Annotated in this window: 110 protein-coding genes; 85 read left to right on the plus strand and 25 right to left on the minus strand. The window is 34.8% G+C overall.

Annotated features, from left to right (window positions below; translation table 11 throughout):
• Positions 1-131: 131 nt before the first annotated feature.
• The gene (locus M2139_RS05000) at positions 132-968 is read right to left on the minus strand and encodes a hypothetical protein (protein WP_280737719.1); all 837 of its coding nucleotides are present in this window, start codon (positions 966-968) and stop codon (positions 132-134) included.
• On the minus strand, positions 961-1,491 hold the full coding sequence (locus M2139_RS05005; protein WP_280737720.1) for a sigma-70 family RNA polymerase sigma factor: 531 nt from the start codon (positions 1,489-1,491) through the stop codon (positions 961-963). Before M2139_RS05005 ends, M2139_RS05000 begins: the two co-directional genes overlap by 8 nt.
• A 110-nt stretch (positions 1,492-1,601) precedes the next feature.
• Here M2139_RS05005 and M2139_RS05010 point away from each other — a divergent pair, with 110 nt between their 5' ends.
• From M2139_RS05010 to holA, 4 genes are all read left to right on the plus strand, one after another.
• Positions 1,602-2,237, plus strand: a complete 636-nt coding sequence (locus M2139_RS05010; protein ID WP_280737721.1) for a helix-hairpin-helix domain-containing protein — start codon at positions 1,602-1,604, stop codon at positions 2,235-2,237.
• A gap of 59 nt (positions 2,238-2,296) precedes the next feature.
• The gene (locus M2139_RS05015) at positions 2,297-2,794 is read left to right on the plus strand and encodes a ComE operon protein 2 (protein ID WP_280737820.1); all 498 of its coding nucleotides are present in this window, start codon (positions 2,297-2,299) and stop codon (positions 2,792-2,794) included.
• On the plus strand, positions 2,778-5,057 hold the full coding sequence (locus M2139_RS05020) for a DNA internalization-related competence protein ComEC/Rec2 (protein WP_280737722.1): 2,280 nt from the start codon (positions 2,778-2,780) through the stop codon (positions 5,055-5,057). Before M2139_RS05015 ends, M2139_RS05020 begins: the two co-directional genes overlap by 17 nt.
• Before the next feature lie 78 nt (positions 5,058-5,135).
• Entirely contained in the window at positions 5,136-6,155 is a 1,020-nt protein-coding gene (gene holA / locus M2139_RS05025) for a DNA polymerase III subunit delta (RefSeq protein WP_280737723.1), read from the plus strand.
• A gap of 60 nt (positions 6,156-6,215) precedes the next feature.
• Here the strand turns inward: holA and rpsT are convergent, their stop codons facing one another.
• The 6 genes from rpsT to M2139_RS05055 all read right to left on the minus strand — a co-directional run bounded on the left by rpsT (position 6,216) and on the right by M2139_RS05055 (position 11,723).
• On the minus strand, positions 6,216-6,470 hold the full coding sequence (gene rpsT, locus M2139_RS05030) for a 30S ribosomal protein S20 (RefSeq protein WP_280737724.1): 255 nt from the start codon (positions 6,468-6,470) through the stop codon (positions 6,216-6,218).
• Between the two features lie 165 nt (positions 6,471-6,635).
• Positions 6,636-8,531 (minus strand): heavy metal translocating P-type ATPase, encoded by a 1,896-nt coding sequence (locus tag M2139_RS05035; protein WP_280737725.1) that lies wholly within the window; start codon positions 8,529-8,531, stop codon positions 6,636-6,638.
• Between the two features lie 222 nt (positions 8,532-8,753).
• Positions 8,754-9,590, minus strand: coding sequence for an undecaprenyl-diphosphate phosphatase (locus M2139_RS05040; protein WP_280737726.1), 837 nt, complete (start codon positions 9,588-9,590; stop codon positions 8,754-8,756).
• Positions 9,591-9,831: 241 nt separating this feature from the next.
• Complete coding sequence (locus tag M2139_RS05045) at positions 9,832-10,530, minus strand: histidine phosphatase family protein (protein ID WP_280737727.1); 699 nt, start codon at positions 10,528-10,530, stop codon at positions 9,832-9,834.
• Positions 10,531-10,587: 57 nt separating this feature from the next.
• Positions 10,588-11,205, minus strand: a complete 618-nt coding sequence (locus tag M2139_RS05050) for an MBL fold metallo-hydrolase (RefSeq protein WP_280737728.1) — start codon at positions 11,203-11,205, stop codon at positions 10,588-10,590.
• A 26-nt stretch (positions 11,206-11,231) separates the two neighbouring features.
• Entirely contained in the window at positions 11,232-11,723 is a 492-nt protein-coding gene (locus M2139_RS05055; RefSeq protein WP_280737729.1) for a YajQ family cyclic di-GMP-binding protein, read from the minus strand.
• Positions 11,724-11,993: 270 nt separating this feature from the next.
• On the opposite strand from M2139_RS05055, the gene M2139_RS05060 reads away from it, so the two are divergent.
• The 9 genes from M2139_RS05060 to M2139_RS05100 all read left to right on the plus strand — a co-directional run bounded on the left by M2139_RS05060 (position 11,994) and on the right by M2139_RS05100 (position 21,482).
• Positions 11,994-12,923 carry a YitT family protein gene (locus tag M2139_RS05060; RefSeq protein ID WP_280737730.1) on the plus strand — a complete coding sequence of 310 codons (930 nt, stop codon included), beginning with the start codon at positions 11,994-11,996 and terminating at the stop codon, positions 12,921-12,923.
• Between the two features lie 126 nt (positions 12,924-13,049).
• Entirely contained in the window at positions 13,050-14,351 is a 1,302-nt protein-coding gene (lysA, locus tag M2139_RS05065) for a diaminopimelate decarboxylase (RefSeq protein WP_280737731.1), read from the plus strand.
• Between the two features lie 239 nt (positions 14,352-14,590).
• Positions 14,591-14,932: a metal-sulfur cluster assembly factor gene (locus M2139_RS05070; protein WP_280737732.1), complete on the plus strand. Its 342-nt coding sequence runs from the start codon at positions 14,591-14,593 to the stop codon at positions 14,930-14,932.
• Positions 14,933-15,116: 184 nt separating this feature from the next.
• Positions 15,117-15,641 carry a hypothetical protein gene (locus M2139_RS05075; protein ID WP_280737733.1) on the plus strand — a complete coding sequence of 175 codons (525 nt, stop codon included), beginning with the start codon at positions 15,117-15,119 and terminating at the stop codon, positions 15,639-15,641.
• Between the two features lie 254 nt (positions 15,642-15,895).
• On the plus strand, positions 15,896-17,392 hold the full coding sequence (locus M2139_RS05080) for a hypothetical protein (RefSeq protein WP_280737734.1): 1,497 nt from the start codon (positions 15,896-15,898) through the stop codon (positions 17,390-17,392).
• Positions 17,393-17,433: 41 nt separating this feature from the next.
• A complete protein-coding gene (locus tag M2139_RS05085; RefSeq protein WP_280737735.1) occupies positions 17,434-18,414 on the plus strand; it encodes a hypothetical protein in 981 nt (326 codons plus the stop codon).
• A gap of 103 nt (positions 18,415-18,517) precedes the next feature.
• The gene (locus tag M2139_RS05090; protein WP_280737736.1) at positions 18,518-19,546 is read left to right on the plus strand and encodes a hypothetical protein; all 1,029 of its coding nucleotides are present in this window, start codon (positions 18,518-18,520) and stop codon (positions 19,544-19,546) included.
• Positions 19,547-19,675: 129 nt separating this feature from the next.
• Complete coding sequence (locus tag M2139_RS05095; protein WP_280737737.1) at positions 19,676-20,854, plus strand: hypothetical protein; 1,179 nt, start codon at positions 19,676-19,678, stop codon at positions 20,852-20,854.
• Between the two features lie 109 nt (positions 20,855-20,963).
• Positions 20,964-21,482, plus strand: coding sequence for a GNAT family protein (locus M2139_RS05100; RefSeq protein WP_280737738.1), 519 nt, complete (start codon positions 20,964-20,966; stop codon positions 21,480-21,482).
• A 53-nt stretch (positions 21,483-21,535) separates the two neighbouring features.
• On the opposite strand, the gene M2139_RS05105 is transcribed toward M2139_RS05100, so the two are convergent.
• Entirely contained in the window at positions 21,536-21,967 is a 432-nt protein-coding gene (locus tag M2139_RS05105; RefSeq protein WP_280737739.1) for a GNAT family N-acetyltransferase, read from the minus strand.
• Between the two features lie 109 nt (positions 21,968-22,076).
• Between M2139_RS05105 and M2139_RS05110 the strand changes: the two genes are divergently transcribed.
• The 8 genes from M2139_RS05110 to M2139_RS05145 all read left to right on the plus strand — a co-directional run bounded on the left by M2139_RS05110 (position 22,077) and on the right by M2139_RS05145 (position 29,783).
• Positions 22,077-23,114 carry a hypothetical protein gene (locus tag M2139_RS05110; RefSeq protein ID WP_280737740.1) on the plus strand — a complete coding sequence of 346 codons (1,038 nt, stop codon included), beginning with the start codon at positions 22,077-22,079 and terminating at the stop codon, positions 23,112-23,114.
• A 17-nt stretch (positions 23,115-23,131) separates the two neighbouring features.
• Entirely contained in the window at positions 23,132-23,911 is a 780-nt protein-coding gene (locus M2139_RS05115) for a Cof-type HAD-IIB family hydrolase (RefSeq protein WP_280737741.1), read from the plus strand.
• 16 nt (positions 23,912-23,927) lie between these two features.
• On the plus strand, positions 23,928-24,308 hold the full coding sequence (locus M2139_RS05120) for a VOC family protein (protein WP_280737742.1): 381 nt from the start codon (positions 23,928-23,930) through the stop codon (positions 24,306-24,308).
• Positions 24,309-24,673: 365 nt separating this feature from the next.
• Complete coding sequence (gene alaS / locus M2139_RS05125; RefSeq protein WP_280737743.1) at positions 24,674-27,316, plus strand: alanine--tRNA ligase; 2,643 nt, start codon at positions 24,674-24,676, stop codon at positions 27,314-27,316.
• 136 nt (positions 27,317-27,452) lie between these two features.
• Positions 27,453-27,707, plus strand: coding sequence for a type II toxin-antitoxin system prevent-host-death family antitoxin (locus M2139_RS05130; RefSeq protein WP_280737744.1), 255 nt, complete (start codon positions 27,453-27,455; stop codon positions 27,705-27,707).
• A complete protein-coding gene (locus tag M2139_RS05135) occupies positions 27,700-28,023 on the plus strand; it encodes a type II toxin-antitoxin system RelE/ParE family toxin (protein WP_280737745.1) in 324 nt (107 codons plus the stop codon). Before M2139_RS05130 ends, M2139_RS05135 begins: the two co-directional genes overlap by 8 nt.
• Positions 28,024-28,088: 65 nt before the next feature.
• Complete coding sequence (locus M2139_RS05140) at positions 28,089-28,331, plus strand: hypothetical protein (RefSeq protein WP_280737746.1); 243 nt, start codon at positions 28,089-28,091, stop codon at positions 28,329-28,331.
• Positions 28,332-28,619: 288 nt separating this feature from the next.
• Positions 28,620-29,783: a cation diffusion facilitator family transporter gene (locus M2139_RS05145; RefSeq protein WP_280737747.1), complete on the plus strand. Its 1,164-nt coding sequence runs from the start codon at positions 28,620-28,622 to the stop codon at positions 29,781-29,783.
• On the opposite strand, the gene M2139_RS05150 is transcribed toward M2139_RS05145, so the two are convergent.
• Together M2139_RS05150 and M2139_RS05155 are read right to left on the minus strand one after the other, a co-directional pair.
• Complete coding sequence (locus M2139_RS05150) at positions 29,771-30,187, minus strand: ribonuclease HI family protein (RefSeq protein WP_280737748.1); 417 nt, start codon at positions 30,185-30,187, stop codon at positions 29,771-29,773. The genes M2139_RS05145 and M2139_RS05150 overlap by 13 nt on opposite strands.
• 76 nt (positions 30,188-30,263) lie before the next feature.
• Positions 30,264-30,467, minus strand: a complete 204-nt coding sequence (locus M2139_RS05155) for a cold-shock protein (protein ID WP_280737749.1) — start codon at positions 30,465-30,467, stop codon at positions 30,264-30,266.
• Positions 30,468-30,700: 233 nt separating this feature from the next.
• Here M2139_RS05155 and M2139_RS05160 point away from each other — a divergent pair, with 233 nt between their 5' ends.
• From M2139_RS05160 to M2139_RS05270, 23 genes are all read left to right on the plus strand, one after another.
• Complete coding sequence (locus M2139_RS05160) at positions 30,701-32,371, plus strand: formate--tetrahydrofolate ligase (RefSeq protein ID WP_280737750.1); 1,671 nt, start codon at positions 30,701-30,703, stop codon at positions 32,369-32,371.
• A 131-nt stretch (positions 32,372-32,502) separates the two neighbouring features.
• Positions 32,503-33,321: a Fic family protein gene (locus tag M2139_RS05165; RefSeq protein WP_280739532.1), complete on the plus strand. Its 819-nt coding sequence runs from the start codon at positions 32,503-32,505 to the stop codon at positions 33,319-33,321.
• A 399-nt stretch (positions 33,322-33,720) separates the two neighbouring features.
• Positions 33,721-34,302 carry a restriction endonuclease subunit S gene (locus tag M2139_RS05170; RefSeq protein WP_280737752.1) on the plus strand — a complete coding sequence of 194 codons (582 nt, stop codon included), beginning with the start codon at positions 33,721-33,723 and terminating at the stop codon, positions 34,300-34,302.
• On the plus strand, positions 34,299-37,457 hold the full coding sequence (locus tag M2139_RS05175) for an HsdR family type I site-specific deoxyribonuclease (protein ID WP_280737753.1): 3,159 nt from the start codon (positions 34,299-34,301) through the stop codon (positions 37,455-37,457). The genes M2139_RS05170 and M2139_RS05175 overlap by 4 nt, the downstream gene beginning before the upstream one ends.
• Before the next feature lie 24 nt (positions 37,458-37,481).
• Entirely contained in the window at positions 37,482-38,681 is a 1,200-nt protein-coding gene (locus M2139_RS05180; protein ID WP_280739533.1) for a restriction endonuclease subunit S, read from the plus strand.
• A 28-nt stretch (positions 38,682-38,709) separates the two neighbouring features.
• Positions 38,710-40,317 carry a type I restriction-modification system subunit M gene (locus M2139_RS05185; protein ID WP_280737755.1) on the plus strand — a complete coding sequence of 536 codons (1,608 nt, stop codon included), beginning with the start codon at positions 38,710-38,712 and terminating at the stop codon, positions 40,315-40,317.
• A gap of 36 nt (positions 40,318-40,353) precedes the next feature.
• Complete coding sequence (locus tag M2139_RS05190) at positions 40,354-40,833, plus strand: restriction endonuclease subunit S (RefSeq protein WP_280737821.1); 480 nt, start codon at positions 40,354-40,356, stop codon at positions 40,831-40,833.
• Positions 40,830-41,756, plus strand: a complete 927-nt coding sequence (locus M2139_RS05195) for a site-specific integrase (protein ID WP_280737756.1) — start codon at positions 40,830-40,832, stop codon at positions 41,754-41,756. The genes M2139_RS05190 and M2139_RS05195 overlap by 4 nt, the downstream gene beginning before the upstream one ends.
• Before the next feature lie 97 nt (positions 41,757-41,853).
• Positions 41,854-42,825 (plus strand): hypothetical protein, encoded by a 972-nt coding sequence (locus M2139_RS05200; protein WP_280737757.1) that lies wholly within the window; start codon positions 41,854-41,856, stop codon positions 42,823-42,825.
• A 2-nt stretch (positions 42,826-42,827) separates the two neighbouring features.
• Positions 42,828-43,436 (plus strand): hypothetical protein, encoded by a 609-nt coding sequence (locus M2139_RS05205; RefSeq protein ID WP_280737758.1) that lies wholly within the window; start codon positions 42,828-42,830, stop codon positions 43,434-43,436.
• Between the two features lie 203 nt (positions 43,437-43,639).
• Complete coding sequence (locus M2139_RS05210; protein WP_280737759.1) at positions 43,640-44,320, plus strand: CBS domain-containing protein; 681 nt, start codon at positions 43,640-43,642, stop codon at positions 44,318-44,320.
• A gap of 77 nt (positions 44,321-44,397) precedes the next feature.
• Entirely contained in the window at positions 44,398-44,868 is a 471-nt protein-coding gene (lspA, locus tag M2139_RS05215; RefSeq protein WP_280737760.1) for a signal peptidase II, read from the plus strand.
• On the plus strand, positions 44,855-45,760 hold the full coding sequence (locus tag M2139_RS05220) for an RluA family pseudouridine synthase (RefSeq protein WP_280737761.1): 906 nt from the start codon (positions 44,855-44,857) through the stop codon (positions 45,758-45,760). Before lspA ends, M2139_RS05220 begins: the two co-directional genes overlap by 14 nt.
• A gap of 262 nt (positions 45,761-46,022) precedes the next feature.
• Positions 46,023-46,562, plus strand: coding sequence for a bifunctional pyr operon transcriptional regulator/uracil phosphoribosyltransferase PyrR (gene pyrR, locus M2139_RS05225; protein WP_280737762.1), 540 nt, complete (start codon positions 46,023-46,025; stop codon positions 46,560-46,562).
• 47 nt (positions 46,563-46,609) lie between these two features.
• Complete coding sequence (locus M2139_RS05230; RefSeq protein WP_280737763.1) at positions 46,610-47,536, plus strand: aspartate carbamoyltransferase catalytic subunit; 927 nt, start codon at positions 46,610-46,612, stop codon at positions 47,534-47,536.
• Positions 47,537-47,571: 35 nt separating this feature from the next.
• On the plus strand, positions 47,572-48,858 hold the full coding sequence (locus tag M2139_RS05235) for a dihydroorotase (RefSeq protein ID WP_280737764.1): 1,287 nt from the start codon (positions 47,572-47,574) through the stop codon (positions 48,856-48,858).
• Positions 48,855-49,934 carry a carbamoyl phosphate synthase small subunit gene (locus M2139_RS05240; protein WP_280737765.1) on the plus strand — a complete coding sequence of 360 codons (1,080 nt, stop codon included), beginning with the start codon at positions 48,855-48,857 and terminating at the stop codon, positions 49,932-49,934. The genes M2139_RS05235 and M2139_RS05240 overlap by 4 nt, the downstream gene beginning before the upstream one ends.
• Before the next feature lies 1 nt (position 49,935).
• Positions 49,936-53,118 carry a carbamoyl-phosphate synthase large subunit gene (gene carB, locus M2139_RS05245; protein WP_280737766.1) on the plus strand — a complete coding sequence of 1,061 codons (3,183 nt, stop codon included), beginning with the start codon at positions 49,936-49,938 and terminating at the stop codon, positions 53,116-53,118.
• Between the two features lie 118 nt (positions 53,119-53,236).
• Positions 53,237-54,019, plus strand: coding sequence for a dihydroorotate dehydrogenase electron transfer subunit (locus M2139_RS05250; protein WP_280737822.1), 783 nt, complete (start codon positions 53,237-53,239; stop codon positions 54,017-54,019).
• Complete coding sequence (locus M2139_RS05255) at positions 54,016-54,945, plus strand: dihydroorotate dehydrogenase (protein ID WP_280737823.1); 930 nt, start codon at positions 54,016-54,018, stop codon at positions 54,943-54,945. Before M2139_RS05250 ends, M2139_RS05255 begins: the two co-directional genes overlap by 4 nt.
• A 33-nt stretch (positions 54,946-54,978) precedes the next feature.
• Positions 54,979-55,692 (plus strand): orotidine-5'-phosphate decarboxylase, encoded by a 714-nt coding sequence (pyrF, locus tag M2139_RS05260; RefSeq protein WP_280737767.1) that lies wholly within the window; start codon positions 54,979-54,981, stop codon positions 55,690-55,692.
• Entirely contained in the window at positions 55,693-56,325 is a 633-nt protein-coding gene (pyrE, locus tag M2139_RS05265; protein ID WP_280737768.1) for an orotate phosphoribosyltransferase, read from the plus strand.
• Positions 56,326-56,348: 23 nt separating this feature from the next.
• The gene (locus tag M2139_RS05270) at positions 56,349-56,954 is read left to right on the plus strand and encodes a hypothetical protein (RefSeq protein WP_280737769.1); all 606 of its coding nucleotides are present in this window, start codon (positions 56,349-56,351) and stop codon (positions 56,952-56,954) included.
• A 307-nt stretch (positions 56,955-57,261) separates the two neighbouring features.
• On the opposite strand, the gene M2139_RS05275 is transcribed toward M2139_RS05270, so the two are convergent.
• Positions 57,262-58,215, minus strand: a complete 954-nt coding sequence (locus M2139_RS05275; RefSeq protein ID WP_280737770.1) for a choline kinase family protein — start codon at positions 58,213-58,215, stop codon at positions 57,262-57,264.
• Positions 58,216-58,773: 558 nt separating this feature from the next.
• On the opposite strand from M2139_RS05275, the gene M2139_RS05280 reads away from it, so the two are divergent.
• The 17 genes from M2139_RS05280 to M2139_RS05360 all read left to right on the plus strand — a co-directional run bounded on the left by M2139_RS05280 (position 58,774) and on the right by M2139_RS05360 (position 73,753).
• Positions 58,774-59,073 carry a BMC domain-containing protein gene (locus tag M2139_RS05280; protein WP_280737771.1) on the plus strand — a complete coding sequence of 100 codons (300 nt, stop codon included), beginning with the start codon at positions 58,774-58,776 and terminating at the stop codon, positions 59,071-59,073.
• Between the two features lie 84 nt (positions 59,074-59,157).
• A complete protein-coding gene (locus M2139_RS05285) occupies positions 59,158-59,442 on the plus strand; it encodes a BMC domain-containing protein (RefSeq protein ID WP_280737772.1) in 285 nt (94 codons plus the stop codon).
• 42 nt (positions 59,443-59,484) lie between these two features.
• On the plus strand, positions 59,485-60,945 hold the full coding sequence (locus tag M2139_RS05290) for an aldehyde dehydrogenase family protein (protein WP_280737773.1): 1,461 nt from the start codon (positions 59,485-59,487) through the stop codon (positions 60,943-60,945).
• A gap of 11 nt (positions 60,946-60,956) precedes the next feature.
• Complete coding sequence (locus M2139_RS05295; RefSeq protein ID WP_280737774.1) at positions 60,957-62,096, plus strand: 1-propanol dehydrogenase PduQ; 1,140 nt, start codon at positions 60,957-60,959, stop codon at positions 62,094-62,096.
• A 39-nt stretch (positions 62,097-62,135) separates the two neighbouring features.
• On the plus strand, positions 62,136-64,715 hold the full coding sequence (gene cutC, locus M2139_RS05300; protein WP_280737775.1) for a choline trimethylamine-lyase: 2,580 nt from the start codon (positions 62,136-62,138) through the stop codon (positions 64,713-64,715).
• Positions 64,716-64,746: 31 nt separating this feature from the next.
• Positions 64,747-65,694 carry a choline TMA-lyase-activating enzyme gene (gene cutD, locus M2139_RS05305; protein WP_280737776.1) on the plus strand — a complete coding sequence of 316 codons (948 nt, stop codon included), beginning with the start codon at positions 64,747-64,749 and terminating at the stop codon, positions 65,692-65,694.
• A gap of 38 nt (positions 65,695-65,732) precedes the next feature.
• Positions 65,733-66,380, plus strand: a complete 648-nt coding sequence (locus M2139_RS05310) for a hypothetical protein (protein ID WP_280737777.1) — start codon at positions 65,733-65,735, stop codon at positions 66,378-66,380.
• Positions 66,374-67,213, plus strand: a complete 840-nt coding sequence (gene eutJ, locus M2139_RS05315; protein WP_280737778.1) for an ethanolamine utilization protein EutJ — start codon at positions 66,374-66,376, stop codon at positions 67,211-67,213. The genes M2139_RS05310 and eutJ overlap by 7 nt, the downstream gene beginning before the upstream one ends.
• Before the next feature lie 25 nt (positions 67,214-67,238).
• Positions 67,239-67,553, plus strand: a complete 315-nt coding sequence (locus M2139_RS05320) for a BMC domain-containing protein (protein WP_280737779.1) — start codon at positions 67,239-67,241, stop codon at positions 67,551-67,553.
• Positions 67,554-67,555: 2 nt separating this feature from the next.
• Positions 67,556-67,813, plus strand: coding sequence for a EutN/CcmL family microcompartment protein (locus M2139_RS05325; RefSeq protein ID WP_280737780.1), 258 nt, complete (start codon positions 67,556-67,558; stop codon positions 67,811-67,813).
• A 31-nt stretch (positions 67,814-67,844) separates the two neighbouring features.
• Positions 67,845-68,447 carry a hypothetical protein gene (locus tag M2139_RS05330; RefSeq protein ID WP_280737781.1) on the plus strand — a complete coding sequence of 201 codons (603 nt, stop codon included), beginning with the start codon at positions 67,845-67,847 and terminating at the stop codon, positions 68,445-68,447.
• A gap of 16 nt (positions 68,448-68,463) precedes the next feature.
• A complete protein-coding gene (locus tag M2139_RS14270; protein ID WP_348522597.1) occupies positions 68,464-68,994 on the plus strand; it encodes a BMC domain-containing protein in 531 nt (176 codons plus the stop codon).
• Between the two features lie 33 nt (positions 68,995-69,027).
• Complete coding sequence (locus M2139_RS05340) at positions 69,028-70,494, plus strand: acetaldehyde dehydrogenase (acetylating) (protein WP_280737782.1); 1,467 nt, start codon at positions 69,028-69,030, stop codon at positions 70,492-70,494.
• 2 nt (positions 70,495-70,496) lie between these two features.
• Complete coding sequence (locus M2139_RS05345) at positions 70,497-71,138, plus strand: phosphate propanoyltransferase (RefSeq protein WP_280737783.1); 642 nt, start codon at positions 70,497-70,499, stop codon at positions 71,136-71,138.
• A 66-nt stretch (positions 71,139-71,204) separates the two neighbouring features.
• A complete protein-coding gene (eutM, locus tag M2139_RS05350; RefSeq protein WP_280737784.1) occupies positions 71,205-71,486 on the plus strand; it encodes an ethanolamine utilization microcompartment protein EutM in 282 nt (93 codons plus the stop codon).
• A 299-nt stretch (positions 71,487-71,785) separates the two neighbouring features.
• Complete coding sequence (locus M2139_RS05355) at positions 71,786-72,985, plus strand: histidine kinase (protein ID WP_280737785.1); 1,200 nt, start codon at positions 71,786-71,788, stop codon at positions 72,983-72,985.
• A gap of 15 nt (positions 72,986-73,000) precedes the next feature.
• Positions 73,001-73,753 (plus strand): helix-turn-helix domain-containing protein, encoded by a 753-nt coding sequence (locus M2139_RS05360; protein WP_280737786.1) that lies wholly within the window; start codon positions 73,001-73,003, stop codon positions 73,751-73,753.
• A gap of 74 nt (positions 73,754-73,827) precedes the next feature.
• Here the strand turns inward: M2139_RS05360 and M2139_RS05365 are convergent, their stop codons facing one another.
• From M2139_RS05365 to efbA, 3 genes are all read right to left on the minus strand, one after another.
• Positions 73,828-74,112 (minus strand): hypothetical protein, encoded by a 285-nt coding sequence (locus tag M2139_RS05365; protein WP_280737787.1) that lies wholly within the window; start codon positions 74,110-74,112, stop codon positions 73,828-73,830.
• 3 nt (positions 74,113-74,115) lie between these two features.
• Positions 74,116-75,120, minus strand: coding sequence for a DMT family transporter (locus M2139_RS05370; RefSeq protein ID WP_280737788.1), 1,005 nt, complete (start codon positions 75,118-75,120; stop codon positions 74,116-74,118).
• Positions 75,121-75,448: 328 nt separating this feature from the next.
• The gene (gene efbA, locus M2139_RS05375) at positions 75,449-77,143 is read right to left on the minus strand and encodes a fibronectin-binding protein EfbA (RefSeq protein ID WP_280737789.1); all 1,695 of its coding nucleotides are present in this window, start codon (positions 77,141-77,143) and stop codon (positions 75,449-75,451) included.
• Positions 77,144-77,341: 198 nt separating this feature from the next.
• On the opposite strand from efbA, the gene M2139_RS05380 reads away from it, so the two are divergent.
• Positions 77,342-77,848 (plus strand): sigma-70 family RNA polymerase sigma factor, encoded by a 507-nt coding sequence (locus M2139_RS05380; RefSeq protein WP_280737790.1) that lies wholly within the window; start codon positions 77,342-77,344, stop codon positions 77,846-77,848.
• Positions 77,832-79,118 (plus strand): hypothetical protein, encoded by a 1,287-nt coding sequence (locus M2139_RS05385; protein WP_280737791.1) that lies wholly within the window; start codon positions 77,832-77,834, stop codon positions 79,116-79,118. Before M2139_RS05380 ends, M2139_RS05385 begins: the two co-directional genes overlap by 17 nt.
• A gap of 67 nt (positions 79,119-79,185) precedes the next feature.
• Here M2139_RS05385 and M2139_RS05390 read toward each other — a convergent pair whose 3' ends face one another.
• Positions 79,186-80,919: an ABC transporter ATP-binding protein gene (locus M2139_RS05390; RefSeq protein WP_280737792.1), complete on the minus strand. Its 1,734-nt coding sequence runs from the start codon at positions 80,917-80,919 to the stop codon at positions 79,186-79,188.
• On the minus strand, positions 80,912-82,660 hold the full coding sequence (locus M2139_RS05395; RefSeq protein WP_280737793.1) for an ABC transporter ATP-binding protein: 1,749 nt from the start codon (positions 82,658-82,660) through the stop codon (positions 80,912-80,914). The genes M2139_RS05390 and M2139_RS05395 overlap by 8 nt, the downstream gene beginning before the upstream one ends.
• A 207-nt stretch (positions 82,661-82,867) precedes the next feature.
• On the opposite strand from M2139_RS05395, the gene M2139_RS05400 reads away from it, so the two are divergent.
• Positions 82,868-83,245, plus strand: a complete 378-nt coding sequence (locus M2139_RS05400; protein WP_280737794.1) for a hypothetical protein — start codon at positions 82,868-82,870, stop codon at positions 83,243-83,245.
• Between the two features lie 27 nt (positions 83,246-83,272).
• On the opposite strand, the gene M2139_RS05405 is transcribed toward M2139_RS05400, so the two are convergent.
• The 5 genes from M2139_RS05405 to M2139_RS05425 all read right to left on the minus strand — a co-directional run bounded on the left by M2139_RS05405 (position 83,273) and on the right by M2139_RS05425 (position 89,126).
• The gene (locus tag M2139_RS05405; protein WP_280737795.1) at positions 83,273-84,019 is read right to left on the minus strand and encodes a hypothetical protein; all 747 of its coding nucleotides are present in this window, start codon (positions 84,017-84,019) and stop codon (positions 83,273-83,275) included.
• Between the two features lie 12 nt (positions 84,020-84,031).
• Positions 84,032-84,895: an ABC transporter ATP-binding protein gene (locus M2139_RS05410; protein WP_280737796.1), complete on the minus strand. Its 864-nt coding sequence runs from the start codon at positions 84,893-84,895 to the stop codon at positions 84,032-84,034.
• A 251-nt stretch (positions 84,896-85,146) separates the two neighbouring features.
• Entirely contained in the window at positions 85,147-86,487 is a 1,341-nt protein-coding gene (locus tag M2139_RS05415; protein WP_280737797.1) for an enolase C-terminal domain-like protein, read from the minus strand.
• A gap of 35 nt (positions 86,488-86,522) precedes the next feature.
• A complete protein-coding gene (locus M2139_RS05420) occupies positions 86,523-87,833 on the minus strand; it encodes an SLC13 family permease (protein WP_280737798.1) in 1,311 nt (436 codons plus the stop codon).
• Between the two features lie 162 nt (positions 87,834-87,995).
• The gene (locus M2139_RS05425; RefSeq protein WP_280737799.1) at positions 87,996-89,126 is read right to left on the minus strand and encodes a sugar diacid recognition domain-containing protein; all 1,131 of its coding nucleotides are present in this window, start codon (positions 89,124-89,126) and stop codon (positions 87,996-87,998) included.
• 219 nt (positions 89,127-89,345) lie between these two features.
• Here M2139_RS05425 and M2139_RS05430 point away from each other — a divergent pair, with 219 nt between their 5' ends.
• The 9 genes from M2139_RS05430 to M2139_RS05470 all read left to right on the plus strand — a co-directional run bounded on the left by M2139_RS05430 (position 89,346) and on the right by M2139_RS05470 (position 98,306).
• The gene (locus tag M2139_RS05430; protein WP_280737824.1) at positions 89,346-90,674 is read left to right on the plus strand and encodes an enolase C-terminal domain-like protein; all 1,329 of its coding nucleotides are present in this window, start codon (positions 89,346-89,348) and stop codon (positions 90,672-90,674) included.
• A 58-nt stretch (positions 90,675-90,732) separates the two neighbouring features.
• The gene (locus tag M2139_RS05435; protein ID WP_280737800.1) at positions 90,733-91,632 is read left to right on the plus strand and encodes a dihydrodipicolinate synthase family protein; all 900 of its coding nucleotides are present in this window, start codon (positions 90,733-90,735) and stop codon (positions 91,630-91,632) included.
• 24 nt (positions 91,633-91,656) lie between these two features.
• Positions 91,657-92,793, plus strand: a complete 1,137-nt coding sequence (locus M2139_RS05440; RefSeq protein WP_280737801.1) for a glycerate kinase — start codon at positions 91,657-91,659, stop codon at positions 92,791-92,793.
• Positions 92,794-92,817: 24 nt separating this feature from the next.
• Entirely contained in the window at positions 92,818-93,702 is an 885-nt protein-coding gene (gene garR, locus M2139_RS05445) for a 2-hydroxy-3-oxopropionate reductase (RefSeq protein WP_348522598.1), read from the plus strand.
• Between the two features lie 239 nt (positions 93,703-93,941).
• The gene (locus M2139_RS05450) at positions 93,942-94,901 is read left to right on the plus strand and encodes a serine hydrolase (protein WP_280737802.1); all 960 of its coding nucleotides are present in this window, start codon (positions 93,942-93,944) and stop codon (positions 94,899-94,901) included.
• A gap of 33 nt (positions 94,902-94,934) precedes the next feature.
• Positions 94,935-95,834 carry a DUF975 family protein gene (locus tag M2139_RS05455; protein ID WP_348522599.1) on the plus strand — a complete coding sequence of 300 codons (900 nt, stop codon included), beginning with the start codon at positions 94,935-94,937 and terminating at the stop codon, positions 95,832-95,834.
• Positions 95,835-95,860: 26 nt separating this feature from the next.
• Positions 95,861-96,958, plus strand: coding sequence for a zinc ribbon domain-containing protein (locus M2139_RS05460; RefSeq protein WP_280737803.1), 1,098 nt, complete (start codon positions 95,861-95,863; stop codon positions 96,956-96,958).
• A 96-nt stretch (positions 96,959-97,054) separates the two neighbouring features.
• On the plus strand, positions 97,055-97,903 hold the full coding sequence (locus tag M2139_RS05465) for an aldo/keto reductase (protein WP_280737804.1): 849 nt from the start codon (positions 97,055-97,057) through the stop codon (positions 97,901-97,903).
• 31 nt (positions 97,904-97,934) lie between these two features.
• Positions 97,935-98,306, plus strand: coding sequence for an MmcQ/YjbR family DNA-binding protein (locus M2139_RS05470; RefSeq protein WP_280737805.1), 372 nt, complete (start codon positions 97,935-97,937; stop codon positions 98,304-98,306).
• 63 nt (positions 98,307-98,369) lie between these two features.
• Here M2139_RS05470 and M2139_RS05475 read toward each other — a convergent pair whose 3' ends face one another.
• From M2139_RS05475 to M2139_RS05485, 3 genes are all read right to left on the minus strand, one after another.
• Positions 98,370-99,416 carry a hypothetical protein gene (locus M2139_RS05475; RefSeq protein WP_280737806.1) on the minus strand — a complete coding sequence of 349 codons (1,047 nt, stop codon included), beginning with the start codon at positions 99,414-99,416 and terminating at the stop codon, positions 98,370-98,372.
• Between the two features lie 104 nt (positions 99,417-99,520).
• Complete coding sequence (locus tag M2139_RS05480) at positions 99,521-100,138, minus strand: MBL fold metallo-hydrolase (protein ID WP_280737807.1); 618 nt, start codon at positions 100,136-100,138, stop codon at positions 99,521-99,523.
• Positions 100,116-100,583: a MerR family transcriptional regulator gene (locus M2139_RS05485; RefSeq protein WP_280737808.1), complete on the minus strand. Its 468-nt coding sequence runs from the start codon at positions 100,581-100,583 to the stop codon at positions 100,116-100,118. Before M2139_RS05485 ends, M2139_RS05480 begins: the two co-directional genes overlap by 23 nt.
• Positions 100,584-100,765: 182 nt before the next feature.
• Here M2139_RS05485 and M2139_RS05490 point away from each other — a divergent pair, with 182 nt between their 5' ends.
• The 12 genes from M2139_RS05490 to M2139_RS05545 all read left to right on the plus strand — a co-directional run bounded on the left by M2139_RS05490 (position 100,766) and on the right by M2139_RS05545 (position 110,050).
• Complete coding sequence (locus M2139_RS05490) at positions 100,766-101,833, plus strand: helix-turn-helix transcriptional regulator (protein WP_280737809.1); 1,068 nt, start codon at positions 100,766-100,768, stop codon at positions 101,831-101,833.
• Between the two features lie 110 nt (positions 101,834-101,943).
• Positions 101,944-102,930, plus strand: a complete 987-nt coding sequence (locus M2139_RS05495) for a GNAT family N-acetyltransferase (RefSeq protein WP_280737810.1) — start codon at positions 101,944-101,946, stop codon at positions 102,928-102,930.
• 15 nt (positions 102,931-102,945) lie between these two features.
• Entirely contained in the window at positions 102,946-103,467 is a 522-nt protein-coding gene (locus tag M2139_RS05500) for a GNAT family N-acetyltransferase (protein WP_280737811.1), read from the plus strand.
• Positions 103,468-103,500: 33 nt separating this feature from the next.
• Complete coding sequence (locus M2139_RS05505; RefSeq protein WP_280737812.1) at positions 103,501-104,349, plus strand: metallophosphoesterase family protein; 849 nt, start codon at positions 103,501-103,503, stop codon at positions 104,347-104,349.
• Between the two features lie 85 nt (positions 104,350-104,434).
• On the plus strand, positions 104,435-105,511 hold the full coding sequence (locus tag M2139_RS05510; protein ID WP_280737813.1) for a S66 peptidase family protein: 1,077 nt from the start codon (positions 104,435-104,437) through the stop codon (positions 105,509-105,511).
• Positions 105,512-105,532: 21 nt separating this feature from the next.
• Positions 105,533-106,192 carry a 5'-methylthioadenosine/S-adenosylhomocysteine nucleosidase gene (gene mtnN / locus M2139_RS05515; RefSeq protein ID WP_280737814.1) on the plus strand — a complete coding sequence of 220 codons (660 nt, stop codon included), beginning with the start codon at positions 105,533-105,535 and terminating at the stop codon, positions 106,190-106,192.
• 88 nt (positions 106,193-106,280) lie between these two features.
• Positions 106,281-107,306, plus strand: a complete 1,026-nt coding sequence (locus M2139_RS05520) for a D-alanine--D-alanine ligase (protein ID WP_280737815.1) — start codon at positions 106,281-106,283, stop codon at positions 107,304-107,306.
• A gap of 340 nt (positions 107,307-107,646) precedes the next feature.
• Entirely contained in the window at positions 107,647-107,853 is a 207-nt protein-coding gene (locus M2139_RS05525; RefSeq protein ID WP_280737827.1) for a helix-turn-helix transcriptional regulator, read from the plus strand.
• 41 nt (positions 107,854-107,894) lie between these two features.
• Positions 107,895-108,137 carry a hypothetical protein gene (locus M2139_RS05530; protein ID WP_280737816.1) on the plus strand — a complete coding sequence of 81 codons (243 nt, stop codon included), beginning with the start codon at positions 107,895-107,897 and terminating at the stop codon, positions 108,135-108,137.
• Positions 108,138-108,422: 285 nt separating this feature from the next.
• Positions 108,423-108,959: an AAA family ATPase gene (locus M2139_RS05535; protein ID WP_280737817.1), complete on the plus strand. Its 537-nt coding sequence runs from the start codon at positions 108,423-108,425 to the stop codon at positions 108,957-108,959.
• A 96-nt stretch (positions 108,960-109,055) separates the two neighbouring features.
• Complete coding sequence (locus M2139_RS05540) at positions 109,056-109,685, plus strand: IS30 family transposase (RefSeq protein WP_280737818.1); 630 nt, start codon at positions 109,056-109,058, stop codon at positions 109,683-109,685.
• Positions 109,686-109,705: 20 nt separating this feature from the next.
• Positions 109,706-110,050: an IS30 family transposase gene (locus M2139_RS05545; protein WP_280737819.1), complete on the plus strand. Its 345-nt coding sequence runs from the start codon at positions 109,706-109,708 to the stop codon at positions 110,048-110,050.
• Positions 110,051-110,287: the final 237 nt, after the last annotated feature.

Below are 110,287 nucleotides of genomic sequence, written 5' to 3' on the forward strand. Positions count from 1 at the left end.
CTGGCATTTTAATTACCGCAATAAATATGATGAAACTATCAAAAGTAAGATAATAATAATTAAATCATACCTAAAAAAACAGAAATCCCACAAAACCATAATGGTTTTCATAGAATTTCTTTTTTTTGAAACTACGAACATAATTTACTTATGTCACAGCCCCTTTTTTTAGTAATTATTTCTGCAAGTAAACTTTGTGAACCCAAATAAAGATGTTTACTGGGCCCGATATGAAAGAAAATCCCTAAGATGAGTAGAATTAGCAAGCTGACAACGGCTATCAATGAAATGGTCATAAATGTTTTTTGCCATAAAGTGAAATTACTAAAATAATAATCAAAAGTTGAATTTCTTTGCACTTTATCAGTGATGAGAACATTTTTTAAAGCTTCAATTTCCGATAATTGGCGTTTGAAAATTTCAGCATCATTTTCAGTTAAGCGCTCAGTAAAAATATTATTATTTGATTGAAAATCCAAGCTATAGCTATAAGTATATTTTCTTTTCGGGAAAAATCCTTGACGATTTTCCCATTCGAAATAGCCGACTTTTTGTTCTTTAAAGCAAATGCTTTTAATCCCTGCATAAGGATAAATATAATAGAGGCCATCTTCTAAATATTCAATTAACGTCATAAAGATGATGCGCTGATTGGTAAAAATTAATAAACGATTGCCACGAATATCGTTGAAAAGGCGGACATAAGCTTTCGATTGCGGTTTTTCAGCATAGGCCATGCCCATCAAACCAACATTAGCAACACTGGAATTTTCACCAGCCGCTAAAGGTAGGTAAGCTTGAATAATTTCATCAGCCGCTAAATTTTCAGCAAACTCTTCCATTAATTCTCGTAGAAAAATATATTTTTTAGTTTGCTGAAGTAATTGTTTTTTCTGGAAAGCAATTTTTTCTTCGGGAGAGCGTTCTTTATTGAATAGATGAAAAAGCTTTTTAAAAGTATTACTCATGATTACTCAGCTCCTTTTTTAGTTTTTTTCGGCCACGTGAAAGCCGGTTATAGACAGTTTCGTTAGTTAAGGCTAAATCTTTAGCGATATCTTCAATTTTTTCTTGGTAAAAATAGCGCTTAAGAAAAATTAATTGGTCTTCAAAAGTTAGAATGGCTAATAAATCTAAAAACTGTTCTTTTTCTAAAGGAAAACTTTCTTTTCTGATTTCAGGTAACGTAGCAACAGATTGAAACTTTTGGTTGCGGATAATTTTTCTTTTAAAATCAATCGCAGTGTTTTTAGTAATCATTAAAATCCAAGTGTTAAACTGGGCTAATTCCGGCTTGTAAGTAGCTGACTTTTTCCAAATTGTATAAAAGACTTCATTTTCGACTTCTTGCTGGTAGGAGCGTTCTTCAGAGCGATTGAGTATCTGATGAATCGTTTTTAAAATAGTTAAACCGTACTTATCAATTAAAAGTTCTAGGCCATTATAATCTTTGGCAACTAAGGCAGCGATTATGCTTTCATCTAAAACCATTTTGGCACTCCTTTCGCAATTTGTTCGCTTTACTATATTATACGTTGTAAAATAAATTTTTCTGTCAAAAATATCATTTTTTTGCGTATCTTTTTTTAGGAGGGAGAAAAATGCAGACTTGGCAAGGAATCATGAAAGAAAAATTACTGATTATTTTACTGGCTGCCTTAGGAATTGTTGGGGCTTTTTGTGGCTATCTGTTAATTCATCAGCCAAAACAGGAGCTGATTGAAACAGTAACTGTGGCAACGACGGTAGAAAGCAGCACGTTAAATAGTTCAACAACTGAAACAACCGTGGACTTTATTTATGTGGACATAAAAGGTGCTGTTGTAAATCCGGGAATGTATCGTTTAGCTAGCGAGTGCCGCTTAATTGACGGGATTATGGCAGCTGGCGGTTTTACTTCAGAAGCTGATCAAAATTTATTAAACTTTGCTTTAAAACTAAGTGATCAGCAAGTGATTTATGTAGCAAAAGTCGGTGAGGAAGTAGCTGCAGAAGTTAGCAATAATCAACTAACTCCATCGATAGCAGGAAGTGGGGAAAAAGACGGAAAAATAAATATTAATACAGCATCAGCTGTGGAGTTGCAGACTTTATCAGGGATTGGCGAGAAGAAAGCACAAGACATTATTAACTATCGTGAGGCGAACGGTAGTTTTAAAGATATTTCGGATTTAACAAAAATTTCGGGGATTGGTGAAAAGACGCTTGAAAAAATCAAGGATTCCATTACAATATAGAAAACAAGTCTTTATCAAAAAAGGAGTTAACTTTTACTCTTAATATAGAAAAGAGGATTATTATTTTGGAAAGAATACCTTGGGATCAGTATTTTATGGCACAAGCTTTATTACTTTCTTTGCGGAGTACCTGTACTCGTTTAGAAGTAGGGGCAACCTTGGTGCGGGATAAACGAATCATCGCAGGAGGCTATAATGGCTCTGTCAGCGGCGATGTCCATTGTGTCGATGAAGATTGCTACGTAGTGAACGGGCACTGTCTACGGACTATTCACGCGGAAATGAACGCGTTGCTACAATGCGCCAAATTCGGCATTCCTACAGAAAATGCGGAAATTTATGTCACCCATTTTCCTTGCTTAGCGTGTACGAAAACTGTTTTGCAAGCTGGCGTTAAGAAAATTCACTATTTGTATGATTATCATAACGATCCTTATGCTTTAGATTTGATTCGCCAAGTGGGCGCATCTACTAATCAAGTTCAGTTAGATAAGAAATATTTCGCTAAAATTCGCCTAGAAAACGAGTTGCTTTTTGAAAATGCTGAAGAAAATTGATAATTATTGGGTTTTCCCAGCCCTTTTAAGTGCAATCATCGGGGCTTTAGTCATTGAAAAAAGTTTACTTCTCTATTTATCCTTAACTGTGATACTCGTCAGTTTATGCTGTAAAAGGAACAAATCATTAATCGTGATTTGTTTATTTTGCAGTTTTTTTGTTGCTTTGAGAGCTAATAGCCAAAAAGAAAAGCTACAACTACCTACTGAAATAGGGGCAACCAATGATTATCAACTGGTTCTATTACCTGATAGTCAACGAGTGAATGGCGATAGTTTACGTTTCACCGCTGAAACAATCGCTAATCAAGAAGTTCGTCAAGTCACTTGTCGTATTAAATTAAAATCAGCAGCTGAAAAAGATTTTTGGCAAGCCAACAATCAAGTCTTACTTTTGAAAACAAGGGGAGAGTTAGCTATAGCAGAAGGTCAAAGAAACTTATTAGGTTTTGATTATCGTCTTTATCTAGCCAGTAAAGGTATTGCTGGTATATTAAAAGTTAGTGATTATCAAATTACTAAAGTAATACAGCCCAAGTTTTTTGATTTTCAGCTTTTTTTCAGTCGTCTTCGGCAGCAGCAAGTGCAACGAATTGATAAGATATTTTCCAGAAAAACCGCCCTTTATATGAAAGCCTTACTATTTGGTTATCAAGATCAAGATTTTGAAGAAATTCGTGAAATTTATGATGATAGTGGTTTGCTTCATTTATTTAGTTTATCGGGCTTACATGTTCAGTTTTTTCTAGGAAGTTTATATTATTTATTGCGGCGTTTGCGCTTGACTCCAGCAGAATCCTTAGGCCCTTTAATTGTGGTTAGTATTTTCTTTTATTTGTTAACTGGTGGTAGCATCAGTGTTACGCGAGCTTTGATTTTCTTTTTAGTTAGGCGCTTTTTAGGGTTAAGAAGAGTAGTTGTTTCTTCTTTAGATCGTTTTTCTATTAGTTTAGTATTGCTATTACTAGTGAAACCCTATACTTTTTTTAGTTTAGGTGGCTTATTAAGTGTAACGATTTCTTTATTTATCCTATTACTACAAGAAAAAAAGTCCTTGAACCTAGTGCAGAAAAATTTATTATTGCAAATAGTGATGCTGCCAATTGTTAGCTATAGTTTTTGTAAGGTGCCAATTCTTAGTGGCTTTTTCAGTGTCCTGTTTATTCCCTTGTTTGAAAAAATATTTTTACCATATCTCAGTGGGCTATTTATTTTCAGTTTTTTCAAATTTTTACAACCATTATCGCTTCTACCAGAAATTATCTTTGAAAAAATTCTTCAGAGTATGGAGTGGTGTATCAGTCTTTTTGAAAGCTGGAGTTTAAGCGCCAGTGGTTTTAGCAATAACCTGTTAGTATTTTTAATTTTGATAGCAATTTATTTTTTGCAATCTCAAAATCTGAAAAAAAGGGCGTGGCTAGTGATTATTTTAGCTTTCCCCCTGTATTTAAAAGTAATTAACCCTTTTGGTATGGTAGCTTTTGTAGATGTTGGTCAAGGGGATAGCATTTTCTTACAAGCCCCTTTTCAAAAAGAAACGATTCTAATTGATACTGGTGGACAGTTGACTTTCGCTAAAGAAGATTGGCAAATCGGTAACTGGCGTTCTGCTGCTGAATATAATTTGATTCCTTTTTTACAAGGGCAAGGCGTGGCGCAATTAGATATTTTAGTTTTGACTCACGCTGATGAGGATCATATAGGAGAAGTTTTAACCCTTAATCAAGCGATTCCTGTTAAAAAACTGTATTTAGCTAAAGGAATGGAGAAAAATCCTAAAATGAAAGAAATTTTAACCGTTTTTCAAAAACAAGGTACGCCAATTTATTTAGTCGCAGCTGGGGAAGTGATTGGGGAAAAATTTCAGCTACAAGTGTTATCGCCTTTTACAGAAGTGGTAGGAGAAAATAATGATTCTTTAGTGTTATGGACGACAATTGCTGAACATTCATTTCTTTTTACTGGCGATTTAGAAGCAGAAGGGGAAACGCAGTTGATTAATCATTATCCCCAATTGCAAAGTGAAATTTTAAAAGTGGGTCATCATGGCAGTAAAACTTCTACTAGCAAAGAATTTGTTCAGCAGCTGCAACCAGAAATTGCGATTATTTCTTGTGGGAAAAACAATCGTTTTGGTCATCCGCATCCGAAAGTTTTGAAAAACTTGCAAGAAGTCGCCATTTTCCGCACTGATCAACAGGGGATGATTAGTTTTCGTTGGTCATTTTTTCAACCGATGATTATCAAAGAAATCATTGAATAAGGGTGGTATTTCTATTTTTCTCATGGTAGGATATTTGAGAAACCTTTATTGAAGGAATTTGAAAAAAGGAGGAATTTTTTGAATACCCAAACAGCAATCCAAAGAATTCGTAGTCAAGCCTTAAAGAATATTTATTTAGTTTTGGGAACGGAAACTTACTTACAGCTACAAGTTCGCCAAGCTTTTTTAGAGCGACTACAAATTAGCGATGAAGAAGATTTGAATTTTACTTTATTCGATTTGACGGAAACTTCCATGGCGACTTTGCTAGATGAAGCCGAAAGTTTACCTTTTTTTGGCGATTATCGCTTAATTTTTGCAGAAAATCCTTTTTTTCTAACTGGCAATAAAACAGCAGGAGATGTTGATTTAACTGATTTTCTCAAATATATTGAAAATCCTTTAGAAACCACGATTTTAGTTTTCTTTGCCCCCTATGATAAATTAGATGAGCGAAAAAAAGCGACTAAACTATTAAAAAAGCAGAGTCAATTAATTGAAGTTCATGCTCCAGAAACAAAAGAATTACATCGCTATGTCCAACAACTATTTGATAATCAGCAACTAACAATTAGTCGTGAAAATTTTGACTACTTTATGAATTTAACTGATCATAACTTAACAAAAATTGTTAGTGAGTTTGAAAAAATTGTTCTTTATCTTGGCAGTAATCAGACAGTCAGTCAAGAAGTTTTAAATGAATTAATTCCTAAAACTTTAGAGCATAATATCTTTGATATGACCAATTATGTGTTAGCTGGTAAAACGGAAGCAGCATTGCGTTTATTTGATGATTTAGTGTTGCAAGGGGAAGAAACGATTAAGATTAGTGCGATTTTAATCAGCCTGTTTCGTTTATTGTTACAGACAAAAATTTTAGTAAACATCGGTTATCAGCAAGCTAATATCGCATCAACTTTAGGCGTCCATCCTTATCGTGCCAAGGTTGCGATGCAGCAAGCGCGAGGAATGACAGCCGAAAAAATCGCCCAGATTTATGATCAATTAGTTGAAAATGATTATTTAACGAAATCAGGGCAAGGGGATAAAAACTTAATGTTCCAACTTTTTGTAATGAAATTAGGGAAGTTAGTTTAAAATGCAAAGAAAAAGCACCGCTAGGCCATCTAAGAATGACTTAACGGTGCTTAATTATTTTTATTTTGCAACTTTAGCAGTTAGACGAGATTTGTCGCGATTAGCTTTATTTTTGTGGATTAATCCTTTAGTTTCAGCCATGTCAATCGCTTTAACAGCATCTTTATATAATGCATCTACGTTGTCAGCTCCAGCTTCTACAGCTTGATCAAGTTTTTTAATCGCTGTACGCATAGCGCTCATTTGAGATGAATTTCTAACGTTAGCGTCGTTACTTGTACGAACGCGTTTGATTGCAGATTCAATGTTTGGCATTTTTTCACCTCCGATAAGATAAAGTATATGTACCGAAATACATATTCAACATTAATCATTATACATAAAGCCCACTTTGTTTGCAATAAAAATGTGACAAGTTTTTTTCCTTAACAGCAAAATAATTTCTTAATTGCTATGTCTTAAGGTATAAAGTTCACAAGATTAGCAGCCATTAGTTGAATCTTGATTATTTTTAAGGGGAATCGTTCGTAATAAACGTAAGCCGTTCAAAATAACTAAAATCGTACTGCCTTCATGACCGACAACCCCTAAAGGTAAACTGATTACTTGGAAAAAATTTGCTAAAATCAATAAAATGATGACACTTACTGAAAAGATAATGTTTTGTTTAATAATTTTTTGTAGTTTTAGAGAAAGCATATGACTCATTTGTAGTTTAGTTAAATCATTTTTTATTAACACCACATCAGCGACATCCATCGCAACCGCCGTACCTTCACCCATCGCTACGCCAATTGAAGCTGTTGCCAGAGCAGGGGCGTCATTGACACCATCGCCAACCATAACATTCACTTGATAAGTGGCATGCTCTTCGGTAATCAATTCCGTTTTATCAGCAGGTAAGCAGCCGCCATAAAAATCATTGACGCCAACTTCTTCAGCAACAACTTTAGCTGTTTGTTGATTATCACCAGTAATCATGGTGGTATGAATCCCTTGACTGTTAAAATAGCTAATAACTTGTTTCGCTTCGGGGCGAGCTACATCAAATAAAGCAAAAATCGCTTGTAATTGATTATCTTTTAGTAAATAAATGACTGTTCGACCGTTACTTTGCAAATAGTTAACCTTATCTAATAAATCATCGGCTAATTTTTCTTCTGCTTCATTAAAAGAATATTTGCCAATTTTCCAAAGATGACCATTAATCATTGATTGAAGGCCAAAACCAGTCACTTCTTCAACTTCGATTTGTTGAAATTCTTCCTTAATTGGTACCAAGAAATGAGTTAATAAAGCTTCTGCTAAGGGATGCGTAGTTTTAGATTCCATTGCCAGCATTGCTTGAATGCTTTCTTCTTGATTGCCTAAGAAAATACTATCGGTTACAACCGGACTACCTTGTGTTAACGTACCGGTTTTATCAAAGGCAATGGCTTTTAGTTGCGCTAAGTTCTCTAAATAAATTCCACCTTTAAAAAGTACGCCATTTCTTGCGCCATTTGAAATGGCAGCTAAGGTAGCTGGTGTAGCAGCTGCTACTAAGGCACAAGGGGAGGCAACCACTAATAAAACCATTCCGCGATAAAAACTTTCGCTCCACTCCCAGCCTAATAAAAAGTGGGGGAGTACAATCATAATTGGTACGGTAATTAAAACAATTTTTACATAGACATTTTCAATTTTTTCAATAAAAGAAGCTGTTTTAGTTGGTGTATTTTGAGCTTCTTCAACTAACTGAATAATTTTTGAAAATAGAGTATCTTCACTTTTTTGCGTAACTTCAATGGTGATGGCATGACCTAAATTAGTGGTGCCTGCATAGACTAAATCGCCAAGTTGTTTTTCCACTGGAATTGATTCACCGCTTAAAGCTGCTTCATCAATCGTACTTGAACCTTGAATTAACTGACCATCAATGGCAATCGCAGCCCCTTTAGGAACCAAAACTTTTTGGCCTAGTTGTAAATCTTTAACATTCGTTTCGATAGTTGTGCCGTCATTAGCTAAGACTAAAGCGGTAGCGGGTTGCATTTTCATTAAAGAAGTTATTTCTTTTTGACTTTTATTAGTGGCATATTCTTCCAAAGCACCACTTAAACAAAAAATGAAAGTCAACATCGCGCCTTCCAACCAATTGCCAATTAAGCAAGCACCAATCGCTGCTAAAGCCATCAGTAAGTCAACGTTTAAATGTCTTTCGGTAAAAAGTTCTTGTAATCCCTCATAAGTCTGTTTCCACCCCCCTGCAATAATAGCAATTGTAAAAAAGAGTGGGGCAATTGCTAGATTATTTTTTTCCAAAGTAAAGCCTATAATCATAAAAAGTAAACAGCTTATAGTTGATAAGAGCGCCTGTTTGACTTCTTTATTCATAATATAATCCTCCGTTTTCATTTATCTTCAAAGTCATCATAGCATATTATTTTTGTAAATGATAATAAAAACCTTTAAATGAGAATGAAAGTAATTATCAATAGAAATAGATGCTTTTAAATAAACAGATTTTCAACTTGTGCAATTGAGAATCATTCTATTTTAAAAGTAGACGAAAAAAACACCTTCAAAATGAAGGTGTTTAATCAAGCTATCATTTAATTAAAATAATTGAATCAACCAATAAACAATTAGTAAGCTACCAAGGATGATACGATACCAACCGAACACAGTGAAATCGTGTTTTTTAATGTAGTTCATTAAGAATTTAATTGCTAAAACAGAAACAATAAAGGAAACGATTGTAGCAATTAACAAGATAAACAATGATTGTAAATCAAATTGATTGCCAGTTTTGATAAATTTGAAAATCTTATAAGCACTGGCACCAAACATGGTAGGGATGCCCATAAAGAATGAAAATTCCGTAGCTACAAAGCGAGAAGCACCAATGGCAATCCCACCTAAAATGGTTGCTCCAGAACGAGAAGTTCCGGGGATTAAAGAAAGCACTTGGAAAAAGCCCATAACTAAAGCAGCTTTATAAGTAAATTTATTTAAATCAGTACATTTTGGTTGCAAAGTTTTATTTTTCTTTTCAACAACTATAAAAGCAACCCCATAAATAATCAAAACAATCGCAACTGGTAAAAACTTATGCAGATGTTCATCTAACCAATCATCAAGTAAAATTCCTAAAATCCCAGAAGGAATAATCGCAACAATCACCTTAAACCACAACTGCCAAGTACTATTTTTTTCTTCGCTACTTTTGGTTGAAGAAAAAGGATTCAATTTATTAAAATAGAGATAGATTACCGCTAAAATTGCGCCTAATTGTACAACGACGTTAAACATTGAAATAAATTCGGGGGTTGCATCTAGTTTAATAAATTCATTAGCCAAAATTAAATGTCCGGTACTACTAATTGGTAACCATTCAGTAATCCCTTCAATAATTCCTAAAATAATCGCTTTAATCAGATTAATAAAAAACATTTTTTCATTCCTTTCATAAAAAAATCAAAAGCTCCTACTTAGTATACTCTTTCATAATAAAAAAACCAATCAGAATTGGCTAAAATTAAGGGATTTATCAGAAAAATCAAACTTTAGTCGTAGAAAATACGAAAAGGCGGAGTGAGCTTGATCTGCACCCGTGTGAAATTCATCAAAGCGGAAAAGTCGATAAAAAAAGAACTGCATAACTGCAGTTCTTCAAAATATGCAACCAAGAAAATTAAGCTAATAACTCTTTAGAAATCTTCTTGCCTTTTTCAATATGAGTAGTATCGTTAATGGCTTCAATGGTAAATTCGCCTTTTTCATAACTAATTTTATTTACACTACCGTTTTGCAAAGAAGCACGTAAAGGTTGTTGTGAATCAATTAAGTTTAACAAAAAGGCAATCGTTAAACCATGAGAGACAACTAAAACATTACCGCCACCATTTTTTTCACGACGATGAGCAATATCCTCAAAGCCATTCCAAACTCGCTCTTTCAATACAGTGAAAGGTTGTGCCCAATTAGCCGTGTCCGCTTTATAAATGGCGTTAGCTAAGTCTTCAAAACTTAAATCAGACATTTCTTGTTCTTCTTTAAAATCTAAAACCCGGGGAACCACGCCCCACATTTCCATATCATAACCGCCTTCAAGTGAGCCAAAACACCATTCCCGAATCCGTGGATCTGTTTTATAAGGAACATGGCGACCATTTTCGTTTTCTCCCAAAATAATGCGACAAGTTTCAATCGCACGACCGCTATCGCTAGAGTAAGCTTCTTCAAAAGTAATATCTTTTAACCCTAAACCCGCATAATGAATCCCTTGTTGCCCAACTTTAGTTAGTGGGGTATCACACCAACCTTGAACCCGTTCCACTGTGTTAAACATGGTTTTACCATGACGAACAATATAAAGTGTTGTTTTAGACATTTTAAATAACTCCTCAGTTTTAAATATTTAAGTATTATTTTTTTCAAAAAAATCCTTTTAATTAAAAAAGGGATTGGTTAGGCGCTCGTGTTCAATGGTTGTGGCTTCGCCATGACCGGAATAGGCAGCTAACTCACCTGGTAGGGTAAATAATTCTGTTTGAATACTTGTTAAAAGTTGCTGTAAATCACCAGTAGGTAGGTCCGTTCTGCCAATGCTTCCTCTAAATAAAGCATCGCCGACAATCACAAAATCATCAAAAATGAAACTTAAGCTACCGTGAGAATGACCTGGAGTAGCAACCACTTCAAATTTCATATTGCCAATTTCGTAAGTTTTTAATTCGAACTCAAATTCAGCAGGGGAAACAACAATATCAGGAAACTCAGCGTGCCAACCAGAACCGTTTAGTTTAGGATCTTGTAGCCAACTTTGTTCTTTCGGACTAACATAAACCGGAATCTGGTATTTTTCACGTAAAGTTTCTACCGCGCCAATATGATCGTAGTGAGTATGCGTTAATAAAATAGCGACTGGTTTTTTCGCAATTTTGCTAATTTCAGCAGCGATTTTATCAGCTTCAGCGCCAGGATCAATAATTAGCAAAAATTCTTCATTATTAATTAAGTAACAGTTTTCCTGAATAACTCCTGTTACGATACGAGTAATATTCAAAGTAAAGGCCTCCCATTTTTGAGTAATTAACGATAATTTGTAAATTGTAAATCAATTGGTAATTCAAGATTTCGCAATAAGTTAATGACTTTTTGCAAATCATCACGATTTTTACCAGTAACTCGAATTTGATCGTCTTGAATTTGCGTTTTCACTTTCAATTTTGCATCTTTAATGGCGGTATTGATTTTTTTTGCGTTGTCTTTATCAATGCCGTTAACTAAAGTCGCTGTTTGCCGAACGGTGCCACCTAAAGCGTGTTCACTTTTTGAAAATTGAATATTTTTAGTAGGGACTTCCCGTTTAATTAATTTGCTAAAAAGGACATCTTTAACTTGCTCCATTTTATAATCATCATCAGCGACCGCGACAATTTGTTGGTCATCCAATTTTATTTCTACCGTTGAACCTTTAAAATCAAAGCGATTGGTAATTTCTTTTAAAGCAATTTGAATCGCATTTTTTACTTCTTCTACATTAATTTCACTCACAATATCAAAACTTGCATCTTTTGCCATAAAAATCCTCCTCTTATAACATTCTATCACTAGCTTTTTTAAAGAAAAAAGCTGGTCAATTGTTTATAAATTTTAAAAATTCTTACTTCATTTCCTATGTTAGCAGAAATTGAAAAAAGGAACAATTCTATTTGACTGGATAAGTTAAAAATATTCTCATAAAAATAGGATTTCAATTGCTTTTTTTCTTTAAAGTAGCTATTCTAGCAATATTGAAAAAATTTTGTTTAGATAAAATCATTTTTATTAGATGAAGTGTGGGGGAAACTAATGAGTAGTGTCGTAAAAAATTATCAAAAAAATGAATTTATTAAGCGAGGACTGGCTATTTTAATTACAGCTATCAGTGGCGCCTTAGCTTTGAACTATTTTTTAATTCCAGCAAATGTGCTTTCGGCTGGCATCAATGGGATTGCCCAAATTATTTCCAAAATTTTGAATCAAGAATTTTCCTTGCAAATTGATACTGGGATTTTTATTTTCCTATTAAATATGCCGATTTTTGTTTTAAGCTTTTTGAAATTAGGAAAAGAAGCAACGATTTATAGTTTCATTAATGTGCTAGGGGTATCATTGTTTACAACGCTTTTACCAACAGGGCAAATCACTGACAATATTATGTTAAATGCGATTGTCGGTGGCGTTTTATTAGGTGTCGGCGGTGGTTTTTCCTTAAAGATGGGCTTTACTACTGGTGGGATGGATATCATTTCGTTAGTGCTGTCTAAAACAACCGGTCGAACAGTTGGTAAGTATATGTTTTTCCTAAATAGTTTAATCGTTTTATTTGCAGGCTTAATTTTCGACTGGGAAAGTGCCTTATTTACGATTGTTTCAATTTTTTGTATGAGTCAAGTGGTGGATATGATTCATACGAGTCATCAAAAATTAACAGTAATGATTGTCACTGAAAAAGCTGACCAGATTTGTGAAGCAGTTAGTCAACAAATGTTCCGTGGTATGACCTTACTAAATAGTCAAGGCGGTTTTCGTAAAACACAAAACACCACGATTATGATGGTAATTACCCGCTATGAATTATATCAATTAGAGCAAATTTTACACGAAGTTGATGAAAATGCGTTTGTGAACGTCTTAGCGACGCAAGGAATTATTGGTCAGTTCGCTAACGAAGAGGAGCAACGCTATTATAAATCTACCGGGAATTTCCCAGAAATGAAAAAACATGGCACCCGCTAAGCAGTTTTTTTAAAGACTGAAAAAAGTTTGCTAGTATGCTTAAAAACTTCCGAGAAACCATAGTCAAAAGCGGTTATTCTATGATATGATGCTTAGTAATTATAAGTTTTTGTGGAGGTATGAAAGATGTTATTCGGGACAGCAACAATTAACCAACAGGAACATTTAGAAATTGGTGGCGTAGATACAGTAGCATTAGCTAAAGAATTTGGCACGCCATTATTTATTTATGATATTGCTCATATTCGGACAATGGCGCAAGGCTTTAAAAAGACTTTTGAAAGTCTGGGCGTTAAAAATAAAGTGATTTATGCTAGCAAAGCCTTTAGTTGTTTAGCTATTTATCAATTGTTAGCTGAAGAATCCTTAGCATGTGACGTGGTATCTGGAGGAGAATTATATACGGCGTTAACAGCTGGTTTTGATCCAGAAAATATTGAATACCACGGCAATAACAAAACTTATCAAGAATTACAAGAAGCAGTTGCTGCGAAAGTTGGCACGATTGTGATTGATAATTTTTATGAAATTGAAATTTTAAGCGAGATTTTGCATCAACAAAAGCAAAAACAAAAAGTCTTATTTCGTGTTTCGCCTGGGATTGAAGCCGAAACTCACGAATATATTTTAACGGGTCAAGTAGATTCTAAATTCGGCTTTGATGTGGCTAGTGGACAGGCGGAACAAGCTTTACAAATGCTATTAGCCGATGATGTTTTTGAAGTTGCTGGTGTGCACTGTCATATTGGTTCACAAATTTTTGACACGGCTGGTTTTAAAGTAGCTATTGAAACGGTGATTGATTTATTAGCTAAATGGCAAACCGAATTAAACTTTGAAGCAGCTGTTTTGAATATTGGTGGTGGCTTTGGAATTCGCTATACAAAAGCCGATGATCCGTTACCACCAGCAGAATTTGTTGAAATCTTGGTGAAAGAAATTAAAAATAATTGGCAAAAAATGACCTATCCTTTACCAGAAATTCAAATTGAACCTGGTCGCAGTATCGTTGCGGAAGCCGGAACAACTTTATACGCAGTTGGTGCACAAAAAGAAATTCCCGGAATTCGTAAATATGTTGCTGTTGACGGTGGTATGGGAGATAATATTCGTCCTGCTTTATACAATGCTGAATATGATGCTTTATTAGCTAATCATCAAGGAAGTAATTCAGAGAAAATTAGAATTGTCGGCAAATATTGCGAATCTGGTGATATCGTGATTCGTGATATTGAGTTTCCTGAAGTTGAAGCGGGAGATTTAATCGCTGTAACTAGCACAGGTGCTTATGGTTATTCCATGGCCAGTAATTATAATCGCAATCGCCGTCCTGCCGTAGTTTTCGTTGAAAATGGCAATGTTCAATTAGCTGTTCGTAGAGAAAGCTATCAAGATTTAATTCGCTTAGATGTTCCCGTAGAAAAATAATTAACAACCAAGCGAAGCGATTCTCATTTACAGAATTTCAAATAAGCGTTAAAATGAAAATCAAATGTACAAACATTTTTGTTGCCAGTTCAACTTGAAAAATTATCAGACTAATTTTTCAGAGAAAATTTAATACAATAAAAAGAACTAGGATGTCAGTTCCACTTAGTCAAGTACATTAGTGGAATGATATACGTAGTGAAAATTTAATACAATAAAATGAACTAGGAGTGAGCATTGTGTCAGAAACAACAAAAGAATGGTCATCTGAAGAAATAGAATCTATTAAAGAACGGATTTTAACAGCCTTAGAAACGGTAATTGACCCTGAACTAGGAATTGATATTGTGAACCTTGGCTTAATTTATGAAATTGATTTTGCCAATTCTGGTGATACAGTTATTAAAATGACGTTAACAACAATGGGTTGTCCGTTGGCTGACGTGTTAACTGAATCTATTCACGAAGCGGTAAAAGAAATTCCGGAAGTAACTAATGTGGAAGTCAAATTAGTTTGGTATCCTGCATGGTCGACTGACCGCATGAGCCGTTATGCCAGAATTGCTTTAGGGATTAGATAATTTATATTAATAGTGATAACTTTCTGCATTTTTTTGTGGAAGGTTATTTTTTATCGCCAAAAATAATGTAAGTAATGCTTTAAATATGATTCGTTGTAAACTTATAGTAATTAAATTGTTATTTATTTTTTTTATGGAGTTATGCTACAATTACTACTGTAACTAAAACTGAAAGAGGGATACAATGAAAAAATTGGTTAAGTTGAGTGTTTTATGTACAACAGCAATTATGCTAGCTGCTTGTGGGAGTAAGGATAAAGCTAGCACAGCTGCAACAACAAGCGAAACAACAAATTCTACAGTTCAGACAGAAGAAATGAGCGAAGCTAGTGCATCTGAAGAAAATGCAGAAGCCGTAACAGTTGAAGACCTTGGCGAAGGTAGTTTCTTTGTTTCTACCGAAGCTGGTACTTCAGAAAACGGCGAAATTCCTGTTTTCTACGCTACAGAAGGCTTAACTGATGCGCAAATTGGTTATACGGCTGAAGGGTTTGATGGTGCGTTGCTAGTTTACATTTATCTGGATGGCGCGATTGCCGAAATTACTCAGATTACAGAATTGACAGCAGCTACTTTTGATTTAAATGAAGGTAACGGCGGAATTAATGTTGGGATGCACACCGTACAATTTATGCAGTTTACGGATAATGCACCGACAACAGAACCAGTTGCTGTTAAAACAGCTCATTACGAAGTACAACCGAGTTAATTAACTCATTTAAAAATTAAAAATGGAAAAAACTCTCTTAGTGATTTTTTAAGTTGCTAGGAGAGTTTTTTCTGTTTTTAAAAGCTAAAGACAAGTAAAAGGAGTTGGTATAAAAACCAACTCCTTCATTTTCATCAAAAATATAAATAAATTATATTAATTATAATATAATTTTGCTATGATAGTTAAAGATTACCAACAAATATACTGATTAATCTTTTTGTATATATCATGAAAAAATTAGGGGGAGAATTATGTTGAAGAAAAAAGGGTTAGGACTATTAGCAGTTGGTGCAACCGCAATTTTATTAACTGGTTGTGGGAAATCTGCCAAAGATACGGCTGTAGAATTTTTAACTGAGCAAGGAAGTTATAATACTTTCAATATCAGAAAAGATGAAATTACTTTTGAAGATTTGGAGTTAGAATTAGCGGAGCCCGATGTCCAACTACAAATGGCTGCTTCACAGATTAAAGATGCAAAAATTACGACGACAACCACGATTGATCTTGAAAACAAACTAACAACGTTAGATGGAGAGCTTAAAATTTTAGGCGCAACTATTCCTTTTGAAGGTTTTATGGAAGAAAACACTGTTTATTATTCAATGGATAGCTTAAAAGATATTTTAGATGCAGGAGATAGTTTTATTGATGTACCTTTGGATGAATTATATTATATTGCTGATGCAACAGCCGGCCAATATTTTAAAGTTGATCATGAAACGCTAAAAGAAATGTCTGCTGCCAACAATGACGGCTTGGAAAAATTGTACGAAGACGAAAAATTGTTTGATTTTGATTATTTTGATGGTAGTCCTATTTTGGCGAATGAAATTTTTGCTGAATATACGGCGACTTTACCAGAAGACTCATTTACTAAAGAAAAAGATATTGTCAGTCGTATTTACACTGAGGAAGAATTAGAAAATTTTCTTGAGTTTCTAGGGGAATATGATGAGGGTAAGTTAGAAGAGGACTTAGATATTAATTTCAGAAAAGAATTTAGAAAAATAAAAAAAGAACTTGATAAACTTGATTTCTCTTTTGAATTAGTGATGGATACTAAAGCTAAAACTGCAACTTACTATTTTGACTTCTTTATCGAAGATGATGATGACAGCGTAACGGGGCAACTAAAAGTAGCAAGAACTTTTTCTAATGAAGCGGTCGATTTGAAATTACCTGCTAAAAAGAACATGATTACAACTGAAGATATTACGGAAATTCAAGAGCGTTATTATCAAGAAAGTTTAACAAAAATAACTGATCAAGAGTTAGACGAAGAATTAAAAAAATGGGTTGGCTATTTAGATGCGGAAGATTTTTTAAGAATTTATTTTGATTATTATTTTACTGATAAACAAAATAAAAAAATTGAAGATTACTTCGCTAAAAATCCAATTGCTAAGATGACTTCCGTAAGAGGCTATGACCCTAAAGATACTAGTGATGAATCAATCGCTAAAATGGAAATTAATGTTGATATTTTAATTATGTTTGAAAAAATCTTTTCTGAATATTATAAAGAAATAGAACTTTTTGGTATTGAACATGATGCCGTGACCGGTGCTGAATTACGAGAACTGAGAACCACTTATGTAGAAACAATCGCTGATCAAAGAGAATCCCTAAGAGGTCTTGAAAACGAAGAGATTGTTGACAAAGCTTTGGTGATTGAAAGTTTAACAAGTATACGAGACGAGTGTGATGATTACCTTGAAACGAATAGAAGTTATTACGAAGAATAGTTTTAGCATACAAAAATGGTTTTAGAAAGGAAGAGAAGGCTGTGCAGAAAAAAATGAGTTGGGGAATAATGTTTGCAGTTAGTGCGGTTTTGCTAACTGGCTGTGGAACTTCGGGTAAAGAAGATGCTGTAAAATTTTTGGAAAATCAAAATAATCCAGAAGTTTTTAATGTTATTCATGAAGAAGGTCAAGTTAAAAGCCTTGATTTTGAATTAAATACAGATATTTATTATCGAAGTTATAAGTATGTAGAAAATTTTCTATCAGAGATGGAAGCAGCTTCTTGGTCAACTACTGAAAAGTATGATAGAGAAAACGAAATTGAATACCATGAATTTGACAATAGTTTTAACAATAGTTCATGGATAGCACAATATTTATATTTTGAAGAGAACAGTTATCAAAAATTAATGCCTGAAAATGATATTGATGAATTCTTTGGTATCCTTTTTGGTTCAGAGGGAGGCACGTCGGAGAATCCTGAAGCAAAAACTTATATAAAGACTGCTACACGAGGCAAATATCTTTATACTTCTAAAGAAGAAACGGCTGATAGTGATAGTTCTGAAGAAACAGTTGAAGATAAATCACGATTTTCTTATATTCAAACTTTTGGCGAATTTAATGAAACTTTAGACGAAGAATCTTTTACTAAAAAAGGCGGTTTAATTACGCGAACTTACACGAAAAAAGAAATACTTCAATATTTTGAGATGTTAGAAGATAAAGAAGAGAGTTTTTCTGTTATTTTTCAGTTTGCGCCAGCTTTCATAGACTTAGAAATAGATATTGAAGATCGCGATTTAGATTTTACTGTAGATGTTGTGATAGATCCGAAAAACTATGAATTAACAGCTACAATTAATCTTGCGGTCGATAATAATGTTGTTGAAGGTGAGTCTGTGATTGAATTTGTTTGGACCAGTAGTAAAGAGCAAGTCAGCTTAGAATTACCAGATGAAAAAGATGTGCTTACAAATGAAGAATATGAAGCAATCAAAGAAAAAGCTAATAACTTATAAATAAAATTTCTTAACTTTAGCTTATTATTCTTTATTTTTTCAAAATTACTTAACATTTATATGAAATTAAAGACTTTTTGGGCTATGCTATTTCAAGAAAAAGGTGTTAACTATTAAAGGGGGAAATAAAAAACATGAAAAAGATGATGAAACAAGCAATTATTTTAGGAGTTGGTGGTTTGTCCTTACCGGCTGTGGCAATTCAGCTAAAGAAGATGCATTAACATTTTTACAAGAACAAAATGATCCAGAGATTTTTAATACTATTCAAGATGAAGGTCATTTAGAAAGTCTTGATTTTGAATTAAAAGAAAACAATTACAAATTGGAAGATTTTTTGAATGAAGTGGAAGATGCATCGTGGTCGCTGGTTCAAAAATATGATACAAAAAATGAAATTAACTATTTGAAAATGGTTAATACTTTTTCAGATGCTGAGCAAGTAATTGAAACCTTTGTATATGACGGAGATGGCTACAGTTTAATTGTGCAAAACGAAGAAAATGATCGCTTTAATAAAGTTATGTATGATATAGATTTAACTGGTATGCTGTTTTCAATGGAGGAACTAGAAGGCAAATATCTTTATATGGCAGCAGACGAAATGAATGAGGATATCACTGAAACAAGTGACGATGATGAGGAAAAACCAGCGTACGCTTATCTACGACGCTTTGCAGAATTTAATGAAACATTAGCAGAAGATTCTTTTAAAAAAGAAGATAAGCTAATTACGCGAACTTATTCAAAAGAAGAGTTGCTTGATTTTATTGAATTACTAGAAGATAATGATGAAAGTTTTACTATTTTTCTTCAGTTAGCTTCTATTTTTCAAGATTTAGAACTTGAGATGTATGATAAAGAAGTGGATTTTTCAATGGATGTGGTAATGGATCCTAAACAAAATACAATGTCTGCAACCATTAATCTTGAAGTGGACAATGATGTAGTTGAAGGCTCAGCTGTGATTGAAGCTACTTGGTTTGCTGATAAAGCTGAAGTTAAATTGGAATTACCAAAAGAAGAAGATACGCTTACTATAGCAGACTATCAAGAAGCTTTGAGTGAAGCTATCGAAGCAAGCTATTACAATTCTGAAGGCGGCGAATTAACAATAACTACAGAAGAATAATTGGTAATGTCGGAAATTAATTTTTTAAATCAGAAAAATTCTCTATAAAAAAAGTGATTTTTTTGTTAAACTTATGATGTATGAAATATTAATTTATTCAATACGATGAAACGAATTAGGAGGAAAGTGATGAACAAGAAAAAAAGTATTGGGTTAGTGGCTGTTAGTTCAGCAGCATTGTTATTAACGGGTTGTGGTAAATCAGCGCAAGAGACAGCGGTTAATTTTATCGCTGAACAAGGTGATTACAACATTAATAATGTCAGTACCCAAGAAATAACATTTGAAAAATTAGAGTTAGAGATGGAAGAACCAGATCCACAAACACAAATGATTTTATCACAAGTTAAAGATGCAAAATTATCATTCGTAACAACTACTGATTTAGAAAATGATGTGATGAGTGCAGAAGCAAAATTAAAAGTTTTAGGTACTAGTATTCCGTTTGATATGTATTTTGAAGAAGATGCGATGTATTTTTCAATGGATACTTTTGCTAAGGCAGTTTCATTATTTGAAACTTTTAGTGGCGTAGAAGATGACGAGTTGAATTTTATGGCAGAAGAAACTGCTGGTAAATTCATGACACTTACACAAAAAGAAATGGCTGAACTTTATGAAGAAGGTGATTTTGATGAGATTTTAACTAATGGGAAATTGCTTGATTTTGATGAAATGGATGAAGGTATTTTAGCTAGTTCAGCTTTATTAGCTGATTATACAGCAACTTTACCAAAAGATTCTTTCAAAAAAGATGGCGATAAAATCACTCACACTTATACAAAAGAAGAAATCATTGACTTTGTAGCTTATCTTGAAGAAAATGGCACAGAAACCATTCAAGATACTCTTAAAGATTTAGAATTTGAAGATATGCTTAAAGATTTAGAAGATGAATTAAATGAGTTGGATTTTTCAATGGATTTAGTTGTTGATACGAAAGCAAATTCTGCAACTTATTTCTATAATATCTTGCTTGAAGATGACGAAACAAGTCTTGAAGCTCAAGTTAAATTAGTGTCAACTGGCTCAAAAGAAGATGTTGATGTTAAAGTGCCTGCTAAGAAAAAACGAATCACACTTGATGATCTTGATAAACTTGAAGCAGAATATGATGAAAAATATGGTTATGATGCTTACGACTATGATACTTATGAAATGACTGATAAAGAATTGGAAGAAGAATTAGCTTATTGGAAAGAAGACGATGAGTACTACATGACAGCTGAAGAATTCATTGAATTCTATTATGACGCTGATTTTACTGATGCTCAGAAAAAACGTATTGAAGAATTCTTCCCAGAATAAAATATTTTTTTAAAGCTAAAAAATAAAAAACTGAGATAAACGCAAAATTTTGCGACTATCTCAGTTTTTGCTATAAAGACTTGGAATATTTAGGAAAGGTTGTGTTTTTATGTTATATGTACGTAAAGCAACACTGGCTGATTTAGCTAAAATGGAAGAAATCATTCAATCAGCGACCGCGTTTTTAGCGGAACAGGGTTCGCCCCAATGGCAAAACGGTTACGGACCCAATGTTACTGATTTGCAACTAGATATTCAGCGGGGCGAAAGCTATGTATTAATTTTAGATGGGCAAGTGGTGGGGGTTTCAGCCTTGGTTACGGGTGTTGATCCGATTTATACGGCAATTACTGAGGGCACCTGGGATGAAACATACAAAGAATATTTGTCTATTCATCGCATCGCTTTTGATTTATCAATTCGCGGCCAAGGATTAGCTAAAACATTTTTACAATTACTAATCACTGTTGGGCGCCAATTAGGTTACCACGATATTCGGATTGACACGTATCCCCGCAATGCTTTAATGGAAAAAGCAATTTACGCCAGCGGTTTTACTTATCAAGGTATGGTTAAGTTTAATATTCCAGAGGGAGAAAGAAAAGCTTATCAAGTTGTTATTGATTAATAAATAGTAATGGGGAGAAAAGAGCAAAGGATTAAGTTTAGTCCTATGCTCTTTTATCCTAATTTTTTCTGCATCTTCATACATGCAATGCCATCTTCTAAAAAAACTTCTGAAATCACATGATAGCCAAGTTTTTGATAAAAATTCAACGCACTAGTTTCAGCTGAAAGAATTGCTTCTTGACAGTGATTTTCTTTAGCTAATTCTTCCAAGGCTAATAACAACTGTTTGCCAAAACCTTGTTTGCGATAAGCGGCTAAAACACAAAAGCGATCAGGTTGTAAAGTAGTAGTTGAAATTTGCTGATAGCGTATGGTAGCAACTGGCATATTATCAATAAAACCGACACCGTAAATAGTTTCTGAAGTGTCATAGGCATCAAACTCAGCGTTTGGCGAAATCCCTTGTTCAATCACAAAAACTTGATAGCGGAGATAATAAGCAGCAGCTTGAATTTCTTTTTGCTTACTCCAAATTGTTTTCATGTAAAATCCCTGCTTTCTTTTGGCTTGTGTTATACTTTTATCATAACATAATCTTATAAAATAAGAAGCAACTAGTCATTTCATTTAGTCATTGAGAGGAGTAGTCATTTTGGATTTTATTTCAGCTTTACAGTGGTCTAATTGGAAACAGTTAAATGACCAAGGCAAACAATTTATTTTCAACCAAATAACTATGTATTTTATTTCGCCACTAGCAAAAGTTTCTGATGTTCATTTGGCGAATTTTGAAATTTTAGGGATAAAATGTCGGACTTTTTCTTTAAAAATCGACGGGGAGCCTTTCGTTTTAGTTCCTGGCAATAGCGAAGCGGTTTTAGGCTGGGATACTGATTTTAAAGGGATTCGCACTTCTGATGTTATGGCCGAAACACCGAATCCTAAATTAGCGCCCCTGGAAACAGCAGAATATGATTTTACTGACTATCAAGAAGCAGTTGATTATTTAAATCGCTTTACTACACCTTTAAGAAAAGCTGAAATTCCGCCAATGTTGGTTCAAACTTCAGCAATTCCAGTAGGAGCCAACTATAAAGGCACTTTAAATTTAATTACTGGTGAATTCAGTGGTGATAATGATTTTTATCAGCGCTATAAGGTTCAAATTCAAAAGCGATTATTTCCTGAATTAACACCCGCCGCAGCGCTTACTTGGAATTCCCCCAAGGAATTATTTCAAGAAGCGGGTTATTATTTAAGATTATTGCCTAATGAAGAGCAGTATCTTCTTTATCAGTTGCAAGAGACCACCTATCATCAAATAGTGAAGGCGTTACATAATTATAATTATGATTTGTTAACCGAAGATCAATGGGAATTTGCTTGTGGTGGTGGCACCCGTCAACTGTTTCGTTGGCATCCCGATTTACTTTTTGCGAAAAATGCCAATTTAGCGGATTTCAAGCAGGCTAATATGTTTGGGTTATATTTTGATACAAGTAAAAGTCGTTTTGAATTAACGAACTCACCAGATTGTTTAAAATTGACGGATTATCAAAAGGCACATTTTGTAATTGTTGATCGCTTACCGTTGGCGACTTATTATCGCAATGAAGAGTGGCTTGAAACGGATAAAGTTTTAGAGCCGCAAAAATATACTTATCGCAAAGCAATTTTAATTGAAGCATAAAGAAAGTTGGTAGTTAAATGTATCATGGCATTGTATTTTTTGATTTAGATGGCACTCTGTTAAATCAAGATTCTGTATTAACCAAAGAAAATCAAAAAGCTTTAGCTGATTTAGAAAAGAATAATTATTTACCAGTGATTGTTAGCGGACGAGCGCCGTGGGAAATTGAAACGTTATTAGGAGCTAGCAATCAAGGTAATTTTGTTAGTTTAAACGGGCAAATTGTCAAAGTTGCTAATGAGCTGATTTATGAAGCGATTATTCCTACAGAAACTGTTAAAGAAGTGGTCGCATTTTCAGGAGATTTACAACATTCTTTGGCTTTTTATGGCAAAGCTGATTTTAAACTTACTTTTGTCGATCAAGCTGCCGAAAGATTGTTTGCATTGGATAACGTAGAAATTCTCCAAGTTCAGCCAAATTTTTATCAAGAGCAAGCAATTCATATGTTATATCTTTTTTCGGAAGAGAAAAGTAAAGATTTTGACTATCAACAACAATTTCAACATATGTTAACCATGGTTAGAGATAGCCCTTATTCAATGGCGATGACAGCCCAAGGCAACTCTAAAAAGACCGGTATTCAGCATTTATTGAAGGCAATTGCTGGCGATAGTAAGTTGACCACTTATGCTTTTGGTGATGGTAACAATGATTTGCCGATGTTTGAAATTGCTGATTACAGTATTGCCATGGCAAACGGGACTGAGGAAATCAAAGCAGCCGCGGATTTCATTACGAAAGCTAATGTTGATGGTGGAATTGTTGCTGGATTAAAACATTATGGACTGATATAAAAAAGGAGCGAATACGATGAAAATTGAACACTTAGCCCTATCGGTGAATGATTTAGAAGGAATGAAAAAGTTTTATCAAAAATATTTTAACGCTAGCGTTTCTGAAAAATATCATAATCAAAAAACAGGTTTTTCTTCTTATTTTTTAAGTTTTGATTCAGGAAGTCGTTTAGAGTTAACTAATAAAAAACATTTATCTAACCGAGTTGCTGACAGTTTTGGCTATGCACATTTAGCGATGGCGGTTGGCGATGAAGCAGCCGTTGATCAAATGGCTGAACAATTCGTAGCAGATGGCTTTCCACTATTAAACGGTCCACGTAGAACTGGCGATGGCTATTACGAAGCAGTAATCCAAGACCCTGAAGGCAATTTAATCGAAATTACGACTGAGTAAATAAAAAATGGAAAGGGCTTGTTCAGCTTTTATCAAAAAATCAATTTTATTGAGTGAAAAAAGTTGACTTTCTCGGAAGTTTTATCTATACTTTTGAAAGTACAGAGGATATGATTTGTTTAACGAACCTTTACAGAGAGCTTTGGTAGTTGAGAAAAAGCAAGGATTGAATAAATTGCTCCCTTTGAATATTTGATAGAAATATCAACGTAGTTCGGCGTTAACGAATTGAAGAGGTAATGATTCAAACATCATTGCAATCAAGGTGGTACCGCGTGTGAACGTCCTTGACTGCAATGGTGTTTTTTGCTTTTTTAAGTGAAATTGCTAATTAATTATAAATTGAGAAAGTAGGAAATTGAGAGATGAAAGAATTAACAAGTAGTCAAGTCCGCCAAATGTTTTTGGACTTCTTTAAATCAAAAGGCCATAGTGTCGAACCAAGCGCTTCATTAGTGCCAGTTAACGATCCGACTTTATTGTGGATTAACTCTGGCGTAGCAACTTTGAAAAAATATTTTGATGGCTCAGTTGTGCCAGAGAATCCGCGGATTACTAACGCACAAAAATCTATTCGAACAAACGATATTGAAAACGTAGGGAAAACAGCTCGCCACCATACGATGTTTGAAATGTTAGGTAACTTTTCAATCGGTGATTACTTTAAAGAAGAAGCGATTGAATGGGCGTGGGAATTTTTAACCGCTGAAGAATGGATGGCTTTTGATCCTGAAAAACTATACGTTACGGTTTATCCTGAAGATACGGAAGCAAAACGTATTTGGAAAGAAGTCGTTGGTTTAACTGATGAACATATTGTTGACGTTGCTGATAACTTTTGGGATATTGGTGCGGGACCAAGTGGACCAGATTCAGAAATTTTTTACGATCGTGGGGAATCTTTCAACGATTTAGCAGAAGATGATCCTGAAAATTATCCTGGTGGCGAAAATGAACGCTATTTAGAAATTTGGAATTTAGTTTTCTCTGAATTTAATCATAAACCTGATAATACTTATGAACCACTTCCACATAAAAATATTGATACTGGCATGGGCTTAGAGCGGATGGTTTCAATTATTCAAAATGCACCAACGAATTTTGAAACAGATTTATTTATGCCGATTATTAAAGCGACTGAAAAAATTAGCGGCCAAGCCAGCTATGGTGATTCTGTGGCGATTGATACTTCATTTAAAGTAATTGCCGATCATATTCGGGCGTTAGCTTTCGCGATTGGCGATGGGGCTTTGCCTTCAAATGAAGGCCGCGGCTATGTATTGCGTCGTTTATTACGTCGGGCAGTCATGCATGGTAAAAAATTAGGCATTAATCAAGCTTTCCTATATCAATTAGTAGCGATTGTTGGGGATATTATGGAAAGTTATTATCCTGAAGTCAATGAAAAAAGAGAATTCATTGAAAAAGTTGTGCGGACAGAGGAAGAACGTTTCCACGAAACTATCAATGAAGGTTTAGCGATGTTAAATCAAGTGATTGAACAAGTAAAAGCTGCCAATGAAGATACTTTAAAAGGCGAAATAATCTTTAAATTATACGATACATTTGGTTTCCCAGTGGAATTAACCGAAGAAGTTGCCGAAGAATCTGGCTTGAAAGTCGACCATGCTGGTTTTGAAAAAGAAATGACTGCTCAAAGAGAAAGAGCACGGGCTGCTCGTAGTAACGAAATGTCAATGGGCACTCAATCAGCACTTTGGACTGACATTAAAGTTGAAAGTAAATACATTGGTTACAATCAATTAACTGCTGACAGTGAATTGTTAGTAGCTGTGCAGACAGAAGCAATTGTTGAAGAAGTGCTTAGTGGTCATGCGCAATTAATTTTTGCTGAAACACCTTTTTACGCTGAAATGGGTGGGCAAGTAGCCGATACCGGTACGATTGCTGATTTAGCTGGTAATCTGGTTGCGGAAGTTTTAAATGTGCAAAAAGCACCAAACGGTCAATATATGCACGAAGTAGAATTAGTAGCACCTTTAAAAGTTGGCGAAACTTATCAAATTACCGTTGACCAAGCTCGTCATAATAAAATTTTGAAAAATCATACAGCAACCCACTTGTTGCATAAAGCTTTGAAAGAAGTTTTAGGAGAGCACGCTAACCAAGCAGGCTCATTGGTTTCACCAGAGCATTTGCGTTTTGACTTTACGCATTTTGGTCAAATTACACCAGAAGAATTAGGTCGCATGGAACAAATCGTTAATGAAAAAATCTGGGAAGCAATTCCTGTTAACACGATTGAAACGGATATTGATACAGCTAAATCAATGGGAGCAATGGCACTTTTCGGTGAAAAATATGGTAAAGAAGTGCGAGTAGTGAACATTGGTGGTTGGTCTATCGAGCTTTGTGGGGGAACTCACGTAGCAAATACCGAAGATATCGGCATTTTCAAAATCATTTCTGAATCAGGTATTGGCGCAGGTGTTCGCCGAATTGAAGCTGTTACCGCCAAAGAAGCTTTTGAAGCTTACCATGAAGAAGAAAAAATGCTAAAAGATGTCGCTCAAGTTATTAAATCTCCACAATTAAAAGAAGTAGTGAATAAAACTGAGCAATTACAAGCACAATTAAAAGATTTACAAAAAGAAAATGAAAAACTAGCAGCTAAATTAGCTAACCAACAAGCTGGCGATATTTTCCAAAATATCCAAACAGCTAATGGTCATAGTTATATTGCAGCTGAAGTTAACGTGAAAGATATGAATCAATTACGTCAGTTAGCGGACCAATGGAAACAAAAAGCACTTTCAGACGTTTTAGTTTTAACAACAGCGCAAGAGGGCAAAGTTAGCTTATTAGCAGCAATGTCAGCGAGCGCCAACGAAAAAGGTTTAAAAGCTGGTGATTTAATCAAAGCAATCGCTCCTAAAGTTGGCGGTGGCGGTGGTGGTCGTCCAGATATGGCACAAGCCGGCGGTAAAAATCCAGCAGGCATTCCTGAAGCTTTAGCAGAAGTTGCTGCATGGTTGAATGAGAAATAGAAAATTTAAAAGACTGAGCACATTACTGTGCTTGGTCTTTTTTCTTAATATTAAAAGCATGTTTGCTGTAAATTTACAACGAACGTGATATAATAGAATCAAAGAAAATTTAATAGGATATAAGGAGTTGAGTATTATGGAAATGATTAAACCAAGTTCGATTTTAAGGGACTATAACAAAGTGATTGATGAAGTACAGGACGGCGAACCCATTGTTTTAACTAAAAACGGTGTAGGAAAAGTAGTTATGGTAAACATTGACGAATGGCAAAGGAAGCAAGCAGAAATGTGGTTGTTAACTGAGTTGAATCGTGCTGAACAAGATTTTGGTGAGGGAAAAGATATTGATGAATTTGCCAAAAAATATAAATTAGGTGAGTTCAGTGAATGAGTATAAGGTAAAAATAAGTAATACATTTGATAATGATATGAATAGAATTATGGTTTATCTTAAAGGTGGTAATTATTATCCAGAAACAGTTAAGCAAATTTTTGAAACAATTTATCAAGATTTAAAACGATTGAGAACGAGTCCCAAAATAGGTGGAAAGCTTAGTAGTAAAACTACTATTGATAATGATTACCGATATTTAGTATCTGGACAATATTTAATTTTTTATAAAATATTTGAAAATCAAAAATTAGTGCAAGTTTATCAAGTTTATCATGGAAAAGAAAACTATCTAGTAAAATTAAATTTAGTATAATGATTTTTTCGAGAGTAAATAATGCTTAACTTAGTAGTAGTGATGACAGGAGTGAAATATATTAGATGGTGAGAGAGTTTATAGATATGCAAACGGATGTAGTGAATTTTTTTGAAAGAGCAAATAACTCATTTTTAAAAGAGCAAAGTAAGTTTATATTAAGTGGAGTTTCTGAAAGATCATTATGTAGAGAATTAATGAAATGTTTATTGGTTGAAAAAGAAACTGAGTGGTTTAATAATTATATGGTACTGATTGAGTATTATTCAAAAGGTAAGATGGATAAAGAATATAAAGTATTTTTCTAGTTATATTTAAAAAAAGTAATAATCACTGAATGAAAAACGACTCATAATTGTTTATGACCCTATAATTTACTTGAAAAAGACTGAGCACATTATTGAGCTTGGTCTTTTTTCTATTCCACTAACCAACAAATCAAGCAACCATAATCAATTTATTAAGCAGTCTTTTGCTTAAATTTTAGGCTTTGCTAAATAATAAGAAATTGGTGAATTGGCTAGCTTTTTGCAAAAAATTACGACATAATGGTAAAACATTATCTTTTTGTAAAGTGTTTGAAAGGATTGAAGAAAATGTTTAATTTTTTCCTGAATAAACTGATTAAAGAGGGGAATTCTGCTGCTACAAATCGTAGTAAAGTCGGGATTTTAGCAGCTATTTTGGGATTAATCTCTAATGGGGTCTTATTTGCTAGTAAGCTGTTGATTGGTTTGCTGTCAGGGAGTGTTTCGATTATGGCGGATGCAATCAATAATTTATCTGATGCGGCATCTTCCATTTTAACTTTGGTGGGTTTTAAAGTAGCTAGCAAACCAGCGGATAAAGAGCATCCTTATGGTCATGAGCGCTTTGAATATATTAGCGGCTTAATCGTTTCTTTTTTAGTCACTTATGTAGGGATTCAATTTTTACAGAGTTCCATTAAAAAAATTATGCAACCAACGGCTTTAAATTTAACGCCGATTATTTTTATCGTATTGTTGCTTTCGGTATTAGTGAAATTTTGGCAAAGTCAGATGTATCGGCAATTAGGTAAATCCATTCGTTCTGGTAGCTTAAAAGCGGCAGCGCAAGATAGTTTAAATGATGTGATTACTACCGCTACAGTGTTAGTTTCAGCCGGAGTTGAATTGTTAACGGGCTGGCAGATTGATGGCTATATGGGGTTAGGGATTGCGATTTATATTTTGTACAGTGGTATCATGATGATTCGTGATTTTATCAATGAGTTAATGGGCAGTCGGCCAACACAAGAAGAAGTGGAAGCGATGGAAAATAAACTTTCTGCTTATACAACGATTTTAGGCTATCATGATTTATTGGTTCACAATTATGGACCTAATAAACGTTTTGCTTCCGTGCATATTGAAGTCAATGAAGAGTGGGATTTACATCACGCTCATGAAGTGATTGATAAAATTGAAAAAGAATTCAAAAAAGATTTACAGGTTGATTTAGTTTGTCATTTAGATCCCGTGCCGGTGAATGATGGAGAATTTATGGTGGTTTACCAACAAGTTTTAGCAATTGTTCATCAGTTGAATTTAGAATTGCGTCTGCACGATTTTCGCATAGAAAAAAGTCAAAACCCAATTTTATTGAGCTTTGACTTAGTGGTTCCTGCTAAATTTACTTTAAGTGATCAAGAAATTGAAGCAGCTATTCAGCGACAACTTCAACGAAAAATCGGCGAATATCAAATGCAAATCACTTTTGATCATAATTATTTATTGTGATTATTAGCTTTTAAAGCTTTTTGTAAACCTTGGCGGGCTAAATGGTCCGCTCCTTTATTTTCTTTTTCAGGTAGCCATTGAATCAATAGCAGTGGAAAATCATCAGCTAATCTATTAAATTCTGCTAAATAACCCTGAAAATCACGATTATTGGTGTGATTTTTCTCAATAGTTTGAGCTAAAACTTTACTATCGGTATAAATGAAAATCGTTTCTTCTTGAAAGACATGTTCTTTTAGATAGTTTAAAGCCGTAATCAACATTGCAAATTCTGCTTGATGATTGGTTAAAATAGCTAAAGGAAAGCTTTCTTGAATGTAGCGATTTTCGCCAGTAATCATTAAACCGCCACCGCTAGGGCCTGGATTTCCTTTGGTAGCAGCATCAATATAAACTTTTAACATATTTTTTCATCCTTTAAAATAGTAAGGTATAAAAAAGTGCAATCCAAAAATTTGGATTGCAACTTTACTTTCAACATTAATCAATGATCCGTACGTGAGCAGCTTGTAAGCCACGATTGCCTTCTTTAACCTCAAACTCCACTGGCTGACTATCAACCAAAGTTTTAAAGCCATCCACTTCAATAGCAGTAAAATGAACAAAAATCTCTTCTGTTTCATTGTAGGAAATAAAGCCGTAACCTTTTTTGGCATCAAACCATTTAACCGTTCCAGTTTTCAAAACGCTCACAACCTTTCCAAATTGGATAAGCAACTTCTCTGGCTTATTATACGGTAGACCAACAGCTACGTCAAATATAAAAAAAGGGCCAGCCGACAAAACAAGGAATTTCTGTGAACAGTTGTAAAAAATCGTAGATAATTGATGATTTTATTCAAGAAAACGATTATAATAATAAATAACTTAACGAAAAGAAAATATTAGTTAAAAATAGTTCGGGAATGGGGATTGTTATGCAAACAGATATCGAAATTTCACAAAACGCTAAAATTAAACCAATTAAAGAAATCGGGGAGAAAATTGGTTTATCTGAAGATCATTTAGAATTTTATGGTAAATATAAAGCAAAAATTGATTTTGATACCATTAAGAAAGCTGAAGCAAATCCGCAAGGTAAATTGGTATTGGTAACTTCGATTAATCCTACACCAGCTGGCGAAGGCAAATCAACTATCACGATCGGTTTAGGTGATGCCTTAAATGCAGCTGGCAAAAAAGCAGTGATTGCTTTACGGGAACCTTCATTAGGTCCTGTTATGGGGATTAAAGGTGGCGCCACTGGTGGTGGTTACGCCCAAGTTTTACCAATGGAAGATATTAATTTGCATTTTACTGGCGATATGCACGCCATTACTACTGCCAACAACGCGTTATCTGCGTTATTGGATAATCATATTCAACAAGGCAATGAATTAAATATTGATCCTCGCCGAGTGATTTGGAAACGGGTGGTTGATTTAAACGATCGCGCGTTACGTCATGTGGTGGTTGGCTTAGGTGGCCCGATTCAAGGGGTTCCTAGGGAAGATGGCTTTGATATTACCGTAGCCAGTGAAATTATGGCGGTACTATGTTTAGCAACTGATATTGAAAACTTAAAAACGCGTTTAGCAAATATTGTGGTGGCTTACACTTATAATCGCGAACCCGTAACGGTAGGGGATTTGGAGATTGAAGGAGCTTTAACTTTACTATTAAAAGATGCTATTAAACCGAATTTGGTTCAAACAATTTATGGCACACCTGCTTTTGTTCATGGTGGACCTTTTGCCAATATCGCTCATGGTTGTAATAGTATTTTAGCTACGAAAACAGCTCTAGGTTTAGGCGATTACACTGTAACAGAAGCTGGTTTCGGTGCTGATTTAGGTGCTGAAAAATTCTTAGATATCAAAGTACCAAATTTGAAAAAAGCGCCTGATGTAGTGGTTATTGTAGCAACTATTCGTGCTTTGAAAATGCATGGCGGCGTAGCCAAAGCTGATTTAAGTGGCGAAAATGTACCAGCTTTAATTGAAGGCTTTGCTAATTTGAAAAAACATATTGAAAATATGCAAAGTTATGGCTTACCAGTAGTGGTTGCGATCAATGAATTTGTTAGTGATACCCCTGAAGAATTAGCCGCTTTAACTGAACTTTGTGAAAAAGTCGGTGTACCAGTTGAAACAGCTAGCGTTTGGGAAAACGGCCCAGCTGGTGGACAAGCTTTAGCAGCAAAAGTAATTGAATTAGCTGAAAACACCGAAGCAGATTTCCACTCAATTTACAGTGGTGCTTCAAGTTTAGAAGAAAAAATTCAAACGGTTGTCAAACGGATTTATGGCGGTAACGGTGCTGTCTTTACACCAAAAGCTCAAAAACAATTGGAAACTTTCAGTCATTATGGCTGGGATCGTTTGCCAGTCTGTATGGCGAAAACGCAATATTCTTTATCTGATAATGCAACCGCCCTTGGCGCACCAGATAACTTTACCATTACTATTAGAGAATTAGTACCAAAAGTCGGTGCCGGCTTTGTGGTAGCTTTAACTGGTGATGTCATGACGATGCCAGGCTTACCGAAAAAACCAGCGGCTTTGAATATGGATGTGGACACTGACGGACAAGCGGTTGGATTGTTTTAGAAGATAGAATTGATACCATAGTAGAATGGAAATACTGCTATGGTATTTGTTTGCTTAAATATTGCAGTATGGCTTTTCAACACTTATAATAGAATGAAAAGTTTATCTAAAGGAATTGAGGTTTAATGGTGATGTACTTTGATGGAGAAAAGCCATATGAGGTGGATGAAAAAGAATTACTTTATCAAACTAAATTAGATTTATGGCAAACTGGTTTTGGACTTCAAGCTGTAGATGGATTAAAGCCTTCTGACTATATGTTACATCTAGCAAAAGAAAATATTGAAGGTAAAAAAAGTTATCAAGAAGTTGCAGCGGACATAACTAAATATCACGATTCAGAAAATATTAATCAGGCTACTAAAGAAGCTGATATTGTTTCTTTGCGAATTGCTGAGTTGTTATCAGAAGATTATTTTTTGTTAAAACCAAGTACTTTATTAGGAATCCATCGCCATCTTTTTACAGATGTTTTTGAAGAATATCCTGTTGGGCAATTTAGAGTCGTTAATATTACTAAAAATGAAGAAGTTCTGAATGGCGAAAGCGTGCAGTATGCTAGTCATTTTATGATTAGAGATACGTTGAATTTCGATTTTTCTGAAGAACAAGATTTTAGTTTTGAAGGACTTTCACAAGTAGCCGTTGCAAAACATATTATGGATTTTATTTCAAACATTTGGCAAGTGCACCCTTTTAGAGAAGGAAATACTCGCACTATTGCAGTTTTTGCAATTAAATATTTTAAATCACTTGGTTTTGATATAGATAATGAGCCTTTTAAAAAACATTCACAGTATTTTCGGGATGCATTAGTTCTTGCTAATGCAACTGGAAAGCTGAAAACACAAACTTATTTAGCTAAATTTACCGAGAATGTTTTATTAGCTGGTGAAAATATTTTAGAACGAAGTGAAATGTTGTCACGTTTAAATAAAACGGCAGAATAATTTAGAAACTACGAAAGAAAATTAATGGCTCTTTGTCAACTGGTGTTGGTGAAAAAATCCAATAGAATAATTTGATTTATACAGTCAAGCAACGTTTTTTGCTTGACTGTTTTTTGTATGTTATGAAAATAGGTGTTAGTGACTTTTTTCGTCACCGATGAACCTGTTTTCAAAATCAGAAACTATTGATTACTAAAAATGAAAATATTTTTTTCAAAAATAGGGTGACATTTTGCTGGAAAAAATGCGTTTATAAGGTAGAAGAGAAAAACAATTATAAAAATTAACACTTTCATAATTAGTGCCTTAACAAAATTACAAAAAAGGTAGTTGCCGTTTTAAAATGTATATGCTATTATGATTCCAAGAGATGTTTTTTAGTAATTTTAGAAAGGCACGGTGATTGGTTTGAAGTTGTCAAATTTTGTGGATTTTAACAGTGGGACGCCACAGTTTAGAATACAAGAAGCAATCCAAAACGATGCGCCAAGTTATAAATTCTATAGCCAAGATGATTTAGAAAATGATTTGTATGCTGAATTTTCTAATTCACAACAAGAGAAACAAGTTAAAACTTTTGATAAAGTTAGTTTACTGAATGTTGGTGACGTTGTTTTTAGTTTAATTTCTGGAAAAGCCACAATTGTCAGTGAAGGTAATGCGGGAAAGCTCTATACCCAAAACTATGTTTTACTTAATAAGTTTAAAGAAATTCTTCCGCAATATTTAGTATATTTCATAAATGAAGATATATCCATAAAAAGACAGTTTCAAACTGGCATGCAGGGTTCGATAACTATGAAATACACAGTAAAGCAATTGAGAGAACTAAAAATTACTCATTTGCCGAATAAAACGGAACAAAAAATTATCGGGGACATCTATTTTAAACAATTAAAATTAGAAATGTTAAAAAAACGAGTTGCTAAAAACGAAACACTAATACGGTTAAAACAACTACAGGAGGTAGGAAATAAATGAGAGAAGTACAAGGTGAGTTGGCATTTGAAATTGAATTAGTTGAATATCTAGGTAATATTGCGGGAACTAAACAGTGGCAATACGAAAAAGAGATAAAAACAACGGAAGCGCTTTGGAATAATTTCAAAATTATTTTGGAGCAACATAACCAAAATACCCTTGATCATCCATTAAGCGCTGTTGAGTTTGCCCAAGTGAAAAAAATTATTTCTGATTTAAAAACACCTTACGAAGCGGGACAATTTTTATATGGCTTAAATGGCGTTTCACAAATTGAAATAGATTTAGATGATGGCCGCCATGTTTTCTTAACGGTTTTTGATCAAAAGCAGATTGGCGCTGGTGATACGATTTATCAAGTGGTTAATCAAATTAATCGTCCAGCAGTCATAACTGGTAAGCAAAATCGTATTTTTGACACGACTTTACTTATTAATGGTTTACCAATTATTCAAATTGAAGAAAAGCGGGAAACCCATGATATCAATGAAGCTTTAAATCAAATGCATCAATATATTGACGAAAATCAATATCGCGATATCTTTTCTACCTTACAAATATTAGTGGCGCTAACGCCTACTAATGTAAAATATATGGCAAATACGACTAGTGATAAGTTTAATAAAGACTTTGCCTTTAATTGGCAGCGTAAAGAAGATAACTCGATTGTGCGGAATTGGAAAGAATTTGCTGATTCAATGTTAAGTATCCCTATGGCGCATCAAATGGCAACGAATTACATGATATTAGATGGCACTAAGAATAAGCAAATGCTGAAAGCGATGCGTCCTTATCAAGTATATGCTACGCAAAATGTCATTGATAACTTGAAAAATGTTGAGTTTGACTTAGGGATGAATAAAGTCGGCTATATATGGCACACGACTGGTTCTGGTAAAACAATTACTAGTTTTAAAACGGCTTGGTTAGCAAGTCGCATGCCGAAAGTTGACAAAGTTGTCTTTGTAGTTGACCGAATTGCTTTAACAAGACAAACCAACGAAAACTATCAAGCTTATGATCCTGATGGTGATGTGGGTGAGTCAGGTAGAACTGGAAGTGTTGAGGGAACGAACAGCACAACAGAACTTAGTAGAAAATTAAAGAGTAAAGACAATGGAATTATCGTGACTTCTGTGCAAAAATTAGGGACTTTAGTTAACCGCAAATCCTTCCAAGCTCCTGATAAAAATATTGTCTTTATCGTCGATGAAGCTCATCGTTCAACTGGTGGCGATAATTTCGCTGCTATTCAGAAAGCTTTCAGGCGTTCGGCATGGGTTGGTTATAGTGGAACACCGATGTTTGATGAAACGACTAATGGTTTACGAACAGAAGATATCTTCGGGCCGTTACTACATGCTTATACGATTCGGGAAGCAATCGCGGATAGAAATGTTTTAGGCTTTAAGGTTGATTTTGAAACGACTATTGATGAAAAACAAGTAAAAGCAGAATATTTACCAGCTTTTTATCGTAATAAATATCCAAATTGGACAGAGGAAAAAATTCAAGAGAAAATTACCAACTTAACGCCTGAAGATATGGATGATACCATTGAGCCTAGTTTCTACGATGAAAATCCTGACCATGTAAAATTAGTTGTAGAAGATATCTTCAAAAATTGGCGTAATCGTTCAAATGAAGGGAAATATAATGCTTTATTTACAACCCATGTAGGTGGTGGCAAAGCAAGTACCCCAATGGCGATGATGTATTTCAGAGAATTCCAACGAGTGAATGAAGAAAATAAGCAAAACGGTGGGCAAATTCTAAAAGTTGCTATTACCTTTAGTCAAAATACTTCAAATAGCGATACTATGTTGGAAACAAATAAAGGCTTGTTCGATGCGATTTCTGCTTATAATAATGAATTTGGAACAAGCTTTGATATGTCAGATGTTTCAGGTTATACCCAAGATGTAACGAGCCGTTTAAATAAAACTGCTAGTGATAAAAACTTTTTAGATTTGGTAATCGTGGTAGATCAATTATTAACGGGCTTTGATGCTCCGGAAATGAACACTTTATATGTTGATCGTACTTTAAAAGGTGCTGGACTGATTCAAGCATACTCTCGTACCAACCGAATTGCGGATATGTTGGAAAAACCTTGGGGGAGAGTCGTTAATTATCGTTGGCCAGCTTACAATGAAAAATTAATGAACAAGGCGTTAGCTGTTTATGCTAATAAGGATTCAGCTGTGCTAAGTGACGAAGAGCGTAAGTTACAAAATGAAACAGACGGCGTAATTGCGCAACCATTTGAGAAAGTTTTTAATGAAGTTAAAGAAGTTGTTGAAAAATTAGAAGATTTAACTGATGAATTTCAAGCTTTACCACCAAGTGAAAAGAAAAAAGATGATATGCTGGAACTTTTAAAGAAATACAATAGTGGTATGGCAAAATTAAAACAATACGATCCAGCTGAAGTTGAAGGGGAGCAAGTTGGTTTTGACTATGATAACCCTGATGAATTAGTAGAAAAATTAGGCATGACTGGTGAGCAAGAAACCATGTTAACAACTGTTTTAACCAATGAATTAAAACAACATTTGGCAAAAAAACAAAATGTACCCGTTTATCAAATTGAACTAAGAATGACCCATGTTAAAGATGTTAAAATTGATTATGATTACTTAACTGAACTAGTAGAGCAACTGTTAAATCAAGTTCACGAGAAGAAAATGGCAGAAGCCAAAGAAACACAAGAAAAAATCAATCAATTTGCCAATGGTTTGGAGGATCATACTTATGGCGAAAAAATCAAAAATGCTGCAGTGGCAATCGTCAAGGGCTTATATCCACCAGAAGGTTCTGATTTCAAATATCCTGCAAAATTGAGCAGTAGTGAATTAGTAATTCAAGAAGCTAATACTGTTAATTTAGACTTCCATTTACAAGGATTTCGCATTAAATGGGGGATTATTGATATTATCACTAGTAAAGGAATGCGTGAGCTATTTGGTCGTCATCGCTATGGGTTACAAGATCTTGATGACCAAGGGCAAATTCGTGAGATTATTGCTGAAGCGAGTGTTAACTATAAAACATTAGCCCTTGATGCAGAAGTTAAGGCGATGTCAAAAATTAAATATCGTAATAATTTAAGAGATGCAATCTATGAATTAGCTGATACGTTAGCTGAAAATTAATGCCGAAAAATTAAGGAGGACAACATGAGTGAAAATAAAAAAGGTATACCTAAATTAAGGTATCCAGAATTTACAGATGAATGGGAACAGCGAAAGTTTAATGATTTTGTAATCAGATTAAGTAAAACTTCAAATTCTAACCAACTACCTAAAGTTGAATTCGAAGATATCATAGCCGGTGAAGGTCGATTGAATAAAGATGTACAGAATAAATTTGATAACAGAAAAGGAACATTGTTCTATCCTGAAAACATTTTATACGGTAAATTACGTCCCTATTTAAAGAATTGGCTATTTCCTGATTTTGAAGGTATAGCGTTAGGTGATTTTTGGGTTTTTGAAAGCTCTGAAGCTAATCCAAGTTTTATCTATAGTTTGATTCAATCCGATAGTTATCAAAAAGTAGCCAATGATACAGCTGGAACAAAAATGCCAAGATCAGATTGGAAAAAAGTTTCAAATACTCTTTTTGCAATACCTAAAAATATAGAAGAACAACAAAAAATCGGAAACTTTTTCAAAGAGTTAGATAATTTAATCACCCTTCATCAGCGTAAGTTAGATCACTTAAAAAATGAAAAAAATGGTCTACTTCAAAAGATGTTTCCGAAAAATGGCGAGAGTTTTCCAGTGCTTCGTTTTCCAGAATTTACTGACGCTTGGGAACAGCGGAAGGTTAAAACTTATGGAAATGATTACTATGGTGGCGGAACTCCAAAAACAACTGAAGAGAGTTATTGGGATGGAACTTTACCCTGGATTCAGTCATCTGATTTATCTGAACATGTTTTAACTGTCAATACGCCAAAGAAAAGTATTACAGAAATTGGGGTAGCAAATTCTGCTGCAAAAAAAATCCCTGCAAATTCGATTTCTATTGTGACTCGTGTAGGTGTTGGTAAACTAGCTTTTATGCCTTACGAATTCGCTACAAGCCAAGACTTTATTTCTATAAGTGATTTGAATGTAAATTCATTATTTGGGATTTACTCATTATATAGACTTTTACAAAAGCAAAAAAATGCTGTTCAAGGAACCTCCATTAAAGGGATTACAAGAGATAGCCTTTTTTCAATGAGTTTGTCGGTGCCGAATTTTATTGATGAACAACAAAAAATCGGTAACTTTTTCAAAGAATTCGATAAACTAATCACCCTTCATCAGCGTAAGCTGGATAATTTGAAATTACAGAAAAAAGCACTTTTACAACAGATGTTTGTATAAATTTAAAGGAAAAAAGGAGCAAATAATCATGGCAGATCAGACAATTCAGTCTATAACTAGTAAACTTTGGGCAATGGCGAACGAATTACGAGGAAATATGGATGCAGGAGAGTTTAAAAATTATATCTTAGCATTTATGTTCTATCGTTATTTATCGGAGAACCAAGAAGCCTATTTAACATCAAATAACGTTATTGATTTAGTAGAGGGACAAAGCGTGAATGACGCTTATTTAGAACAAGTCACTGAAGAGGACTTAGCAGACTATTTAGATGATATTTCTTCAAGTTTAGGCTATGCAATTCAGCCACAAGATACTTGGGTTTCATTAACTGAAAAAATTGATAATTCAGTGATTGTCCCTAGTGATTATCAAACAATTTTTGATAATTTCAATAAAAATGCCGAACTTAATGAAGAAGCAACTAAGGATTTCCGTGGGGTATTTAATGATATTAATTTAGGGGATTCTCGTTTAGGTGCTTCAACTACCGCAAGAGCTAAAGCTTTGAATAATATTGTGAAATTAGTGGATAGTATCGAATATAAAGGGGAAGATGGCAAAGATATTTTAGGTGAAATTTACGAATATCTAATTGGCCAATTTGCAGCCAGTGCTGGTAAAAAGGGCGGTGAATTCTACACGCCACATCAAGTAAGTAAAATTTTAGCAAAATTAGTTACCAATGGTTTAACAGAATCTGATGAAACTTTTACGCTATATGATCCAACGATGGGATCTGGTTCATTACTTTTAACCGTAGCGCAAGAATTGCCAGGAGGCAAGCGTGCGGGAGCGATTAAATTCTTCGGACAAGAATTAAATACAACAACCTATAACTTGGCGCGCATGAACTTAATGATGCACGATGTTTCTTTTAACAATATGACGTTGAATAATGCGGATACTTTAGAAAGTGATTGGCCTGATGGACCAGATGCAAATGGTAACGATCACCCTAGAAGCTTTGATGCAGTAGTAGCAAATCCTCCTTATTCTGCTAAATGGGACAATGCTGAAAGCAAATTAAAAGATCCTCGCTTTAAAGATTATGGCAAACTAGCACCTGCTTCAAAAGCAGATTATGCTTTTATTTTGCATAGTTTATATCATTTAAATAACAATGGTAATATGGCAATCGTTTTACCTCACGGCGTGCTATTCCGTGGCGCTGCTGAAGGTAAGATTCGTGAGACATTAATTCAAAATAACTATCTTGATACCGTAATTGGTTTGCCAGCAAATTTATTTTACGGGACAAGTATCCCAACTACTATCTTAGTCTTTAAAAAGCCAGGTAGCCGAAAAACTAAAGATATTTTATTTATTGATGCTAGTAAAGATTTTGAAAAAGGCAAAAATCAAAATAATTTATCAGAAGAACATATTGATAAAATTATTGAAACCTTTGAAAAACGTCAAGATGTTGATAAGTATGCCCATGTAGCTAGCTTAGAAGAGATTAAAGAAAATGATTATAACTTAAATATCCCTAGATATGTTGACACTTTCGAAGAGGAAGAGCCAATTGACTTGGTAGAAGTATGCAAACAACTTGAAACAGACAACGCTGAAATTGCTAAATTAGAAGCGGAAATTAATGAACAGTTGAAGATTTTAGGAGTTGAAATATAGGATACTGACGCTTGGGAACAGCGGAAGTTTGCTGATATCTTAAAAGTACATTCATTTAGAACGTATTTAGCTGAACCAACTGAAGATGGAAAATATCAAGTAATTCAACAAGGAAATGATCCTGTAGTTGGTTTTTCAAATGGATATCCATTTCAAGACTATAAGGCTGTTTCATTATTTGGAGATCATACTGTTTCATTATATAAACCAACAGAACCGTTTTTTGTTGCTACTGATGGAGTGAAGATTTTGAGTGCTAAAAATTTTGATGGTTTGTATTTGTATTCAACTTTAGAGCGCTATAAACCTGAATCAGAAGGATATAAACGACATTTTACAATTTTGAAAAATCAAAGTATCTGGTTTACTACTTGCAATAAAGAACAACAAAAAATCGGGAACTTTTTCAAAGAGTTAGATGAGCTAATCACCCTTCATCAGCGTAAGTCAAAAAATGAAATTTTCTTCAATTTATTCTATTATTTAGGTATAGAATGGAGGAATTTATCAAAATGACGACGAAAATTACTAGTGAAATGTTATTTAATGACTATTTTTTAGAATGGGTGAACATTTATAAGAAAGGTGCGGTTCGAGAAATTACTTTACAGAAGTATTTGCTTAACCATAAACACATTTTAATTTTAGTTCCTAACTTGAAATTGAAAGATTTAGACCGTTCAGCTTATCAAAATCTTTTAAACGATTATGCTAAGACTCATGAACGTCAGACGGTGATTGATTTTCATCATCAAATAAAAGGTGCAATTCTTGATGCTGTTGATGAAGGCCTAATTTACCGTGATCCAACACGTAAAGCAATTTTCAAAGGGAAAACACCGCGCTATAAGAAGCCAAAGTATTTGAATCAATTTGAATTGCATTCTTTGTTAAACGATTTGAATTTGGTAGATGAACTTAACTGGGATTGGTTGATATTGCTTATTGCTAAAACTGGAATGCGCTTTTCAGAAGCTTTGGGACTTACGCCCGACGATTTTGATTTTGTAAGACAAACGATTTCAGTCAATAAAACATGGGATTATAAGCTAAATACAGGCTTTCAAGGAACCAAGAATCGTTCGTCAAATCGTAAAGTTCAGATTGACTGGCAAACAGCGATGCAATTTTCTCAATTGGTGAAGGATATTCCGAACGATAAGCCAATTTTTGTAGATGGCTATGTCTGCAATTCCACACCAAATAAGTGGTTGGAACGCCATTGTAAGAAATTAGGTTTGCCAATTATTTCAATTCATGGCTTACGCCATACTCACGCTTCTTTGCTAATGTTTGCTGGTGTTTCTATCGCAAGTGTGTCGAGAAGGTTAGGCCATTCATCAATTACAACAACCCAGCGCGTGTATGTTCATTTGATTCAAGAATTGGAAAATCAAGATAATGATTTGGTGATGCGGTATTTGGCGGGGTTGAGTTAGTGGTTAGGTTATTATGTTTTATGTGTATGTATTGATGTATATCAATCATGCATTATAGATTAAGTATTAAAGAATTTAAAAGATAAGGAGTTAATTAATGGTAGAAAAATTAAATGTTGCAAAGGTGTTATTAGATTTAAATGAATTGGAAAAATCGGGAAATTATGAAGAAAACATTCAAATTTTTTTGATAAAAGTAACTAAAACAAAGAGTGATATTTATAAACAAGAAGCAGATGATCAAACAAAAAGAATTTTGTTTGATGCAGTTATTGAAAGTATTAGTCAAAGTAGATTTAAAAAGCGTGAAATAATAGACTATGATCCAGTAGTCTCTAAGAAGAACACTCATGAGCTTGTGAATGTAGCAGAATACCCCAATATCGAAGAAATGTTGAAAAAGTTTAATGATGAAGAATATTTGACAAGCACATCTGGGTTGAAAGAAAACCAATTTCATCTGTATTTGATTAAAATATTGGTTGGTGATACAAATTATAAGTTTATTGGTAGTTTCTCTAGTGTTCTGAAGCTCAAGAAAAAATTTATTTTTGGTAATTTTAACAATACTAAAATTGATTTAACAAGTAATAGTAATGTGTTTGGTTTTAACAAGAAAATTGAATTGCTTATTGATAATGATGAACAGATTTTGATTAATCAAGCTGATGCTAAATTTGAATCCCTTTTTAAGATGAACTCATTATTTTCATCCAAAGCAGAGAAGATTCTTAAAGAAAATAGCTTAATTAAGCAAGTGTTTAATGATACTACTCGAAAAAAATTGATTGAAAAAGTTAGCAATGGTAAACGAATGGCTACAAGACTTATTAAAATAACTTCTGATTCAAAAAGATTTGAACAGACAATTAGCAATATTTCAAGAATTACTGTTATTCTCGATGATAAAAGCCATAAATTTCATCATCAGGTTAAAGATGTAATGTACGATAATGGTGAACTTTCAGTTCCAGATGGGGAAGAACTTCAATTGTTAAATGCAATTTCAGATGCATTTTATCAAGCTATTATTTCCGAAACTGAAAATGTTGATGAGACAAGGATGTAAATATGAAAAATGACTATCTTTCTAAGTGGAGACTATTCGTTACATCGTATTTACCATTGTATCTATGGCTATTATTAAGTAATATCAATTATAATAATTTGAATTTATCAAATTTACTTAAATTGAATTTTAGTAATAAAAGTATGCGTTTGATTTTATGTATTTTAATTTGTATTTCTTTAAATGAAATTTTTCATCTTTTTAGACTAAACGGCTCTGAAAAAATTAAATTACCTAAAAATATTGAACTATCACCTGAAAGTGATAGCTCAATGAATTATATAATTACTTACTTCACTCCACTACTGTCTTTTAATATGAACGATTATAAATCAGTAACAATGAATTTACTTCTATTTTTGTTAATTGGTTTAATGTATGTAGGAAGTAGCGCTACATATTTAAATCCTGTATTAGGTATTTTTGGACTCAAAATTTTCGGAGTTTCTAATTTGCCCAATGCACATCATATTATCTCAAATTTATCATTTGATGAATTTGAAACGGTCAAAAATCGTGGGGATTTTGTAATCCGTTACAGATTAGGAGATGGCATTTATATAGTGAAAAACATGATTCAGACTGATAATGATGATCGTCAATCTCTTTAGGGTTGATGATCATTTTTAAAATATATTCTAAATTTAATTAAACTTTACTAAAAAATTCAGGAATAGAAATTTAAATTTGAAAAAATATGGTTCACTTTATAAAAAAAACGGTTTTTGTCAAAACTACCCATTTCCCCAATCCCCATTTTTCTGCTATACTAATCTATAACTAATTATCCCAAACTAAAGGTGTTGATCCCAATTTGAAAGCTTCAGAAACGTTTTTAAATAGTTTTAATCGGGTTGAGAAGTGGCTGCGAGAAGCGCTTGGGAATCCTAAAAATATTGGCTTTAGTGAGATGGTTCGCCGTTTGAGTCGCAATCGTGATTCACAGGTGAAGATTTTTCAAGATGATTTGCTGCAACTAGCGCAATTGCGCAATGCGATTGTTCATGAAAAAATTGGTGATGATTTTGTGATTGCTGAGCCAAATGAGTGGGCGGTAGCGCGGATTCAAGAGATTGAACATGAATTAACCATGCCAGAAAAAGTGCTTCCTCGCTTCAAGAAAAAAGTCACTGGTTTTGAGCGGGAGCTGCCTTTAATGAAGTTAATGGAAATCATTGCTAAAAAGCGCTATTCGCAATTTCCTTTGTATAATAAAGGGAAATTTCAAGGACTGATTACTTTAAGAGGCATTGGTTTTTGGCTAGCGACTGAAGCAACTGAAAAAGGTTATGTTGATTTACATCATCATAAAGCTTGTGATTTGATTTTTTCAAATGGGAAAACAGCAAATTATCAATTTGTTTCGGCGGATACTTTTGTTTTTCAAGTGGAGAAAATGTTTAAAGAAATCAGCACTTTGGAAGCTGTTTTGATTACTGATGACGGCAATCCTGATGGAAATTTATTAGGGATTATTCGCCCGAAAGATGTTTAGTTTAAAAATGGAAATTTATTGAATACATAAAGTGGGAAAATCAGCTTTTATGTTTTTGAGAGAGGAAATAGTTATTCATGTTAATTGTTTATTTATTATTGAGTGCTTTAATTGTGGTTGGTGATCAGTTGGTGAAATGGTGGACTGTCAGCAATTTAGCATTAGGAGAATCACAAAGCTTTATTCCTAAAGTTTTATCCCTAACTTATGTCCGCAATACCGGTTCTGCCTGGAGTATGTTTGAGGGACAAATGTGGTTTTTCTACATCATTACCATTGTGATTGTGCCCGTAGCGGTTTATTTTTTAGTGAAAAATTTACATAATAGTAAATGGCTGACTTTGGGGATTAGTTTGGCGCTGGGTGGTGCTTTAGGGAATTTTATTGATCGTTTACGCTTAGGTTATGTGGTAGATATGTTTGCGACAGATTTTATTTCATTTCCAGTGTTTAATGTGGCGGATTGTGCTTTAGTTGTAGGCATGGGCATGATTTTTATTTATTTACTTTTAGAAGATAGACTGGAGCGTAAAAATGCAAAAAATTGAGTTAACAATTAGCGATGAAAGTGGTCGTTTGGATAAAGTTTTAGCTGAAAGTTTAAAGGAGCATACCCGTTCACAAATTCAGCAATGGCTAAAAGACGGTTTAGTGTCTGTTAATCAACAAGTCGCTAAAGCCAATTATAAAGTCAAATGTGATGATAAAATCACTGTTCAGCTACCTGAACCCGAAGTTTTAACGGTGGAAGCAGAAGATATTCCTTTAGAGATTATCTATCAAGATGCCGATGTGGTGGTGGTGAATAAACCACAAGGAATGGTAGTGCATCCGTCAGCGGGGCATAGTCATGGTACGTTGGTTAATGCCTTACTATATCATGTAAAAGACTTATCAACGATTAATGATGTGGTGCGACCTGGAATTGTTCATCGCATTGATAAAGACACTTCTGGCTTATTAATGGTTGCCAAAAATGATAAGGCTCATGAATCTTTAGCCAAACAATTAAAAGATAAAACCTCTTTAAGAAAATATACCGCTTTAGTTCACGGTGAAATTCCTCATGAAAAAGGCCGGATTGAAGCGCCGATTGGTCGTTCAAAAGTCAACCGTAAATCGCAAGCAGTCGTTGACGGTGGTAAACCAGCTGTTACTCATTTTACTGTTTTAGAGCAGTTTAAAGATTTTACTTTAGTAGAGTTACAACTGGAAACAGGGCGGACTCATCAAATTCGCGTGCATATGCAATATATTGGTTATCCAGTGGCTGGCGACCCTTTATATGGACCGAAAAAGACTTTAGCAGGAAATGGTCAGTTTTTACACGCTCAAATGCTAGGTTTTAAACATCCTACAACTGGAGAAGAAATGGTCTTTGAAGTACCAATTCCCGAAGTTTTTGAAAAAACTTTAAATTTATTACGAGAAAATGATTGATTTTTTATAACAAACAGGTTATAGTTTTACCTAAGGAAAATTGAATAAGCTCCTTTAAAGATTAGTCCCGTGAGGCTAAGAAGGAAATAGGTAATGAGTATGCTAGGTGCGCCTAGGCAGAAATTTATCTACATCAGTGTAAACAGAGAAACTGTATATTCCTCCTACTCGACTCGGGTAGGAGTTTTTTTTTGTACTAAAAAAAGCGAAGTAATTTGGTCAAATTGCACAGCTATATTACATAAAATTTGGGAGGCAAAGCATGAAAACAAAAGAGGTTATTGATAACGTAACAATGAAACGCGCGTTAACACGGATTACTTATGAAGTTATTGAACGCAATCACGAGATTAATGAAGTTGTTTTAATCGGAATTAAAACACGGGGGATTTACATTGCACAACGGATTGCGGAGCGCTTGAAACAACTGGAGCAAGTGGAAGTGCCGGTTGGCGAGTTGGATATCACCCTTTATCGGGATGATGTTAAGGAAGAGTTGCTAGCAGAACCTGAACTGCATTCTTCAAACGTACCTTTTTCTGTTGAAGGAAAAGAAGTGATTTTAGTGGATGATGTTTTGTTCACCGGTAGAACGATTCGGGCAGCGATGGATGCGATTATGGATTGCGGCCGACCACGGAAAATTTCCTTAGCAGTTTTAGTAGATCGCGGTCATCGGGAATTACCGATTCGCGCAGATTATGTTGGGAAAAACATTCCAACTTCAATGTCAGAAAAAATTGTGGTTGAGATGGAAGAATTAGACGGTGCCGACCGGATTCTAATTGGTAAAGAAGACTAAAAATTGTTGTTGAAAGCTAGGTAAAAAAGACTGGAGGAGCCAAGAAGATGATTACGCAAACTGAAAAAATTAGTTTAAAACATTTGTTAACGGTGGAAGCTTTAACGGATCAAGAAGTATTAGGCTTAGTTCGTCGGGGTAAAGAATTTAAAGAAGGTGCTGTCTGGATGCCAAAAAACAGACAATACTTTGCTTCGAATCTTTTCTTTGAAAATAGTACGAGAACTCATAAAAGTTTTGATGTTGCCGAAAGAAAACTTGGTTTAGAAGTGATTGAATTTGACAGTTCAACTAGTTCGGTTCAAAAAGGTGAAACCTTGTATGACACAGTTTTAACGCTTTCTGCTTTAGGGATTGATATCGCGGTAATTCGTCACGGAGATGAAAATTATTACGATGAATTGATTCAAAGTAAAACTATTCAATGTTCAATCGTTAACGGTGGTGACGGTAGTGGTCAGCATCCAAGTCAATGTTTACTAGATTTAATGACTATTTATGAAGAGTTTGGTCACTTCACAGGCTTGAAAGTCGCAATCGTAGGGGATATCACGCATTCTCGGGTAGCAAAATCAAATATGCAAATGTTAAAACGCTTGGGAGCTGAAGTTTATTTCTCAGGTCCTAGAAAATGGTATGACGAAGATTTTGAAGTTTACGGACACTATTTACCAATTGATGAGTTAGTAGAAATGGTAGACGTGATGATGTTATTACGCGTGCAACACGAACGTCATGACGGTGGCGAAAGTTTTTCAAAAGAAGAATATCACGAAAAATATGGTTTAACTTTGGCAAGAGAAGCTCGTATGAAGAAAGATGCTATTATCATGCATCCAGCGCCAGTTAATCGCGACGTAGAAATCGCTGATTCATTAGTAGAAAGCTTGAAATCACGAATCGTTGAACAAATGACCAATGGCGTTTTCGTCCGCATGGCAATTTTAGAAGCCATTTTAAACGGAAAAGCGTAGAGCGTTGTTAAAAATAATAGGGGGTAGCGGCAATTATGAAAACACTGATTAAAAACGGGAAAATTGTCATAAAAGATAATGAATGCACCAAAGCAGCAATTTGGATTGAAGATGGTGTGATTAAAGCCATTGGTACAGATTTTGATGAAATTCAATTTGATGAAGTTTATGATGCCCAAAACCAATTAATTACGCCTGGTTTAGTGGATGTTCATGTTCACTTAAGAGAACCTGGCTTCACATATAAAGAAACGATTGCCTCTGGTTCAAAAGCGGCAGCGCGGGGTGGCTTCACTACAGTTTGTGCCATGCCTAACTTAAATCCGGTACCTGATACTGTAGAAAAATTCCAAATGGTTCAGGACATTATCAAAAAAGATGCAGTGGTTAAAGTTTTACAATATGCACCGATTACGGAAGATTTAAGAAGTGATGTTTTAACCGACCAAGTAGGTTTAAAAGCTGCAGGAGCTTTTGCGTTCACCAATGACGGTGTGGGGGTGCAAACCGCTGGCACGATGTATTTAGCCATGAAAGAAGCGGCGGCTAACAATATGGCTTTAGTAGCTCATACAGAAGATGAATCATTATTATTCGGCGGCGTGATGCACAAAGGAGAAGTTTCTGAAAAATTAGGTTTGCCAGGAATTTTAAGTGCCACGGAAGCTTCACAAATTGCGCGGGATTTACTTTTAGCAGAAGAAACTAGCTGTCATTATCATGTCTGCCACGTTTCTACCAAAGAAAGTGTGCGAGTGATTCGTGATGCCAAAAGAGCTGGCGTTCATGTAACCGCAGAAGTTTCTCCCCACCATTTAATTTTGATTGATGAAGATATCCCTGAAGATAATGGTTTTTGGAAGATGAATCCGCCGTTGAGAGGCAGAGCAGATCGGGAAGCCTTAATTGAAGGTTTACTTGACGGCACGCTTGACTGTATCGCCACTGACCATGCGCCTCATGGCTTAGATGAAAAAAATCAAACTTTCTTAAAAGCACCGTTTGGAATCGTTGGTAGTGAAACAGCTTTTCAATTGATTTACACGCATTTTGTAGAAACTGGTAAATTCACTTTAGAGCAAGTGATTAACTGGATGGCGATTAAACCGGCTGAAATTTTCGGCTTAGCGGTAGGAACTTTAAATGTAGGTACACCAGCTGATATCGCTGTTTTTGACTTAGAAAAAAACGAAGCGATTGACGATCAACAATTTGCTTCAATGGCTGTCAATACACCCTTTGTCGGTTGGAAAGTCAAAGGCAACCCAATCTACACTTTCGTAGATGGCAAACTAGTTTATCAAAAGGATGGGAATAAATGAAGCGTTTATTAGTACTTGAAGATGGCACTTGCTTTGAAGGCAAAGCATTTGGTGCAGATGTCAATGTATTTGGCGAAGTTGTCTTTACAACTAGTATGACAGGTTATCAAGAAACAATTACTGACCAAAGTTTTAATGGACAAATCATTACTTTTACTTATCCGATGGTGGGGAATTACGGCATCAATCGTGATGATTACGAATCAATTGCCCCAACTTGTAAAGGCGTGGTGGTGAAAGAGCATGCTCGCTTATCAAGTAATTGGCGGAATCAAATGACTTTAGATGAATTTTTAAAACGTAAAGGGATTCCGGGGATTTCTGGTATTGATACTCGTGCTTTAACCCGAAAAATTAGGGAATTTGGTACCATGAAAGCCAGCTTAGTTAACGCTGGGGATGATTTTAATCATATTTTTGATCAGTTAAAAGCGACTGTTTTACCAACTAATCAAGTGGAGCAAGTTTCCACTACCAAACCATACCCCAGCCCAGGAATCGGCCGCAACGTTGTCGTTCTTGATTTCGGTTTAAAACACAGTATTTTACGGGAGTTATCTAAACGGGAATGTAATTTAACCGTGATGCCTTACAATACTGATGCGCAGACGATTTTAGATTTATCGCCAGATGGCGTGATGTTAACCAACGGCCCTGGTGATCCGAAAGATGTGCCGGAAGCGATTGAAATGATTAAAGAAATTCAAGGAAAAGTTCCGATTTTCGGAATTTGTTTAGGGCATCAATTGTTTGCCTTAGCCAATGGCGCCGATACTTATAAAATGAAATTCGGTCATCGTGGCTTAAATCATCCGGTAAAAGAAATTGCAACTGGAAGAATTGACTTTACTTCTCAAAACCATGGCTATGCGGTTGATGAAAAAACTATTAGCAATACAGAATTAATGGTTACCCATGTGGAAGTAAATGACGGCACAGTAGAAGGGGTTAGACATCGTCATTATCCAGCTTTTACGGTGCAATTTCACCCAGATGCGGCTCCGGGACCACATGATGCTTTACACTTATTTGATGAATTTATGGAAATGATGGATGCATGGAAGGAGCAAAACTAGCGTGCCAAAAAGAACGGATATCAAAAAAATTATGGTTATCGGCTCTGGTCCGATTATTATTGGTCAAGCAGCTGAGTTTGATTACGCAGGAACACAAGCTTGCCTTGCTTTAAAAGAAGAAGGTTATGAAGTTGTTTTAGTAAACTCCAACCCTGCAACAATTATGACTGATAAAGAAATCGCTCATAAAGTTTATATTGAACCGATTACTTTAGAGTTCGTTTCAAGAATTTTGCGAAAAGAGCGTCCTGATGCTTTATTACCAACTTTAGGTGGTCAAACCGGATTGAATATGGCGATGGAATTAGCTGATTCTGGTATTTTAGACGAGTTAAATGTTGAACTATTAGGAACCAATCTTTCAGCGATTGACCAAGCTGAAGACCGTGATTTATTTAAACAGTTGATGGAAGATTTAAATCAACCAATCCCTGAATCTGAAATTGTTAATACAGTAGAAGAAGCCATGGTTTTTGCAGAAAAAATTGGCTATCCAGTAATCGTTCGTCCCGCTTTTACTTTAGGAGGTACGGGTGGCGGTATGTGTGATAATGCCGAAGAATTAGCTGTTATTGCTGAAAATGGTTTGAAACTTTCACCAGCAACCCAATGTTTAATTGAAAAAAGTATTGCTGGTTTTAAAGAAATTGAATATGAAGTGATGCGAGATTCTGCCGATAATGCGATTGTGGTTTGTAATATGGAAAATTTTGATCCAGTGGGAATTCATACTGGTGATTCCATTGTTTTTGCTCCAAGTCAAACTTTATCAGATGCAGAATATCAATTGTTGCGAGATGCTTCCTTATCAATTATTCGGGCATTGAAAATTGAAGGTGGCTGTAACGTGCAGTTAGCGTTAGATCCTCACAGTTTTAATTATTATGTAATTGAAGTGAATCCACGGGTTTCTCGCTCTTCAGCGTTAGCTAGTAAAGCAACTGGCTATCCAATTGCAAAATTAGCTGCTAAAATTGCTGTCGGTTTAACTTTAGATGAAATGAAAAACCCAGTAACAGAAACGACTTACGCGGAATTTGAACCGGCTTTAGACTATGTGGTTGCCAAAATCCCCCGCTGGCCTTTTGATAAATTTGAAAAAGGTGAACGCCGTTTAGGTACTCAAATGAAAGCTACAGGGGAAGTCATGGCGATTGGCCGAAATATTGAAGAATCATTGCTAAAAGCAGTACGTTCTTTAGAAATCGGCACCCATCATGTAGAAATTAAAGAGTTTGCTGAAGTTAGCGATGAATTACTAACAGAAAAAATTGTTAAAGCTCAAGATGATCGCTTATTTTACTTAGCAGAAACCTTACGTCGCGGTTATACCATTGAAGAATTAAGCGAATTAACTAAAATTGATTTATTTTTCTTAGATAAATTATTGCATATTATTGAGTTAGAAAAAGAATTAGCCGAAAATGTTGATGATTTAGAAGTGTTAAAAGAAGCCAAGCAAAATGGCTTTACCGACCGCAAGATTGCTGAATTGTGGCAAACAACGGCAGAAAAAATCGTTCAAATGCGTAAAGCACATCAGATTTTACCAGTTTATAAAATGGTAGATACTTGTGCAGCTGAATTTGAATCACAAACGCCTTATTTCTACAGCACTTATGAAATGGAAAATGAGAGTGTTGCATCTGATAAACCGTCTGTTTTAGTTTTAGGTTCAGGACCGATTCGTATTGGGCAAGGGGTGGAGTTTGATTACGCCACCGTTCATTCAGTAAAAGCTATTCAAGCTGCTGGTTATGAAGCAATCATTATGAATAGTAACCCTGAAACAGTTTCTACCGACTTTTCAATTTCAGATAAGCTTTACTTTGAGCCATTAACTTTAGAAGATGTTATGAATGTTATTGATTTGGAGCAGCCGATAGGGGTAATCGTTCAGTTCGGTGGTCAAACCGCGATTAATTTAGCAGAGCCTTTAGTTAAAAATGGTGTAAAAATCTTAGGGACTACTATTGAAGATTTGGACCGCGCAGAAAATCGTGATTTGTTTGAACAAGCTTTAAAAACTTTAGATATCCCACAACCGCCAGGGAATACTGCAACAAGTAAAGAAGAAGCAGTTGTGATTGCGAATGAAATTGGTTATCCAGTATTAGTGCGACCAAGTTATGTTTTAGGCGGTCGTGCTATGGAAATCGTTGAAAATCAAATCGACTTAGAAGATTATATGGTTAATGCTGTTAAAGCATCGCCAGAGCATCCAGTTTTAGTTGACAGCTATTTAGTTGGAAAAGAATGTGAAGTAGATGCCATTTGTGACGGTGAAACGGTCTTAATTCCGGGAATTATGGAGCATATCGAACGAGCTGGGGTTCACTCAGGGGATTCAATGGCGGTTTATCCACCACAAACTCTCTCTGCTGAAATTCAAGCAACAATTGCTGACTACACAAAACGCTTAGCATTAGGCCTAAACTGTATCGGCATGATGAATATCCAGTTTGTAATTAGCGAAAATAAAGTTTATGTGATTGAAGTTAACCCACGAGCAAGTCGGACGGTACCATTTTTAAGTAAAATTACTGGTATTCCGATGGCGCAAGTGGCAACCAAAGCGATTTTAGGTACGCGTTTAACAGATTTAGGTTATCAAGATGGCTTATATCCAGAAAGTCAATCGGTTCATATTAAAGCACCAGTTTTCTCTTTCACTAAGTTGCAAAAAGTCGATACTTACTTAGGCCCAGAAATGAAATCAACCGGTGAAGTAATGGGGACTGATCAAAACTTAGAAAAAGCCTTGTATAAAGCTTTTGAAGCTTCAGGTTTACATTTACCAAGTTATGGCGCAGTATTGTTTACGATTGCGGATGACGCCAAAGATGAAGCGCTAGATTTAGCAAAACGGTTTAATGAAATTGGTTATAGCTTGATTGCGACTGAAGGCACCGCTAAATTCCTTGAAGCTAACGATTTAACCGTTAAACACACGGCTAAAATTTCTGAATCGGCTGAGTTGAATGTGATAGATTTAATTCGCAGTGGCGAAGCCCAACTGGTGATTAACACCATGGATAAAAATCGTAATAATGCTTCAGAGGACGGCTTTAAGATTCGTCGTGAAGCAGTGGAGCACGGGGTACCATTATTTACTTCATTAGATACAGCCAACGCTATCTTAAAAGTTATGGAATCACGAGCTTTTTCAACAAGTGCTATCTAATTAAGATTGACAGCAAGCGTTTTGTCCCTTATGGTGGTAAGCAAGGAAACAATCTTGTTTACCACTGTTCAGGTGGGCAAAAAGATATACATATTAGGTTAAAGGAGTCGTTATGGAAATGAAACAGGAAATGATGGAAATCGTTCAACAACGTCAACTAGCTCCACGAATTTTTGAAATGACTCTAAAAGGTCAGCTGGTGCAAGAAATGCAAAAAGCTGGGCAGTTTATTCATATTCGTGTCCCTAGAGCTGATTTATTATTGCGTCGCCCGATTAGTTTAAATCATGTGGATCATACAACTAGCACTTGCCGCATTATTTATCGTGTCGAAGGCGATGGCACGCAAGTTTTTTCTGAATTAAAAACTGGCGCACAACTTGATGTTATGGGACCTTTAGGAAATGGTTTTACAATTGATAATTTACAAGCAGGAGATGTCGCTTTTATTGTTGGTGGAGGCATTGGGATTCCGCCATTATATGAATTATCTAAACAGCTAATCAAAAAAGGCGTTCGTCCGATTCATTTTCTTGGCTACGCTTCTAAAGAAGTTGCTTACTATCAAGCTGAATTTGATGCTTTGGGAGAAACCCGTTTCGCTACCGATGATGGCACTTTTGGAATTCATGGTAATGTAGGACACTTATTGCAAGCAGCCATTAAAGAAGTACAACCAACTGCGGTTTTTGCTTGTGGTGCTAATGGCATGTTAAAAGCGGTAGAAACAACTTTTCTTGGTCATCAAAACGTTCAATTATCTCTTGAAGCACGGATGGCTTGTGGCATGGGAGCTTGTTATGCCTGTGTTTGTCATTTAAAAGATGATACAACTGGTAGTAAAAGTGTTAAAGTTTGTGACGAAGGTCCAATTTTCCAAGCTGGAAAGGTGGCATTATAATGAAAAATCCTTTAGCTGTAAAAATTCCCGGATTAGATTTGAAAAATCCAATTATGCCAGCCAGTGGTTGTTTTGGCTTTGGTAAAGAATACAGTGATTATTACGATTTAAATCAATTAGGTTCGATTATGATTAAAGCCACTACGCCAGAAGTGCGTTACGGCAATGAAACACCTCGAGTAGCAGAAACACCAAGTGGCATGTTAAATGCGATTGGCCTGCAAAATCCTGGTTTAGAAGTGGTTATGAATGAAATTCTGCCTAGCTTAGAAAAATATGATCAGCTACCGATTATCGCTAATGTTGCGGGTGCTTGTGAAGAAGATTATGTGAAAGTTTGCAGTCGCATTGGTGATGCACCTAATGTTAAAGCGATTGAATTAAATATTTCTTGCCCCAATGTTAAACATGGTGGCATTGCATTTGGTACCAATCCAGATGTGGCTTTTCAATTAACCCAAGCCGTAAAAAAAGTAGCAAGTGTACCAATTTATGTTAAATTATCACCAAATGTTACCGATATCGTGCCGATTGCTGAAGCAATTGAAGCCGGTGGTGCAGATGGTTTTACAATGATTAACACTTTATTAGGAATGCGGATTGATTTAAAAACTCGCAAACCAATTTTAGCGAATCAAACAGGTGGTCTATCAGGTCCGGCCATTAAACCAGTGGCGATTCGCTTAATCAATCAAGTTGCTAGTGTTTCAAAATTACCAATTATCGGTATGGGTGGCGTGCAAACAGTCGATGATGTATTAGAAATGTATATGGCTGGCGCCAGTGCAGTTGCGGTAGGTACGGCTAATTTTACTAATCCTTATATCTGCCCTGAATTAATAGAAAAACTACCAGCGCGCATGGCTGAGTTAGGTATTGAATCATTAGAAACATTAATTAAAGAAGTTCGTGAAGTGCGAGGATAAAAATACATTAAAACGAATTAAGGAGCTATCTAAATGAGTGAAGAACGTCCGATTATTGCGTTAGATTTTGCTAGTCGTCAAGAAATTGAAGCTTTTTTAGCAAATTTTCCAGCTTCAGAAAGCTTATTTGTAAAAGTTGGCATGGAATTATTTTATCAAGAAGGTCCGGAAATTGTTAGATGGTTAAAAGGTTTAGGTCATGATATTTTCTTGGATTTAAAACTGCATGACATTCCTAATACCGTTCATAAAGCTATGATTGGCTTAGCTAAATTAGGTGTAAAAATCACCAATGTTCACGCGGCTGGTGGAATTGAAATGATGAAAGCCGCCCAAGCTGGTTTAGTGAAAGGCGCTCAAGGAGCTGCGGTTCCTGAATTGATTGCCGTTACGCAACTTACTTCAACTAGCGAAGCGGAAATGCAAGCAGATCAGCTGATTCCAGTTTCACTACAAGAAAGTGTATTACACTACGCAAAATGTGCAGAAACTGCTGGTTTAGCTGGCGTTGTCTGTTCAGCTTTAGAGGTTAAAGAAATTCATCAAGCAACCAATCAAAGTTTTGTCTGCTTAACGCCAGGAATTCGTCCGGCCGGTAGTAGTATTGGCGATCAAAAACGTGTGGTTACACCAGCGATGGCGAAAGAAATCGGTTCAACTTATATTGTAATCGGTCGACCAATTACGCAAGCAGAAAATCCTTATCAAGCTTATTGTGAAATTAAAAAAGAATGGAGCGAAAAATAAATGACAGATTTAGCCAAAAATATTGCCCAAGATTTATTAGAAATTGAAGCGGTTTTTTTAAGTCCCAACGAGCCATTTACTTGGGCTAGTGGAATTAAAAGTCCGATTTATTGCGATAATCGCATGACAATGAGCTATCCGAAAATTCGTCGGAACATTGCTCAAGGATTAGCAGATCAAATTAAAGCCACTTATCCTGATGTAGAAGTAATTGCAGGTACAGCAACAGCCGGGATTCCTCATGCTGCTTGGGTAGCGGAAATTCTTGATTTGCCTATGGTTTATATTCGCAGTAAAGCTAAAGATCACGGTAAAGGCAATCAAATCGAAGGCCGCATCACTGAAAATCAAAAAATGGTAATTATTGAAGATTTGATTTCGACAGGCGGGAGTGTTTTAGAAGCGGCAGAAGCAGCTCAAAGAGAAGGTGCCGATGTCTTAGGCGTCGCTGCCATCTTCACTTATGAATTACCGAAAGGCTTAGAAAATTTTGCGGCTAAAAATGTTGATTTAACAACTTTAACTAACTATTCTACATTATTAGAAGTTGCGGTTGCTAAAGATTACATTAAAGAAGCGGATTTAGCTTTATTACAAGAGTGGAAAAAAGATCCAGCTAATTGGTTGAAATAACACTTTAGAAAGAGGGGAGTAAAATGGACTCAGCTTTAAAGCTAAGAATGTTAGTAGATAGTGGCGAAGTTGTAGCAGATCCATCATCCTTTCTATCTGAATCAGAATTAATTAAAAAATTTGCAGATTTAGAAAATTTGACGACACTAGGAAAAATTTTTGCCCTAATAGGTGTGGCAGAAATTCCTTTCAGCTATGAACTGAAATTTGTTCAAGAATTAGTAACATTTATTAATGAAAATGTAGCAACTGAATCTGGTTTTTCAATTACTGGCAAAAAAGAAGGCATTGTTCCGTGCTATAATGCTATGCTGTTAGAAGCTTATATTAGATTGGGCTTAGGAGCAACTAAGCAAGCTAAATCAGCTTTAAAATGGATTACAACTTATCAAGTTTTTGAGCGTAATCAAAAGATAGTGTGGCAATATGATGGTATTTGTAAATATGGTGGCTGTATGAAAAATGTCCCTTGTTACATCGGAATTGGGAAATCAGTCAGAGCCTTTCTTACTTATAAAGAAAAAGTAACCGATGATAATCTTGTAGTTAACGATTTAATACAACAAGGATTAGCATATATGCTAAAACACAAAATGTTTAAAAGACTATCGAGTAATCAGTATAATTAGTTCGCATATATCAGAAACAATGTTTCCACAAAGCTATGCACTTTCACTTACTGATTTATTGTATATTGCTAGTCAAGGAAACTTATTGGCGGAAGAAAATTGTCTGGAACCTTTATCTCTAATTCAACAAAAAAGAACAAAGTCAAACGGTTGGAAAATTGATTATAACTATAAGTATAATGGATATATTGTTTTTAAAAATGGAAGAAAAGATTCAGAATGGTTAACTTATTTTTATAATTGGTCACTTAAAGAAAATAATTAGATAGAGAATATAAAAAAACAGGCAATTTTGCCTGTTTTTTTATTATGCTAATTCTACCATTTTATAAATTGGAAAATCTGGGTCTTCTGATAAAGCTAAAATATTTTTGCGGAAACGTTCATAACGCATATCACAATAATCCAAGAAATTATCGCCACAGTAATGACGAATCAACGCCCAAACTGTCCACATTAAATCTTGCGCCACCATATAACCTTTAATTGTATGAATATTGGCTTCACTAATTTGATTGCCATAATAGTTTTGCAAAAAGCTATCAATCGCTTGTGGCGGTAAGTTAGTTTCAATAATGAAAGCTGCTAAATCAAAGTTAGGATCATTTAAGCCAGAGTATTCCCAGTCGATTAAATAAAAGTCTTTGTTTGTGCTAACTAAAAAGTTTTCTGGTACTGTATCGTTATGACAAGGAACTAGGGGTACGTTAGCAATATAATCTTCAAAATAATTAAAAGTTTTTTCTTTTAATAAATAATAATCAGAAAATAAAGCTCCGTTAATCTCCTCGATAATCTCTTCATATTTGGCTAATTCATCTTGCCAACTGAAAATGTTTTTAAAAGAAATCGTACTAGTATGAATTTTTTTCAATAAACCAGCCACTTGCTGTAAGCTGTCTTTTGAAAAAGGTTCAGCTTGTGCTAAATTACAACTGTCAGCGACAAATTCACTAATTTTAATCCCAGTTTTAGCATCAAAGTAGATACATTTAGAATTAATGCCAAAACTATCAATTGCTTTAGTATTATATTCTTCAATATCACGGTCAATCATTTGATCCGTTAAGACCCCAGGTTCTCTGACAATGTAGTCTTTTCCCTGAATGGTCATTAAATAATTGTAGTTCGTTAGTCCACCAGCAAAACGAGAGCGGTCAAAAACTAACGAATCATCATTAAAAACTTTTTGCAAAGTTTGAGTAATGGTTAATTCAATGGAATCAACCATAGATAAGTTTTCTTCTTCATAGTTTCTCATAGAATAACATCCAATCAATTTTTTATAACAGCTTTATGAAATAATGAGGCATTTTTTTGTTACCGTTTACGCATTTATTAGTTATTTTATAAAACCAGCTTTAGAATTTATAGAAAAATCCTAATCCCTTGATAAGCTAGGGTTTAAAACTTTTTTCTTCAACTCTTTTAATTATACTCCATTCTCTTCTTAAAAAAAAGAATCGTGATTGACTTCCCCAAAATAATTCCATAATGATGACAATTTATTTCTATAGATAGTTACTAAATAACTGATTACTAATCGTTTTGTATAAAAGATTGGACTTTTCAGACATTTTATAAAAATGGCAAAATCTTGTTAAAAAATTCAGATTGTACTACAAAGTCGTATTTGTACTATTTTTTAAGTAATCGGTTTCAAAAATACAAAATAGTCCTCCAGAATATGCGATTTTATATTTTCGTCACATGATAGTATGAATTTATACAGACGGGAGTCGTTTGTTCTTTAAATTTATTAGTAAAAAATCATTTCAACAAATGATTTATAAATTAAGTTAAGAAAGGGGATTAACTAGTGGAGTATCAAGGTAATGAAGCATTAGGTTTAGTTGAAACAAAAGGAATGGTTCCAGCAATTCAAGCTGCCGATACAATGTTAAAAGCAGCTGATGTTCAATTGGTCTCTTATGAAAATGTCGGTTCAACTTTAGTAACTGTAATGGTTAAAGGTGATGTTGCAGCCGTAAAATCAGCAGTTGAAGCGGGTGCTGCGGCAGCTGCTAAAATTGGTGAAGTTACAGCCTACAACGTGATGCCACGACCAATCCGTCCAATCGGACACATCGTTATGGCTCATGACATTGATGCCGAGTAAACAGTTAAAAATCTGAAAAGTTACCAGTTTGATTGAATTGAATAATTGGTAACTCCCACTTAGAAATAGAAAGGAGCATAACTATTGGACGCATTAGGATTTATTGAAACTTTTGGTTTAGTTTTTGTAATGGAAGCAGCTGATGCTATGTGTAAAGCAGCTGATGTTGATTTAATTGGCTATGAAAACGTAGCATCTGGCTATGTTTCGGTATTAGTCAAAGGTGATGTTGGTGCTGTTCAAGCAGCAGTTGAAGCTGGTGTTGAAGCAGTTAATCATATGGGAGCTGAAGTTTACAGCCATAATGTAATTCCTCATCCTCATCAAGATATTGAAAAAATTATTGGTCGTTATTCCTTTGATGTTTAAGCTTTGAAATATGCGGCTTTTTCAGAAAAGAGGTGAAAGTAAATGACTTATAAAGTTGATAAAGATCTTTTATCTATTCAAGAAGCACGGATTCACTTAGAACTTGCTCATGAAGCAGCCAAAGAAATGAAAACAACTTCACAAGAAAAACTAGATATCGTCATTGAAAAAATGATTATAGCGATTCAGCCATCGTTAGCAGATTTTGCTCAACAAGCTGTTGCTGAAACAAATTATGGTATCAAAGCTCACAAGCTTTTAAAAAATCGTTTTGTTTGTGAATATTTAGCTCATTACTTACAAGATAAGAAATATGTCGGCGTAGTTCATGAGAATAAGGCAGATCAATTAGTTGAGATTGGCGTACCAGTTGGGGTTGTGGTTTCTTTAATTCCGGCAACCAACCCCGTTTCTACTACCATTCATAATATTCTAATTGCTATTAAAAGTGGAAATGCGGTGGTGATTTCGCCACATCCGCGAGCAAAAAGAACGATTCAACGAGTGGTGGAAATGATGCAAGTAGCAGCTGAGTCAGCAGGTTTACCTGAAGGGGCAATTAGTTGTATGAAATTGATTTCGCCCTTAGGCACTCAAGAGTTATTTACTCATGAAGCCACCGATATGATTATGGTCACTGGCGTTCCTAAATTATTGCCTGCTTTGAAAAAAGCTGGTAAACCATTTATTTATGGAGGTAGCGGCAATGGTCCGGTATTTATTGAACGAACTTGCAATATTGAAAAAGCCGTTCAACAAATTATTGAAAGTCGTACTTTTGATAACGGTATCGTTTCGGCAGCGGAACAGTCCATTGTTTTAGATGGCCCGATTGCTGAAGCAGTTAAGGCGGAATTTTTAAAACAAGGCGCTTATTTTATGAACCAAACCGAAGTTAATGACTTGTTAAAAGTCTTACAACGAGAAAATGGTGAATTAAATGCTGAAAGCGTTGGTCGTTCTGCTTTTGAATTAGCAAAAATGGCGAAGATTGAAGCGCCAGAGCAGACGCGAGTTTTAATTTATCAGCAAGCATATGTATCGGAAAATAATCTTTTCAATCGTGAGTTTTATGCGCCGGTGTTGGCAATGTTTATTGAGCCGGATTGGCAATTGGCTTGTGAGAAATGTATTGAATTATTAATGGATACTGGTAAAAGCCATACCTTAGTGATTCATTCAAATGATGAAAGCGTCATTCGTGAGTTTTCGCTGAAAAAACCTGTTGCGCGTGTCTTGGTTAACACGCCATCTAGTTTAGGTGGTATGGGAGCAACAACTAATTTGATTCCTTCCATGACCTTAGGCAGCGCTAATTTAGGTAATATGCAAGCTTCTGAAAATATTTCGCCGAAACATTTAATTCATACCAGAATGGTTGGTTATGGCGTTCGTGAATTAAGTGATTGTTTAACAACACCTGTTTTAAATAATGATGAAAATTCATTAGAAGCAATTTTGCAACAACTGATTCAAAAATTAAGTACTGAAAATAATCATTAACAGATAAAGAGGTGATAAGAATTAGTAATCAATTTTTATTAAATAGTAAAATTATTTTTGATCAAGGTTCTTTAAGCCTACTATCAAAAATTAAAGGACACAAAGCTTTAGTTATTTCCGATGGTATTCTTGAAAAGTTAGGTTATTTAAAACAAGTAACCGACTATTTAAAAGAAGCTGGGATTGAATCAGTTACTTTTACTGACGTTAAACCAGATCCTGATACTAAAGTGATTGCCGCTGGTATGCAATTGTATTTGCAAACTTTACCAGATGTTATGGTGGCGATTGGTGGCGGCTCAGCCATTGATGCAGCTAAAGGGATTTTCTACACTGCCCAACAAATGAGTGCTGAACCAATTAAAAAACCTTACTTTGTAGCGGTTCCGACAACTAGCGGAACTGGTTCTGAAGTTACTGATTTTTCAGTGATTACCGCTGAAGATCAAAAAGTTGTGATTGTTGATGAAATGTTAGCACCAGATTTAGCAATTTTAGATTCTGATTGTGTTAGTAGCGTACCTGCTAAAGTTGTAGTTGACGCTGGTTTGGATGTTTTAACCCACGCCACTGAAGCTTATGTTTCCAAAAACGCTAACGATTTTACTGATGCTTTAGCAGAAAAAGCCATTAAATTAATTTTCGAATATTTACCACAGGTTTATCAAGATATTCATAATGATAATGCCAGAAATCATGTTCATAATGCTTCTTGCTTAGCAGGAATTGCTTTTAATAATGCTGGCTTAGGAATTATTCATAGTTTAGCTCATGCTTTAGGCGGAAGATTTCACATCGCTCATGGTCGTTGTAATGCGTTATTAATTGAACATGTTATTCAATATAATGCAGAACTTTGTGGCTCAGCCAATAATCAAGCAGCTGAAAAATATGCAAAGTTAGCCGAAATATTACAATTACCAGCTAGAACCACTCGCGAAGGTGTTGTTAACTATCTTGATGCCATTGCTAAACTGAAAAAATCATTAAAAGTCGAAACAAGTTTCAAAGCATTAATTAGTGATGAAGCCAGCTACTGTCAAGCGATTGGGGAAATGACCGAAGGAGCAATGTTAGATCGTTGCACTCCAACCAATCCAATTGCACCAACAGCCGAAGCATTAGCTACAATCTACAAAAAAGCTTTTTAAAGAAATCTACTTATTACTTAAGAGAATTGAGGTTAATTAATGAATATTGATGAAATTTCAGAAAAATTTGCTGATGTGACAAAAAATATGTCACCTGAAGAAAAATCAGCAATGTTAAAGCTTTTCCAAGGTATTTCAAAAGAATTAAACAGCCAAGAAGGAACAATGACTTTACCTACTGCTAAAGAAAGTCACTCACCAAATGTGGTTTGTGATGATGTACCAACTGACGGTAAATATCCTGAAGGTATGACACCACGTTTGAAACGTTTGAAAGACAACTATTTAAAAGCTGTTCCAAGTATTACAATTCATCGTGCAATTGCCTATACAAATATTGTTAAAGAAACACCAGGCTTACCAAAAATTATGCAACGTGCTAAAGCTTTTAGAGCAGCTTGTGAAACAGCACCAATTTTAATTCAAGATGATGAATTAATCGTAGGACATCCGAATGGTGCGCCACGTGCCGGTGCTTTCTCTCCGGAAATCGCTTGGCGTTGGATGAAAGATGAATTAGATACAATTCATAACCGTCCACAAGATCCATTCTACATTTCTGAAGAAGATAAAAAAGTTATGCGAGAAGAATTATTCCCTTATTGGGAAAATAAATCTTTAGATGAAATTTGTGAACAACAGTACCGTGAAGCTGGCGTTTGGGAATTTTCTGGCGAAGCTTTCGTTAGTGATTTATCTTATCACCAAATCAATGGTGGTGGGGATTCAAACCCAGGTTATGACGTTATTTTAATGAAAAAAGGGATGCAAGATATTCAAAATGAAGCTCGTGCTCATTTAGAAGAATTATCTATGGAAAACCCTGAAGATATCGACAAAATTTATTACTACAAATCAGTTATCGACACAACTGAAGGGGTAATGGCTTATGCTCGTCGTATCTCTGAAAAAGCCTATGAATTAGCAGCACATGAAGCTAATCCAAAACGTAAAGCTGAATTAATGAAAATCGGTGAAGTTAACGCTAAAGTACCAGCTAACAAACCTGAAACTTTCCAAGAAGCTTTGCAAACCGTATGGACAATTGAATCATTATTTATGATTGAAGAAAACCAAACAGGTCTATCAATTGGTCGTGTGGACCAATATATGTATCCATTCTACGAAGCTGATATTAAAGCAGGTCGCATTACAGACTACGAAGCCTTTGAAATGGCTGGTAACTTCTTAATTAAATGTTCTGAAATGATGTGGATTTCAAGTGAGGGTGGTTCTAAATTCTTTGCGGGTTATCAACCATTCGTTAATATGTGTGTCGGCGGTCAAAAACGTGAAGGCGGTGACGCTACTAACGATTTAACTTACTTATTAATGGATGCTGTCCGCCACGTTGGGGTTTATCAACCATCATTAGCTTGTCGGATTCACAACCAATCACCACAAAAATATTTAGAAAAAATTGTTGATGTGGTTCGTGCAGGTTTAGGATTCCCAGCTTGTCACTTTGATGATACGCATATTCAAATGATGCTTTCTAAAGGTTTCGATATGGAAGATGCTCGTGATTACTGCTTAATGGGTTGTGTGGAACCACAAAAAGCTGGCCGTTTATATCAATGGACTTCAACTGGTTATACCCAATGGCCAATTGCGATTGAATTTGTATTAAACCGTGGTTGGATGTTATGGCATAACTCTAAACAAGGTATCGACACAGGTGATTTATCTAATATCCATACTTATGAAGAGTTTGAAAAAGCAGTTAAAGAACAAGTTGCTTATATTACTAAACTTTCTGCTGTAGGTACAGTTGTCAGCCAACGAGTTCACCGTGATGTAGCACCAAAACCTTTAATGTCATTAATGATGGAAGGTTGTATGGAAACAGGTCGCGACGTAGCAGCTGGTGGTTGTGTTCATAACTGGGGTCCAGGTTTAATTTGGTCAGGTTTAGCAACTTATGCTGACTCAATGGCTTCAATTAAAAAACTTGTCTTTGATGAGAAAAAATATACCCTTGAACAAATGCGTGATGGTTTGAAAGCTAACTTTGAAGGTTACGAACAACTTCGTCAAGACTGTTTAGCAGCTCCTAAATATGGTAATGATGATGATTACGCAGATAATATCGCTGCTGATATCGTTCATTGGACTGAAAAAGAACATCGTAAATATAAAACACTTTATGCAACATTTAGTCATGGTACGTTATCAATCTCTAATAACACACCATTTGGTGAATTGTTAGGGGCTTCTGCTAACGGACGGACTGCTTGGACACCATTATCAGATGGTATCAGCCCAACTCAAGGAGCAGATAAAAAAGGCCCAACAGCGATTATTAAATCTGTTTCTAAAATGGATAACGCTTCTATGAATATTGGTATGGTTCATAACTTTAAATTATTACGAGGAATTTTGGAAACGCCAGAAGGCCGTAATGGTTTAATCACATTATTAAGAACCGCATCAATTTTAGGAAATGGTGAAATGCAGTTTAGTTACGTTGATAATGACGTGCTGATTGCCGCACAAAAAAATCCTGATGATTATCGCGACTTAATTATTCGAGTAGCTGGTTATAGTGCTTACTTTACTGAATTATGTAAAGAGGTACAGGATGAAATCATTAGCCGGACAATGTTAGAACACTTCTAAAAAAGAAAAATGAAGAACTAAGGTGAGATAGATGGAAAAGATTATTCAAATCCAACGAAAAGCGCGGATATTCAACATTCAAAAATATTCAATATATGATGGACCAGGTATCCGCACCTTGTTCTTCTTTAAAGGTTGTCCCTTACGTTGTCGTTGGTGTTCAAATCCAGAAAGTATTGAACGTAAATATGAAGTGATGTTTCAAAAAAATCTGTGTATTGACTGTGGTGCTTGTGTAGCTGCTTGCCCAATGAAAATTCATAAGATTGATGAAACTGAAGGCTTTCATTATGTTGATCGTACTATTAACTGTAATGGCTGTCGCGCTTGTGAAAAAGTTTGTCCGAAAAAGGCACTTTCCATCGCTGGAGATGATCGCTTACTTTCCGACCTAATTGAAATCGCTAAAGAAGACATGATGTTTTATCAAACTTCTGGTGGTGGGGTCACTTTAGGTGGCGGAGAAGTAACGACACAAGCTGAATTTGCCAGTAACTTATTAATGGAATGTAAAAATGAAGGTATCAATACAGCTATTGAAACTTGTGGTCATAGTTCGTTAAAAAATTTACTGAAGATTGCTGAGTTTTGTGATTTATTTCTATTTGATTTAAAACATATTGATCCTGATAAACATTTAGAGTTAACCGGGGTTAGAAATGAACGCATTCTTGAAAATTTGAGTGAATTGATTCAAAGACGCTATAACGTTAAGGTTCGTATGCCTTTAATGAAAGGCTTAAATCATGATGCGAAAACAATTCAAGGAACAATTGAGTTTTTAATGCCTTTTAAAGACTATCCAAATTTCCAAGGAATTGATTTATTACCTTATCATAAATTAGGAGTTAATAAATATGATCAATTAGATAAAGTTTATCCGATTACCGAAGATTTAAGTATGAGTGATGAAGATTTAGATTTAATTGAACAGCAAATTTCTCATTATGATTTTCCTGTAAAAGTGATTCGTCACTAAAATAAGAACTAGAAATTAGAAACTAAGGAGCAGACATGATGCATTTTATTGTAGAAAGTGAACTACGCAGACAATATCAAAAAGCAGCTTTTTCAAGTTTTACTTTATCTCAAGATATGCGTTTAACTCCCGAAGCTAAGCAGTTCTTAATTGATCGCAAAATAAAATTAATTACTAACGAAGAGCAAACTGAGGAAAAAAGCACAGACCAGTTCACAGATTTAAAAATCTGTAGAGGGGATATTGCTTGTTCAGCAAAAGTTTTAGCTCGTTTAGAAAATTTATCAGCTACAGCTTTCTTATTACTAAATTTATTGTTAGAAAAAGCAAGTCCTTTAACTGAAGACATGATGTTAATCAACTATTTTTTCCAAGAATTAATAACTAGTTATCAAAAACAGCAAGCTTTGCCGCCATTTCCTTTAAGTACTTGGCAAGCCAGCGAATTGCAACCTGTTGAAAATCGGCCGTTAACCATTTTGGATTTACAAGGGGGATGCGGCAGAGAATTAACTGCTATTAATTACTTACAAGCTGCTTTAAATGAAACTTTATTGTTGCTTAATGCAGAAGTAGTAACAGCAGAAGATCCTAACCTTTCAGCAATGATTGAAATTTTAACAACTACTAAAAATAGTTTAGCTTATAAATCACAAGAAATTTTAACTGGAGGAAATAAATGTTGACGATGGAACGTTTTGCTTATTGCAATCAACTAATTGAAGAGTTTGAAAAAGTAATTGAAAAGCCTATCAAGCAAACAAGTCAGCAATATTTCACTGGTGTTGATTTAGGAACTTCTTGCATTGTTCTTTCAGTCTTAAATGATCAAAAAGAACCAGTTGCTGGAGCTTATCGCTACGCAAGTGTTGTTAAAGATGGCATGATTGTTGACTATTTAGGAGCCATTCAAATTGTTAAAGAGTTAAAAGATCAGCTAGAAGAAAAACTCGGGGTGGAGTTACTTTATTGTGCGGCAGCTTTACCACCGGGAACGGCAACTTTGGATTCTGGAGTTATCCGCCATGTGGTGGAAGGTGCTGGCTTTGAATTGACGGCGCTTTTAGATGAACCAACAGCTGCTAATGCTGTTTTGAAGATAGAAAATGGTGCGATTGTTGATATTGGTGGTGGCACAACTGGCATTACAATTTTAGAAAATGGTCAAGTCGTTCATGTTGTTGACGAAGCAACTGGAGGTACTCATTTTTCCTTAGTTGTTGCTGGTTCTTATCACATTTCTTTTGAGGAAGCAGATGTATTTAAGCGAGATGAGCAAAATCATCAAGAGTTGCTACCAGTTTTAACACCAGTTATTGAAAAAGTAGCTAGCATTGTTAATCAACATGTTCAGTCTTTTGATGTAAAAGAGATTTATTTAGTTGGTGGGACTTGTTGTTTAACTGGCATTGAAAAAGTGATTGAAAAACAAACGAAGATTCCAACTTTTAAACCCGACAATCCCATGTTCGTTACACCATTGGGCATTGCTTTAAATTGCCAAGATGAGATTTTGTAAAACAAATAGATTGTAGGTGAAAAGAATGGATTATCGAATTATTCAGTCACCTTCGACTGGTGCTTTAGAAATTATGACCAGACGGATGGGGATGAGCCATAACACTAGTCAAGAACTTTTTAAAGACTGTGATGCAGTAGGTTTAGTTCAAGGAAAACTGATTGATATGGTTTATGTTGCTGATATCGCTGAGAAGGCTGCTGGCATTACCGCGGTTGATATTCGGGGGAGTTGTCCGCAAAATATGGTGTTGTTAGCACTGTTTGGTGATACTGCCTCAGTCGAAACAGCTATTGAAGATATTCAAAGAAAAATGAAAACAACGAGAGGCAGGAAATAAAAATGTTAGCAGCAAAATTGATTGATAATGTTTGGGCCACTCGTAAGGCAGAAAATTTAAATGGTTTGAAATTTATGCTAGCTGAAGAAATTAGCCCGCAAGAAAATTCACGACGCCTGATTGTTGTTGATACTATCGGAGCAGGGATTGGCGATCGTGTGATTGTTGCTACTGGTTCATCAGCTCGCTATATGCTTGAAAATAATCCGCCAGTCGATGCGATTGTGATTGGAATTATTGACGAGGATTGTCATTTCTAACTGTTAAAAGTTTAATAAGGCCGGTGATAAAGTGAAAAAATTAATATGCATAGCTGATATTTATGCACTTAAAGAAGCAGACCAAAAAGAATGTATGATTACTCCGCAAACCTTGGTTACACCTGCCGCGTATGACGTTGCTGAAGAACTAGGAATTGCTTTTGTAGAAGAGGCTGAACCAATTGTTAATGATTTAAGCGATTTTTTACAGCAAAAAGATCCAGGTGCTTTATTACAGTTACTTGGCAATCAAGAGCTATTACAGCGCTTAACAGCGATTTTACAAAAAACTCCTTATCAATCTGAAAAAGATTGTCAAGGAACGTTGCTGATTCATGGTCAATCAATTCAAATGGAATCATGTGAAAAAAATGCTTGCTCTAGCCAGTTGCTTTTTAAAAACTTATTTAACTGTTTAAATTTAAAAGTTATCGAAATAAAAGCTGGTCCTTGTCAAGACTTGTATTTTGAAGATGAAGTTCATTTGATTTTAGAAGGTTGTGTTGATTTTACGATTGAAAATCGACAATATCATGCTGAAGCTGGCGATGTTTTACAACATACAAAAGCAGTTAAGATTCAAGGTTTGGTAAAGAAAAACTTACGATTTATTCAATTAAAAGCAACTAAATAGTGAGAGGAGGGGTAATTTGAATGCAATTGGGTTTATTGAAACCAAAGGATTAATTCCAGCCATTGAAGCTTGTGACGTAATGCTTAAAACTTCTCAAGTTGAATTAGTTGAACGTTCATTTGTCGGTGGTGGCTTAGTTACAATTACCGTTACGGGAGATGTTGGTGCCGTTAAAGCCGCCGTTGATGCCGGTGCATCATCTGTCTCAAAATTTGGTACAGCACAATTAATTACACAGCATGTAATTCCAAGACCCCACACTGAAGTGGCGGAAGTGCTATTTGATCAACCTGCTGAAGCTTCAGCAACGCTTGCCGAAGAAGTCATTGTCGTTGAAGAAACAGCATCAGAAACAGTAACAGAAGAAATCGTTGAAACTATTTTCAACTTGGAAAATATTAACCAAGAAACATTAAAAACGATGACAGTGAAAGAATTACGCCAATTAGCGAAACAATTCGATAATTTGGGCTTAACTGATCAAGCTTTAGCAATGGCTAATCGTTCAACTTTAATGAAACGTTTTTCGGTTAACTTTCCCGAATGATTTCTTTAAAAAATGAAAGAAAGGATGAGTTATTTGGAAATTTGTGAATATGATTTACTTTCTATCCAAGAAGTTCGGATACTAGCTCGTAAAGGCAAAGAAGCCCAAGAGAAATTAGCCCGATATACAGAAACACAAATTGAAAAAATTGTTGCCAATATGGTGAAAGTAGCGGAAGAACATGCGGAAGAATTAGCAGAAATGGCCGTTATGGAAACTGGTTTTGGTAAGATTAGCGATAAAATTTTCAAAAATCATCACGCTTCTACTAATTTATATCAATATATTAAAGATATGAAAACAGTTGGCATTATTGAAAGAGATGATACGAATAAAGTTTTAGAAATTGCTGAACCAATGGGCTTGTTAATGGGGATTGTCCCCTCAACAAATCCAACATCAACAGTCATTTATAAAGCGATTATTTCTTTAAAATCAAGAAACGGGATTGTCTTTTCGCCACATCCTTCTGCTTTAAAATGTACATTAAGAGCAACTGAATTAATGAATGAGGCAGCTGTAGCAGCGGGAGCACCTGAAGGAATTGTTAGTTGTATCTCTAAACCTTCAATGCAAGGTACTAACGAATTAATGCGTCGCGATGAAATTGCTTTAATCATCGCAACTGGTGGTTCAGCAATGGTCAAATCCGCTTATAGCGTTGGGAAACCGGCACTTGGCGTTGGTCCTGGGAACGTGCCTTGTTATATTGAGCGGACAGCTGATATTCCTCAAGCAGTAGCCAACGTAATCGCTAGTAAGACATTTGATTACGGCACCATTTGTGCTTCTGAACAAACTATTATTGTTGAGACAATTATTGAAGAAAAAGTTGTTGCTGAATTTCAGCGACAAGGCGCTTACTTTATGACAACTGAAGAAACTGAAAAAGTAGCAGCTAAATTATTTGTTAAAGGCCATGTCATGAGCGCTAAAATGGTAGGTCGTTCGCCACAAGTGATTGCTGAAGCTGCGGGAATTACAATTCCTGCAAATACTAAAGTTTTAATTGGTCGTCAAAATGGTGTCGGTGAAGGTCATCCTTTATCTTATGAAAAATTAACGACTGTGTTAGGTTTTTACACGGTTAACGATTGGCAAGAAGCTTGTGAACTATCAATCGCCTTATTAAATAATGGCGGGGTGGGACATAGCTTTGCTATCCATACCAATAATCCTGATATTGTGATGAAATTCTCTGAAAAACCAGTTTTCCGTATTTTGGTAAATACTGGTTCAACTCAAGGCGGTGTAGGCGTAAGCAGTGGCTTGGCGCCAGCCTTTACCTTAGGTTGTGGCACTTGGGGTGGTAGTGCAACTTCAGATAATGTAACACCGCGACATTTGGTGAACATTAAACGAGTTGCTTATGGGATTAAAGAATGTGTCAGTGTTCCTGAAACACCAGCACCTTCAATTGCTGAGGAAATTAGCAATCCGAATATTACTGCTTTAGTTACTGAGCTAATGACCCTGCTAGAGAAAAGTGGTGTCAAATAACCATGGAACAATATCAAGCGTTAGTGGAGCGTTTCGCTCATGATATACCCGTTACTAAAAAAACAGTGACGACTGAAGCATTAGCTATTCCTTTAGGGATATCTAATCGTCATATTCATTTATCAGCTGCTGATATTGAAACATTGTTTGGCAAAGGATATCAATTAACTAAAATTAAAGATCTCTCTCAGCCAGGTCAGTATGCTTGTAAAGAAGTCGTAACCATTTGTGGACCAAAAGGCGTAATTGAAAAAGTTCGTGTGCTTGGTCCTGCTCGACCAGAAACACAAGTAGAAATTTTAAGCGCTGACTGTTTTAAATTAGGTGTGAAAGCACCAATTCGCCAATCAGGAGAAATCGCTGAAACCCCTGGCATTACTATTATTGGTAGCCAAGGAACAGTTTTATTAGCACAAGGTGTGATTGTTGCACAGCGTCATATTCATATGCATCCACGAGATGCTGAAAAATTTCAAGTGGTTAACAATCAAATCGTTTCACTGCACTTAGCAGGAATCAGAGGTGGTACCCTTGATAACGTGGTAATTCGCGTTAGCGATGCCTTTCAACTAGAGTGTCATTTAGACACTGAAGAAGCAAATGCAATGGGTTTAAATTCTAAATCCAAAGTATATATTAATTAATTCATTCAGCAGTAAGAATAAAATATTCAAGCTGCTTTATAAACCAACTATTAGGAGGAAATTTTAATGAAATCAGAAGCTTTAGGACTTATCGAAACAAAAGGATTAGTAGGATCAATCGAGGCAGCAGACGCAATGGTTAAAGCAGCCAATGTTGTTTTAATTGGTAAAGAATTTGTCGGTGGCGGTTTAGTAACTGTTATGGTTCGCGGTGATGTAGGTGCTGTTAAAGCAGCAACTGATGCCGGCGCTGCAGCTGCTCAAAGAATTGGTGAATTAGTTTCAGTTCACGTAATTCCACGTCCTCATGGTGACGTAGAAAACATTTTACCATCAGTTAAAGCTTAATTAACACCAATCAGGAATGGGTGGAAAGCAGTCATAAAGATGCATTTCCACCCACATCCTAACCTTTAAGTAGTTACAACTTAATTTTTGTAGCTACTCGTTTTTAAAACCTGGGACTTTTGAATCAAAATCATGTCTCAGGTTTATTTTGAATGAAAAAGTTACAAAAATTGAAAATTATCAATTTTTGAGATTTATTGAGAAACCGGTTTCTAGGTGTTAGAATAGGAGTGTCAATGAAATATTTTAAATGAATCGTTTTACTGATTTAATAACAAATAACTTTGCATAGTAAGGTGGTGTTTCCTACGAATAAACAAGAAAATCCTTTACGTAAGCTAGTTGATAAAAAATTGTATGGCAGATACAGCAGTGTACTACCAATTTCAAATGTTTCTTTACTTTTGACTGATATTGACGGGGAAATTTTGATGGAATTTAATCCGATGCCGGATTTTTGTAAAATTGCCTGTCAAAGTTCTTATAATAAAGTTTGTGATCACTGTGTGAAGCAATTACAAAGACCAGAGCAAAGACACTATATTTGTGATTTTGGCTTGGAAAATGTTTATATTCCTATTAAAGTTGATGATGAAATTCTTGGATATGTCATTGGGATTCAAGCTTTTACGGCGGAAACCGAATATAAAAAATATTTGTTTGATCTGCCACAAATTAGTGAAGAGAGTGGTGTTCCAATTGAAAATATCGCTAAAGCCTTAGCTGCTTTAGAAACGATTGATCACAAAGAATACCGAATTTATGAACAAATTTGCGAGCATGTAGCTAATAACATTGCTCTAGATGTGCAAGAAAAAGTCATTAATGGTAATCAAGATGTGCAACGTCTTTCAATTGAAAAAGAGATTCTGGAGAAGAAAATTATTGATTTGGAAACAAAAAATGATTCGTTAGTGATTAATCCTCATTTTCTTTTTAATACGCTAAACTCAATTGCCAGGACGGCTTATTTTGAAAAATCTTACACTACTGAAGAGTTGATTTATTGTTTGTCAGATTTATTACGATATACTTTAAAGCAAGAAAATCAGCTGCACAGTATTGAATCAGAAATTGATTATATTAATAAATATCTTTATATTCAAAAGGTTCGCTTTAAAGATCGTTTAAATTACGAGATTGATATTCCTGATAATTTACGCTTGCAGCACATTTTGAACATGACTCTACAGCCAATTGTGGAAAATGCTTTAGTTCATGGAATTACGCCGAAGCGTGAGGGGGGCAAGATTAAGATTTATGCGGTTAATTTAGATTCCCCAGATACGATTGAAATTTGTGTTGAGGATAATGGTAATGGTTTCCCGCAAAAAGTTTTAGATGAAATTGAAAACAATAAAGACAATAAAATGAGTTTAGGTTTTCGTAGTACGCATCGCCGCTTAAAACAGTATTTTGGTGAGAAATATGGATTATTTATTACTAAATCAGATTTTAGTGGTAGTATCGTAACAATTAAAATCCCCAAAAATAATTAGATGGGAGAGCCTGTTATGAGTGGTATATTAATTGTAGAAGATGAAATTTTAGAACGAGATTTTTTAGAAATGATTGTTGAAGAGGAGTTAAATGGACAAGGAATTATTTGGACTTGTGCTACTGGAGTACAAGCAGTTGAATTAGCTCGCCAGCATTGTCCTAGTGTTATTTTTTTAGATATTTTAATTCCCGAAAAAGATGGCTTAACAGCTTTAGAAGAAATTCGTCAATTTCTACCGCAAGCAAAAGTAATTATTTTATCAGCCTTTTCTGACTTTACTTGTGCTCAAAAAGCGATTGATTTGAACGTAACGAAATACTTATTAAAACCTGCTAAGCCACGAGATATTATTGCCGTCCTTCAACAAGCTTTGGCTTGCACAGAAGAAGGGAATAAACAATTAGAAATTAAAACACCAGAAACTTTAGAAGTACAAGGCTTTGTAAAAGATGCCTTACATTTCATTCAAGAACATTATACAGAACGGTTAACTTTAGAAACTGTTTCGGCTCATGTTTTTATGAATCCGCAATATTTCAGTCGGGTCTTTAAAAAAGAAATTGGGATTTCTTATACTGATTACGTCAATAATTTACGAATTAAACATGCTTGTGAGTTGTTGGCCAACTCAGATTATCCTTCTTATCGGATATCAAGTGAGTGTGGCTTTAATGATCCTTCTTATTTTAACCGGGTGTTTTTTAAACAAATGAAGACAACCCCGAAAAAATATCGTATGCAAACGAATGTTAGTATCTATAGTTAATAAAAAAATAGTAATATTTTAAGAAAAGACAGTTGTAGTTTTTATTACAGCTGTCTTTTCTCGTTTATTACCAACTAATTAAGACGCCATTTTTGTGGTAAATATTTATTAACGGTATTTAAACCTTCTTCATTAATGCGATAGTTAATTCTTAAACGACCTTGATCGTCTAATTCATAATCTTCTTCATCAAGCAGACCATTTTCTTTTAAAGATAATAGGTGATCGATAAAGTTAGCATAAGTGAATTGGCGTTCAGTGCCATATTCATCTTTTAAAGCAGTCATAACCGTATCAATATTTGCAACTTCTTCTGTTGCAATAAAATGTAGCACTCGAGAACGAATAGGTAGCAACATAGTTTAACCCTCCTGTTTTTTAAATAGATCCATTGGATTCATTGAAACAATAATTGCTCCACCGGTAATAATAATCGCACCGATAATCATCATTGGACTTAAAGATGTTTTTAAGAAAATTGCAGAGAAGACAACGCCCCATAAAACATAAGTACTATTTAATGACATCCCTGTAGCAACACCAACTTTACTATTAGCAACATACCAAGTTAAGAAAGAAACAGCGGCAAACAATGCGCCAATAGCGATAATTAATAGCAAGTTAGGTGCAGCTAAAACTTCAGCGAACAATCCCCAAGCGTGGAAGATAGGTAAAACAACAGTAATAAATACTAAACCAGAAACACCTTGACGAATTGTAATGGCAATATTTGAATCAATCATTGACATACCAAATGCTGAGAAAACACCTTCCATTCCCCAACCGATAGCCGCGATTAAAGCACAGATGATACCAAAGACAAAGTTATCGCCGATTTCTCCGCCACCATCCATAGAAATCATAATCGCACCGACAATACAAATCCCCATACCAAGAGCTACTCGTTTAGAAATATCTTGTTTTAAGAAGATACGTGCAAAAATCGCACCAAACATCGGGAATAAAGCTGAAATTGGAATAGCAGCAGCACCAGCTGAAGCAATACCAACAAGATAAGCACCATTAGCAATCGGTCCGCCAAATAATGCGCCTAAAATAACCATTAAACCAGGAAAAATTGCTAAACTACGACCGATTTCTTTAAACCGGCCTTTAATTGTGTTAAAAATAACTAACCAAATAGCGGCAATGGTATCATTAATTGCTGAAGCTACAAAAGGTGCCGCGAAAATACTAACCACACTTGTTGCAAGTGGATCAAGCCCCATAGCATAACCAGAAACGGTACTATACAAGCCAAAGGTAATAGCTGAAATAAAGCCACATAAAATCCCTTGTCGCGTAAAACTACTGGTCATTTTTTGCTTTGCTGAAAAAGCTGGATTATTTTTTTTACTAACATCCATAAAATACACTCCTCAATCAAAATAATTTTTTTGGCGGTTAAACCTACCCGACAGCCGAAAAGAAATCGGATACATTTTTTGGCCTATAGACAAATCTACACTCTTATTATATAGCTTCAGTTAATAAAGAAATTAAACTATTCAAGTTACTTCTTGGATTAATATTTGAACTTAGAAATTTTTTTTGGATTATTTTTACTTTTAAGGATTATTTTATGAAAGTAGTAGGAAGCTGACTTACAAACATAAAAAGGCTGGAAAATTAGTCTTACTAACCAATAATGATTTTTGGTTAACAAAACTAAGGTTCCAGTTTTAAAAATCCTGATTATTTTTCCTGTAACTGAGTGATTAATGCTTCTTCTGGAGTAACATAGAGTGTTTTTTGATTTTCGTAAATAACAAAACCCGGTTTGGCACCGTTAGGTTTATGAACGTGTTTGACAGCCACATAATCCACGGGTACTTGGGCTGAATGGCGATATTTTGAAAAATAAGCTGCCAGTTGAGCTGCTTCCAGTAAAGTTTCTTCGCTAGGTTCAGCATCTTTAATAATTACATGAGAACCAGGGATATTTTTGGCATGGAGCCAAATGTCGGTTTTCTTAGCAGAACGAAGGGTCAGCTGATCATTTTGCAAGTTGTTTTTACCAACTAAAATCAAAGTGCCGCCGCTACTAATAAAACGTTCTGGTTGTGAAGCCTTTTGTTTTTTCTTTCGTTGGTTTCGCTGGCGAATATAACCTTCAGCCGTTAATTCTTCTTTAATCACTTCAATATCCATGGGATTTGCTAAATCTAATTGCGATTGAACGGATTCTAAATAAGCAATTTCATCTTTGGCTTCTTGAATTTGCTGATGAATTAATTTAACGGCATTTTTTAATTTCTGATAACGATTAAAATAGCGCTGGGCATTTTGATTAGGTGAAAGGGCAGGGTTCAAGACAATTACTAAAGGTTGATTTTCTTCGTAGTAATTTTCAAGAGTTACTTCGCTGGCGCCTTTAGGTACTTGGGTCATAAAAGTGGTTAAAAGTTCACCGTTACGACGAAATTCTTCGGCATTTTCAGAGTCCTTTAAAGTTTGTTCCCGTTTTGCTAATTTCGTTTGATTGCGTTTCAGTTCATTTTCGATTTTTCGTAACAATTCATTGCCTTGCTGTTTCACGCGCTCTTTTTCTGCCCGATCTCCATAAAAATGATCTAACAGTTCACTTAAACTAGGGAAGTTTGTTTGTTTTTCTCCTAAACTTTGATAAGTAAGTGGTGTGAAAAATTCTTTATCCTTATAAACAGCTAAAGTTGGCACGGGTTCATTTTCAATGGCTTGCCAAAAAGCTTGCCAAACTTTCATTTTTTCTTGAGGATTATGATTTAAGCGAAAAGCTAATTCATCAGCGGTATCTTTTCCTAAACCTTGAAAGTGTTGCTGTAAATATTTACCGTTTAAAGTTTCTGCTGTGGCTAAAATTTCAAAAACTTTCTCTTTTTTAGCTGTAAAAGGATTGATTTTAGCTTGTTGTGGGGGGGCAATGTAATCAACACCAGGTAGTAGAGAGCGATAACTATTTTGAGAAGAGCTAATATGTTTAATGGCATCTAATATTTTACCCGTTTCATAATTCACTAAAACAATCGTACTGTGACGACCCATCAATTCAACAATTAAGCGAATATTTTGTAAATCACCTAATTCATCCCGTTTAGTGAATAAAAAGGCGATTACCCGGTCGTTTTCGGTTTGTTGAATACCTTCTAAAATTGCGCCATCTAAATATTTCCGTAACATCATAATAAAATTGGGTGGTGTTTCAGGATTGGCATAAATAATATTGCTAATTTGCACTCGCGCATAGTTAGGGTGAGCGGATAGCAATAATTTATGATTCTTTCCTTTAGAACGAATCACTAAGACAACTTCATTATGATAAGGTTGGTGCAGCTTTGAAATTCGCCCACCAATTAATTCATTTTGTAATTCATGCACCATCGCATGAGTAAATACACCGTCAAAAGACATCCGTTTTCCTCTTTTCTGTTTCCGATTCAAGCGGAAAAGGTCAGTTAAACCTTTACAACTAGCTATAGTATAGCGGAAAATGAGTGAAAAACCAATCAAAGATGGTTTGCTAATAATAAATAAAATTGTAACCTTTTAGAGAGTTGTTCGTTTATTAAGTAAAAGGAGCTAAATAGGATAAAGCGTAAGGAGGGCAAAATGAGTGAAAAATGGCTTGATGAGCTATTAGCTAGTTGCTATCAGCAATTATTATTGTATGGCATCATGTTAACTGGTTCCAAAAGCGAAGGAGAAGACTTGGTTCAAGAAGCAATTTATCGTTTTTTGTTAATTTATGACAAAGTAGTTGATGATAATTATCAAGCGTATTTAATGCGAAGTATGCGTAATTTCTATTTTGATAACTATCGCAAAAGTCTCCGGAAACAACAAGTTTTATCAAAACTAACTTTTGAAGCAAACAATCAAATAGCTAACCCGTTAACCCAGCTTTTAAAAAGTCGCGAATATGAAAATTTATACCAAAAAATCCTGCATTTACCAGCAAATCTGCAAGAAGTTTTATTAGGCTATTATTTTTTAGAACTATCTATTAAAGATTTAAGCTATTTAACTGGTAAATCAACTAGCAATGTTAAAGTATTACTGCATCGCGGACGTAAACTATTAAAAAAGGAGTTGCAAAAAGATGACCAATTATCATGATAAATTACTAAAATATCAACAAAATCAGCTTTCAGATGAAGAAAAATCCGCTTTTGAAGCGGAACTTGAAAAAACGGAAGTGTTGTTGGATTATATTTTACAACAAGAAGATGAATCGCTTGCTTTTTCATCGGCAGAGGAAGAGTCAGCTATAGTTGAAACTAAAACGATAAAAAAGAAAATTAACCAACGGCTGAAAAAACAGCTTCTGTTGATGATGGCGATTATTTTATTTCTTTTTACTGGGGGATTTTTAATTATTCCTAAAATAATGGCTGCTTATTACTATAATCCCATGACTACCCAAGTTACGCCAACAACCGGAGAAATTAACTATTTCTGCTATCCAAATAATTTTGAATTTTATCAGTTAGTGGAAAGCCAAATTAATCTTGAAAAGAAACCGGTACTAGTTGATATGAGCAGTACTGAAAAAACTGGAATTGCGAAATATCAAGTTTATTTAATGAATGCTGATGATTTTTCAGGAGAAATCAGTGGTTCACAAATCACAATTGATAAAGGAAAGGCTACTAATCAACAATATTTCGGTAATACAAATAACTATAATCTTTTGACCTTTCAAAATATTCATCTTGAAGACAAAAAAAACTATTCAAAATTGTTGGAAACCATTAATAAGCTACCCGATTCTGCTTGGTTGAAAGTTCGAGTCAGTTTTCCAGAAGTTAAAAATTTTCAACAATTACAAGAAATTGTTGAAAAAGAGGAAGAGGTTACTACTTTAAATGCGTTGTTAGATACAAAAGTGGAAGGTTATCAAGAAGCTGATATTTTCGGAATTCGCCTTTATCAAAATAATCAATGGCTAGTAAACTATGGATTTTCATTTAAAACTCTAATGAATCAGCAATATCCAGGGCTTTTATATCAACAGTATCCAGGTAGTCAGGGACTTATTGAATCTTCAGAAGAACAACTTAAAGAATATTTAGTGGCCCATTTGCAATATCTGCTAGATCATCATGAAGACAGTTATGATCGCTTAATCGCTCAAGAATATGAGCAAGAAATGGTTGCCAAAGAAGAGGAAATAGTTATAGATTTTGATAAGGTTGATGAAGATAGCATCGCTGCTCTTATCACCGAATTGAAAGAAGAGGAATTACGTTTTAATAAAATGGACGTTGCTATTCCTAAAGCTCAATTTGAAGAATATCTAAAAGAACAAGATTTTTCTTACATCAGCTTGCTGGATGTTAATTTATTTTCTATAGGTATGGAAGAAATGAACTTTTTTGGAAATTAGAGCTAAAGAAAAGCAGCAGAAACGAGAGATTCATAAAAATCTCGTTTCTGCTGCTTTATTTAAACAGTTAAACCACCCAATTGCGGGCTTTTTCTTGTTCTTGATACATTTGAGCATACCAATCATGATTGTTTAACAAGGCTTGGTGATTGCCTTGTTCACGAATTTCTCCTTCATCTAACACGACAATTTGATCAGCGTTAATAATGGTGTTTAAGCGATGAGCGATTACTACGACGGTTTTATCTTTCATCAGTAAATCTAAGGCTTGATTGATTTCTTTTTCATTATCAACATCTAAATTAGAAGTCGTTTCATCTAAAAGAACGATTGGGGCATCTTTTAATAAAGCTCTAGCGATTGAACTCCGTTGCTTTTCACCACCAGAAAGGGTTGAACCACCTTCGCCGACCATCGTGTCATAGCCGTTTTCTAAATTAGCAATAAATTGATGACAATTGGCGGCTTTGCAAGCTTCAATCACTTCGGCTTGTGTGGCTTCGGGTTTAGCAATCCGAATATTATTTAAAATCGTATCATTAAATAAATAAACATCTTGAAAGACCATACTAATTTGACTGGTTAAAGCATCAGGTTTTACTTCAGCAATATTTTGCTGATTAAAAGTGATTGCACCACTGGTTACATCCCAAAAGCGAGCAAGTAGATGAATAATTGTTGATTTTCCTGAACCTGAAGGGCCAATTAAAGCTGTGGTGGTTTTTATAGGCATCCGCAAATTAATGTTTTTCAAAACTGCCACATCATTTTCATAAGCGAAGTTAACATCTTTTAAAACAATTTCATAATTTTCAGCTGATAATTCTTCTTTAGTATAAGTTAATGGCTGTTGGCTCATGACTTGTCGCAAATTGACAGCTGATTTAGCCATATATTTCATTTCTGGATAAAGCATCCCTAAAGCGATTAATTGCGATGAAATGGAAATACTTAACATTAAAACCGCTATAAATTTAGTCGGCGTTGTCGTTTCATTTAATAATAAATAAGTACCCCAAACTAAAGCTACTGGCAAAATGAAAGAAACAATAGTTGAAAAGGCCATCATAAAAGGCATCATACTTAATTCAGTTTTAATCGCTGATTTCCGTAAGTCATTAAAAGAATCATCTAATCTTTTAAATTTAACGCCTGTCAATTGATAGAGTTTAAAAGTTTTGATACCGTTAATATATTCAACTACCCGCGAAATAACTGCATTGATTTTCGGGCGATGGCGGGTTGCGGCTTTTGTGCCAGTTTTACCACCAGCAACTAAAAAGGGCAGGGCAATCAAAATCATTACCACAATAATTACCGCAAAACGAAAATCAATGATTAAAGCGGCAACTAAGCCGAATAAAATCATAAACAAAGTTTTAAAAATATCGGAAAAATTATGCGTAAGGACTTGTTCAAAATCAGCAATATCAGTGGTGAAATTACTAGTTAATTTACCAATACTATTTTGATTAAAGAAACCAGAATTTAAACCACGAACGTGGTCAGCAAGCTGAATCCGTAATTTAGTAATGATTTTTGAACCATTAATTTGTAAAGAATTATAACTATGGCTCACCAGTAAGACGCGGGCAATAAAAACAACAACTAAGACAATCACACTCTTCGTAAAAAAGGCTTGCGTGAAATCATTTTCCACTAATTTTACAATGCCTAAAATCATTACTGAGTAAAAGCACATATTTAAAAGGGCATCTAAAATCGCTAAACAAACTGGGGCAATCAGTAAATTTATTTGTTTCCCAATTACAAATAGAATATCTTTCATCATTTTAATCATTCGCTGACACCTCCATATTAGCAGCTGTATAACTTTGCCACATCTGTGCGTAACGACCATTTTGAGCCAATAGTTGCGGATGCGTTCCTTGCTCAATCACTTTACCTGAATCAAAAACGCAGATTTGGTCGGCATTGACAATCGTGTGCAAGCGGTGAGCAATCATAATGGTAGTTTTATCTTTCAATAATTCATTTAGGGCTAACTGAATTTTTCGTTCATTTTCCATATCGGTAAAACTAGTAGCTTCATCAAAAATTAAGATTGGTGAGTTTTTCAAAATGGCTCTAGCAATACAAATTCGTTGTTTTTCGCCACCAGACATTTTAATACCAGCTTCACCTAAATGGGTTTGATAACCAGCTGGCAAAGCTAAAATCGTTTCGTGAATTTGAGCAGCTTTAGCGGAGGCAAAAATTTCTTCTTCCGTAGCATTTTCTTTCCCCACAGCAATATTTTCCCAAATTGTATCGTGGAGCATAAAAGATTCTTGAAAAACAAAGCTAACCGCATTCATTAAAGCTTTTTCTGAATAATGATTAATTGGTGAGCCAGCGATTTTAACGACACCGCTTTGATTATCCCAAAAGCGGGGGATTAGTTGGGCAGTCGTGGTTTTACCAGAACCAGACACACCAACGAAAGCAGTTAAACTTTTAGCGGGAATTTCAAGAGAGACTTCATGTAAAACATCATTTTCTTCATAAGCAAAGCTGACTTCTTCAAAAGTAATCGCTGGATTGTCGCTAACATCTGTGGTTATTTCACCAAATTCCTGTTGCGGCACATCCATAATTTGACGAATTTTATCGGTACCTGACATAATTTGCACGATTGCCATCGAAAAGCCTTGTAAGCTTTTTAAAGAACTAAAAAAGACGACACTCATAATCATAAAAAATAGGTAGACTGGCAACTCAATTTTATCTTGTAGATATAACCAACCACCAATTGGGAAACTGAAAAAGATTCCTGATTCAATTAATACCATAAAGGTGCCATAGGGGCCGCTTTGCGCTTTGGTGCAGCTGACCCACATTTCATGATATTCAGCAACCGTATCAGAATATTGCTTAAAACCTTTAGCAGTTACGTTAAAAGCTTTCATCACATTCATGCCATTAATAAATTGCATAATGGAAGAATTAAGTTGACCAACTAATTTTTGGTACCAACTCATGAAATTACTACTGCTTTTCATGCCAACGCTTAAAATCACGCCACCTAAAATAATCGGAATTAATAAACAAAGGGCTAATTGCCAGTTGACTGTACAAAGATAAATAAACATAATCAAAGGTACAGTGATGGCCTTAAATAAATCCGGAACTTGATGGGCCAACATTTTTTCAATGCGTTCTGTATCTTCAATCAGGTTCTTTTTCAAATTGCCAGAAGTGGTACTATTAAAGAAACCTAAGTGCACTTTAGCAATTTGGGCGCTCAATTTACAACGAATTTCATAAAGCGTGTTAAAGGCACCGATATGAGAGAGGGCACCACTAATAATCGCTGTCAAAAATTTGGAAATAATTGCTATTACAGCATATAAGGCATATTGTTTTGCCAAATCAGCATTAGGATTCTCCCCAAAAAGAAATAAAAGAACTCGATAGAGCATGATAAAAGGAACAAAATCTAAGATTCCTGAAATTACGCTAAAAATCCCTGAGAACAGTAGCAACCACAAAGAATTGCCAGCGATTTTAAATAAATAAGTAAAACTATTTTGCTTTTTCATACGCGTCATCCTTTCTTAGAAAATCTATTGAAAATGATTCTCATTGTCGTATTAACTAAGAAAAGTTGAAATAGCAAGCTGCCAAATAAAAAAAATATCCTAAACTTTTGTTGCAGCATCAGGATAAGAATTTTTTAAGGCCAAGTCTTTTTATGTTTTTTATAGTATAATAAAATTATTATTAAACAGGGAGGCGTTGGTTAAAAAATGTCACAACCAACTCAAAATAAACAAAAACGCAAAATTGAGGCAAAACATCTTCATGACAATCAGATAGAATTTGAAAAAACAACGCCCCGTAAAAAGGTCAGTGTTGCCAAAAAAGCCGAAATGAAGAAAAAACAGCAGCGGGCTCGTCGATTAAGAGATTTTTTGATTATGCTAGCTAGCTTTTTGATTTCTTTAGGAATTTTTTATTTCATAGGAAACTTTGTTAAAGAAAGTCAACGCCAATTTTATTACAGCTGGCCGTTTTTAGTACTGAGTTTAATTGGAATTTCATTAATTTATCTGGTTTGTTACATTTTGTTAAAAATAATCTTTAAGAAAAGAAAAAAAGGGCAACGAAAAGCAAAAACCACTTAGTCGTTAGACTAAGTGGTTTTCATCTTTTTATAAGTTTTGTCGCCGCATTGTTGTTAATGAGATAAAGGCGAAGATAACCGTTATGATTAATGAGATACATATTTGGAAAATTGTTCTTCCAACTGAATCAAAACCGGCGTTCAATGAAATTACATTCAAAATCCCGGTAACAATTCCGATACCAATATTAAAGATAAAATAGAAAATAATCGCAATATTACGACCTTTAAAAATAATACAAGTGGTAAAAACAATTACTAAGGTACTGATATAACTAACGGCTTGATTAAGTAATATTAGTGGGAAACTAGTATTTTGTAAATTCAAGGCATAGTTAAAACCATTTAAAAACTCTTGCCAGAAATTAGTATGAGAAAAATTGATTAAAAAAATCATTGCTGGGAAAAATCCGATAGCTATCACAATGGCAATTGAACATAAAAATACTGCACCAATTTTTGAAAAGAATAAACGCGTGCGATTTACACCAGAAGCAATCATGGTTGCCATAACATTATTTTTGTAATCCATTGCAATCATGTGGAATGGTAAAAATAAGCTGAAAAAAGCATCGGCGACGATTGTTGCTAACGTTCCAAAAATTACAAGCCCTAAAAAGGCCTCTAAATCTTTAGTGTAGTAATTATTGATTATATAAACAATAGAACCTGCAAAGAAAGTATTCAACGCAGCTAAAATACCAATAATAATCAAAATTGATTTATCACGATAAAACTTGAAAAGTTCCATTTTAAAAATTAATTTACTTGTCATTCTTTTTCACCTCTAATTCAATTTATCTTCTAGAATTTTTATTTTTGTTAACTCGTTAATTTCAATATCATCCGCCACTAATTCATTCTTGATATCTTTCCAACGAGTATCAGAAATATCAATTTTAATGCCGTCATCACTTGCTTCGTAGAAGTAATTAATTTTTTCGAGAATTTCAATTAATTTTTGATTATCTGAGGTATTGATTAAGCGCATTTGTTTGGTTCTTTCAGAGTTCATATTAATAGAATCAATAATTTGACCTCTTTCAATAACATAAACCATATCACAAAGGGCTTCTAAATCATTTTGAACATGACTTGAAATAATTAATGTTAAACCTTCAGCGATTAGTTGTTTCAAATATTTTTTAAACCATTTAACCGTTTCTACATCTAAACCACGGAAAGGTTCATCTAAAATTAAAATTTTAGGGGTATGCATTAAAGCGATTAATAAAATTAATTTCTTCTGCATCCCATAAGAATAAGTTTTCACTTTTTGGTTTAAAACTTCTAATAAATCTAACTCTTTAGCTAAAGAATTGGCGCGATTGCTATCAAATTGACCACGTAAACCAGCAAAATATTCGATATTAAACCAGCCTGTTCGATTGGTATAACAAGACATACCATCTAATACAATCCCGACATTTAACAACACTTCATTGTTTTCTTTAACAGAGGTGCCATCAATTGAAATATCGCCACTATAAGTGGTAATGATATTTGTCATACATTTGAAGAGGGTCGTTTTACCAGCACCATTATGGCCAACTAAACCATAAGCAGTTCCTTCAGAAAATTTCAAAGAACGAATTTTCAAAGTAGGAACTTGACCGTATTTCATTAATAATTTGTCAACTACAATTTCCATAATGTAACTCCTTTTATCTAAGACTTGAAAAAATTTTAACAAATTTAGTATACCACGGGGGAAAAATTCTAGATAGCATTTTCAAAGTAATTAAGAAAACTTAAAAATAGGAAGGCGTAATAGCTTGTTTTACACCTGAGTAAAGTGAGAGCTAGATAACAAGAAAAAGAAAAGCTGCGAGTGTTGCCCTACATCCCAGAAAATAAACACAAAAAATCTCCCGCACGATGTAGCTTGTGCGGGAGATTTTTTTAACGAACTAAAGCAGGTTTACTTGAATCAAATTGCCAATCAGGAATTAAGTAACGCATACCAATTTCATCATGACGATCACGATAGATCGGTGCAATAGAGTTATATAATTCGTGAGCTTCCATTAAACGCGCCATGTTGATTTCAATTCCTAAACCAGGTTTATCAGATATTTTTATCTTACCATCGCGGATTTTTGGCGAGTTATCACATAATTCTTGTCCATCTTGCCAAATATAATGGGTATCAACAGGTGTGATTTTACCAGGAGCTGCGGCTGCTACATGAGCATAGGTAGCTAAAGTAATATCAAAATGATTATTTGAGTGAGAACCCCAAGTTAATCCCCAATCATTTAAAATTTGTGCCATGCGAATACTACCATTAAGCCCCCAAAAATGAGGGTCAGCCAAGATGATATCTACTGATTTCAAAGACGCTGCATGATAAAATTGTTTCCAATTAGTAGCAATCATGTTGGTTGCGACAGGGCAGAAGGTTGCATTTTTAAACCAAGTAGTAATTTCACGACTTGAAAAACCACCTTCAGGGCCACAAGGATCTTCTACATAAGTTAAATACTGACGATAATCATTAACTAATTGCGTAGCTTCTGCTAATGACCAAGCACCGTTGGGATCAATATTAATGCGTGAATCAGGAAAAGCTTCAGATAGCGCTTTGACAGCTTCCATTTCTTCTTTCCCAGTTAAAACGCCACCTTTAAGTTTTAAGTTTTTGAAACCATAGCGCTTTTTAGCAGCTTGAGCTTGAGCAACAATTGCTTCTGGCGTTAAAGTAGGGTTACGACGGATTTTCCCCCAATCGTCAGTCAAATCGTCGTTTTTAAGATAAGGTAAATCTGTTTTCTCAGCATCAGAAATATAAAATAGGTAGCCTAAAAATTCAACTTCTTCTCGCTGAATGCCATCGCCTAACAAAGAGGCAAGGGGAAGATTAACAAATTTTCCTACTAAATCCAATAAAGCACATTCTACGGCTGTTTCTGATTGCACCACAAATTTTAATTGGTTGAGATCTAAACTTTGAATACCTTCACCAGTATCTTCATTTGCTTTTTGGTTAAGATTACGTAAATTCTTCACAACATTACGATAATTAGTGATTTCTTGACCTACTACGTGAGGAATATAGCTTTTCAATTGCTGACAAGTATATTCGCCACCATGAATTTCGCCAATGCCTTGATGCCCAAGATCATCTTCTAAAATCACAATATTTCTTGTGAAATAAGGGGAGTGTGCCCCAGATAAAGACATTAACATACTATCATAACCAGCAACAGGAAAAACATCCATTTTTACGATTTTAGGATTCATTGATATTCATTCCTTCATAATCAATTTTTGAACTATTAAACAATTCCCATATAAGCTAAGAAGGAGTTAAAGAAAGGTAATATAGCTCCTAAAATAAATTCGTGATAGTAACCTGTTTTATGAGATAATTTAGTATGATTCAAACGAGTGATTACTGAACCATTATGTGGTAATGAATCCAGCCCGTAACATGAAATATTTACAATTCGGTGAATAACATCTGGATTGATGCCCATACTTACGTACTGTGGTGCTAAAACTTCTAAAGCAATCCCTTCACCACCAGAAGCTGAACCAGTAATACCAGCGATTAAGTTAGTCGCTAAAGCCAATTGAATCAATGGTGGTCCAGGTACTGCATCTAAACCGTCAATTAAGAATTGGAAACCAGCAACTTCTTTAATAATTCCACCAAAACCTACAACCGCACAGACATTAATAACTGTAGTCGCAGTTTTTTTACCACTTTCAGTTAATAAATTAGATAAGTTATCAAATTTGTTATAGTAAAGAACAGCACAAGTGATTACGCCTAAGAATAAAGCCACTTCAGGTTCAAAACCAAAAAGGTTCATAGTTACGATTAAAACAATAGAAGGCATTAAGGCTTTTAAAACTGAGCCATGTTCTTCGATAGTAGCATCATCTGGCCAAACTTTATCAATTGCAGCGCCAGTTTCGCTAAAACCTTCATTGCGTCGTTCAGAGCGTTTTAATTGCCAATAAATATAAAGGGCACCAGTAACAATACACCAAAGCGCAATAATAATCCCAATCCAAGGACCAGCAGTTGGTTTTGTGCCTAAATAATCCATTGGAATTAAGTTTTGGATAGCAGGGGAACCAGGTAAAATCGCAGTCCACATACTGCCGCCATAAACTAAAATAGCAATAACGAAATGCCAAGGAATATCTAATTTTTTAAATAAACCTTTACAGATAGGTGCAACTGTAAATACGACTACGAAGCCAGAAACCCCACCAAAAGAAAGGACAGCTGTAATCACTGATAAGCCCATTAGCGTTGCAAATTTAGCATTGCGTTTGCTTTTAGAAGCAATATTAGCGATCGCATAAGCAATGTCATTGGCGGCACCACATTCTCCTAACATTTGCCCTAAAATAATGGCTGGTAGAAACAGCAAGAAATTGCTTTGAGCAAAGTTAGCAAAAGCAGTAGCGTAAGGGCCAGTTAATCCTTCAATAATATTTTCGCTTGAGAAAAGTAAAACAACTGCACTGACAATCGGTCCTAAAATAATTAACGATAAGCCTCTAAAAGATAAGCCAATTAATAAAACAAGACCAATGATAATACCTAAAAGACTTAATAATCCTGTACTCATTTAAAGTTCCTCTTTCTTCAATTTTTTAATGAAACGTTTTCAAGAGTAATTATATGAAGAAAAATTGAGAATCTATAGATTACAGGTAACATTTATTTCTTTTATTCTGCAAGTTAATATGTTACAGGAAACAACTCAAGTGAAAAACTGCACAAATTTTATTTAATTTAGTTGTTTGGTAGCATTTAAATAGTCCCTTAAGCGAATAGCAACAGCAATAATCACATAATCTTTTAAATCGCGAGGATTATACCCGGTAATTTCATAGAAACGATTTAATTTATTTTGGAAAGTATTCTTGTGAATAAACAATTCTTCCGCGCCACCAGTAATACTGCCATTATGCTTTTCATAAGTTCTAATTAAATCGCTATACTTATCAATTTCTTTAGTGTTTAAATTGCTAAAAACTTTATTGATTAAATCTTGCGCATTGTCAATAGAAATAGCAGTTAGCAATAACTCAAGATCCAACTCACTAAAACGCTGAAAAGCCGATTTTTTTTCAAATTTCAACCAATTAACAGTTGTTTGCGCGTTATGATAGCTTTGCCAAATATCATCAATAGTAGGGGCAGTGTTGCCAATTCCAAAAACAAAATTCTTTTTGAAACGATTTTGAATATCTTGTTGCGTAGCAGCTAGAAACTCATTAAGTTGCTGATTATCCAGATCCTCCATTAAAATCGTAACTTTTTGTTCACTAACCGCAAAGAAGCTACTAGCAAAAGGTTTCATACGATTATAAATCAGGTGAAAAAGTTCTTCATAGTTATCATTTGGTGTTTTGTTCACAAACTCACCAATAATTACTAAACGAGGAATTTCTAAATTAATTGCTAAAATTGAAGCAAGGTAGTCTGTTAAACTTTGATCTCTGGTTTTAGCAATCAACATATTAATTAAGTTGTGATAATTATTTCTTTGATTATAAGCAGTCATTTGTAGCCAATTTTCCCGAATCAAAATTTCGGTCATTTTCTTAATGATATTGCCGAAAGGTTCAACTTCTTCACGAGTACCAGTAATACCAATAATCGCTACGACAGAATTATTAAATAGCACCGGTAAATTAATGCCTTTTTTTGCGCCAGCAAATTGATTATCATAATCAATCGTTAAGATTTTTTTCGTGTGGGCAGCAATTAACGCACCTTCGTGGCTGGTACCAATGCGAGAGCGGTCAGTACTGGCAATAATAGTGCCAGAGGTATCAAACAGATTGATTTCAAAATTAATAATATCTTTTAAGTTTTTTACGATTAATTTAGCAGTTTTAGGCTCTAATTCCATTTTTTCACCTCATCATTCAGCTGAGATCGCTGATTTTTTTTATTTTAACCTTCAGTTGACACTCACATTATAACTTCATTTCACCAAATGTTACAAGAAACATTTTTTTATAGTGATTCACTTAATAATCAGTGCTCAATAACATTTCCATTTGGTCTCTTTTTTTCTATACTAGTAACAAATGGAACGTTTTCAAAAAAATATTTGTGAAAAGGATCGATAACTATGGTAAAAATAAGTAAAATGGAAGTTATTCCAGTTGCTGGTTATGACAGCATGTTAATGAATTTGAGCGGTGCCCATGGCCCATATTTTACAAGAAATATCGTTATCTTAACAGATGATCAAGGTAATACTGGTTTGGGAGAAGTTCCTGGTGGTGAAAAAATCCGCAAAACTTTAGAGGATTGTCAAGCACTTGTTGTTGGCCGTACTCTAGGTGAGTATAAAAATGTTGTAAAAACGATTCAAGATAAATTTTCTGGTTTAGATACTGGTGGTCGTGGCAATCAAACTTTTGATTTACGGACAACTGTTCATGTGATGACTGCTGTAGAATCTGCAATGTTAGATTTATTAGGTAAACATTTAAACGTGCCCGTTGCCGCTTTATTAGGCGATGGTCAGGTGAGAGAAGCAGTTAAATTTTTAGGCTATCTATTTTATGTAGAAGATAAAGATAAAACAGACTTGCCATATATTGACAATGATGACAATAGCGATGCTTGGGGTCAATTACGTCGTAAAGAAGCGATGACACCAGAAGCAATTGTAGCCTTAGCGAAAGCAACTTATGAACGCTATGGTTTCCAAGATTTCAAACTAAAAGGCGGCGTGCTTGATGGTAAGGAAGAAATGGAAGCTATTAAAGCTTTGAAAAAAGAATTTCCTAATGCCCGCATCACTTTAGATCCAAATGGCGCTTGGTCATTAGAAGAAGCTGTTAGCTTATGTAAAGATATGCATGGTACGTTAACTTATGTAGAAGATCCTTGTGGGGCAGAAGGCCGTTTTTCTGGTCGTGAAATCATGGCTGAATTCCATCGCCGGACTGGTTTACCAACGGCAACTAATATGGTAGCCACTGATTGGCGAGAAATGAAAGCGGCGATTCGCTTAGATAGCGTTAGTATTCCGTTAGCCGATCCGCATTTCTGGACAATGCAAGGAAGCGTGCGCGTGGCACAACTTTGTCATGATTTAGATTTAACTTGGGGTGTTCATTCAAACAATCACTTTGATATTTCACTAGCAATGGTGGCTCACACCGCTGCTGCAGCACCTGGAGAAGTTAATGCCGCTGATACTCACTGGATTTGGCAAGATGGCCAAGGCTTAACAAAAAATCCACATCTTATCAGAAACGGTGAAATTATCATTCCAAGAGATTCAGTTGGTTTGGGAATTGAAATTGATCGTGAAAAATTGGCAGCTGCTCATCAATTATATATGGAAAAAGGTTTAGGGGCTCGTAATGATGCGATTGCGATGCAATACTTAATTCCAAATTGGGAGTTTGACGGAAATCGTCCAGCACTAGTTCGCTAAAAGCCAGATAGTGCTATACTAAATAGTGAAGAAAAAAACAATCGAGAGGTTCCTCAAAATGGAGATAGAAAAAATTAAAGGAATTGTCGTTCCTTTACTAACACCTATAGATAGTCAAGAAAATATTGATGAAAAAAAATTACGCTATATAGTGAATCATGTCATTGAACATGGCGTACACGGCATTTTAGCATTTGGAAGTAACAGTGAGTTTTATATGTTTACTGATGATGAAATGATTGATGCAGCCAAAATTATTATTGATGAAACACAAGGTAGAGTGCCAATCTTCTTCGGTGTCGGTCATATCCGGACTAAACATGCGATTCAGTTAGCTAAAAGAGCTGGCGATTTAGCTGTTGATGGTATTTCAATCTTACAGCCAATGTTTATTAAACCCACTGATGAAGCTATTTATAATCATTTCAGAAAAATTGCTGAAGCAATCCCTGAAAAAATGGTATTGATTTATAATAATCCTGGTAGAACTGGCTATTCAATTAGTTTAGATATTATTGAACGCTTAGCTCATGATTTAGCTAATATTGTCGGGATTAAAGATTCCAGCGGGGATTTAACTTTCCTAAGCGAGCTTATTCGTCGCAATCAGGATGTTGATTTTCGCGTAATGGCAGGCAAAGACACGATTGTCTTTCCAGCTTTAAGTGTTGGTGCAGTCGGTAGTGTTTGTTCAACTGCCAATATGTATCCTGAGTTAGTTTGTGGCATTTATGATAAGTATGTAGCTGGCGATTTAAAAGGTGCTTTAGAAAATCAATTTATTTTGAATCCAATTCGTCTTTCACAAGACCCAGCTAGCTTCCCGGCAGCCACTAAAGATATGGCTAATTTAATGGGAATGGATGTTGGTCCATCTGTTTTACCAACAGAAGAAACACAAGGGCCAATTTTAGAAAAAATGATTAAAGAAATGACAAAAGCTGGTTTCTTACCATAGAAAGACTGGAGAAGAGGAGGATTCATGAAAAATCTAAAAATAATTTTAGCAATAGATTCTTTCAAAGGGAGTGCCTCTAGCAAAGAAGCTGCTGATTGGGTAGAGATGGGAATACGTAAAGTCCTTCCAGAAGCTAATCTTCTCAAATACGCAATTGCGGATGGTGGCGAAGGTACAATAGAAGCTTTAGTGTCTTCTCTGGGTGGAGAAATTAGAAATGTTCAAGTTAAAAATCCTTTAGGCGAAGTAATTACAGCTAATTACGGCATGCTAAATTCACAAACTGCCATCATCGAAATGGCTGAAGCTAGCGGCTTAATGTTAGTTGAACCCAATCACGAAAATGCCTTACAAGCTTCAACTTACGGCGTGGGGCAACTGATTTTAGCGGCAATTAACGACGGGGCCAAAGAAATTTATTTAGGCCTTGGCGGAAGTGCCACTACAGATGGTGGTGTTGGCATGGCCCAAGCGCTAGGGATTTCCTTTAAAAATGCTGAAGGAATTGAAATCGCTAGTGGTTTAGCTGGCTTAAAAGACTTAGCTAGCATTGATCTTTCAGCCTTACCAGAAGCTGTGAAACAAGTGAAATTTAAAATTTTATCAGATGTTTCAAACCCTTTAACTGGTGAAAATGGCGCAGTTTACATTTATGGCCCGCAAAAAGGCTTAGCGCAAGCTGAAATTAAAAGCCTTGATCAATCAATGCAAAATTACGCCCAACTATTAGAAAAAACCGTGGGCAGAAAAATTGCTGATTTATCAGGGGCAGGAGCAGCTGGTGGTTTAGGAGCAGGTTTGTTGGCGTTTTTTGACACTGAAGTTTATCAAGGTATCAATCAAATTTTAGATTTAATTCAGATTGAAGAAGCCATGAAAGACGCTGATTTAATTATTACTGGCGAAGGTAATATGGATACGCAATCTATTAGTGGTAAAGCACCCATTGGTGTTGCTCAATTAGCGAAAAAATATCAAAAACCAGTTATCGCTGTAGTAGGTGGTAGAGAAAATGATTTATCAGCTATTTACGATGCTGGGATTGATTTAGTTTTTTCAATAGTTAATCGTCCGTGTAGTATTGAAGAAGCTATCGCTGAAGTGAAAGAAAATATGATTACAGCTGGTGAAACAGCAATTCGCGCATTTTTAATAAAATAAAAAAGAAAAGGTGGAGATATTCTGATGAAAGTAGGATTTGTCGGATTAGGAATCATGGGGAAACCTATGGCAAAAAATATAATAAAAAATGGCTATGAGGTAGTCGTTTATGATTTTCATGAAAGTGCAGTTGCTGAAGTTGTGGCAGCTGGTGCTACCGCTGGTCTTTCAGGCAAAGATGTTGCGGAAAAATCAGAAGTTATTATTACTATGTTACCAAATTCTCCCAACGTGGAAGCAGCGCTATTTAACGAAAATGGTATCGCTGAAGGTCTTTCAGCAGGGAAAACAGTCATCGACATGAGTTCAATTGCTCCTAAAGCTAGCCAAAGTTTTGCAGAAAAACTTGCAGCAATCGATGTTGATTTTATGGACGCACCTGTTTCTGGTGGTGAACCAAAAGCAGTTGATGGCACAATTGCCGTAATGGTGGGTGGTAAAACTGATGTTTTTGCAAAATATGAATCATTATTAGCTACAATGGCTTCTTCTGTTACTTTAGTAGGTGAAGTTGGCGCCGGTAATATTACGAAACTTGCCAACCAAATGATTGTTGCTGTAAATATTGCAGCAATTTCTGAAGCTTACTCTTTAGCAAAAAAAGCTGGCGTTTCACCAGATGCAGTTTATCAAGCCATTCGTAGTGGGTTAGCTGGTAGTACTGTAATGGATCAAAAATCAGAAAAAATCTTTAGTGGCAACTTTGAACCAGGTTTCCGAATCGAATTGCATATTAAAGATTTACAAAATGCGTTAGATACTTCCCATGATATCAATGTTTCAACGCCATTTACTTCTTTGGCAATGGATATTATGCAATCACTAAAAGCGCATGATTTAGAAAAATGTGATCATTCAGCAATCGCTAATTACTACGAGCAAATTAACAACTTAAAATTGCAAGACTAATTTTTAAACATTAAAACGTTAAAATCTACTAGTAGTTTCTGAATTATTGGTAGATTTTAACGTTTTTTTGCTGTCTTTTGGCTGCTATTCATATTTTGACTAGTAATTCTCTTATAATAAAACTATCTACCTTGAATTTAGTAAGTGTGCCGTAAAAAAAAATATAAATTTAGGTTTTTTCTTAAAAGGAATATTGTTATAATTATTTAGATAACTTTTATTAAGAAAAGAGAATACATTTGAAAAAGGGAAAAGAAATTATTTTAGCGATTACTGCTTTTTTGGCAATTGTTTGTGGGACAGTGCTTATTTTATCTTTGGTGATTAAGAAACCAACAGCAACTGCTAGTAGCGCTGAAACAACACAATATTCCAGCTCAGCGACGGTTACTGCAACCAGCAGCAATTCTTATTCAGAAATGCCCACTGAAACTACACTTGAAGAAAGTCTGCAGTCTTCTTCAGCTGAAATAACTTCTAGTAGTGAAGAGGTGGAAATGATGCTACCACAAACAGAAATTTCTGGAGCCAATTTATTTGCTAACGCTAACCAAGTTAGTTATGGCATTTATTATTTTTCTGATGGTCAATTTATCACAAACAGTGGCTCAATGCCAATGGTTTCGGCTAGCGTCATTAAAGTGTTCATTATGGATTATCTTTATGAAAATGGCGTAGATATGCAAGCATCGGCTGGTGGAGAAAGCCTTGCTAGTTTAACTCGAAGAATGATTCAAGTCAGCGATAACGGAGCAACCAATACTTTAATTGATTATATTGGTATGTCGACTTTAAATAGTTATTTTCAGCAGGCCGGTTATTGGGATACTAGATTAGAGCGAAAAATGTTAGATGACAATGCGCGAAATAATGGCTTAGATAATTATACTTCTCTAAATGATACGATGACTTTTTTGAAAAAAGTCTATTTAAATCAAGGTAGTTATCCTTACAATCAAATGTTAAGTATTATGGAAGGGCAGCAAATTAATACGAAACTCTCAAGTCAGCTACCAGCCAATGTTGGTGTTGCCAACAAAACAGGGGAGTTGCCCAATATTGAAAATGATATTGGCTTAGTGCTTGATGGTGAAAATAGCTTTGCTATTGTTGTTTTATCTGATGGCGTAACAAATGTGAGTGGCATGCGCCAAGCAATCGGGGAATTTGCTTTAAATGCTTGGCAAATGAAACAATAAAAAAATAATTTTGGAAATGAAATAGGAGGAAAAATGATGAAATTTTGTCCGAATTGTGGTCAAGAAATTACGGAAGAGGTGAAGTTTTGTACAAGTTGCGGTTTTAGTTTTCAAACGATGACAGCTCCTTCAATTGGAGAAAAAACAAAACTTCAAATTAATAAGATGCGAACAGATAAACAAGCGGTGCTTGAACTAGAAACAGCCGAAGGTTTAAATGTTACTCGCGCTGAAATCAAAAAAGAAGCACAGCGAAAACTATCAGGTCGTTATGGTGAATGGTTTAAGAGTATTTTGATTTACTTTATTGCTAGTACCGTAATTAGTTCTTTATTTTATCGAGCATGTTATAAATTATTTTTCAGTTGGTTTTTTGACAGCATATTCTTTTATTTTGGCTATTATAATCAAACAACATCTGGGTTAAAATTATTGTTTTGGTTTATTATTTTCGTATTAGCAGGAGCTGCTTTTTTAGTCTTAAAACTACTTTCTCAAGCAATTTTCCAATGGAGCAGTATCTTTACTTTACGAGGACAAAAAGCGGATGGCGTGAAAATTTTCCAATATTTTATTGTCAGTCAAAAAAATCGCGTATTGTTAGCCAATGCTTTAACAACTATTTATACTTTTTTATGGTCATTATTATTTGTAATACCAGGGATTGTTAAATCAGCTTCTTACGCTATGACGAATTATTTATTAGAAAAAGATCCTGAAATTTCCGCTAATGATGCAATTAAGTTAAGTCGTCAAATCATGGATGGTTATAAAATCGAGTTTTTAATTTTACGTTATTCTTTCTATTTATGGCAATTTGTCAATATTTTCTCTTGTGGTTTAGCTAGTTTTTATATCCTGCCATATCAAAATGTTACTGAAATCAAATTTTTAGATCAGCTCTATGAAAAATATGCAGCTAATAATCAATAGAAAAATCAGTGTGGAGGGGTTTAAAAATGAGAATTTGTCCTAATTGTCAAACTGAAAATGAAGAAAACGTTCGTTTTTGTAAAGAATGTGGTTTTAATTTTACTAACGAAGAAGTCGAAGAAGCAGTGGTAGCTTCTGAACCCGCAGAAGTTAAACCGGAAATTGAAACCTTCGAATCTGAGGAAATACCCACAGTTGAAAAAAATATTGTAATTCCTTCTGCGTCTGAAACTAAAAATAAAAAAACACCATGGCTAATTGGCGCTGTAATTGTTTTACTGGCTACTATCGTAGGTGGCCTTATCTTTTTCTTTATTTGGAATCAACCACAAAGGACTATCATAAAAACAGCGGATTCAGTCATAAGTGAAGTAAAAACTAAAACAACTGCTAGTTCAGAAGTAGCTAAGAAGAAAAAAACAACCACTACTTCAAGTACAGAAACAACTACTAAAGACAGCAAAAAAACTTCTGATAAAGAAGATTTGACTAAGTATGATGCTACAATCAAAAAAGCCAAAGAATTAACGTTAGATGAAAAATTTAAAGAATCCGAATTGAAATTAGCTGAAATTCCAGTTAGTGATTTGGCTAAAGAGGAATTTAAATCAGTTCGCGAAGCTGTCGATGATTTAAGCAAAAAGAATACCGCAGGAATAGAAGCTGCGAAAAAAAATAAAGGTAAGCAGACTGAAAAAGCTGTCGAACCAACGCCCGCAGCACCAGCACCAAGCACTGCTGGTAGCAGTTTTGTTGGAGATTACGCTAAATGGGCTAATTCATATGTCTTTTATTATAACCAAAATGGTCAAAAACAAGGGACTTTAGCTATTGCTGCTAATGGCGGCGTAACGCAAACAAACAACGATGGTACACAATTTTTTGGTTTCGCTACAGTGACAGGTTCAGCTGGTAGTATTTTAAGTTATAACACCAATGATATGTATCCAGCCAGCCAACCACAATCTAAAAGTATTAATCCTAATGTAAGTATTACGATTCAATGGGATAATGGTGGCGGAACCCAAGTCTTATATGGCTATCTATCTTATTCTTCACGTCTAGTCTTAACTGACGGCGTTGCCAAAGGTAGCGGCGTGAATGAAGTTTGGATAAGTTATTAAAATTTTGAAAATCGTTTAGTTAAGGAGACTTGACTAAACGATTTTTTTCTCGAATAATATAAGTGATGGATAGAATAGTAGAAAAAGGTGAAAATCATGAAGAAAGTAAAATTAGGCAATCAGCTTGTGAATCCGATTGGTTTAGGAACTTGGCATATGGGAGACTCAGTCGCTACAGAAAAGCAAGAAATCGCTGCTTTGCAAAGAGGGATTGAATTAGGTGCCACTGTCATTGATACGGCTGAAATGTATGGAGAAGGCAACTCAGAAATTTTAGTTGGCAAAGCCATTCAAGCTTTTAATAGAAAAGACCTCTATTTAATTTCAAAAGTTTATCCTTGGAATGCCTCTAAAACGCAGTTGCCCATCAGCCTTGAGCAGACACTGCAACGCCTGCAAACGGATTATTTAGATTTATATTTATTGCATTGGCCAGGTGAGATTCCTTTAAGCGAAACAATTACCGCCATGGAACAAGCCAAAGCTGCTGGTAAAATCAAAGCGTGGGGTGTTTCTAATTTTGATGTTAGTGCTATGCAAGCATTATTTTCTTTGCCGAATGGTGAAAATTGCCAAACCAATGAAGTGCTTTACAACTTGGCTACTCGCGGAATTGAATTTGATTTACAACCGTGGCAACAGCAAAATCATTTGCCTTTAATTGCTTATTCACCAATTGCTCAAGGGGATACTTTAGGAGATGAGCTATTGCAACAGCCGAGCTTAAAAAAATTAGCTAAGAAGTATCAGATTTCAATTTTTCAGTTATTACTGGCTTGGAGTATTCGTGATGGGCAAACAATTGCTATTCCGCAATCAGGGAATCCGCAGCATGTGGAAGAGAATATCAAAGCGCAAGAAATTATGCTAACTGCTGAAGATTTTGCGGAAATTGATAAAATTTTCCCGAAACCTAACAAAAAAGTACCTTTAGCTGTTTTATAGTAGAAATTTTTTAAAGAGAAGAGGGAATGAGATGGAAAATTTAATTAAAAGTTTAAATCAATATGCAGCTAGCTTGCCGAAAGCAGAAGTTTATTATCGCGATAGCTGGGAATGTGAATACTACGATTTATTAGGGAAAAACTTCGGTAGAATTGGTACCGATAAAGAAGGTAAGATGCAATTAACGGTGAAAGGTAAGCCGGAAGAAAATGAAATTTTACGAGAAACTTACACTTCAGTGGTACCAGGTTATTATGCTAATAAAGTGCATTGGAATAGTGTTTATCTGGATACACAAGATTTTACAGAAGAAGCTTTGCAAAAGATGATTAAAAATTCCTATGAATTGGTTAAAAGTAGCTTCACTAAGAAAATTCAAAAAGAAATTGATGAATTGCTTTAATAAATAGAACCCCAGTGCTAAAGCTGATTTTACGCAGCAAATTTAGCACTGGGGTTTATTATTTTATGATAATTCTCGTTCATAACGTTTGATTTTAAAATAACTGTCGTAATCAAAGTAGTTGAAATCACTTAATTCCATCATTTCAAAAGGATAGCAAACACCGACTTTTTTCGAAATAAAAGCTTTGTCAGCAATCATCGCGACGTAAAAAGCAGTCATACTATAATCTGATTTCGCTGAAATTTCGATTTGAGTAGAGTGGCGCTCGGAAAATTTAGTACCTGTGACTTTAATATTCAAATAAGCCCGTTCTTCATCAGCTTTTTTCTCACGTTGCTGAAAGAAAATAAATAATTTAGAAAATTTAAGTAGTAAATTTCTTTTAACGAGCCAACTAGCTATATTATTTAGCTTAGGATTATTCCAACTGGTCCAATAATGAACGGCTTTAAGTTGCAATTTCTTTTGCAAAACAACTTTTTCATCGTGCTGAATTTCATAAACAGGATATTTAGAATGGAAAAAGGTCATTTCTCGCTTATTTGTAAAGCCTTTTGTTTTTTCATTTAAAGGCATATTGATAATTTTCAGCATATCCATAATACCCGTTGAGCCGGCTTGCGCTTGACTATTTTGTAATAAACCGACAGAAACTTTTTCAACCGTTTCAAATTCTTCTGCTAAACTAGTCGCAATTACGCCAGATAAGCCGGGGAAAAAGCCAGCCATAACAACAGATAAACTATCTTTTTCCTCATCCAACTGTTGAACCTTATCAGCAAAAGCTTGAAAAGCACAAAGATCAATACAAATTACTTTTTCTTGAAAACAAGCTTTTTGAATAACTGGTTCTTTTTGACGAAAAGCAACAATCACACAATCAATATCAACGATTGCTTGTTGGACTTGTTGCAAATTACGACCATCTACTAAACAAAATTTGCTTCGGGGCATTGCCGCCGTGGTTTGCATACCACGCTTTTCATCGTAATCCCCAATATATAATTCTAAATAATCACCAAAAACATCATTTAAGGCGTGGGTTAACTCTTTACCTAAAGCGCCAGAGCCACCAATGATTAAAATTTTTCGTTTCAAAGTCTTCATAATTTTTCCTCTCTTAATAAGTATAGAAGAAATCATTAATTAATACTATCATATTTAACTAAAGATATCGGAGAGGAAGACACAACTTTGAATAAAATTAATTTTTATGGCCAATTAGTAAAGACTTGACCATGACCACAGAAAATTTCTTTGGTGGAATATTTTCTAAGTTTTTCCACCGATTCAAGAGCCACTTGATAATCCCAAGTTGCCCAAGCCGCAAAAGGAAATTGCCAAACCTTATCACCAGCAACAGCTGTGCGCCCAATATTTTGAATTAAATCCCCAACGATAAACTGTTGAGCTGCTTCATTGTATAAAGAAATCGAACCTTTAGTGTGTCCCGGTGAGTCAAGAACCGTTAATGAACCCACCTGATCATTTTCAGTAAGAAAATGGTTGATTTCAATCGCTGGGGGTGTCAAATTACCATAATCAGAGCTTTGCAAAACATCATTTTCACGTTTTCCTAAATAAAAAGTAGCCTTTGGAAAGTTTTCTTTTAATAAAAGTACATCGCCAAGATGATCAGAGTGGGCGTGGGTGAAAATAATATTTTCAACAGGTTTGTTTTGTGCCAATAAATATTTGACTAGTTTTTTACCACTAACTTTATGTAAAGCATCTATTAAAGTTAAAGACTTTTCCTCTTCATAGAGAAAACAATTCACTACTGAAAGGGCAGTGATTTGTGTTAAATTACCATATTTTTGTATGCGCATGACGATTTTCCTCCATTAATTGATATTCTTGGTAAATTTCTAACATATAATTATCAAATAAATTTTGACTTTCAAGGACTTCGGCTTCATTTGTAAGAATTGTTTGGGGAATTACTTTTAAAAGTTTCAAGATATGTTGATAAAAATGAATAGTTTCTTCAATTTCGATTTTTTTAGCTTTAAACTGTTGAATGGTTTCCTCATGACATTTTTCAGAAGGCGGGCTTTTTAAAAGATTCATAAAAAATTTGATTTCTTTAATAGAAAATCGGGCATAGCGCATCACTGCTATATAACGCAGATGACGCAAATCGATTTCTGAATAATAACGATAACCATTTTCAGCTCGTTTAGGTAAAACTAAGCCTTCTTTTTCATAATAACGTAAGCTATCAATTGATAAATCGCAATATTTAGCTGCTTCTTTAATTGTTAAGTCATTCATGCTTGAAAACCAGCCTTTCATTATTTAAGTATCTAAATGATAACATTGGAGCGTCCTCCATAGTCAAGCAACAATTTAACTATCTGTTAAATCATTTATCAAGGACTTGCAAGTTACGTTATTGTTTCTCTTGTTGAGAGCTGTCATAATAGTGGTAAGAATAGGAAGAAGGGGAGATTCCCATGAATAATTTAGGTAAGCAAATTCGCCAATTAAGAAAGCAAGCCCATTTAACGCAAGAGCAAGTTGCTAAACATTTAGGTGTTAGCGGACCAGCAGTCAGCAAGTGGGAGCAAGGGTTGACTTGTCCAGATATTCAATTATTACCAGCTTTAGCACGACTTTTTGACACAGATGTGAATCATTTACTGTCTTTTAAAGAAAAATTAACTACCATTGAAATTCAAGAATTTATTGGAAAATTGTTAACTTTAGTTGAAGTAGATGGCTTAGCAGCTGTTGTCACAACGATTGAAGCCAAAATCAACGAGTTTCCTAACGACTTAGCTTTAATCTATAATGTAACAGGCCTTTTGCAAGGAATGGTTGGCTTAACTCAAGATAAAACAGCACAGCTAGTAGAAAAGATTCAACAATTAGCTGAAAAGAATTTTCTTCATTTAGTAAAGGCTGAAGATTCCAACTACCAACAGCTAGCTTTAGCACAGCTTTTTCAAATTTATCTTGAAAGAGAGGATTTTACACAAGCAGAAGCGATGTTAGTGCAACTACAACCGGTAATCGTTTCACCTAAAGATTTACAAGCTAAGCTTTATTTAAAGCAGAAAAAGACAGCAGCATGCTATCAATGTTTAGAAGAAAATTTATTACAAACTTGTATGAGTGTTTTAACTAATTTAGAATTATTGAAAGAGAATGCCCTACAAAGCAAGCAGCTACACTTAGCGGATTATTATCGTCAACTATCCGTACAGCTGGCGCCACTTTTTGAAGTCCCTGACTACAGCGATGATTACTATCAGTTTGAAGCCGCAATTAAGCAACAAAAAAAAGCAATAGCTCTAAAAAATTTGAAAAAACTACTGACTGAGTTACAACAACCTTGGCAAACTAGCCAAACGAAACTTTATCAGCACCTTTCACAAAATTCATCTAATGAAGGGAATCAGTTTAATCAATTGATGTTTAGCTCTGTTATTGATGAATTACACCATGATTCTTCTTATGATTTCTTAAAGGATGATGCTGAGTTTCAAGATATATTAACAAGTTTTAAGGGGGAAAATTAAATATTTCAGTCAGCTTAGCTGTTTTCAGATAACAGTTAAGCTGATTTTTTTCAACTAGACAGCTCTCCATTTATACGGGATAATAGGGGCATTAATATGGAGCCGCATTTATGAATAAAGTAGCCTTAGTTCCTGTTACTAGCGATAATATTGATGAAATTCTAAAAATAAGCGTTTCTGAAAAACAAAAAAATTATGTAGCACCTGTTGAAAAAAGTCTTGCTTATGCCTATGCAAATCGTGATATAAGTCAAGCCTTTGGTATTTACAGCCAGCAACAATTAGTAGGCTATGTTTTGCTTTATTTTGATGAAAAAAATCTGCATGGTATGTGGCATTTCATGATTGACCAAAAACATCAAGGAAAAGGTTATGGAAAATTAGCACTAGCAGAGATTTTAGCTTATGTCAAAACTAAACCATTAGGAGATTCGGCTCAGGTGGCTTTAGCAGTGGAAGCCGATAATAAAGCCGCTCTTCAACTTTATCAAACTTTGGGCTTTTACGATACCGGTCGCAGAGATGATACGGAAATTGTGATGATGTTAGATTTAGAAAATGAAAAAAATATTGTTTCTTTACAAACCGAAAGAATCTTACTAAGAAACTTTCAAGAAAAAGATTTGGTAGATTTCTTCGCTTACAGTCAGATTGATGGCTTAGGAGAAGATGCTGGTTGGTTGCATCATCAAAATATTACAGAAGCGCAAGCCAGATTAACATCACTGATAAAAGCTAATAATGTTTATGCTTTAGTTGATTTAACCAGCGAAAAAGTCATTGGTCATCTGTCAGTATTACCTGATTCAGAAGATAATCATCCTTTAATTAAAGAATTAGGTTTTGTTTTACATCCTGATTTTCAAAAACAAGGTCTGATGACTGAAGTCGTTACCGCTGTTAGTGATTTTCTTTTACAACGGGGAATCATTAAAGTTTATGCTTACTGTTTCCAAGAAAATGTAGCTTCACGAAACTTAATTGAAAAATGTGGTTTTATCCTTGAACAGGAAGGAACCTTTTTCGCTGAACCGTTAAACAAGAACTTTAAAACTTTTGAATATGTAAAAACGCCCAGTGAAATAATGGTAAATTAAGAAAGAAGTGATGGCATGCAAGAACTTTGTTTAATTTCTCCCAGTTTAAAATATCAAGCTGAACTAATTGCTTTCAGAGAAGAATTTGGCGAAAAGACAAATGGTATCCCTGGTTCTGGTAATTTAATAGCTTATCCTGCTATCACTGATTGGCTTGCTGCCGTTGAAAAAAATCGCAATAAAGAGACTTTAACTGCTGGTTTGATACCTGCAGAGCAGTATATAGCGATGGATTCAAATAAAATCATTGGCATTTTGCAATTACGCTTAGAGTTAAATGATTATTTGTTAGATTTTGGCGGTCATATCGGCTATGCAATTAGGCCCACAGAACGACAAAAAGGTTATGGGACACAAATGTTAACTTTAGCTTTAAAAAAAGCAAAAACGAAGCAAATGAATAAAATATTAATCACTTGTGATGATAAGAATCTGGCTTCCGCCAAAGTGATTGAAAAAATTGGTGGTATTTTGGAAGATAAACGCTTTTTAGAAGATGAAAATATTATCATTAGGCGTTATTGGATTGATTTATAAAGGTTGAATCAAGGAAAAAGGAGCAAGTTAAATATGAATCATAAAATTGCTGTATTTGCAGATGTTCACGGGAATCAAACAGCTTTAGAGGCTGTTTTGGCTGATGCTAAAAAGGAAAATGTAACTGATTATTGGTTTGTTGGTGATTTAATCATGCCTGGACCAGCTGGGCAAACTTTATTTGATATATTCACTGAAATCAAGCCAACTGTTTATGTGATGGGCAATTGGGAAGAGAGCTTTTTAGAAGTTTTAGCTGGAAAAATAGATGTTAACGATGCTAGTGATATTTATCTGAGCATGTTTGTTAAAACTCAATATGAGCGGTTAAGGGCTGAATCACTTGATAAAATTAAGCATTTACCGAAATATGTGGAGCAGAAAGTCAATCACTTAAGATTCGGGCTTGCTCATCATTTACCAACAAAAACTTATGGTAATGAATTAAATCCCGCTAATGAACAAGCAAATTATGATGCTTTTTTTGAAAATAAAGCGATTGATGTTGCAATTTACGCTCATACTCATCAGCAGCTAATCCGTTATAGCAGTAATGGCCAAATCATTATTAACCCCGGAACTGTCGGTCAACCATTTTCTAACTGGCAACCACTTTCAACAAATTTACGGGCGCAGTATGCTTTAATTGAAGTTGATGAAATCGGAATTACTAATATTCAAATGAAGAGGGTAGGCTATGATGTTGAAAAGGAATACCAGCGAGCAAAAGCCATTAATTTACCATATTTGCCTTTATATAAAGAACTTCTAGAGACTGGCAAGCTTTATACCCATAATACTGAAGTCTTACAAAAAATAAATGAAGAGCATGACTATCAAGCAACTGTTGCAGAATTTTTGAAAAATTTACAAGTAAAGTAAGCAGAATTGATATAGTTCACTCATAATAATATTATGTAAACTTAAATAAGAAATACTTTTTAAAAATTTTTAGGGAGGTTAGTCAATGTTAAAGCCATCACGTTTAAAACAAGGAGATAAAGTAGCGATAGTTAGTTTATCTAGTGGTATGTTAGGGGAAGAATTTTGTCAACATAATTTGAAAATTGGTGAAAAACGATTAAAAGACTTTGGCTTAACACCAGTTTTTATGCCTAATACTTTAAAAGGAATTACTTATTTACAAGAACATCCTGAAGCACGTGCTACGGATTTAAAGGCTGCTTTTGCGGATGAAACGATTAAAGGGATTATTTGTAGCATTGGCGGTGATGATACTTATCGCTTATTACCTTATTTAATGGAAGATCAAGAATTTATTCATTTAGTAAAAAATAATCCGAAAATTTTTACAGGTTTTTCTGATACAACGATTAATCATTTAATGTTTTATCAGTTAGGTCTTTCCACTTATTATGGACCAGCATTTATAACGGATCTTGCTGAAATCTCTACAGATATGCTGCCTTATAGTAAAAAACACTTTGAAATTTTTTTAGAAAACTCCGAATTATTAACCGAAATTGTGCCTAGTAATTTATGGTATGAAGAAAGAACTGACTTTTCAGCAGCTGCCATTGGTCAAGAAAGAATCATTTATTGGGATGAAAAAGGTTTTGAACTATTGCAAGGAAAGGCAAGTTTCGAAGGAAAATTACTAGGTGGCTGTTTGGATAGTTTTTATGATATTTTGACTAGTTCACATTATTCTGATGAACGAACTATTTGCGAAAAATATAATTTATTTCCTGAACTTAGTGAGTGGCGAAACAAAATACTTTTTTTAGAAACTTCTGAAGAAAAGCCGGCTCCAAATCAATTCGAAAAGTATCTCTTAGCATTAAAAGAACAGGGAATTTTTGAAGTCATTAGCGGCATTATATTGGGTAAACCACAAGATGAAACTTACTATCAAGAATATAAGAAAGTTTTAATGAAAGTAATTGCTAATCCTGATTTGTCAATCCTGTATAATTTGAATTTTGGTCACGCAACGCCACGTTGTATTTTACCTTATGGCATTTATACGCGAGTGGACGCAACTGCTAACAAACTTATTTTCGAAGAAGAGCTTTTTGATTAAACGAAAGGAGAGAAGAACATCATGAAAATCGGCATTGTTGCTGCTATGGAATTGGAATTATCTGCTCTATTAAAGCATTTAACAATTATTAAAACTAAAGAAATTAACCAAAGAAATTTTTATAGCTGCATTTATGGCGAGCATCAACTAGAACTAGTTTGCTGCGGTCGTGGAAAAGTGAATGCTACTTTCTATACCAGTGAATTAATTCAGCATTTTCAGCCAGAAATTGTCATCAATCTTGGCGTTTCCGGTGGCATTGATGAGTCACTAAAGATTTTCGATATTTTAGTCGGCGAAAAATATTGTCATTATGATGTTCGTAAAAAACAATCTGAACAACATTTTCCTAAACAACTATACTATTTCGCTGATCAAGAATTTTTAAACAGAACTCTACAACTTAACAGCAATATAAAAGCCGCAACTTTCGGAACAGGGGAAGCTTTCGTGACAGAAGCAGAAGTAAAGGACAGTATAGCAACAGAATTTGCTGTTCAAGCAGTCGATATGGAATCTGCGGCTATCGCTCAGTGTTGCCATTTAAAAGCTACTCGCTTTATCTCTTTAAGGGCGATTTGTGACAAAGCTGATGCAAAAGCGATTAATACAACAGAAGATTTACAAACAAAAGCTTCAGAAAAACTTGCTGATATTTTGTTGAAGTTATTGCTTAATTAAATAGCAGAAATGGTTTTATTCCTGCTAACGTATATTTTTGATATAATCAAGAGAAGTCTTAAAATCATTACAAAAAGGAGCCATACCGATGAAAATTGTTGTTTTAGCTGGCGGTTATAGTACGGAAAGAGATGTTTCTTTAGCTTCTGGCGCTCAAATTGCTAATACTTTAATTGCTAAAGGACACGAAGTTCTGCTACTTGATTTATATGTTGGCGAACAAAATTACGATAATTTTGCTGATGCTTATCAAAATTTAAAACAAACACAATATACTTTTGAAATTCCGACTGTTGAACCAGATTTAGCTGCGCTAAAAGCCAAACAAGCTGGTCAGATTGCTTTAGTTGGACCGAATATTTTAGAAATTTGTCAAACGGCTGATTGTACTTTTTTAGGTTTGCATGGTGGTATTGGTGAAAACGGCAAGTTGCAAGCTCTATTTGATATTTATGGCATCACTTATACAGGCAGCTCTTATAGCAGCAGTTTATTAGCGATGGATAAAATTTTATCGAAGCAATTAATGACTTTTCATAATATTCTTACCCCACAATGGTCTGAAGTTACTGCAGAAGACGATCTGACAGCGATTCAAGTACCTTGTGTTGTCAAACCAATCGATGGTGGCTCCAGTATCGGCGTGGAACTAGTGGATACGAAAGAAGAGCTAACAGCCAGCATTCAACGAGTTAGCAAATACTCAAAACAGATTTTAATCGAAGAAAAAGTAATCGGTAGAGAATTTTCTGTGGGGGTTTTAGGTGAGCAAGTTTTACCGCCAATTGAAATTGTTACTAATGCTGAATTCTTTGATTATCAGAGCAAATATCAAGCTGATGCGGCTACCGAAATTTGCCCAGCTGATATCTCTCAAGAACTAACAACTGAAATGCAAGAAATTACTTTCAAACTGTATAAACAGCTTGGCTTGTCAGTTTATGCTCGTGTTGATTTTATCGTCGATGAAAATGATCGTATTTATTGTATTGAAGTTAATACTTTACCTGGCATGACACCATGTAGCCTGTTACCTAAAGAAGCACAAGCTGCTGGTATTGATTACCCAAGCTTATGCGAAAAAATCATTCAGCTTTCTGTACAGGGGAAATAAGAGAGTGGGGAAGTAGTAGCAAAAAATGCCATCCAATAATATCTCTCGCATGAGAGTCATCAGTTATCCAAATAACTTCAGGGTCTGGGGTTTTCATTAAATTTATTTTGGATAGCACTTATCTTGCAAGTGAATTCTGCCGAATCTATGGAGACTAGGTTTGTTGAGCTTGAATTACAGAAAAAATTAAATTGTTAATTAATCCAAAAACTATTGTCAAATACCAAAATGAATCGCAACACTCAGCAATTATCTGTTGGGTGTTTTTGTTTATATTGTAGAGCATTTTTTTACAAATATAAAAAGAGAAGTTAACTACTCATTTCAAGGAGTGCATATGATAATTGTAAATAAGGTACAACAATTTCGTAAAGAAAAGAAGCTAACACAAGAAGAATTTGCTAAGAGGGTAGGTGTGTCTCGAAAAACAATAGTTTCCTTGGAAAAAGGGAATTATACACCTTCACTTTTATTAGCATTTCAAATTGCTAAAGAATTAGAAGTAGAGATTAGAAAAGTTTTTGAGCTTGATGAAGCCATAAGATAACATGATTACAGAGAAATATAAATAGTTAAGGAGTGTTTATTATGAAAAAAGTAATTTTTGAACAAACCGGCAACATCATTATAGCGGTTATTTTGATTTTAGCAGCTTGTCAAACCATAGTAACATCAGAATTCAGTCCAAATTCCGGAAATTTTGAATTGAATTTCAACCTTACCTGGGTTCTTTTAATTTCCAGCATTATTTTATTTTCATTAGCAAGATTATTTTATGCAAAGAAAATCGGAGTTGATGATGGTTACAATAAGAAAGATGGAGAAAAGTAACTTATCGAGCATTAATTTATTATTTAGCAAAAGTATTTTCTAGAGAAAGTTATAAAAATCATATAATTACTTGGTTAGCACAACGGTTCGATAGGATTGTGATAACCAAGTAATTATTTATGTATCAAGTTTGGTTGGCACACGAACCATATTCAATTAAAACTCTCAAATATATAACTCCTACATGTCAGAATAAAGTGCAACACTCAGCATGTTCTTGTTGGATGTTTTTGTTATAATTTAAATTAATGAATAATGAATAATGAATAGTGAGAGTGAGAATATATGATTATTTGGATTAATGGAGCATTTGGATCTGGAAAAACAACAATAGCTGAATTTTTAAACAATTATTTTGATCTTTCCTTTTTGTACGATCCAGAAAACATTGGTGGTTTTTTCAAACATAATCTACCTGACTCCATTCAGCATTGTGATTTCCAGGATTACCCTGAATGGAGAAAGTGGAATGTCCAAATTTTAGAGAAACTACATCATGAATACCACGGGGACATCATTGTTCCGATGTGCTTATATAAGTCTGATATTTTTGATGATATCATTGGTGAATTAAAGCGAAAACAAATTCCTCTTCAACATTTCCAGCTAGAAGTAAGTAAAAAAATATTAATAGAAAGACTTCAAAAAAGAAGTCCAGATATAGCAGAGTGGGGGAAAAATAGAATCAACGAGATTTTAGAAACTTTTAATGATTTTCCAATTGAAGATAAAGTTTTTAATGAGAACAGAACAGTTCTTGAAGTTTCTACTGAAATTATAGAAAAGTTGAATTCAAAAGAAATGAAGCAATTAGTTAGATAGTTCCATTTCTGATTTATTTTAGTAATATATTTCTTGATACATTTACTTAAAGGACAAATGGTGTGTTAAATCTTTTTATGAGGAGAAATTAATTTCATGGTATTTTTTAAACAATTGATTTCAGAAGAACGCGGAAAAATAGAAGCATACTTGGACGAAGGCCTATCACAAGCTGAAATAGCACGGCGCTTAGACCGGCATCGATCGACCATTTCCAGAGAGATCCGGAGAAACAGTGAAGAGAGAAAAGCAAACAGCCTGGCAGCATTGCGCTACCAGGCTTCAAGTGCTGGGAATTTGGCCAGCATGAGAAAAAGAAACTGCGGAACCACTACTAAAGCAACAGTACATAATACAAATACCATCTTGAAATATCTGAAGAAAAAATACTCTCCAGAACAAATCGCTCATGGTGTACGTAGCATCAATGTATCTACAAATACCATCTATAACTGGATTTATTCTGGTTTGATTAAGTTTCCAATAAAGAAACTGCGACTGAAAGGGAAGAGATACCGTAGAAAATATAGTGGTAGATTACTAAAGAAAACTTCATCACCGCAATTCTACGAAAATCGATTGGTCACTGATCGGCCCGAAGCAACTATTCTACGAACTGATTTTGGTCACTGGGAAGCTGATACAGTGCTTTCTAAGCGTGGTGTAGAAACTTGTCTAGCTACTTCGCTGAACGTAAATCCCGACACTATGTGGCCATTAAAATGACTCGAAAGGACAGTGCTTGCATGTTGGCTGCAATGGAACGTCTCGTTAAAATGTATCCAACTGGAGTGAAATCAATCACTTGTGATCGTGGAGTTGAGTTTGTGAACTTCCATAATGTAAAATACATGGAGAATACCTATGGTATTAAGACGTATTATGCGCACCCATATGCGCCACACGAACGTGGATCAAACGAATATCACAACGGGCTGCTCAGAGAGTATTTTCCAAAGCCTACAGATTTCAACAAGGTATCTCAGATAAAGATCGATCAATCAACAAATGAAATCAATGATCGGCCAAGAAAGTTATTCAAATGGAAGTCAGCGAATCATAAATTCCGTTTGGAATACGCTAAAACATGAAAACAATGTTATTCAATGAAAAGCATTTCCATACAAACCGTTGGAAAAAGCGGAACAAAATCGCATAATGAAAACTATTAAGAATGTTATTAAGATTTACTTAAGATGTTGCATTTAATATTGACATGCGCCTCAAATATATAACTCCCGGATGTCAAAATAAAGTGCAACACTTTACAGATACTGGTTAACTAATTTTGTTATAAAAAGATTGACAACTACATAGACAACCGTCTA

This window comes from Enterococcus sp. PF1-24, assembly GCF_029893325.1.
Taxonomy (GTDB): Bacteria; Bacillota; Bacilli; order Lactobacillales; family Enterococcaceae; genus HY326.

Bases quoted from the DNA above. Each gene is read 5' to 3' on its own strand.
- M2139_RS05540 (WP_280737818.1), top strand. From the start codon at position 109,056: ATGGTATTTTTTAAACAATTGATTTCAGAAGAACGCGGAAAAATAGAA.
- eutM (WP_280737784.1), top strand. From the start codon at position 71,205: ATGAAATCAGAAGCTTTAGGACTTATCGAAACAAAAGGATTAGTAGGA.
- M2139_RS05475 (WP_280737806.1), bottom strand. From the start codon at position 99,416: ATGAAGACTTTGAAACGAAAAATTTTAATCATTGGTGGCTCTGGCGCT.
- efbA (WP_280737789.1), bottom strand. From the start codon at position 77,143: ATGTCTTTTGACGGTGTATTTACTCATGCGATGGTGCATGAATTACAA.
- M2139_RS05075 (WP_280737733.1), top strand. From the start codon at position 15,117: ATGAAAAAATTGGTTAAGTTGAGTGTTTTATGTACAACAGCAATTATG.
- M2139_RS05145 (WP_280737747.1), top strand. From the start codon at position 28,620: ATGTTTAATTTTTTCCTGAATAAACTGATTAAAGAGGGGAATTCTGCT.
- M2139_RS05400 (WP_280737794.1), top strand. From the start codon at position 82,868: ATGTCACAACCAACTCAAAATAAACAAAAACGCAAAATTGAGGCAAAA.
- M2139_RS05535 (WP_280737817.1), top strand. From the start codon at position 108,423: ATGATTATTTGGATTAATGGAGCATTTGGATCTGGAAAAACAACAATA.
- M2139_RS05420 (WP_280737798.1), bottom strand. From the start codon at position 87,833: ATGAGTACAGGATTATTAAGTCTTTTAGGTATTATCATTGGTCTTGTT.
- cutD (WP_280737776.1), top strand. From the start codon at position 64,747: ATGGAAAAGATTATTCAAATCCAACGAAAAGCGCGGATATTCAACATT.
- M2139_RS05380 (WP_280737790.1), top strand. From the start codon at position 77,342: ATGAGTGAAAAATGGCTTGATGAGCTATTAGCTAGTTGCTATCAGCAA.
- M2139_RS05545 (WP_280737819.1), top strand. From the start codon at position 109,706: ATGTTGGCTGCAATGGAACGTCTCGTTAAAATGTATCCAACTGGAGTG.
- M2139_RS05325 (WP_280737780.1), top strand. From the start codon at position 67,556: ATGTTAGCAGCAAAATTGATTGATAATGTTTGGGCCACTCGTAAGGCA.
- M2139_RS05175 (WP_280737753.1), top strand. From the start codon at position 34,299: ATGAGAGAAGTACAAGGTGAGTTGGCATTTGAAATTGAATTAGTTGAA.
- M2139_RS05150 (WP_280737748.1), bottom strand. From the start codon at position 30,187: ATGTTAAAAGTTTATATTGATGCTGCTACCAAAGGAAATCCAGGCCCT.
- M2139_RS05500 (WP_280737811.1), top strand. From the start codon at position 102,946: ATGCAAGAACTTTGTTTAATTTCTCCCAGTTTAAAATATCAAGCTGAA.
- M2139_RS05235 (WP_280737764.1), top strand. From the start codon at position 47,572: ATGAAAACACTGATTAAAAACGGGAAAATTGTCATAAAAGATAATGAA.
- M2139_RS05095 (WP_280737737.1), top strand. From the start codon at position 19,676: ATGAACAAGAAAAAAAGTATTGGGTTAGTGGCTGTTAGTTCAGCAGCA.
- alaS (WP_280737743.1), top strand. From the start codon at position 24,674: ATGAAAGAATTAACAAGTAGTCAAGTCCGCCAAATGTTTTTGGACTTC.
- M2139_RS05530 (WP_280737816.1), top strand. From the start codon at position 107,895: ATGAAAAAAGTAATTTTTGAACAAACCGGCAACATCATTATAGCGGTT.
- M2139_RS05440 (WP_280737801.1), top strand. From the start codon at position 91,657: ATGAAAAATCTAAAAATAATTTTAGCAATAGATTCTTTCAAAGGGAGT.
- M2139_RS05290 (WP_280737773.1), top strand. From the start codon at position 59,485: ATGACTTATAAAGTTGATAAAGATCTTTTATCTATTCAAGAAGCACGG.
- M2139_RS05035 (WP_280737725.1), bottom strand. From the start codon at position 8,531: ATGAATAAAGAAGTCAAACAGGCGCTCTTATCAACTATAAGCTGTTTA.
- M2139_RS05045 (WP_280737727.1), bottom strand. From the start codon at position 10,530: ATGTCTAAAACAACACTTTATATTGTTCGTCATGGTAAAACCATGTTT.
- mtnN (WP_280737814.1), top strand. From the start codon at position 105,533: ATGAAAATCGGCATTGTTGCTGCTATGGAATTGGAATTATCTGCTCTA.
- M2139_RS05310 (WP_280737777.1), top strand. From the start codon at position 65,733: ATGCATTTTATTGTAGAAAGTGAACTACGCAGACAATATCAAAAAGCA.
- M2139_RS05040 (WP_280737726.1), bottom strand. From the start codon at position 9,590: ATGTTTTTTATTAATCTGATTAAAGCGATTATTTTAGGAATTATTGAA.
- M2139_RS05020 (WP_280737722.1), top strand. From the start codon at position 2,778: ATGCTGAAGAAAATTGATAATTATTGGGTTTTCCCAGCCCTTTTAAGT.
- pyrR (WP_280737762.1), top strand. From the start codon at position 46,023: ATGAAAACAAAAGAGGTTATTGATAACGTAACAATGAAACGCGCGTTA.
- M2139_RS05005 (WP_280737720.1), bottom strand. From the start codon at position 1,491: ATGGTTTTAGATGAAAGCATAATCGCTGCCTTAGTTGCCAAAGATTAT.
- M2139_RS05360 (WP_280737786.1), top strand. From the start codon at position 73,001: ATGAGTGGTATATTAATTGTAGAAGATGAAATTTTAGAACGAGATTTT.
- M2139_RS05365 (WP_280737787.1), bottom strand. From the start codon at position 74,112: ATGTTGCTACCTATTCGTTCTCGAGTGCTACATTTTATTGCAACAGAA.
- M2139_RS05495 (WP_280737810.1), top strand. From the start codon at position 101,944: ATGAATAAAGTAGCCTTAGTTCCTGTTACTAGCGATAATATTGATGAA.
- M2139_RS05100 (WP_280737738.1), top strand. From the start codon at position 20,964: ATGTTATATGTACGTAAAGCAACACTGGCTGATTTAGCTAAAATGGAA.
- M2139_RS05140 (WP_280737746.1), top strand. From the start codon at position 28,089: ATGGTGAGAGAGTTTATAGATATGCAAACGGATGTAGTGAATTTTTTT.
- M2139_RS05200 (WP_280737757.1), top strand. From the start codon at position 41,854: ATGGTAGAAAAATTAAATGTTGCAAAGGTGTTATTAGATTTAAATGAA.
- M2139_RS05130 (WP_280737744.1), top strand. From the start codon at position 27,453: ATGGAAATGATTAAACCAAGTTCGATTTTAAGGGACTATAACAAAGTG.
- M2139_RS05505 (WP_280737812.1), top strand. From the start codon at position 103,501: ATGAATCATAAAATTGCTGTATTTGCAGATGTTCACGGGAATCAAACA.
- M2139_RS05275 (WP_280737770.1), bottom strand. From the start codon at position 58,215: ATGAGAAACTATGAAGAAGAAAACTTATCTATGGTTGATTCCATTGAA.
- M2139_RS05160 (WP_280737750.1), top strand. From the start codon at position 30,701: ATGCAAACAGATATCGAAATTTCACAAAACGCTAAAATTAAACCAATT.
- M2139_RS05180 (WP_280739533.1), top strand. From the start codon at position 37,482: ATGAGTGAAAATAAAAAAGGTATACCTAAATTAAGGTATCCAGAATTT.
- rpsT (WP_280737724.1), bottom strand. From the start codon at position 6,470: ATGCCAAACATTGAATCTGCAATCAAACGCGTTCGTACAAGTAACGAC.
- eutJ (WP_280737778.1), top strand. From the start codon at position 66,374: ATGTTGACGATGGAACGTTTTGCTTATTGCAATCAACTAATTGAAGAG.
- M2139_RS05465 (WP_280737804.1), top strand. From the start codon at position 97,055: ATGAAGAAAGTAAAATTAGGCAATCAGCTTGTGAATCCGATTGGTTTA.
- M2139_RS05185 (WP_280737755.1), top strand. From the start codon at position 38,710: ATGGCAGATCAGACAATTCAGTCTATAACTAGTAAACTTTGGGCAATG.
- M2139_RS05165 (WP_280739532.1), top strand. From the start codon at position 32,503: ATGTACTTTGATGGAGAAAAGCCATATGAGGTGGATGAAAAAGAATTA.
- M2139_RS05080 (WP_280737734.1), top strand. From the start codon at position 15,896: ATGTTGAAGAAAAAAGGGTTAGGACTATTAGCAGTTGGTGCAACCGCA.
- M2139_RS05435 (WP_280737800.1), top strand. From the start codon at position 90,733: ATGGAGATAGAAAAAATTAAAGGAATTGTCGTTCCTTTACTAACACCT.
- M2139_RS05010 (WP_280737721.1), top strand. From the start codon at position 1,602: ATGCAGACTTGGCAAGGAATCATGAAAGAAAAATTACTGATTATTTTA.
- M2139_RS05055 (WP_280737729.1), bottom strand. From the start codon at position 11,723: ATGGCAAAAGATGCAAGTTTTGATATTGTGAGTGAAATTAATGTAGAA.
- M2139_RS05460 (WP_280737803.1), top strand. From the start codon at position 95,861: ATGAGAATTTGTCCTAATTGTCAAACTGAAAATGAAGAAAACGTTCGT.
- M2139_RS05455 (WP_348522599.1), top strand. From the start codon at position 94,935: ATGATGAAATTTTGTCCGAATTGTGGTCAAGAAATTACGGAAGAGGTG.
- M2139_RS05425 (WP_280737799.1), bottom strand. From the start codon at position 89,126: ATGGAATTAGAGCCTAAAACTGCTAAATTAATCGTAAAAAACTTAAAA.
- M2139_RS05390 (WP_280737792.1), bottom strand. From the start codon at position 80,919: ATGATTAAAATGATGAAAGATATTCTATTTGTAATTGGGAAACAAATA.
- M2139_RS05470 (WP_280737805.1), top strand. From the start codon at position 97,935: ATGGAAAATTTAATTAAAAGTTTAAATCAATATGCAGCTAGCTTGCCG.
- M2139_RS05000 (WP_280737719.1), bottom strand. From the start codon at position 968: ATGAGTAATACTTTTAAAAAGCTTTTTCATCTATTCAATAAAGAACGC.
- M2139_RS05060 (WP_280737730.1), top strand. From the start codon at position 11,994: ATGAGTAGTGTCGTAAAAAATTATCAAAAAAATGAATTTATTAAGCGA.
- M2139_RS05480 (WP_280737807.1), bottom strand. From the start codon at position 100,138: ATGCGCATACAAAAATATGGTAATTTAACACAAATCACTGCCCTTTCA.
- M2139_RS05320 (WP_280737779.1), top strand. From the start codon at position 67,239: ATGGATTATCGAATTATTCAGTCACCTTCGACTGGTGCTTTAGAAATT.
- M2139_RS05385 (WP_280737791.1), top strand. From the start codon at position 77,832: ATGACCAATTATCATGATAAATTACTAAAATATCAACAAAATCAGCTT.
- M2139_RS05240 (WP_280737765.1), top strand. From the start codon at position 48,855: ATGAAGCGTTTATTAGTACTTGAAGATGGCACTTGCTTTGAAGGCAAA.
- garR (WP_348522598.1), top strand. From the start codon at position 92,818: ATGAAAGTAGGATTTGTCGGATTAGGAATCATGGGGAAACCTATGGCA.
- M2139_RS05345 (WP_280737783.1), top strand. From the start codon at position 70,497: ATGGAACAATATCAAGCGTTAGTGGAGCGTTTCGCTCATGATATACCC.
- M2139_RS05485 (WP_280737808.1), bottom strand. From the start codon at position 100,583: ATGAATGACTTAACAATTAAAGAAGCAGCTAAATATTGCGATTTATCA.
- M2139_RS05405 (WP_280737795.1), bottom strand. From the start codon at position 84,019: ATGACAAGTAAATTAATTTTTAAAATGGAACTTTTCAAGTTTTATCGT.
- M2139_RS05395 (WP_280737793.1), bottom strand. From the start codon at position 82,660: ATGAAAAAGCAAAATAGTTTTACTTATTTATTTAAAATCGCTGGCAAT.
- M2139_RS05195 (WP_280737756.1), top strand. From the start codon at position 40,830: ATGACGACGAAAATTACTAGTGAAATGTTATTTAATGACTATTTTTTA.
- M2139_RS05105 (WP_280737739.1), bottom strand. From the start codon at position 21,967: ATGAAAACAATTTGGAGTAAGCAAAAAGAAATTCAAGCTGCTGCTTAT.
- M2139_RS05250 (WP_280737822.1), top strand. From the start codon at position 53,237: ATGAAACAGGAAATGATGGAAATCGTTCAACAACGTCAACTAGCTCCA.
- M2139_RS05370 (WP_280737788.1), bottom strand. From the start codon at position 75,120: ATGGATGTTAGTAAAAAAAATAATCCAGCTTTTTCAGCAAAGCAAAAA.
- M2139_RS05510 (WP_280737813.1), top strand. From the start codon at position 104,435: ATGTTAAAGCCATCACGTTTAAAACAAGGAGATAAAGTAGCGATAGTT.
- M2139_RS05410 (WP_280737796.1), bottom strand. From the start codon at position 84,895: ATGGAAATTGTAGTTGACAAATTATTAATGAAATACGGTCAAGTTCCT.
- M2139_RS05490 (WP_280737809.1), top strand. From the start codon at position 100,766: ATGAATAATTTAGGTAAGCAAATTCGCCAATTAAGAAAGCAAGCCCAT.
- M2139_RS05115 (WP_280737741.1), top strand. From the start codon at position 23,132: ATGTATCATGGCATTGTATTTTTTGATTTAGATGGCACTCTGTTAAAT.
- M2139_RS05520 (WP_280737815.1), top strand. From the start codon at position 106,281: ATGAAAATTGTTGTTTTAGCTGGCGGTTATAGTACGGAAAGAGATGTT.
- M2139_RS05270 (WP_280737769.1), top strand. From the start codon at position 56,349: ATGGACTCAGCTTTAAAGCTAAGAATGTTAGTAGATAGTGGCGAAGTT.
- pyrE (WP_280737768.1), top strand. From the start codon at position 55,693: ATGACAGATTTAGCCAAAAATATTGCCCAAGATTTATTAGAAATTGAA.
- pyrF (WP_280737767.1), top strand. From the start codon at position 54,979: ATGAGTGAAGAACGTCCGATTATTGCGTTAGATTTTGCTAGTCGTCAA.
- cutC (WP_280737775.1), top strand. From the start codon at position 62,136: ATGAATATTGATGAAATTTCAGAAAAATTTGCTGATGTGACAAAAAAT.
- M2139_RS05415 (WP_280737797.1), bottom strand. From the start codon at position 86,487: ATGAATCCTAAAATCGTAAAAATGGATGTTTTTCCTGTTGCTGGTTAT.
- M2139_RS05230 (WP_280737763.1), top strand. From the start codon at position 46,610: ATGATTACGCAAACTGAAAAAATTAGTTTAAAACATTTGTTAACGGTG.
- lspA (WP_280737760.1), top strand. From the start codon at position 44,398: ATGTTAATTGTTTATTTATTATTGAGTGCTTTAATTGTGGTTGGTGAT.
- M2139_RS05120 (WP_280737742.1), top strand. From the start codon at position 23,928: ATGAAAATTGAACACTTAGCCCTATCGGTGAATGATTTAGAAGGAATG.
- lysA (WP_280737731.1), top strand. From the start codon at position 13,050: ATGTTATTCGGGACAGCAACAATTAACCAACAGGAACATTTAGAAATT.
- M2139_RS05205 (WP_280737758.1), top strand. From the start codon at position 42,828: ATGAAAAATGACTATCTTTCTAAGTGGAGACTATTCGTTACATCGTAT.
- M2139_RS05220 (WP_280737761.1), top strand. From the start codon at position 44,855: ATGCAAAAAATTGAGTTAACAATTAGCGATGAAAGTGGTCGTTTGGAT.